Source organism: Fretibacterium sp. OH1220_COT-178 (genome assembly GCF_003860125.1).
Classification (GTDB): domain Bacteria; phylum Synergistota; class Synergistia; order Synergistales; family Aminobacteriaceae; genus CAJPSE01.
In genome coordinates, this window is the sequence record NZ_RQYL01000002.1 from 1 (window position 1) to 115,343 (window position 115,343).

At 60.1% G+C, this 115,343-nt stretch carries 102 protein-coding genes, 3 tRNA genes, 1 other RNA gene and 4 pseudogenes; 30 read left to right on the forward strand and 80 right to left on the reverse strand.

Annotation, left to right across the window (positions count from 1 at the left end; translation table 11 throughout):
- The first annotated feature begins 160 nt into the window (after window positions 1-160).
- Window positions 161-250 (forward strand) — tRNA-Ser (locus EII26_RS00880).
- Window positions 251-360: 110 nt separating this feature from the next.
- Here EII26_RS00880 and EII26_RS00885 read toward each other — a convergent pair.
- The 38 genes and pseudogenes from EII26_RS00885 to EII26_RS01070 all read right to left on the reverse strand — a co-directional run.
- Window positions 361-492, reverse strand: a pseudogene (locus EII26_RS00885) (molybdopterin cofactor-binding domain-containing protein); the annotation flags it as partial.
- A gap of 112 nt (window positions 493-604) precedes the next feature.
- Window positions 605-865 (reverse strand): annotated as a pseudogene (locus EII26_RS00890) (molybdopterin cofactor-binding domain-containing protein); the annotation flags it as partial.
- Window positions 866-1,141: 276 nt separating this feature from the next.
- Window positions 1,142-1,837 (reverse strand): cyclase family protein, encoded by a 696-nt coding sequence (locus EII26_RS00895; RefSeq protein WP_124887254.1) that lies wholly within the window; start codon window positions 1,835-1,837, stop codon window positions 1,142-1,144.
- 191 nt (window positions 1,838-2,028) lie between these two features.
- Window positions 2,029-2,619 (reverse strand): isochorismatase family protein, encoded by a 591-nt coding sequence (locus EII26_RS00900; protein WP_124887255.1) that lies wholly within the window; start codon window positions 2,617-2,619, stop codon window positions 2,029-2,031.
- A gap of 122 nt (window positions 2,620-2,741) precedes the next feature.
- Window positions 2,742-3,797, reverse strand: a complete 1,056-nt coding sequence (locus EII26_RS00905; protein WP_124887256.1) for an NCS2 family permease — start codon at window positions 3,795-3,797, stop codon at window positions 2,742-2,744.
- 256 nt (window positions 3,798-4,053) lie between these two features.
- Window positions 4,054-5,586: an AbgT family transporter gene (locus EII26_RS00910; protein WP_124887257.1), complete on the reverse strand. Its 1,533-nt coding sequence runs from the start codon at window positions 5,584-5,586 to the stop codon at window positions 4,054-4,056.
- A gap of 160 nt (window positions 5,587-5,746) precedes the next feature.
- Complete coding sequence (locus tag EII26_RS00915; RefSeq protein ID WP_158612073.1) at window positions 5,747-6,940, reverse strand: M20 family metallopeptidase; 1,194 nt, start codon at window positions 6,938-6,940, stop codon at window positions 5,747-5,749.
- A 364-nt stretch (window positions 6,941-7,304) separates the two neighbouring features.
- Window positions 7,305-9,116, reverse strand: coding sequence for an adenine deaminase (locus tag EII26_RS00920; RefSeq protein WP_124887259.1), 1,812 nt, complete (start codon window positions 9,114-9,116; stop codon window positions 7,305-7,307).
- 42 nt (window positions 9,117-9,158) lie between these two features.
- Window positions 9,159-9,431, reverse strand: a complete 273-nt coding sequence (locus EII26_RS00925; RefSeq protein ID WP_124887260.1) for a EutN/CcmL family microcompartment protein — start codon at window positions 9,429-9,431, stop codon at window positions 9,159-9,161.
- The gene (locus EII26_RS00930) at window positions 9,418-9,939 is read right to left on the reverse strand and encodes a hypothetical protein (protein WP_124887261.1); all 522 of its coding nucleotides are present in this window, start codon (window positions 9,937-9,939) and stop codon (window positions 9,418-9,420) included. The genes EII26_RS00925 and EII26_RS00930 overlap by 14 nt, the downstream gene beginning before the upstream one ends.
- 334 nt (window positions 9,940-10,273) lie before the next feature.
- Window positions 10,274-10,561, reverse strand: a complete 288-nt coding sequence (locus tag EII26_RS00935) for a BMC domain-containing protein (protein WP_124887262.1) — start codon at window positions 10,559-10,561, stop codon at window positions 10,274-10,276.
- A gap of 54 nt (window positions 10,562-10,615) precedes the next feature.
- Complete coding sequence (locus EII26_RS00940; protein ID WP_124887263.1) at window positions 10,616-10,906, reverse strand: BMC domain-containing protein; 291 nt, start codon at window positions 10,904-10,906, stop codon at window positions 10,616-10,618.
- Between the two features lie 399 nt (window positions 10,907-11,305).
- The gene (locus EII26_RS00945) at window positions 11,306-11,575 is read right to left on the reverse strand and encodes a BMC domain-containing protein (RefSeq protein WP_199735005.1); all 270 of its coding nucleotides are present in this window, start codon (window positions 11,573-11,575) and stop codon (window positions 11,306-11,308) included.
- Between the two features lie 12 nt (window positions 11,576-11,587).
- Window positions 11,588-12,994 (reverse strand): UbiD family decarboxylase, encoded by a 1,407-nt coding sequence (locus EII26_RS00950; RefSeq protein ID WP_342447292.1) that lies wholly within the window; start codon window positions 12,992-12,994, stop codon window positions 11,588-11,590.
- Window positions 12,991-13,569 (reverse strand): UbiX family flavin prenyltransferase, encoded by a 579-nt coding sequence (locus EII26_RS00955; protein WP_199735006.1) that lies wholly within the window; start codon window positions 13,567-13,569, stop codon window positions 12,991-12,993. Before EII26_RS00955 ends, EII26_RS00950 begins: the two co-directional genes overlap by 4 nt.
- Before the next feature lie 511 nt (window positions 13,570-14,080).
- Window positions 14,081-15,367, reverse strand: a complete 1,287-nt coding sequence (locus EII26_RS00960) for a TRAP transporter large permease (RefSeq protein ID WP_124887265.1) — start codon at window positions 15,365-15,367, stop codon at window positions 14,081-14,083.
- 15 nt (window positions 15,368-15,382) lie between these two features.
- Window positions 15,383-15,910, reverse strand: coding sequence for a TRAP transporter small permease (locus EII26_RS00965; RefSeq protein WP_124887266.1), 528 nt, complete (start codon window positions 15,908-15,910; stop codon window positions 15,383-15,385).
- A gap of 88 nt (window positions 15,911-15,998) precedes the next feature.
- Complete coding sequence (locus EII26_RS00970) at window positions 15,999-17,003, reverse strand: TRAP transporter substrate-binding protein (RefSeq protein WP_124887267.1); 1,005 nt, start codon at window positions 17,001-17,003, stop codon at window positions 15,999-16,001.
- Between the two features lie 130 nt (window positions 17,004-17,133).
- Window positions 17,134-18,078, reverse strand: a complete 945-nt coding sequence (gene ftcD / locus EII26_RS00975) for a glutamate formimidoyltransferase (RefSeq protein ID WP_124887268.1) — start codon at window positions 18,076-18,078, stop codon at window positions 17,134-17,136.
- Window positions 18,079-18,190: 112 nt separating this feature from the next.
- The gene (locus EII26_RS00980; RefSeq protein WP_158612074.1) at window positions 18,191-19,342 is read right to left on the reverse strand and encodes a M20 family metallopeptidase; all 1,152 of its coding nucleotides are present in this window, start codon (window positions 19,340-19,342) and stop codon (window positions 18,191-18,193) included.
- Window positions 19,343-19,576: 234 nt separating this feature from the next.
- Window positions 19,577-20,764 (reverse strand): PucR family transcriptional regulator, encoded by a 1,188-nt coding sequence (locus tag EII26_RS00985; RefSeq protein ID WP_124887270.1) that lies wholly within the window; start codon window positions 20,762-20,764, stop codon window positions 19,577-19,579.
- A 280-nt stretch (window positions 20,765-21,044) separates the two neighbouring features.
- Window positions 21,045-21,233, reverse strand: a complete 189-nt coding sequence (locus EII26_RS00990; RefSeq protein WP_124887271.1) for a hypothetical protein — start codon at window positions 21,231-21,233, stop codon at window positions 21,045-21,047.
- Window positions 21,234-21,838: 605 nt separating this feature from the next.
- Window positions 21,839-22,510: an AroM family protein gene (locus tag EII26_RS00995; protein WP_124887272.1), complete on the reverse strand. Its 672-nt coding sequence runs from the start codon at window positions 22,508-22,510 to the stop codon at window positions 21,839-21,841.
- Between the two features lie 76 nt (window positions 22,511-22,586).
- Complete coding sequence (locus EII26_RS01000) at window positions 22,587-23,528, reverse strand: DUF1177 domain-containing protein (protein WP_124887273.1); 942 nt, start codon at window positions 23,526-23,528, stop codon at window positions 22,587-22,589.
- Between the two features lie 15 nt (window positions 23,529-23,543).
- Complete coding sequence (locus EII26_RS01005) at window positions 23,544-24,608, reverse strand: DUF917 domain-containing protein (RefSeq protein WP_124887274.1); 1,065 nt, start codon at window positions 24,606-24,608, stop codon at window positions 23,544-23,546.
- Window positions 24,605-26,251 (reverse strand): OPT/YSL family transporter, encoded by a 1,647-nt coding sequence (locus EII26_RS01010; protein ID WP_124887275.1) that lies wholly within the window; start codon window positions 26,249-26,251, stop codon window positions 24,605-24,607. The genes EII26_RS01005 and EII26_RS01010 overlap by 4 nt, the downstream gene beginning before the upstream one ends.
- Window positions 26,252-26,300: 49 nt before the next feature.
- A complete protein-coding gene (locus EII26_RS01015; protein ID WP_124887276.1) occupies window positions 26,301-27,236 on the reverse strand; it encodes an ABC transporter ATP-binding protein in 936 nt (311 codons plus the stop codon).
- Complete coding sequence (locus tag EII26_RS01020) at window positions 27,233-28,219, reverse strand: ABC transporter ATP-binding protein (protein WP_199735008.1); 987 nt, start codon at window positions 28,217-28,219, stop codon at window positions 27,233-27,235. The genes EII26_RS01015 and EII26_RS01020 overlap by 4 nt, the downstream gene beginning before the upstream one ends.
- On the reverse strand, window positions 28,219-29,394 hold the full coding sequence (locus tag EII26_RS01025) for an amidohydrolase (protein ID WP_124887277.1): 1,176 nt from the start codon (window positions 29,392-29,394) through the stop codon (window positions 28,219-28,221). The genes EII26_RS01020 and EII26_RS01025 overlap by 1 nt, the downstream gene beginning before the upstream one ends.
- 45 nt (window positions 29,395-29,439) lie before the next feature.
- A complete protein-coding gene (locus EII26_RS01030) occupies window positions 29,440-30,285 on the reverse strand; it encodes an ABC transporter permease (protein ID WP_124887278.1) in 846 nt (281 codons plus the stop codon).
- 1 nt (window position 30,286) lies between these two features.
- Window positions 30,287-31,243 (reverse strand): ABC transporter permease, encoded by a 957-nt coding sequence (locus tag EII26_RS01035; protein WP_124887279.1) that lies wholly within the window; start codon window positions 31,241-31,243, stop codon window positions 30,287-30,289.
- Between the two features lie 167 nt (window positions 31,244-31,410).
- Window positions 31,411-32,979 carry an ABC transporter substrate-binding protein gene (locus EII26_RS01040; RefSeq protein ID WP_158612075.1) on the reverse strand — a complete coding sequence of 523 codons (1,569 nt, stop codon included), beginning with the start codon at window positions 32,977-32,979 and terminating at the stop codon, window positions 31,411-31,413.
- 285 nt (window positions 32,980-33,264) lie between these two features.
- Entirely contained in the window at window positions 33,265-34,272 is a 1,008-nt protein-coding gene (locus EII26_RS01045; RefSeq protein WP_124887281.1) for a tRNA dihydrouridine synthase, read from the reverse strand.
- The gene (locus EII26_RS01050; protein ID WP_124887282.1) at window positions 34,269-35,057 is read right to left on the reverse strand and encodes a type III pantothenate kinase; all 789 of its coding nucleotides are present in this window, start codon (window positions 35,055-35,057) and stop codon (window positions 34,269-34,271) included. The genes EII26_RS01045 and EII26_RS01050 overlap by 4 nt, the downstream gene beginning before the upstream one ends.
- A gap of 112 nt (window positions 35,058-35,169) precedes the next feature.
- The gene (locus tag EII26_RS01055; RefSeq protein ID WP_124887283.1) at window positions 35,170-36,588 is read right to left on the reverse strand and encodes a ComEC/Rec2 family competence protein; all 1,419 of its coding nucleotides are present in this window, start codon (window positions 36,586-36,588) and stop codon (window positions 35,170-35,172) included.
- A 12-nt stretch (window positions 36,589-36,600) separates the two neighbouring features.
- The gene (locus EII26_RS01060) at window positions 36,601-37,308 is read right to left on the reverse strand and encodes a ComEA family DNA-binding protein (RefSeq protein WP_158612076.1); all 708 of its coding nucleotides are present in this window, start codon (window positions 37,306-37,308) and stop codon (window positions 36,601-36,603) included.
- A gap of 194 nt (window positions 37,309-37,502) precedes the next feature.
- The gene (locus tag EII26_RS01065; RefSeq protein ID WP_124887285.1) at window positions 37,503-37,931 is read right to left on the reverse strand and encodes a flavodoxin; all 429 of its coding nucleotides are present in this window, start codon (window positions 37,929-37,931) and stop codon (window positions 37,503-37,505) included.
- Between the two features lie 46 nt (window positions 37,932-37,977).
- Window positions 37,978-38,577: a DUF3793 family protein gene (locus EII26_RS01070; protein ID WP_158612077.1), complete on the reverse strand. Its 600-nt coding sequence runs from the start codon at window positions 38,575-38,577 to the stop codon at window positions 37,978-37,980.
- A gap of 297 nt (window positions 38,578-38,874) precedes the next feature.
- Between EII26_RS01070 and EII26_RS01075 the strand changes: the two genes are divergently transcribed.
- Window positions 38,875-39,891 (forward strand): asparaginase, encoded by a 1,017-nt coding sequence (locus tag EII26_RS01075; RefSeq protein ID WP_124887287.1) that lies wholly within the window; start codon window positions 38,875-38,877, stop codon window positions 39,889-39,891.
- Entirely contained in the window at window positions 39,878-40,969 is a 1,092-nt protein-coding gene (selD, locus tag EII26_RS01080) for a selenide, water dikinase SelD (RefSeq protein WP_124887288.1), read from the forward strand. The genes EII26_RS01075 and selD overlap by 14 nt, the downstream gene beginning before the upstream one ends.
- Window positions 40,970-41,037: 68 nt before the next feature.
- On the opposite strand, the gene EII26_RS01085 is transcribed toward selD, so the two are convergent.
- From EII26_RS01085 to EII26_RS01100, 4 genes are all read right to left on the reverse strand, one after another.
- Window positions 41,038-42,189, reverse strand: a complete 1,152-nt coding sequence (locus tag EII26_RS01085) for a pyridoxal phosphate-dependent aminotransferase (protein ID WP_158612078.1) — start codon at window positions 42,187-42,189, stop codon at window positions 41,038-41,040.
- A gap of 139 nt (window positions 42,190-42,328) precedes the next feature.
- Entirely contained in the window at window positions 42,329-43,825 is a 1,497-nt protein-coding gene (gene gltA / locus EII26_RS01090) for an NADPH-dependent glutamate synthase (protein ID WP_124887290.1), read from the reverse strand.
- A 2-nt stretch (window positions 43,826-43,827) separates the two neighbouring features.
- Window positions 43,828-44,673, reverse strand: a complete 846-nt coding sequence (locus EII26_RS01095) for a sulfide/dihydroorotate dehydrogenase-like FAD/NAD-binding protein (protein ID WP_124887291.1) — start codon at window positions 44,671-44,673, stop codon at window positions 43,828-43,830.
- Between the two features lie 159 nt (window positions 44,674-44,832).
- The gene (locus EII26_RS01100; protein ID WP_124887292.1) at window positions 44,833-45,231 is read right to left on the reverse strand and encodes a hypothetical protein; all 399 of its coding nucleotides are present in this window, start codon (window positions 45,229-45,231) and stop codon (window positions 44,833-44,835) included.
- 18 nt (window positions 45,232-45,249) lie between these two features.
- Here EII26_RS01100 and EII26_RS01105 point away from each other — a divergent pair, with 18 nt between their 5' ends.
- Entirely contained in the window at window positions 45,250-46,635 is a 1,386-nt protein-coding gene (locus tag EII26_RS01105; protein WP_233572528.1) for a glucose-6-phosphate isomerase, read from the forward strand.
- Window positions 46,636-47,092: 457 nt separating this feature from the next.
- Here the strand turns inward: EII26_RS01105 and EII26_RS01115 are convergent, their stop codons facing one another.
- From EII26_RS01115 to EII26_RS01150, 8 genes are all read right to left on the reverse strand, one after another.
- A complete protein-coding gene (locus EII26_RS01115; protein WP_124887294.1) occupies window positions 47,093-47,737 on the reverse strand; it encodes a cytidylate kinase-like family protein in 645 nt (214 codons plus the stop codon).
- A 14-nt stretch (window positions 47,738-47,751) separates the two neighbouring features.
- A complete protein-coding gene (locus EII26_RS01120; RefSeq protein WP_124887295.1) occupies window positions 47,752-48,342 on the reverse strand; it encodes an epoxyqueuosine reductase QueH in 591 nt (196 codons plus the stop codon).
- A gap of 39 nt (window positions 48,343-48,381) precedes the next feature.
- Window positions 48,382-50,313: a transketolase gene (locus tag EII26_RS01125; protein WP_124887296.1), complete on the reverse strand. Its 1,932-nt coding sequence runs from the start codon at window positions 50,311-50,313 to the stop codon at window positions 48,382-48,384.
- A gap of 193 nt (window positions 50,314-50,506) precedes the next feature.
- Window positions 50,507-50,584 (reverse strand) — tRNA-Pro (locus EII26_RS01130).
- Window positions 50,585-50,963: 379 nt separating this feature from the next.
- Window positions 50,964-51,362: a bleomycin resistance protein gene (locus EII26_RS01135; RefSeq protein WP_124887297.1), complete on the reverse strand. Its 399-nt coding sequence runs from the start codon at window positions 51,360-51,362 to the stop codon at window positions 50,964-50,966.
- Entirely contained in the window at window positions 51,359-51,631 is a 273-nt protein-coding gene (locus EII26_RS01140) for a TfoX/Sxy family protein (protein ID WP_124887298.1), read from the reverse strand. The genes EII26_RS01135 and EII26_RS01140 overlap by 4 nt, the downstream gene beginning before the upstream one ends.
- Window positions 51,632-51,673: 42 nt before the next feature.
- Window positions 51,674-52,255, reverse strand: coding sequence for a glycerophosphodiester phosphodiesterase family protein (locus EII26_RS01145; protein ID WP_199735010.1), 582 nt, complete (start codon window positions 52,253-52,255; stop codon window positions 51,674-51,676).
- 120 nt (window positions 52,256-52,375) lie between these two features.
- Window positions 52,376-53,329, reverse strand: coding sequence for a radical SAM protein (locus EII26_RS01150; protein WP_124887300.1), 954 nt, complete (start codon window positions 53,327-53,329; stop codon window positions 52,376-52,378).
- A 210-nt stretch (window positions 53,330-53,539) separates the two neighbouring features.
- Here EII26_RS01150 and EII26_RS01155 point away from each other — a divergent pair, with 210 nt between their 5' ends.
- From EII26_RS01155 to EII26_RS01165, 3 genes are all read left to right on the forward strand, one after another.
- Window positions 53,540-54,748, forward strand: a complete 1,209-nt coding sequence (locus EII26_RS01155; RefSeq protein ID WP_124887301.1) for an FprA family A-type flavoprotein — start codon at window positions 53,540-53,542, stop codon at window positions 54,746-54,748.
- Window positions 54,749-54,872: 124 nt separating this feature from the next.
- Window positions 54,873-55,775 (forward strand): DMT family transporter, encoded by a 903-nt coding sequence (locus EII26_RS01160; protein ID WP_158612079.1) that lies wholly within the window; start codon window positions 54,873-54,875, stop codon window positions 55,773-55,775.
- Window positions 55,772-56,731: a lysylphosphatidylglycerol synthase transmembrane domain-containing protein gene (locus EII26_RS01165; protein ID WP_124887303.1), complete on the forward strand. Its 960-nt coding sequence runs from the start codon at window positions 55,772-55,774 to the stop codon at window positions 56,729-56,731. Before EII26_RS01160 ends, EII26_RS01165 begins: the two co-directional genes overlap by 4 nt.
- Window positions 56,732-56,799: 68 nt before the next feature.
- Here EII26_RS01165 and EII26_RS01170 read toward each other — a convergent pair whose 3' ends face one another.
- The 7 genes from EII26_RS01170 to EII26_RS01200 form a co-directional block, all read right to left on the reverse strand.
- On the reverse strand, window positions 56,800-57,363 hold the full coding sequence (locus EII26_RS01170; protein ID WP_124887304.1) for a hypothetical protein: 564 nt from the start codon (window positions 57,361-57,363) through the stop codon (window positions 56,800-56,802).
- 213 nt (window positions 57,364-57,576) lie between these two features.
- Entirely contained in the window at window positions 57,577-57,864 is a 288-nt protein-coding gene (locus tag EII26_RS01175) for a hypothetical protein (protein ID WP_124887305.1), read from the reverse strand.
- A gap of 233 nt (window positions 57,865-58,097) precedes the next feature.
- Entirely contained in the window at window positions 58,098-59,300 is a 1,203-nt protein-coding gene (locus EII26_RS01180; RefSeq protein WP_124887306.1) for an ankyrin repeat domain-containing protein, read from the reverse strand.
- 53 nt (window positions 59,301-59,353) lie between these two features.
- Window positions 59,354-60,013 (reverse strand): hypothetical protein, encoded by a 660-nt coding sequence (locus EII26_RS01185; RefSeq protein ID WP_124887307.1) that lies wholly within the window; start codon window positions 60,011-60,013, stop codon window positions 59,354-59,356.
- A 293-nt stretch (window positions 60,014-60,306) separates the two neighbouring features.
- The gene (locus EII26_RS01190; protein WP_158612080.1) at window positions 60,307-61,050 is read right to left on the reverse strand and encodes a LemA family protein; all 744 of its coding nucleotides are present in this window, start codon (window positions 61,048-61,050) and stop codon (window positions 60,307-60,309) included.
- Window positions 61,051-61,195: 145 nt separating this feature from the next.
- Entirely contained in the window at window positions 61,196-62,773 is a 1,578-nt protein-coding gene (locus EII26_RS01195; protein ID WP_158612081.1) for a S8 family peptidase, read from the reverse strand.
- Between the two features lie 112 nt (window positions 62,774-62,885).
- The gene (locus EII26_RS01200) at window positions 62,886-63,758 is read right to left on the reverse strand and encodes an ankyrin repeat domain-containing protein (RefSeq protein WP_124887310.1); all 873 of its coding nucleotides are present in this window, start codon (window positions 63,756-63,758) and stop codon (window positions 62,886-62,888) included.
- A gap of 222 nt (window positions 63,759-63,980) precedes the next feature.
- Between EII26_RS01200 and EII26_RS01205 the strand changes: the two genes are divergently transcribed.
- The 5 genes from EII26_RS01205 to EII26_RS01225 all read left to right on the forward strand — a co-directional run bounded on the left by EII26_RS01205 (window position 63,981) and on the right by EII26_RS01225 (window position 71,631).
- Complete coding sequence (locus EII26_RS01205) at window positions 63,981-66,536, forward strand: hypothetical protein (RefSeq protein ID WP_124887311.1); 2,556 nt, start codon at window positions 63,981-63,983, stop codon at window positions 66,534-66,536.
- 292 nt (window positions 66,537-66,828) lie between these two features.
- Window positions 66,829-67,701, forward strand: coding sequence for a methylenetetrahydrofolate reductase [NAD(P)H] (gene metF, locus EII26_RS01210; RefSeq protein WP_124887312.1), 873 nt, complete (start codon window positions 66,829-66,831; stop codon window positions 67,699-67,701).
- Between the two features lie 8 nt (window positions 67,702-67,709).
- Window positions 67,710-68,378, forward strand: coding sequence for a vitamin B12 dependent-methionine synthase activation domain-containing protein (locus tag EII26_RS01215; protein WP_124887313.1), 669 nt, complete (start codon window positions 67,710-67,712; stop codon window positions 68,376-68,378).
- Entirely contained in the window at window positions 68,368-70,797 is a 2,430-nt protein-coding gene (locus EII26_RS01220; protein WP_233572529.1) for a homocysteine S-methyltransferase family protein, read from the forward strand. The genes EII26_RS01215 and EII26_RS01220 overlap by 11 nt, the downstream gene beginning before the upstream one ends.
- 42 nt (window positions 70,798-70,839) lie before the next feature.
- Window positions 70,840-71,631 carry an HNH endonuclease gene (locus EII26_RS01225; RefSeq protein WP_158612082.1) on the forward strand — a complete coding sequence of 264 codons (792 nt, stop codon included), beginning with the start codon at window positions 70,840-70,842 and terminating at the stop codon, window positions 71,629-71,631.
- Window positions 71,632-71,792: 161 nt separating this feature from the next.
- On the opposite strand, the pseudogene EII26_RS01230 reads toward EII26_RS01225, so the two are convergent.
- Window positions 71,793-71,921: pseudogene (locus EII26_RS01230) on the reverse strand (transposase); the annotation flags it as partial.
- Window positions 71,922-72,508: 587 nt separating this feature from the next.
- On the opposite strand from EII26_RS01230, the gene EII26_RS01235 reads away from it, so the two are divergent.
- The 13 genes from EII26_RS01235 (at window position 72,509) to EII26_RS01295 (ending at window position 87,561) form a co-directional block, all read left to right on the forward strand.
- Window positions 72,509-73,141, forward strand: coding sequence for a cobalamin B12-binding domain-containing protein (locus EII26_RS01235; protein WP_124887315.1), 633 nt, complete (start codon window positions 72,509-72,511; stop codon window positions 73,139-73,141).
- 42 nt (window positions 73,142-73,183) lie between these two features.
- Complete coding sequence (locus EII26_RS01240; protein ID WP_124887316.1) at window positions 73,184-74,575, forward strand: monomethylamine:corrinoid methyltransferase; 1,392 nt, start codon at window positions 73,184-73,186, stop codon at window positions 74,573-74,575.
- 75 nt (window positions 74,576-74,650) lie between these two features.
- A complete protein-coding gene (locus EII26_RS01245) occupies window positions 74,651-76,021 on the forward strand; it encodes a uroporphyrinogen decarboxylase family protein (RefSeq protein ID WP_124887317.1) in 1,371 nt (456 codons plus the stop codon).
- A gap of 67 nt (window positions 76,022-76,088) precedes the next feature.
- Window positions 76,089-77,636, forward strand: a complete 1,548-nt coding sequence (gene nhaC / locus EII26_RS01250; protein WP_124887318.1) for a Na+/H+ antiporter NhaC — start codon at window positions 76,089-76,091, stop codon at window positions 77,634-77,636.
- A gap of 127 nt (window positions 77,637-77,763) precedes the next feature.
- Entirely contained in the window at window positions 77,764-79,116 is a 1,353-nt protein-coding gene (locus EII26_RS01255) for an aminotransferase class III-fold pyridoxal phosphate-dependent enzyme (RefSeq protein ID WP_124887319.1), read from the forward strand.
- Between the two features lies 1 nt (window position 79,117).
- On the forward strand, window positions 79,118-80,734 hold the full coding sequence (locus EII26_RS01260; protein WP_124887320.1) for an ASKHA domain-containing protein: 1,617 nt from the start codon (window positions 79,118-79,120) through the stop codon (window positions 80,732-80,734).
- Between the two features lie 33 nt (window positions 80,735-80,767).
- Complete coding sequence (locus EII26_RS01265) at window positions 80,768-81,532, forward strand: hypothetical protein (RefSeq protein WP_124887321.1); 765 nt, start codon at window positions 80,768-80,770, stop codon at window positions 81,530-81,532.
- A gap of 3 nt (window positions 81,533-81,535) precedes the next feature.
- The gene (locus EII26_RS01270) at window positions 81,536-82,525 is read left to right on the forward strand and encodes a CobW family GTP-binding protein (RefSeq protein ID WP_124887322.1); all 990 of its coding nucleotides are present in this window, start codon (window positions 81,536-81,538) and stop codon (window positions 82,523-82,525) included.
- A gap of 199 nt (window positions 82,526-82,724) precedes the next feature.
- Complete coding sequence (locus EII26_RS01275; RefSeq protein WP_124887323.1) at window positions 82,725-83,408, forward strand: GntR family transcriptional regulator; 684 nt, start codon at window positions 82,725-82,727, stop codon at window positions 83,406-83,408.
- A gap of 4 nt (window positions 83,409-83,412) precedes the next feature.
- Window positions 83,413-83,718 (forward strand): TIGR04076 family protein, encoded by a 306-nt coding sequence (locus EII26_RS01280; protein ID WP_124887324.1) that lies wholly within the window; start codon window positions 83,413-83,415, stop codon window positions 83,716-83,718.
- Between the two features lie 67 nt (window positions 83,719-83,785).
- Window positions 83,786-85,738, forward strand: a complete 1,953-nt coding sequence (locus tag EII26_RS01285) for a S9 family peptidase (protein WP_124887325.1) — start codon at window positions 83,786-83,788, stop codon at window positions 85,736-85,738.
- Between the two features lie 130 nt (window positions 85,739-85,868).
- Window positions 85,869-86,633, forward strand: a complete 765-nt coding sequence (locus EII26_RS01290) for a SagB/ThcOx family dehydrogenase (protein ID WP_199735011.1) — start codon at window positions 85,869-85,871, stop codon at window positions 86,631-86,633.
- 271 nt (window positions 86,634-86,904) lie between these two features.
- A complete protein-coding gene (locus EII26_RS01295; RefSeq protein WP_124887326.1) occupies window positions 86,905-87,561 on the forward strand; it encodes a metal-dependent transcriptional regulator in 657 nt (218 codons plus the stop codon).
- 266 nt (window positions 87,562-87,827) lie between these two features.
- On the opposite strand, the gene rlmN is transcribed toward EII26_RS01295, so the two are convergent.
- The gene (rlmN, locus tag EII26_RS01300; RefSeq protein WP_233572530.1) at window positions 87,828-88,910 is read right to left on the reverse strand and encodes a 23S rRNA (adenine(2503)-C(2))-methyltransferase RlmN; all 1,083 of its coding nucleotides are present in this window, start codon (window positions 88,908-88,910) and stop codon (window positions 87,828-87,830) included.
- Window positions 88,911-89,097: 187 nt separating this feature from the next.
- On the opposite strand from rlmN, the gene EII26_RS01305 reads away from it, so the two are divergent.
- Window positions 89,098-90,393 carry a sensor histidine kinase gene (locus EII26_RS01305; protein ID WP_158612083.1) on the forward strand — a complete coding sequence of 432 codons (1,296 nt, stop codon included), beginning with the start codon at window positions 89,098-89,100 and terminating at the stop codon, window positions 90,391-90,393.
- On the opposite strand, the gene EII26_RS01310 is transcribed toward EII26_RS01305, so the two are convergent.
- Window positions 90,341-90,937: a DedA family protein gene (locus EII26_RS01310; RefSeq protein ID WP_124887388.1), complete on the reverse strand. Its 597-nt coding sequence runs from the start codon at window positions 90,935-90,937 to the stop codon at window positions 90,341-90,343. The two genes, EII26_RS01305 and EII26_RS01310, sit on opposite strands and share 53 nt — an antisense overlap.
- 134 nt (window positions 90,938-91,071) lie before the next feature.
- Window positions 91,072-91,899 (reverse strand): diaminopimelate epimerase, encoded by an 828-nt coding sequence (gene dapF / locus EII26_RS01315; protein WP_233572531.1) that lies wholly within the window; start codon window positions 91,897-91,899, stop codon window positions 91,072-91,074.
- Between the two features lie 334 nt (window positions 91,900-92,233).
- Here dapF and EII26_RS13045 point away from each other — a divergent pair, with 334 nt between their 5' ends.
- Together EII26_RS13045 and typA are read left to right on the forward strand one after the other, a co-directional pair.
- The gene (locus EII26_RS13045; RefSeq protein ID WP_158612084.1) at window positions 92,234-92,401 is read left to right on the forward strand and encodes a hypothetical protein; all 168 of its coding nucleotides are present in this window, start codon (window positions 92,234-92,236) and stop codon (window positions 92,399-92,401) included.
- A gap of 189 nt (window positions 92,402-92,590) precedes the next feature.
- Window positions 92,591-94,447: a translational GTPase TypA gene (gene typA / locus EII26_RS01320; RefSeq protein ID WP_124887329.1), complete on the forward strand. Its 1,857-nt coding sequence runs from the start codon at window positions 92,591-92,593 to the stop codon at window positions 94,445-94,447.
- Window positions 94,448-94,520: 73 nt separating this feature from the next.
- On the opposite strand, the gene hflC is transcribed toward typA, so the two are convergent.
- The 16 genes from hflC to EII26_RS01400 form a co-directional block, all read right to left on the reverse strand.
- Window positions 94,521-95,405: a protease modulator HflC gene (hflC, locus tag EII26_RS01325; RefSeq protein ID WP_124887330.1), complete on the reverse strand. Its 885-nt coding sequence runs from the start codon at window positions 95,403-95,405 to the stop codon at window positions 94,521-94,523.
- Window positions 95,402-96,448 carry an FtsH protease activity modulator HflK gene (hflK, locus tag EII26_RS01330; protein ID WP_158612085.1) on the reverse strand — a complete coding sequence of 349 codons (1,047 nt, stop codon included), beginning with the start codon at window positions 96,446-96,448 and terminating at the stop codon, window positions 95,402-95,404. The genes hflC and hflK overlap by 4 nt, the downstream gene beginning before the upstream one ends.
- 61 nt (window positions 96,449-96,509) lie before the next feature.
- Window positions 96,510-97,631: an ATP-binding protein gene (locus tag EII26_RS01335; RefSeq protein WP_124887332.1), complete on the reverse strand. Its 1,122-nt coding sequence runs from the start codon at window positions 97,629-97,631 to the stop codon at window positions 96,510-96,512.
- Between the two features lie 146 nt (window positions 97,632-97,777).
- Window positions 97,778-98,602 (reverse strand): M55 family metallopeptidase, encoded by an 825-nt coding sequence (locus EII26_RS01340; protein WP_124887333.1) that lies wholly within the window; start codon window positions 98,600-98,602, stop codon window positions 97,778-97,780.
- A 483-nt stretch (window positions 98,603-99,085) separates the two neighbouring features.
- Window positions 99,086-99,440, reverse strand: a transfer-messenger RNA (tmRNA) gene (ssrA, locus tag EII26_RS01345).
- A gap of 157 nt (window positions 99,441-99,597) precedes the next feature.
- Window positions 99,598-100,065, reverse strand: a complete 468-nt coding sequence (smpB, locus tag EII26_RS01350) for an SsrA-binding protein SmpB (RefSeq protein WP_274703307.1) — start codon at window positions 100,063-100,065, stop codon at window positions 99,598-99,600.
- Between the two features lie 83 nt (window positions 100,066-100,148).
- A complete protein-coding gene (gene alr, locus EII26_RS01355) occupies window positions 100,149-101,267 on the reverse strand; it encodes an alanine racemase (RefSeq protein ID WP_233572532.1) in 1,119 nt (372 codons plus the stop codon).
- Between the two features lie 85 nt (window positions 101,268-101,352).
- Window positions 101,353-102,753 carry an alanine/glycine:cation symporter family protein gene (locus EII26_RS01360; protein WP_124887334.1) on the reverse strand — a complete coding sequence of 467 codons (1,401 nt, stop codon included), beginning with the start codon at window positions 102,751-102,753 and terminating at the stop codon, window positions 101,353-101,355.
- Window positions 102,754-103,113: 360 nt separating this feature from the next.
- Window positions 103,114-103,464: a cupin domain-containing protein gene (locus EII26_RS01365; RefSeq protein WP_124887335.1), complete on the reverse strand. Its 351-nt coding sequence runs from the start codon at window positions 103,462-103,464 to the stop codon at window positions 103,114-103,116.
- 5 nt (window positions 103,465-103,469) lie between these two features.
- Complete coding sequence (locus tag EII26_RS01370; RefSeq protein WP_124887336.1) at window positions 103,470-104,246, reverse strand: ATP-binding protein; 777 nt, start codon at window positions 104,244-104,246, stop codon at window positions 103,470-103,472.
- 223 nt (window positions 104,247-104,469) lie between these two features.
- Window positions 104,470-105,093 carry a 2-oxoacid:acceptor oxidoreductase family protein gene (locus EII26_RS01375; protein ID WP_124887337.1) on the reverse strand — a complete coding sequence of 208 codons (624 nt, stop codon included), beginning with the start codon at window positions 105,091-105,093 and terminating at the stop codon, window positions 104,470-104,472.
- Window positions 105,094-105,098: 5 nt separating this feature from the next.
- Window positions 105,099-105,917 carry a 2-oxoacid:ferredoxin oxidoreductase subunit beta gene (locus EII26_RS01380; RefSeq protein WP_124887338.1) on the reverse strand — a complete coding sequence of 273 codons (819 nt, stop codon included), beginning with the start codon at window positions 105,915-105,917 and terminating at the stop codon, window positions 105,099-105,101.
- Window position 105,918: 1 nt separating this feature from the next.
- Window positions 105,919-107,052 (reverse strand): 2-oxoacid:acceptor oxidoreductase subunit alpha, encoded by a 1,134-nt coding sequence (locus EII26_RS01385; RefSeq protein WP_124887339.1) that lies wholly within the window; start codon window positions 107,050-107,052, stop codon window positions 105,919-105,921.
- A complete protein-coding gene (locus EII26_RS01390; RefSeq protein WP_124887340.1) occupies window positions 107,045-107,275 on the reverse strand; it encodes a 4Fe-4S dicluster domain-containing protein in 231 nt (76 codons plus the stop codon). The genes EII26_RS01385 and EII26_RS01390 overlap by 8 nt, the downstream gene beginning before the upstream one ends.
- A gap of 119 nt (window positions 107,276-107,394) precedes the next feature.
- Window positions 107,395-108,582 (reverse strand): HD-GYP domain-containing protein, encoded by a 1,188-nt coding sequence (locus tag EII26_RS01395; protein ID WP_124887341.1) that lies wholly within the window; start codon window positions 108,580-108,582, stop codon window positions 107,395-107,397.
- 52 nt (window positions 108,583-108,634) lie between these two features.
- Window positions 108,635-109,555, reverse strand: coding sequence for a DUF4365 domain-containing protein (locus EII26_RS01400; protein WP_233572536.1), 921 nt, complete (start codon window positions 109,553-109,555; stop codon window positions 108,635-108,637).
- A gap of 378 nt (window positions 109,556-109,933) precedes the next feature.
- On the opposite strand from EII26_RS01400, the pseudogene EII26_RS01405 reads away from it, so the two are divergent.
- Window positions 109,934-110,698: pseudogene (locus tag EII26_RS01405) on the forward strand (DMT family transporter); the annotation flags it as partial.
- A gap of 4 nt (window positions 110,699-110,702) precedes the next feature.
- Here EII26_RS01405 and EII26_RS13340 read toward each other — a convergent pair.
- The 3 genes from EII26_RS13340 to EII26_RS01420 all read right to left on the reverse strand — a co-directional run bounded on the left by EII26_RS13340 (window position 110,703) and on the right by EII26_RS01420 (window position 113,986).
- A complete protein-coding gene (locus EII26_RS13340; RefSeq protein WP_233572533.1) occupies window positions 110,703-112,646 on the reverse strand; it encodes a YgiQ family radical SAM protein in 1,944 nt (647 codons plus the stop codon).
- A gap of 99 nt (window positions 112,647-112,745) precedes the next feature.
- Window positions 112,746-112,823 (reverse strand) — tRNA-Pro (locus EII26_RS01415).
- Window positions 112,824-112,876: 53 nt separating this feature from the next.
- Window positions 112,877-113,986, reverse strand: coding sequence for an A/G-specific adenine glycosylase (locus EII26_RS01420; protein ID WP_158612086.1), 1,110 nt, complete (start codon window positions 113,984-113,986; stop codon window positions 112,877-112,879).
- Window positions 113,987-114,383: 397 nt separating this feature from the next.
- Between EII26_RS01420 and EII26_RS01425 the strand changes: the two genes are divergently transcribed.
- Window positions 114,384-115,325: a sugar ABC transporter substrate-binding protein gene (locus EII26_RS01425; RefSeq protein WP_124887346.1), complete on the forward strand. Its 942-nt coding sequence runs from the start codon at window positions 114,384-114,386 to the stop codon at window positions 115,323-115,325.
- The last annotated feature ends 18 nt before the right edge of the window (window positions 115,326-115,343 follow it).

A 115,343-nucleotide genomic window follows, 5' to 3' on the forward strand; every position in this document is an offset into this window, starting at 1 on the left:
ATTCCTCATGCCTCCATTATCCAAGAGGCTCCTGTCCTGAGGGGGGGACATTCTCTCGGTCCCGCTAAGGGATGACATTATCACAGTCCGGCGACAGGAAAATTTCGTTTTGTTGACAGACCTCCAAATGCAGCTATAATAACGAGGTTCGAGCAAGCGCGGAGAAGTGGCCGAGTGGTCGAAGGCGGTTGACTCGAAATCAACTGAGCGGCTTGCCGCTCCGTGAGTTCGAATCTCACCTTCTCCGCCATTTTTATTTCCGCAGAAATCTGATCAAGCCAAAAACCCCGCTCACGAGCGGGGTTTTTGCTTTTCTTCTTGTCTGGTGATATCTACCGGAATATCCCTGAATCAAATCGACTACCGTATAACAAATTGTCCTTCCAGAAAGTGGGGGTTGATGGCTTTCCCCGCATCCTGAGCGAGGACGGCATCAAGAACCTTCACATGCCCCATCAGGGTGTCCACCTCAACCTCCACAGCACACGCATTGAAGGTGTAGGTCTAATACGGAGCCCCTGCTCCGTCTCCTCCTCCATTTGCGTCGTCTGACCGACATACTCGCCATGAACTCGGATGGCGTTCTCATCCGCGTACCTTGCGGTCAGCTTCTTGAGCCCGATGCATTTTTCGGGAAAAACTTGATAAAGACGGCGGCATCCGCAACCGTCAGCCCCGCCGTGGAATTGAGCCCCAGCTCAATTTTCGCCTTCTCGCACCCGATCCTCACGGCGTTACCTGTATTGTAGGTCTGGCGCGTGGCCACAGCCGTCCCGGAATCGGGCATGCGGGACGTGTCCTCGTTCACCAGGACAAAATGCCTGACATCCGCCTGGAGAACCTCCGCGCCGATTTGAGTAATGACTGTTCGGACTCCCCGCCACCTCCGTCACACCGGTGAAAATCACAATACGTCCGTCCGGAAGCAATTTGACCTTGGCCCGGAATATATCGCAGAACCCGTTGCCATACCTGGTCCCATGAAGCTTCATTCCCAGACCAACCTCATGTTTTTTCGTTTCCCTCCTCCCCTTGCACGGACATGTTTTCAGACGCCCCTAAAAATGGACATGGCCAACCCCTCCGTCAAGATCTCAACCTACCCATCCGTTTTTCCTCAGACACATTCTCGGAATAGAGCTTAATCCGCGTCCAACAGGGCAACGGCACGTACAGGTGATCCCGACCCTGCGCGGATTTTGAGGGGCAACCCAAAATAGAGAAAACGCCTGTTGAGAACTTTGTCCAGATTGCAGAGGTTCTCTGTGTTTGTCATGTTGTAGCGGCCGCAGACCAGATGTCCCGAGAAGTCCAGATCGTCGGGATGATCGATGGCCGGGGCATCTACGCCCACGTTGACAACACCTTTTTCGGCAAGCCATCGTGCTCCGTCGTAACTGAGCCCCGTATAGACGGTTTGCCATTTTTCGGTTCCGAAGTTCGCGTCGAAATGTCCCGTGTACAGAAGCACAATATCCCCCTTTCGCAGCTCTTGACCAGAATCTTTCACGGCTCTTTCCAGATCTGAGGCCTCAATGTAGCGACTGGGAGGGACGAAACTGACGTCGATGCAGATTGCACTGCCCCAGAAATAATTCAGCGACATCTCGTCTATCGTCTCTCCCTTAGGTTCGAATTCCCATATCGCATCTGTGTGTGTTCCGCAGTGCTCGCTGATTAACAAATTTCTGGCGGAAAATCCCAGAGTTTTGCTTCCCGTCTTCCGCATGTTCTCCTCGTGGGTCATGTTTGTCATGATGAAGGTGTTTTGATGCATCGGAAACACGGACATTCCCTGAAAAATCTCCTGAGAAAGATCGATCAAACGCAAAGCCATAGCGTCCCCCTTACGTCCTTGGACCCCAAATATATTGTGGTGATTATTGACTAGCCTCTTATTTTCTTGCAACGTCCTTATTGCCATGTATCAAAACGACGCGTGCCTCAGCCTCGGAGTCCGGAACATAGCTTCCTGACAAGACGACATGCATCCTTTGGGTTCGGACGGATATCTGCTGTCCTATACAGTCACTGGACTGTTGTGAGAAGCTCTTTCAAGGTAACAACATCTCCGATGACATAGTCAATGTTCTTCAAAAAAGCCTCATGCAGTTCAATGCTGGTGCCTGCAACACCATCCGAGATGACAACTGGCTGAATATCACGCTGAATGGCGTCGAGAGCGGTGGCGTATACACAGACATTGGTGGCGACCCCCGTGATGATTAAGACTTTTCTGTTGAACGAGCGCATCAAGAGCTCCAAATCTGTCAGATAATAGCCGCTGTAACGCCTTTTAAGGATGACAAATTCGTCCTCTGCGGGGGTGAGAGCTGAAATGATTTCTACCCCCTCGGTTCCCTCCAGGCAATGTTCCGGTTCGTTTCTGATCAACTCCAGTCCGAAATCAACTCGTTGTTTACGGTGCATCTCCTGAGTGAAGAAAACGGGGATGTCACAGTCTTTGGCCCACTTTCTCAATATTTCAATGTTGCCAACTATCTCAGCTCCACCCGGGCATTCTATTGGAGCACCCTTAGCAATAAAATCATTTTGCATATCTATGATGATCACTGCGCAATCTTCTCTGCGAATACCAACGAGATTGTTGATAGACATTGCCTGATGACTCCTTTCTGAGACCGATGGCGGCAGCCATCAAATGGAAGTCTGTCGCGCTTGTATTTCTCAGCTAAATTGCAAATCCAAGTGTTATAAAAAGTGAGGGCTGAAAACAAGTATTAAAAAATTATCGTGAGCGACCGAACTAAGACGCCTGCCACCATACCCAAAAATGGGTCTGTTGTCGCGGTTATTATCGCTGTAATACTGGATATGATGGGGGCAACGGCAAGGCCTTCTTTGATATTTGCAGGAAAAACTACGACGGCTCCGAGAACCAGCAGGAACCCCGCTATTGTTTCACTGGCGACAAAACCAGCTACTTTGGGCAGTAGTCTTGCAAACAAGATTACGGCCATGATCATCATCATGACGACTCCGGCGACTTGAGGGTCAGGCGCAACGGCAGTTCCTGATATGATCGCCTCTACCGGGCCTCCTCCCCAAAAAGCACTGATCGCGTCACCGACTCCAGAATACAGAGTAACGTAGTCCACGTTAGTGGCTTTATTGGCTAATTTACCGGTGATGCTGGCATATGCAATATTGCCGCCTATCTGCAGTGTGACGAGGGCCAAAACACTGCGGATGATATTGAAATTGCAGCTCGGCTTGAGGGGAATCAGCTTTTCATTTTCTAAATTGCTGGTATTTTTTATCGAAGCATTGCCCTTTTGCATCAGTAACGAGACAAGAGAGCTGACGAAGACGCTTGTGACTATGGTATAAACCAGGTTTTCGCTCATAAAATACACGACAAATGCCGTCAGTATGGAGACGCCTCCGACCCACACGTTCTGTCTTGTCATGTCTACCCCCACTTTTGCAAGGGTAATGCCGACGCCGGCCATCATTCCGTTTAAAATTGCTGGACCGATAAAGTCAATGGTGGGCTGAAGCAATCCTATTCCACCTATGAGAGCCATTGCGATTCCGGTATAAAAGACGATGTTCAGACGTTCTTCCCTGTTTTTTCCCATGCTTCCTGCCAAGACAATGGATTCGGCCTGAAAGGAGATCGGGGCGACTTGAGCGAAAAATAGCATCCCCACAATGCCCGCCAAAAAGGCCAAGGCTGTTGGAAAAGCGGCAAAACCAAATGAGAGCGCCAATAATCCCTGGGGTAGGCCGTTGACGACTACAGCAATGGCGGCCAAAAAATCCTCAAAACTCATCTTGCCTCCTCCTTACCTCTTGTTGTGTCGTTTGGGGATACCTAGAAACATCAAGGCATAGTGGAACGCTGTCACTAAAAAACAGCTTAAAGCTGGCTTTGGAAGTGAAATTTTTAAATTTGATAATTTTTCATTCGTTCTCTGCCGACACGAGAACTCAAGTTTGTGTCGGCGGAGAACGAATTTGCCACCAAAAGGTTTTCCTCAGTGGCAAAAAATGAAGCTGTTGCTCTCGAGAGTACGGGGTTGTAACCGATCACATGCCTACAGGGGCGCCAGGACCGAGAGGCAGATTAAGTACATAAAAACCTATCAAAAGGAGTATCCAGGAGATTAAAAAGACGATGGCGTAAGGGATCATTATCGAAATGACGGTTCCCAGTCCGGCCCTTTTATCGTAGCGCTGCGCGCATATGATGATAAAGGGCATGAATGGCTCCAAGGGAGAAATACAGTTCGTGACCGAGTCCGCAACCCGGAATGCCGCTTGAGTCAGGAAGGGAGAAAAGCCCAGCTTCATGAACATCGGCACGAAGATCGGAGCCAGTATCGCCCATTTTGCCGAAGCGCTGCCGATCAGGAAATTGATGAGGCTCACCAGGATGATGAAGGCTACGATGAGAGGAACACCGATGAAGCCGCTACTTTGCAGATAATCGGCCCCCTCGACGGCCAGGAACAGTCCCAAATTAGTGTATGCAAAGAACTCGACGAATTGGGCGGCGAAGAAGCACAAGACGATGAATCCGGCAAAACCCTTCATGGATTCGGACATGTGTTTTACGACATCGTCCGAGTTCCTGATCGTCTTCGCCGTAATGCCGTAGGCCAGAGCCACAAGAACAAACCAGAAGAACAGGATTGCGATCATTGACGAAAGAAGAGGAGAGGGTACGATTGTCCCAAGCTTCGGATCTCTCAGGATCCCCCCGGGAGGTACGACCAGGGAGGCTATGGCGATAAAGTAAAGCAGGGTTGCAATTCCTGCGTTCCTCAATCCCTTGCGCTCGAGATCCGTAACCTCCATAAGTGCAGAATCCTCCTCCGTCAAGGGATCCCCATCATTGCTTACATAGGTTCCCAGGCGAGGTTCCACGATTTTTTCGGTCACGAACACACCCAGGGTAGACAGGAGCAGCGTGGCCAGAAACATGAAGAACCAGTTGACGGCGGGATGCACTGTAAAGCTGGCGTTCAGAATCTGCGCCGCTTTTTCGGTGATGCCCGCGCAGAGGACATCGGTCGGAGTGATCAGCAGGTTTGCGCTCAATCCTGCCGCAACTCCGGCAAACCCCGCTGCGATTCCAGCCAGTGGATGTCGTTTTAAGGCTTTGAAGACCAGGCCTCCCAAGGGTGGGATGACGACAAAGGTGGCACTTCCCGCAATATTCCCCATAACTCCGGAGAAGATGACGATAAACGTAACCAAGGTCTTGGGCGCACCAACAATGGCTTTTCTCAAAAGGGCCCGAAGCAGCCCCGTCTCCTCGGCCAGTCCCAGGCCGATCATCATGACGAGAACCATGCCGAGAGGAGGGAACCGGGTGAAGTTGCTGACCAAGTTCTTCAGTATCCATCGGAAGCCGTCAGGGGTTGCCAGACTCTTCAACACCTCTTCCTTGCCGGTTCCAGGATGGAGAAACTTGATGCCGGCAGTAAAATTGGAAATGACCACCACCGTCAGAGCCAAGATCAGGAAGATATAGACGGGGTGAGGCAATTTGTTCCCCAGAACCTCGATTGCACCGAGAATGCCCTTTGGCTTGCGAGGAGACTTCAAATCTACCATTTAGCAGCCCTCCAGATAAAATCAGGTTTTATTCGTTCTTTGAATTTGCCCGTCCCGACCAAAATTCGATTCGGCTTCGAAGGATTGCCTGCCGCCTGTCCTGCTAATGGAACTCGCGGCATCCTTGCGTTAGAGACTTCCGTTAGAGACTTCAAAGACATCAGACACGCATTGCTTTGAACTCGTTTTGAACCTTTTCCCTCAGTGTAGCGTCGGTCAGGTAGTGTAATCCCGTCAACGCCATGGCTTTGGCCCCTACGATCATTCCCTCGTAGCCATCCGGCGAGTTGCTGGCCTCTCTGAACTCATTCGTATGCCCAACAAGACTCTCTGACCCTATCTTAATGTAGGGGGCCAGAGTTGGGCAGACGTGACTGACATTGCCCACATCCCAGCTATAGTTTGCCGCCTCCTTCTGGATGGAGGAGATCCCAAGGCAATTCAGTGCTTCCTTGAAGGCCAGGCCGAGATGATGATTGGGCAACAAGTCTTCATAAATTCTGTTTCTCAGGGATGTCTCAACGGTACAGCCCGTGGCGAGGGCCCCGGCCTGGATACAATCCCCGATCCTCTCCAAGACGGTGTGCAGCGTGTTTCTGTCCGAGGCCCTCACAGACATGCTCAAGACGCATCTCTCCGGAATCGTATTCTGCATCTTGCTGCTCTCCTGAATGACAGGGTTGACAATGGCTCGCGGAGGCATGTGCTGCCGATAGGCGTTAATGTTATTGATGGTCAGAACGCCTGCGCTCAGAGCGTTGATGCCCTCATGAGGAGAACCTCCGGCATGGGCGGCCTTTCCCGTGAACACGCACTCCAGAACGGTTGCGGCAGCCAGCTCTCGTTCGATAATCGTTCGGTTTTCGGCATGACACATCATCGCGATATCGGCGTTGTCGAAGGCACCCTGCTCCAACATCGTGATTTTGCCGCCGGCATTGGGAACCACTCCTTCTTCGGCCGGAGTCCCCAAAACCATCACCGCCCCTCCTGTCCTTTCCAGCACCTCTGCCAAAGCAAGTGCGCTGCCTACAGCAGCGACGGAAAAGAGATTGTGCCCACACGCATGCCCTTGGTCACCCAGAGAATCGTACTCCGCCAGCAAGGCGATGCAAGGACCTTGACGGGATGAGCGCAATTGCGCGACGAAAGCGGTATCCATCCCGCAGGCTTTACGTGTAACGTTGAATCCGTTCTCCTCCAAGGTGTCGACCAAAATTTCACACGCTTTGTATTCCTTGTATCCTATCTCCGGGTTCTCCCATATGAACTTTGATAGGCCTACAAGTTTTTCACGCCGTTTCTCCACCGAATCAACTACGATGCGACCAAGTTCACAGTCTTTCAAATCCACAATTTTTATCCTCCTCCACACAGGTTTATGCCGGACAGCAAATGCAGACTGCAATTTATAAATGTTTAATTCAAAATATTCCAACCTTAAATTTTCCTATATCTTACCTAAGCTGCCCAAATGGAGCAACTTCTTTTCGAATCGAGCCTGTACATCCTTAGTACAGGGGCATTCCCCGACGGTGGCAGTGAAGGCAAAAATTTTAAGAAATGTGCTGCAAGGGGGTTCAGAGCGAAATACGTGCTTCTTTACATCTCCTCGCAGAACCTAAAGGCCGCAAGTGGATTGAAGATTACATAGGCCATGCCTTGCAGAAAACGCAGTCCGATAAAAGAGCGGCCGCCATACCAAGCTTTGCTCCCCGTTAGTCGATGGGGGGCAGGATCCGAAAATTCTCGACGTCAACTAACCCCTTATCCGTTATTTTCCATTTCGGGCTGGTGGAAAGCGCCAAAAAGGACAGATGCATGAAGGGCTCATGAAGCGCGCAGTTAAGCTGTGTCCGAGCGGTCTCCGAAAGACGCCTGATGCTTTCGGCCATCTCGGCACCCGACTGCTCGTCCGAGATGAGCCCCCCGACGGGCAGACGCAAACTGTCGAGAATCCTCCCCCGGTTGGCCAAGGCGATGCCGCCCCCCATTTCAATCACCCGATTGACCGCTGTCACCATATCCTCAAGGGAGCCCCCCGCCACGATGATGTTGTGCGTGTCGTGCGCCACGCTCTCCGCTATGGCCCCCTGCTTCATCCCGAAGCCTCGGACAAAGGCCTTGCCGATGTTGCCGTTGCGCCCGTAACGCTCGATACAGGCGATATACAGCACGTCGTTCTTCGGATCGCAGGAGACGAGCCCGCCCGAGACGGGCAGGGAAACTTTCAGGGTATCCGTCAAATTCTGATCCGGAATGGCGACGATGCAGTTTCCCGTGGCCTGGGCGGCGTCGCTGCGGATCTCGAGGTCGGACCTCGAGAGAGGGGCCCTGCGGACGGAGTTCTTGACGTTATCGGGATAGACGTAGGGCGGAAGATCAACGAGCAGTTTTCCCTTGTGTGCGGTTAGTTTCCCCTCGATGAAGACGGCCTCGACCGTCATCTCGAAAAGATCGTCCAGGACGACGACATCGGCCAGCTTGCCGGGAGCCAGAGCACCGCGGTCCTCGAAGCGGAAGTAGGAGGCCGGATTGATCGTCACCATCTGTATAGCCTCAATCGGGTCCACACCCTGCCGGATGGTGCGCCTCACGATCTCATTCATATGCCCCAGATTACGGAGATCGTCGGCCACCATGTCGTCTGTCGCCAGGATACACCGGCGGGAGTCCAGGCCTTCCTCCGTCACTGCCCGGATGCACTCGGCCATATTCTTCTGCGTAGACCCCTCACGCATGAACACAAATACCCCCTGGCGCAATTTTTCCACACATTCCGCCTTGGTCGTCGTCTCGTGACAGGAGGTTCGGCCGCCGGTCACAAGGATGTGCGCGGCCAGCTCCGCCCCGAAGAGCTCCGGCGCGTTGCCGTCCACCGTTCCGTTCCGGTCCATGGCGTAGCTGCTGGATGCCATAAGATCGGTGATGATCTCCGGAGTATTGCGATAGACGTGCTTGGCGTTTGAAAATCCCTGCATCTCTCCAATGCCAATGATTTTGGGGTAATCCAGAAGAGCCTCGACGTCCTTCGAGGACACGTCGACCCCGGACGTCTCCAAGGCGGGACAGTCGGGGACAAGGCACGGGACCACCAAATAGACGTGGTTCGGCACTGTGCCCGCCTCGTCCGCCATGGCCTTCATCCCCGCAGGCCCCAGGGCGTTGCCGATCTCGTGTGGGTCTGCAACGAGAGTCGTCGTCCCAGAGGGGATCGAAAGCCGGGAGAACTCCGTGATTGTCAGCATACTGCTCTCAAAGTGCATATGGGAATCGATGAAGCCGGGGGACAGGTAGCGGCCTTCCACGTTGACGGAAACCGTCTCCGGACCGACCAATTGACTGCAATCTCCGACCATGAGGATGTAACGCCCCTTGACAGCTACATCTCCGACATAAGTCTCGCGGGTCAGTGTATTGACAATAGTTCCGCCTACCAGAACCAGATCGGCATACCGGTCCTCGGACATCAGGACATCGACCATGGCGCGGTACTCCATGGTTCTCTTCAGAGATTCGATCCTGCTCAAGAACATCTTCCTCCTCTAAAAATCACCGAAAAGCCGGGAGCGTCAGCTGCCGTTCATGTCGAGGCTGTCCACGATACCGACGATGGCTGCATCAATGGAAGCCGAAGTGTTGCACACCGCATTTCGTGAGGCCGCCCCCGAGACACAGAGGACGAGCTCACCCACTCCGGCCCCCACCGTATCGACAGCGATTCGGGTATCACCGTAGGATTTGAGGTTCTTCTCCAGAAAACGCACGATCAGCAGCTTATGTCCGACGAGCGTATCGTTTTTTTTCGTCGACACCACCGTGCCGACCACCTTAGCTATCTGCATGGCGAGGCACTCCCTCCCCGGAACAAACGATCAGCTCTATGCCCATCCTTTCAGCCGTTTCTCTTGCAACATCCGTCACGATTGTGCCGTAGGGCAGGCGCCATTCTCCTCCTGGTGCGTGTTCCCGGACGTCCTTTCCCGTAACGACAAACCGCCGTTCCGGGACGGGAACAACGTCTTCCGCCGCTACAGGGGCAGAAGCACGGCGGAGTTGCTTTCTGAATCGCTCCAAGAGTACGGTGACGTAATTCCCCTGCTCTATGCCGTAAACGCCAAGCCGGTCGATGCTTTCCGCATAGCCTTCATAAAGGGCCCTCAATGCCTCGTTTCCGGTCGGGGGGGCCGCCAGGCCCGAAAGATCGGCGTAGATGTCGATCCCCCGCCACAGTCCCTCCAGAAATACTTGAGACCCCATATCATCCTGGAGCCCCAGGCAAATTTTTGCGGCGCTCCCGCGGTTGAGGACAGCTACGATACAGTCCACTCCGTCAAGAAAGGAATCCGGCATATCCTCTGACGCACTGTAGAATCGGCATTTTGCCGCCAGACCTCGAGAAGCCCGTATTTCCGGGGACGCGACGACATCCAGGCAACAGCCGAAGCGATACAAAACTGAAAGCTCCGCGAGAACCTGCCGTCCTGTCCTTACGGAGGCGGCCAGTACGACCACAACCCGATACTTTTCCTGCCTTTCGCTGCGGAGGGGAGAGGAAGGCGACGTTGTACTGTCGTACCCGCTTATCAGATCGGGAATGCTCATCACTCCAGGAACCGACGGCACAGTCTCCGCCCTCCCTTCCCCCCATCAAAAAACCCTCTTGGCCGAAACATTCCCTCACACGTCAATTCTCCGCCTGACGACCAGCCAAGATAACGCGCTCCACCTCCGCGTGCGGGCGCGGGATGACGTGGACGGAGTGCAGCTCGCCCACGGCCTTCGCAGCGGCCGCGCCGGCGTCCACCGCCGCCTTGACCGCACCGACGTCGCCGCGCACCATCACCGTAACCAGCCCAAAGCCGATCTTCTCGTAACCGGCGATCGTCACGCTCGCCGCCTTCACCATCGCGTCCGCGGCCTCGATAGCCCCAACAAGTCCCTTCGTCTCAATCAATCCCAGAGCTTCCGCCATCTTGCGTTCCTCCTCAGAGAAATATAGGTGAACCTGTCTTGAAAAATCGCTTCCCTACCCCTGGAAACGAGCCCAAAGCCGCTTCAATTCCGCATCGGGCCTTGCGATCACCCGGGCGGAGAACACGGTTCCCACATCCTTTGCTGCGGCCGACGCGGCGTCGACGGCGGCCTGAACCGCTGCGACCTCCCCCTCGACACGGAGCGTCAGGCTGATCGCCTTGCCCACACCAATCACCTTCTCGCTGCCCAGGAAGGTCACATCCGCCGCCTTGAGCGCCGCGTCCAAGGCGGTCATGGCCGCCGTAAGTCCTAGCACCTCGATCAAGCCCAGAGCACCGTTCATTGCCGGCCCTGCCCTTCCAGGCGACTAGCCAGGTCATTCAGATCGATCAGATCGATCGTTTTTTCCCCGCCCAAAGGGATTTTGCGGTTCGGACACCGCAGATTTCGCTCCTCCGGTTTTTCGGAGGGGGCGGGAATCTTGATCTCCCGCGCACCGCCAAAGGGCGGAGTCAGGTTTCGGCCTTCCGGGGAGCGGCGCACCGCCGCTTTTTCTGGAGGCTCCCCGGTTCTCCCGCCCCTTGCCAGGCGTCGGAGACGCTCCTCCTCGCTCCTGTTGAGATTGCAGAACGAGACTTCTTCCTCCGTGGAGGACGCCGAAGCACCCCCTGCCCGACGGGCGAGCTCCTTCATGACCTGTATCACCAATTCATTAGCCATCAGCACTCACGCTCCTCCGCCGTCATAAAAGTTCCCGAACCTCGGCGGCCGGGCGCGGGATGACGTGGACGGCAACGACCTCGGCAATCTTGCCCGCTGCTGCTGCGCCGCTCTCCACCGCCGCCTTTACGGCGGCCACGTCCCCTTCAACGACCGCGGCGACGATCCCGGAGCCGACGTAGTTTAAGGAGGCGAGCACGACATCCGCCGTCTTCGCCATGACGTCCGCCGCCTCCAGCGCCCCCACGAGACTGCGGGTCTCAACGCTCCCCAAGGCTCGCTGCCCTCTCATCCGCAACACTCCCTATCGGCGGCGGTCCACGCCGTCGGAAAAGTATCGGTCTATCGAGGACTTGACCTTATCGAATCCCGGAATGACGGCCGCCTCGTAAAGGGCAGCCTTATCCCCCAGGGGTTTGGTCGCGTCCAGCCCCATCTTGTCCGAGACGCCCCGCTCCATGTGAGAGGCCTCCAGCGGCGAGCCGAGGGCCCCCGATACCACGACCAGGTCCCGCGAGGCCTGAAAACGGGACGCCACGGCCGCCTCCACCTCCGCCATATTGTAGATATTCACGTCGTCGTCGACCACAACGACGTGCTTGATATCCTTATACGCTCCAAGCGTGCCCAGGATGGTGCTCTTCCCGTCCCCCTCGGCACGTTTCCTGATGGAGATCACCGCATGCAGCCGACAGCCTCCCCCGAGAGTCAGGTTGACGTCTCGAACATCCACCGTATGAGCAAGTGCGGCGAAAATTTCTGCCTCCTTGATCATCCCATAGGCCAAATGCTCCTCCTTGCAGGGAAAGGCATGCTGAAAAATGGGGGCATTCCGGTGGGTCACCGCGGAGACCTCCATCACCGGGGCGGGAGCGACGGTGCTGTAATAGCCCATCAGCTCGGCGAAAGGCCCCTCGGGCTCCGCCCTCCCCGGCTCGATCTTGCCCTCAAGGACTATCTCCGCCCAAGCGGGCACCTCCAGATCGACCGTTCGGCACCGCACCAGTTCCAGGGGTTCGCCGCGCAGCGTGCTGTCTACCTCGTACTTGTCCAGCCCATATTTTCCGGACCCTATCTGGGAAGCCAGCAGAAAAGGTGCGTCGTATCCAAGGACGACGGCGCATTCAAGAGGTCTGCCCCTTTCGGCACAACGTCGGATCTCGCCCAACAGGTGAGGAGAGGCCCCCGACACCAGGATATAGAGCTTGTTCCCCCCCAGCACCTGAATGCGTCTTACCGCCATCTGAATCTTTCCGGTCTCGGTGTCCCGGACCACAAACGCACTGGCACAAAGGTAAGGGGCCGCGTCCCTCTCGTTGGAGGTGGGGACGGGCAACATCTTGAGAAGATCGATCCCGGTCGTGACGACGTTTTCCTGAACCGGCCCACGCTCCAGCAACCTGGGTTTTGAGGGCAATGATATAGCTTCCATCAGCTTGAACAGCCGTTTCTCCGTTGTTGTACCCAGCAAATCCAAAATGATCGAACGGTTCCCATAAACGGCCCCCACTACAGGTAGGTCCGATCCCTTGACGTTTCGAAACAAGATGGGTTGCTCGTTATTGAAGGCGCTGAGCACAGCGCCGAGCTCGAAGCGAGGATCGACCGGAACAGCACATTCCCGCAAGCGGTCCTGAGCCTTCAGGCGTTCCAACACGGCGCGCAACATCTGTCTCCCCATGAAAACCCTCCGGTTTTTCCGTTCGTTCATTGTCTCTGGACGCCATGCCAGCGCCGGATCAGGTTATGCTCGATGCCCAGTGCGTCCAGAATTCGACCGGAGAAGTCGGTGATCATCTCCGCGATGCTTCCAGGACCATGGTAGAAACCCGGAGACGCCGGCATCACCACGGCACCACTATGGGTAGCCCTGAGCATGTTCTCCAGGTGAACGGCACTCAGTGGAGACTCTCGGGTCACCAGCACCAGCGACCGACGCTCTTTCAGGGTCACGTCAGCCGCACGTGTGAGCAGCCCCTCCGAAAATCCCTGCGCGATCGAGGCGAGTGTCTTCATGGAACAGGGCACAACTACCATGCCGAAAGTCCTGAAAGAACCACCCGATATGGGAGCAGCAAGGTCGTCGTTCTCATAAAAACGGTCGGCATAATCCCTCAATTCCTCCAGAGAGACCCCGCACTCATGATCCATCACGTAAGCCCCCATCCTGGAGACCACGACATGGGATTCGCACCCCAGAATGCGGAGCTGACGCAGCAACGCGAGAGCATAAACCGCGCCACTCCCCCCGGATATTCCAACCACAACCCTCAGATGATCTTTCATGAGCCCCTAATTTCCCCTCGCATTGAAGCCCCCGTAGTTTCCGGCTATGAAGGTAGGATGACAAATAAGATGTAAGACGGTCAAGAGTTATTTACAAAATCCTGCACGAAAATACGCATTGCGCATTGTAACCACCAAGAACGGAAAGGCTCCGTTTCCGGTTACTGTCCAGAAAATCATAGCTCATCGAACAGGAGGCATTACGCTCTTCAACTTACAAGAAAATTCGAACATGCCGTAGCCATATGTGATGACTGCGATGAATCTCCTCCTGTCGCTAAGGAGTCAAATTCGCACGTTTGTGGGTGTTCGTTTTGCGATGTTATTTCACGGGCTTTTTTCTCCTCCCGGCTTACCTAGATTGCGAACAACCCTGTTATAAAAAACAACATAACATACACTTAATCATTCAAGACAATTTGATAGTCATATTGATTTAAATCAACACGCTCCTAAGTGTATCACCAACCTACTCTCTCGAAGATACCTTATGATAACACTGTCGATTTTCTTAGAGCCGTCTTCCATAGACCAATTGAGGAAGAAAGAGCGAAATAGACGGTACATAGGTGATGATGATAAGAGCAATAACGCTAATAATTACAAACGGCATAACCCCCTTAATGATAGTAACCATTGTATTGTTGGTAATAGGTTGAGCCACAAACAGGTTCATACCAAAAGGAGGAGTAAACATCCCTATGGCGGCATTGGCAACCATGATCACGCCATAGTGGATCGGGCTGATCCCCAAGCCAATAGCAAGCGGATATAAAAGCGGTGCCATGATAACAATGGCGGAGGAGCCATCGATAAACATGCCGGCAACCAATAAAATAACATTCGTGAGCAATAAAAACGTCACTTTTGTCACACTGGCGTGAATCAAACATTTGCTAAGGGCTTGAGGAACCTGCCCTACGGTCAGAATCCAGCCAAAGGCAGAAGCCGCGGCTAGGAGCATCATGACCTGTGCCGTGGTTTCGGCGGAATCAATACAGGTTTTGACGAGTTTTTTCAAGTCCATTTCTTTGTATACAAACATGGAAACAAGGATGGCATAGACAGCTGAAACACCGGAAGCTTCCGTGGGGGTAAAGATGCCTCCGTAGATACCTCCCATAATGATAATAGGAATGCCTAAAGCCCATGCAGCCTCTTTGGTAGCCTTGACACGCTCCTTCCATGACGTTTTCTGGTCTTGATAAATTCCTTTTTTATGAGCGTACCAAACAGAATATAACAGGTAGAGTAGGCCATAGAGGAGGCCTGCTCCGACCCCAGCCATAAATAGAGCTCCAACGGAGGCGCCGGTGACGGCGCCATAGATGATCGCACTGATGCTAGGAGGGATGAGCAAAGCTACCGAACCTGAAGAAGTGATAAGCCCCGTGGTAAAACCGTTATCATAACCGCTTTTCAGCAGAGCGGGATACATTAAACCACCAATGGCCACTACTGTGGCAGGGGAGGAACCGGATACAGCACCGAAGAACATACATGCAGCTTCGGTAGAGAGAGCTAGTCCCCCTTTCAAATGCCCTACCCAAACTTGGACCCAAATCAAAATACGATTGGCGATACCACCGTTTTTCATAACATTGGCGCCTAAGATAAAGAAAGGTACCGATATTAGAGAAAACTTGTCGATGCCGCCAAGCATGCGTTGGACGATAGCCATCAAATTCATATTAGAAAACAAACCAAAAGACGATAAAGACGAGAAACTGAGAGCGACAAAAACTGGTGCTGCAAAAAACAGCATTAAAAAAAGAAGAAGAAATAACGCGGCTATCAAGGTGACACCCCCTTCCTAATTGACCCGCGATAAATCTATTTCGTCCATAGCCTGGGGTTCTACCGGATCCGCAGTATTTGTAAGAGCTCGTATTCCAGCGATAACAAACTGAATGGCAGAAAGCGAAAAGCCAAGAGGCATGGCAAAATAAACGATAGACATTGGCATAAGCAAAGCGGGACTCTTTTGGCCAGTACTGCTGACAAGCATAAACATTTTCCAGCTATAAAAAACACAGAAAAACATGGAAATAGCTGAAATAAATTGTCCCGAGGCCAGAATGATTTTTTTGCCCCGCATGGGCATCATCTGTGCGAAAATATCAATCCCTACATGGGAACCTCTACGGGCGCAAATGCTACTACCGATAAAAGTCACCCAAATGAGAGCGTAACGTATAGCCTCCTCTGCCCATGTGGTAGAACTACGAAAAACATAGCGCAGGAACACGTTCACAAACAGCAACAACGTGGACCCCAGCAGAAGCAACCCTGTCAGGTACTCCTCAAAGTTGGACAAAAGCCTGTCTATTTTCTTCCACACTTTGACGGCCCCTCCTTAAGCTACGCATTTGGCAGATGAAAAGCGGCTGGCTATCTCTATGTCAGGGACTTGAAGAGCGACACTACGTTTAATGACGATATTTTGTTGCTGTTTCAAGAGCTAAATCTAACAACTCGTCACCAAACATACTTCGATATTTATCATACAAAGGTTGAACGGCATCAATCCAAGGCTTTTTTTCTTCTTCGTCCAAATAGATAACTTTGGTTCCAAAATCTATGATATTTTTTAAATATTTTTTATTTGCTTCTTCCATCTGCCCTTTATGGTATTGGGCACCATCCAGACCTGCTTGCCAAACAATCTTTTGCAGGTCCTCAGGCAAGCTGTCAAACCAGATCTTGCTGTAACTGAGGAAATACGAGAGATAAGCGTGTTGGAGCTGAATCATATATTTCTGTACTTCAAAAAATTTCATATCGTGAATGGAAATGATGGGATTTTCATGGCCATCCACAACCTTTTGTTGCAGGGAATTGTAAACTTCAGAAAAATCGATAGGGACAGGATTAGCTCCCCAGGCGGAAAACGTATCCATTACAATGGGAGCTTCCATAGAGCGCATTTTTAAGCCTTTCATGTCCTTTGGATGGCGCATTTCCTTATCTGCAGTGAGAAAATGCCAACCTTCAGCAAAATACTGCACTCCGTAGATCCCTATGCTTGGGAGCCCGGCTTTGGCCAATTCTCCTACCTTGCCTTCCAGCATAGCCCAAAGGGCTTCTTCGTTTGGAAAAAGGTAGGGCATGTCAAATATGTTCATTTTCGGATCAAATCCACTAAATTTTGTAGTGGGCACCAAAACAGCTTCGATAGCGCCCATTTGCATGGCTTCTATCATCTCGCGGTTGTTACCTAATTGCTGGGCCGGATAGATCTCGACTACAATACGACCATTGGATTTCGTTTCGATTTCTTTTTTGATCCACTCGGCTGATTTCTGGTAGGGGGAGCTTACCATGTGATCGTGGGCAAATTTCATCACATATTTTGCAGGAGAGGCATTGCTACAGCCGACAAAAAACAAACTTGCTACGAGCGCGAGAAGCAGACGCGATTTCGTACGGTTCATTTTCCTTCCTCCTTTTCGTTGTTGCTTCGGATTTTGTCTAACTTGAGCACACAAATTCCGTAAAAATTTTAATTTTATATATAATTTATTTCAATTAAATAATTTGCTTGGAATGGTAGATTTTTATTTGCTACATTTCCTCTTCCAGCATCAGCATGTTATGCTCCAACAGCTGATGCTCCTGAAAGTCCAGCAGATGCAGATAGTGATCGGCACACCGGAGCAGGACCTTGGTGGGGAAGACCCCGCTCATCTGGACACCCTTCACGGAGACACCAAAATAGGCTGCTTCGGAACGGATCAGCTCCACCACACGGTAGAGCGGCGTGCTGTCCGTGTCGAACATGTTCATGGAGACCGCCGCCTCCTCGTATCCATCCGGGGTGAAGGCCACCGCCCGGATGGTGCTGAACCCGCCCGAGGGGCCGCGGACCATCTTGGCAATCTTCTTGGCGATCTCCAAGTCGGTCGTGTTCAGAATCACGTTGACGGCCACCAGGTTCCGCTCCCCGGCGCTCACGATCGTGGCGCCGCTCTTCTCGGAGAGTAGCCCCTTGCCTAGGTCGGGCGCTCGTGCCTCGAGGAGCGCGGGGTTGTCCTGATTCTCCTCCAGGAGCTTTTTCAGCCCCTCGTACTGGCCCTGGCGGATGAAGGAGATCTCACGCCGCTCCTCGGACCGCGCGTTGACGCCGGCGAAGTAGATCGGTACGCCGTACTTTTCCCACAGCTCCTGCCCGATGCGGAAGGCCAGGTCCTTGACTTCGTCCAGGCCAATGTTGCGCAGTGGGAAAAGCGGGATGGTGTCCTGAGCGCCGATACGGGGGTGCTTGCCCTTCTGTTTTCGCATATCGATAAGCTCGTAGGCCCTGCCGGCCAGTGCCACCAAAGCCTTTGCCAACGGTTCGGGTTCGCCGATGAGCTCGACGGGAGTACGGTCGAAATCCGCGTCCGGGTAGCAGTCGATGAGACGGACACCGGGAATGCCCCGAACCGATTCGACGATGGCGTCCACGACCGCACGGTCGCGTCCGGCACTGACGTTGGGAGCGGAATGCACATATTGCTTGCTGGCCATCTTTTTCTCCTTCCGAATGACTTCAAGATTGGTTTTACGAAAATTCCCTCGCTCACCCCAACCCCTGCACCTGCGAGGAAAAACACGAACTACCTTTTACCGTCAAATGCGGTTACCCGGGAATCGTCTCGATGTACTTTCTGAGAATCCTCGCCGACTCGAGCACCGACCTGATGGAGACGTACTCATCGGCCTGATGGAAGAAACGTTCCTCTCCGGGCCCGATAACCACAAAGGGGACCCCTAATTTGGGGACAAACACGGAGGCATCCGTGAAGTAGGAAATTCCGGTCATTTCCCACGGGAGACCCAGATCCTTGAAAATGTGTGCAAAACGGCGCACCAGGGGTGCGTCCTCATCCATTCCCAAAGCCTGGCGATCCAAATAAGGAACGATCTCCAAAACAAGAGGTGGGTTCTTCTGCATCTGGACTCGGGCGAGCTCGTGAATTTGTTCCATGAGCCCCACGTGCGCGATTCCCGGAGAGGTTCTTATATCGAAGGTCGCCTCCGCCCTGTCGGGGACGACATTGGAACTGATGGAACCATGCAGCCCCGTTATGACGCAGGTAGACAACCCGAGAAGCGGGTATCGTCCTCTTTTGCGGAGCATGATGGATATGGAACGGGCCAAAGCCGATATCTGCTCTACAGCATTGACGCCCTGATCCGGCCGGGAGGCATGAGCGCTCAGTCCCCTGGCTTTCACCGAAAGGCCCAAGGCCCCCTTACCAGCCAACCCTATTCGACCGTTAGTGGGTTTGACGATGACCATCTCCATCACTCGGTCAAGCTTACCGCTGTTGCACAAGGCCTGAGCCCCCATCCCTCCATACTCCTCATCGGCGGTAAAACAAAAATGGACGTCCATCGACGGCTCAAACCCCTTTTGCAGGAGCTCAAGCGCCACCAGAACGATGCTGGTCACCCCACCCTTCATATCCGCAGCACCGCGCCCATAGAGGCAGTCTCCATCGCAAAAGGCGGAGAAGGGGGCATGGGTCCACGACTCCTCGGAGTCCACATTGACGGTATCCAGGTGCCCAGCCACGGCGACGGCCCGACTGCGGTCCCGCCCCGGCAAGGTGAGCATCATGGAGGCTCTGTTGGCCCCATGATCGATGATTGTGATATCGGAGGTGAGACCGCCCAACAGCTCTTTCAGAAAGAGGACGGCATCCTTCTCATCTCCTGCAGGCTGAGGGGTACGGATACGGATCAGCTGCCCCAGAATCTCTCTGGCGCATTGCTCGGGCTCAAACAATCTAGTCTCCTCCCTTAAGACTGACATCTAAGGTCTCGAAGAAAAGACTGACCGTGTTCCATATTAAGAGAGGTAAAGGATAAAAGCACTGACTCGATCCATAAAATAATCGAGATATTTTTGTTTTTTTTGACAAAAAGTCAAGAAAAATTAAAGTCCTTGGCGAGACAGTTTTTACGTTCCAATGAGCTCCAGAAAAGCACGGGATGAAACGGGATCAAGGGGAGCAAAAAATCACGTTTTCTGATTTTTGCTCAGGACCCTATGAATGCGCAACGCAAGGGAAAGGTTAAAGCGACGTTCTCCATCGTGCGCGGAGAGATCCAGAATTTCATGAATCCGCTTCAGACGATAACGCAGGGTATTGTAGTGCAAAGAAAGGATTTTTGCGGCCCGCCCCAGATCTCCACCGCACTCCTCTACACAGAGTAACGTGTGGATAAGTTCCTCTCCATCCCTGGATTCCCTCAGCAAAGGCCCAAGGGTCTCCCGGCAAAATTCCCGGGCCGGCTCCATGTCCGCCAATATGGCAATCATGCGAGATCCTCCAAGTTGTTCCCAAAAGACAAAGTCTTGCGGGGAAAGTCCACTTCGGAGAATCATCTGAGCCTGGTAGGCCTCCTGATAACTTTGATGGGCCTCAATGAGCTTTGCATGCCATCTCCCGGCCGAGGCAAAAAATTTTGTCCCGTAGCGGTCTCCGGCATCGTAGAGGGCGTCTTCCAGGACCTCCCTCAAAGCGTTTCTGAAGTCCCGGAGACATGCCTCCCGTCCCCGCACTTCCGGAAGGGGAAGGGACAGCAAAACGATGAGGGAATCCGGAAGACGAGCATAAATGGACTTGGGGAAGAAAGCCAGAACCCGGGACTGGATCAGATTAAAGCTGCCCAACAAGGCTTCATCCGACACTGATCCGCTAGCCTTGTCCACGTTGGACGAAACGATGAGGCATACGATGCCCCCGTCCAGTCTCCAATGGAAGGCCCGGGCACGGTTTCGAATTTCCTCCTCGTGGAAAATCCGACCATAGATGAGGTCCTGCACAAGCTCATTACGATAGCGGGTCTTCAAGCGACTCTCTGCCAGCCGCTGTCCGTAGAAAAGCCGCAGGACCGACAGGCAGTCCCCCAAACGGCCCTGAGGGGCTCCCGAAAGGCCATTCGGACAATCCAGTACCAGGCGACCGATGACATTTCCAGAGACATCGACTTCGTACGATGTGTAGATTCGAACGATCTCTCGGAGGGGAAAAGAGAGCATTCGTTCCTCGAAGGCAGGGTCCCCGCAGCAAATGACTTTTCCCGTATCCAACTCTCGCCAAGCGACACCGACGGAGAGTTCGTTTCGAATCTCCTCAAGGATTTCAGGAAGCCCTTCATCACCCAGCAGAAGTGGGACAAAGTCGGAAAGTGAGCGTCTCATAGGGCTTTAAGGGAACACAGCTCCGCACGGATCGGGACAGGCCACACACCGCCCGCCTCCGGCATCAGCAAAAAACCGAAGCCCCATACAGAGCAGGGCTCCAAGGACAAACGCACAACTCATGGTTCAGGACTCCTTTTTACTCAGGAGATCGAGAGAGAGAGAGAGGGGAGGACGGCAGTTTTCTACAAACTCAACATTTGCAATTCTCTCTCTGCGTTATCGTGGGCTCATACACCGAAAAGGGAGGGGGAAATCACTTTCAGATAGAATTGGTCCCTCAGGACCGCACCCAACAGAACTTCCGTCCTCCAAGACATCCGATCTCGACTTCGAGGCCGTAAATCGCAGACAGCAGCTCGCCGTCGATCACATCGGCCGACGGGCCCCATACGGCCAGCCACCCTTTTCGCAGAACCGCCATGGTTCGTCCCACACCAAGCGCATGGTCAGGAAAATGTGTCGTCATGATAGTCCCCGTCCCTTGATCTTTCAAGCTTACTACCAAGCAATCGTTACTCAGTGATAATTGTAGCTCAACTAAATCTTCGCCTCGCACAATGAAGCGTGATATTTTTTCAATTTACCTGCTTATTTATCTCAACAATCTGACTACTATTTGCAGAAATTTATCGTTCGGTACATCCCATAAGTCAAATTTCCTAGGCCAAAAACGCGCGTTCGTGTTCATAAAAACTAAGCAACCGACACAGTTGATAGCGAAACTCAGTGATCGACACAACTTGCTATACTCGTTGGTCGCCTGCTTATCACTCGGTTTGCTGGTTATCTGCTTATTATGTACGTTTTTATCTCATTCGAAACTTCCTGTTACGTTTAGGTTGTAAATGCGAGCACCTATTTGCCCTGCATTTTACGCTATTTTTATATTTATTATAAAATATTATTTTATACGCATTATTCTTTCGACAGCCAGAGCTGAAGTCCACCCAGGCTCCCGCTTTTTCGTGTGTTCTCAAGCCCGGCACGAGTCGCTCCGCTTCCGTTGGAACTCGCTTGGCCACTGGAGAACAACTCCTGCATGCGCTGAGGCTTCTTCCCCGAACCGTCGGATCAGCCGATCAGTTCCCGAACGGCATGAGCGGCGATCCCCCGCCCCGAAATGGCCGGAACCCCTGCTATTCTGCGCGCCAGCGCCTTCATGGACTCGGTGTACCCGATGCAGTCGAGGATCAGAAGCTCCGCGCCCCATCGTTTGAGCTCCATGGCGGCTCGCCCCACGGCCTCGTCGGCGCCGGCGTAGGGGGAGGCCGGTACGGCCCGGACCGCCCCCCCGAGCGCACTCCATCGCCGCTCGGCCTGAGGAACCTGCTCCGGGGATGGGATGAGGATCCCCAGCCGTCTTCCCTCCGCAACCGCGCTCACCGTGTGGAAGAGGAGCCTCTGCGGCCGAATCAGCAGTCCGCTCTCCTCGAGCTCCGCAAATTCGCCGGTGCAGAGCAGCAGCACCAGGGAGACCCCGGCGCCGAAGTGCTCCTTGATCCGCTCGACGACCCTAGGGGTGATATGGCGTTCGGCGACCTGTACGGACGCCCCATCCGCCAAACGGGTCACGAGGACATAGTCGTCCCCCTTTGGAGCCAAGTCCGCAATCTCCTCCCGAGAAAGCCCGTCCAGAGCCCCGGACTCCTTCAGGACGACATCGCCCAGGATGGCGGAGATCTCCGGGACCACGTCCGTTCGCGGGGACTGGCCGATCGTCACCGTGCCGACAATGCGTTCCATCAAAGGATCCCTCCTCGACCGGAGCGGCTCCGTCTTTTCCCGGCAGTTCCGGGAAAAGACGGACGACCGCACATCTTCAGTTCCTTCCCAGCGTCTGCAGGTGCTTCATCGGCCCGTACAGTTTGAGGAGCCGTTCAAATTCCAGGGGATCGTAAAAACGCAGTTTTCCCTCCCCGAAGGCCTTGCCCACCTCGATGGCAAACCGCACGACCGCCTCGATATCCGACACCTGGGAGGCCCCCGTCGCACACCCCGGTACGGCTGTCTCCGCGGTCAGAGCCACCCCCACGACCGGCGCTCCGGTCGCCGTACAGGGCTGCAGGATGCTGTTCAGATGATAGAGACCGTTTCCGTAGGGCGTGATGTCCTGGGTGGTGATCGGAAAGACCACCGGTGCCTTGCCCGTCACGTAGCTCATGACGTCGAGCAGATCCTCGGCGGTCCGCAGAATGTAGCCCTCCTTTACCGTAGGAGAGATGGCGAAACCCCGGTGGTTGATCACCCTGTTGCCGCGCGTCGTGTCGATCGAGAGCACCGCGTCGAGGTCCGGGTTCATCTCCTCCGCGTTCGCGATCTGCATGTTGATCGGAGAATCCATGAAGGGGACGGGGTCGTGCGGCCGCGTCGGGGCGTCGGGGCATATATGCGTGGAGACGAAGACGTCTCCCTCCAACAGATCCCCCAGTTTTGCCATCGCGCCAAGCTTCAGGGCGACCGCAACAGCGGCCACGGCTCCGTCCGCGTCAGAGACAAGCCCGATCCTTTCCGGACGTGCCCCTATGCCGCCCAGACGGCCGACAATCCCCAGAGTGGGAGCCGCACCGCCGCCGCGTTTTCCCTTTTTCCCCTCAAACCACACCTTGACAAAATCCGTGTGCCCATTGGGCCCCTCGACGGTCTTGACCTCGATCGCCTCGGCCCCAATCCCGACCTCCATCAACGCCCTTCGGACGTCCTTCCCGCACACCGAGGGGCTGTCCAGCAATTCATAGGACTCCATCACATATTTTATGGACATCGTTTGCCTCCCGAATCACACAATAGTCTTTCCCACAATGGGCTCGACGGCGCGCAGCAGCTCCTCGCAGCGCATCCCCTCCCCCAGGATCAGCCGGTCCGCGGGGACGTGGATCACGAACACGCGGTCCCCTTTCTGCAGCTCCGCAGTCGCGACGGGCAGACCATCATCCTCACGGAGCGTCGCGATGAGGTCCGGGAAGGTTCCGATCCGTCTCCCGCAGACTTCCAAGGTCATGTACTCGTTCCAAAACGTCGCTTCACAGGTCCCGAGAAGAACCCGACCGACATCGAAGCCTCCCCGGGTCTCCAGGGTCACCTCCGTAACCTCCGAACGCAATACCACCGAACCGTCCAGGAACCCCACGACCGAACGCGCCACAGCCTCTCCCCCATCCGCCCGAGCGTCCATCATGCGCCCCCCGAGCGCAATGGCCTGCCTCAGAGCACCGGGGGCACCGAACTGTCTTGCGTAGGAGGCCTTGACGGGATTCCGGGCGACGGCTACGAGCCCTCCGGCCTTCTCGGCCGCAATCCGCACCATGGAGGCCGCCGTCTCGAGTCTTCCCGCAACGAAGGTCTCAAGATACAGCCCCCGCTCCGGATTTCCTCCCACGGCGGCCTGGCGGGACAGGTAATCGGGGTCTCGGTGCAGCCCCATGGAGCCCATGATCCCCGTCGGATGAGCCCTGCCGTTGCACAGGGCGTCGACCACGGGCAGTCCCATCAGAGCGGCGGACAGCCAGCCGTTCGTGATGGAGCTTCCCCCGCACTCGTTCGGGATGAACCCTCCGGGACGCGGACAGCCGTTCTCCATAAGCAGCTCCACGGCCCGAACGTAGTCCTGTGGGAGGGCCTGCGCCTCCTTGGCCGCAGGGGCGCCGACCGCCGAGCCCGTCACAAGAATCGTATCGGGGTCTACTTCGTCCGCATCCAATAGCCGGACCTCCCCCAGAGACAGGGCACGTTCCGCGTTCAATCGTCCCTTCGACAGGCTCCCTCCTCCCCCGCCGCCCAAAACGGCGCCGCCGAGCAATGCGGCCTCGGCCACCTCCCTGGTGAGCGTCGTCACCGGCTTCATCCTCCGAAGCTCCTGAAGAGGGCGTTGACAAACCCGTAGATCCCGTCACCGGCGACGAAGCCGCCTCCATAGATCTCGAGTTCCGGCTTGAACTTCTTCTCCAGGGGCCAGCGAATCAGCAGGGCCACGAGCAGCCCCACGCCATATACCGGATTGTTGATCAGAAGCCCCGTAGCGAACAGGATCCCCAGGGCCTTTTTGGCCCCGCCCAGGAACTGGAGCAGTCCTCCAAAAACAGCGGCACAGAGCAGCTGCCTGAGAATATCCTCGTTGAGCCCCGCCTTGATGGTGGCGGCAAACACCTTGCTGACGGGGGGAATCATGTTGAGACGGAAATGCAGGTTCATCAGGAGCCCCGTAACCCCCAGAGCGACCACGCCGCCCAGGAGCTCCGCGATCATCTGCTGCCTCCGTCCGTCCCTCTCGTAGACCGGATCCGCCCCTTTGCCCCTGATGATCCAGCCCGTCTTGAGGTCGTAGCCCATATCGGCGAAACAGGGGCCCGTGCTGGCCACATAGCCCGTCAGGAGAACCAGGGCATGGGGCGGAAACCCCATGAAGATCCCGAGGCTCAGGAAGATGATGGAGACGGCGAAGCCCGGAAACCATCCCGAGTGCATGGCCGAGAGCCCCACGAGCACCGGAGCGACGGAGGCCGAGAAGGCGCACCACAGGACCCAGAGGACGAGCTTGTCCGCAGGCATCTCGCTCCAAAGCCCACCCAGAACCGACAGGCACACCGCCCCTGCGGCAAACAAGAAAACATGGAGCACGAGCGTCCGTTTGAGGGCCGGAGCGGACACCGAGGAGTCCGCTACATCCGCTCGGGCTTCGGGACGGGCAAAGATGATCCTCAGCGCCTGGACGAGGGATACGAGTCCGGCCCCGATCATGAAGCCATGGGGAATATAGGTCTTGCCCAGATCCGCAGGGAGGTTCTCCAGCCCGAAGAGCGGGGCGAGGGGCCCAAGGAAGGGCGCGAAATGAGCGAAGTAGCCGCGCACGATCAACCCCAGAGCCAGGGCGATCATCGCAAAGACGTTGGCGATGAAGGCAATGCCGATGCCCGCCATGGGCAATCCCTTGATGCCCAGGGACGGAAAGGCGAACAGCCGGCTGCTGCCGAGCGCTCCGATCAGGATTCCGAACAGCAGGTCGCGTCCCTTCTTTCCCCCTTCGTCGCCGGCGATCAGCGCCTGAGCCGTGGCAATCCCGGGAGGCCAGGAACCGGCCGCGGGAAAGAGTTCCGAATCGAAGGCCCGGTAGACGAAGTGCATTCCGATCAGGGTCGCGATGCCCGAGCCCAGCAACATGGGAAGCAGCAGAGCGAGGTCCCCATAGGCGTAAAAGATGGACACCGCGAGTAGCGTGCAGTTGGCCGCCGCAAACCCAGCCCCCGAGGTCATGGTCTGCACGAGGTTCTGGCGGTCCAAGGAACGGAATCGCCTCATCCCCTCCATGGGAAGCCGAGCCAACGACATCGCTATCAGGGCCCCGATAATCGAGGTGTTCGGCGTAAAGCCGATTCTGGAGATGATCTGCATGCAGATCACGGCCGATGCCGCGGATACGAGGACGCTCAACAGAAGCGTGCCTCCCTCCAGGGCCTTGACGTGTGGGGTCCCTTTGTTCCTGCTTTCCATACTAAAACTCCTCTCTGCGATTTGAATTTCCGAATCCATTGCAGCTCCATCAGAGCGAAAGGTGACAGAGCACGCGTTTTCGGGCCTCCGTTCGATATACGGGTTCGATAAGGCAGCGCTCCTCCGCATGGGGACAACGCGTGCGGAAGGCACAGCCCGAGGGCGGCGACAGGGGGCTCGGGATCTCCCCGCGGATGGGCTCGCGCAGGAGGGGCTTGTCGAGCTCCGGAACCGAGTTCAACAGTGCCCGCGTGTAGGGATGCGAGGGACGGTCGACGACGTCCGCCACCGGCCCCTCCTCCACAACGCGTCCCAGGTACAGGACCGCGATGTCGTCCGCAACGTGACTGACCATCTTGAGATCGTGCGTTATGAAAAGGTAGGTCAGCTCGAAATCGCGCTGCAGGTCCATGAAGAGGTTCAGGATCTGCGCCTGAACCGATACGTCGAGAGCGCTCGTGGGCTCGTCGAGAATCAGGAGCTCCGGACGGAGGATCAGGGCCCGCGCCACGGCGACGCGCTGTTTCTGCCCCCCGGAGAGCTCGTGGGGATATTTGGGCAGCACGTCCCGCCTCAGCCCCACGGCATCCAGCATGGCGCACACCTTTTTCTCCCTCTCGGGAGCCGTCGATCCGCCCTGAAGCATCAGTCCCTCGGCGATTTGAAAACGCACGGTCCTTCGTGGATCCAGGGAGGTCTCGGGATCCTGGAATACCATCTGGATCGATCGGGTCCCCCTCGAACCCCGCGGAATGGGGCTTCCCTTGAAGCGAATCTCCCCACCGCTGGGAGGATAGACCCCGGCGACGAGATTCGCGATCGTCGACTTGCCGCTTCCGCTCTCCCCCACAAACCCGAACACGCTGCCCGTCCGTACCGAGAAGTCCACTCCCCTGACCGCGTGCAGCCAGCGGGAGGGGGCGAAGAACAGGCGTTCCCCAACGGGAAATCGCTTAGACAGGTTCCGGACCTCAAGCAGCGTCACGACAATGCTCCCCCCTCCTCATAAAGCCAGCAGCAGACGATCCTATTCCCCACATGTAAGGCTTTGGGAGCCCTTAAGGCACATTTCTCTACGGCCCGAGGACAGCGCGGAAGAAAACGGCACCCCTCGGGAGGGTCGATCAGACTGGGGATCGCCCCGGGAATGGAGGCCAAGGGTTTCTTGCGCTCGGCCAGGAGAAGACGGGGCAGCGAGGCCACCAGCCCCCGGGTATAGGGATGCAGGGGGTCGCGGAACAGGCTTTCGGACGGCCCGACCTCCATCACGGAGCCGGCGTACATCACCATCACGCGGTGAGCGATCTGCGAGACGACGCTCAAATCGTGGGAGATAAAGATCAGGGAGGTCCCGAACCGCTCCTGAAGCTCCCGAAAAAGATGTAGGATCTGCGCCTGATTGGTCACGTCCAGAGCCGTGGTGGGCTCGTCGGCGATCAGAAGGGAGGGCTCGCACAACATGGCCATGGCAATCATGACCCTCTGCCTCATGCCGCCGCTGTACTCGAACGGATAGCGCCTCATCAGGCTCTCGGGCTCGGGGACGGCCAGGCGCTCCATGACGGAGAGGACACGCCGTTCGGCCTCCCGCTCCGTCAGGCCGAGATGCTCGGTCAGCACCTCCGTCAACTGTCTCCCGATCCTCATCGATGGGTTCAGGGAGTTCAGCGGGTTCTGAAAGACCATCGCGACGTCCCTCCCGCGCAACGAGGAAAGGTCCTCCATCGGATTTCCCTTGAAACGGAGGACTCCCTCCTTATGGCCTCGCATGAGCCCCATGATCGAGAGCATGGTCACGCTCTTACCGCTGCCGCTCTCCCCTACGACGCCCAACGCCTCCCCGGGCTCGACGGTAAAGGAGACGTCCTCGCAGGCCCGAAGCTCTCCATAGGGCAACCGGAGCCGGACGGAAAAGCCCTCGACGCTCAGCAACGATGCCGCACCGCCGGGGGGCATGCCGCCCTTCATCAGAAATCCCTTCTCCTCTCCCTGAAATACTGCCGGACCTCGTCGAGCAGGACGGGGTCCGCGAAAAGATCGAAGGCCGTTAGAGCCAGCGCCTTCGTGGCCCGGATCATCGCGTCGTACCCATAATCCGAGTTCGCAGCGGCGGCGAACTCCCTGGAATGCGTCGGAACCGGGGCCCCGTCGGTGATGTCAATGTATCCCTGAATACCGGGGACCTTCTGGGTCACGATGCCGACGTCCGTGGAGCCGACGCCCTGTCCGTAGGTCCTCATGGTGGTCCTTTCCCCGACCAACGCGTAATTCGCGTCCAGGGTGCGCGCAAGGGGGACATTGACGTAAACCTCGGGCTGAGGGGCCTCCGCCTGGGTGACCTTCGCCGTGCAGCCGGCCGCTCGGGCCGCTCCCTCCGCGACCGCGGCAAGCCTCTCCTCGAGTTCGAGGACCTCCTCCATGCGCAGGGCGCGAATGCCCATCTCGGCCTTCGTGTAGTCCGGGATCGTATTGAAGGACTGCCCTCCGTTCAGGATGATGCCGTGTATCCGCGTGCGCTCCGTCGTCTGCTGGCGCATCAGCGCAACGCCATTGAAGAACGCGATCATGGCATCCAGCGCGTTGATCCCCTTGTGCGGAGCCGCAGCGGCGTGGGCCGCCCTGCCGAAGAACTCGACGTAGAGGCGCTTGATCGCAAAAGATATGTCGTAGCCGGTGCTGATGCTCGTGGGGTGGACGATCATGGCCGCATCCAAACCGTCGAACACTCCGGCCTCGGCAAGCAAAACCTTGCCCCCTCCATGCTCCTCCGCGGGACAACCGAGGAAGAGGATCGTCCCCTCCCGCCCCTCCAGGCAGCCGCTCGCCTTTACGGCCGCAGCCGCTCCGGCCGATATCGTCCCGATCATGTTGTGCCCGCAGGCGTGTCCCACCTCGGGAAGGGCATCGTACTCCCCCATCAGGCCGATGTGGGGTCGTCCGCGGCCAAACTTCGCCACAAAGGCCGTCTCTAGGCCTGCCGGCCCCCATTCCACCTCGAAACCGGCCCGCCGAAGATAATCGGCCAGAGCCTTAGACGAGCGTTTTTCCTGAAAAGCGGTCTCCTCGTAAGAGAATATGGCTCTGGCCAGGTCCTTCAGATCATTGGCATGAGCGTCGATTGCAGCGACAATTTTGTCTTTCACGGCAGCGAACTCCTCTCTTTCGGGAAATGAATTTTTGCGGCCCCTCTATCGGATACGCAGACGCGGGTCCAGGACATCGCGCAGCCCATCGCCCAGCAGGTTGAACCCCAGACAGGTGACGAGGATGGCCAGTCCCGGGAAGACCGCAAGGGAAGGGGCTTGGTCCATATAGGGCATCGCCTCGCTGAGCATGCTTCCCCAGGAGGGCGTGGGGGGCTGGATTCCCAGCCCCAGGAAACTCAGCGTCGCCTCGCTGATGATGGCCCCGGCAAAGCTGAGGGAAGCGTAGACGATAATGGGCGGTAGAACGTTCACCAGGACGTGGCGGCCCAGTATCCAGAGGTGGGAGGCCCCCATGATGCGGACTCCGGTGATGAAATCCTCGTTTTTGACGTTGAGAACGGCGCTTCTGACGACCCTGGCAAAACTGGGAACCATGACGAGACCGATCGCGAGCATCGCGTTGAAAAGCCCCGCTCCCAGCGCCGCCATCATCGCTATGGCCAGCAGGATGTAGGGAAAGGAGAGCAGGGCATCCATCAGGCGCATCAGGAGCGCATCCATAAAGCCGCCGAAGTACCCGGAGACCAGGCCCAGAATCGTGCCGAGGCAGGCGCCGATCGAGACGGCGACGATCCCCACCATCAGAGAAACGCGCGAACCGTAGACCAGCCGCGTCAGTACATCCCTTCCCATGTCGTCCGTGCCGAAAGCATGCCCCTCAGCCCCCGGCTCCGCCAACATGGCGCCAAAATCCATCTCGTCGAAATCGTAGGGGGCGATCCGAGGCGCGAAGCAGGCCAATCCGATGTTCAGCAGAACGATCAGGAGACCGGCCATCCCCTGCTTGCTGCGCAAGAAGCGTCTCCAAAAAGGAAGCTGTTCCGACATCTCAGGCGCCTCCAAACGATTTGCGGATTTTGGGGTTCAAGAGGGCATAGAGCAGGTCGACAAGAAAATTGACAAGAAGATAAAGGAGCGCGATGACCAGCACTTCCCCCTGCACCAGCAGGAAGTCGCGCCGCATGATCGCGTCGACCATTAGCTTACCGAGCCCCGGAAGGGCGAAGATGGACTCGGTGAGGACCGCTCCGGCCAGAAGGTGCCCCAATTGCAGTCCCGCCACGGTGACCACGGGGATAAGGGCGTTGCGCAGGGCGTGGCGCTCCAGGATGAGCCGCGACCGCAGCCCCTTCGCGTGTGCCGTCCGTATGTAATCCTGTCTCAGGACCTCCAGCATGCTGGAACGCGTGAATCGGGCGATCGTCCCCACGGATTGGAAGGCCAGGGCACAGGAGGGCAGAATGAAGTGGCTGACGACGTTCCAGAGCCCCTTGTCCCAGCTCCCCAAGCCCACGGAGGGGAGCAGTCCCAGATTCAGAACGAAGACGACGATCAGCAGCATCCCCACCCAGAAGATCGGGACCGAGACCCCCAGAAGGGCCAGGACCGTGATAAGCATGTCCCAGAACCCGTTGTGATGGATCGAGGCGAAGATCCCCAGGGGAACGCCCAAAAGGATGGCGATGGAAAGGGCGCACAGGCTCAGGACGAGCGTCGTGGGCAGACGCTCCGCGATGAGGGTGAGGACGTCCGTCCGATAGATCAGCGAACGTCCCAGGTCTCCGCGGGCCACGTTGCGCAGGTAGGTCAGGAACTGGACCGGAAGCGGCTTGTTCAGCCCCAGTTCCTCCCTGAAGGCGGCGACATCCGAAGGACTGGCCTCCGGCCCCAGCAGGGTAAGGGCAGGATCCCCGGGAATCAGCTTCATCAGGGAGAAGATTACGAGCAGGACGAAGAAAAGCGTGGGGATCATCTGAAGAAAACGCTTGAGAGCGAACCGACCCAAGGGGCATGCCTCCTTTTCGGGGATTCTCCCCTCCGTTTCGAGACAGCTCAAAAACCGCTGCCAACACGCAATAACGAACGGCCCCGACCGACAGAGGGGGGTGAGGTCCTCCGTCCTCGGGGCCGCCCGATTCGCGAACTACGACTGCAGAATAGCCGAGGAGGGGATCAGGAATCGGGGTTGAGGTACGAGCTGAAGTCCGGGCCGAAAAGACGTACGCTCCCCTGGGGGGTCGGATGGAAATCGGCGATCCGGTTGTCCACCCCGTTCATCGCATACATGTGGTAAAGCGGGAAGTAGTACCGATCTCCCATGATCAGCTCCTCGGCCTTGCGATAGTGCCCGGTGCGTGCCTGCTGGTCGCCGACGCTTGCCCCCAGGTCGATAAGTTTGTCCACCTCGGGATTGTTGTAGGCGCCGCCGTTCCCGTAGCTGCCCTTTTTCTCGGAGTGGAACATGTAATAGACGTAGAAGAACGGGTCGGGATACCAGGTCCACCCGATGGCATAAATGTCCGCCTCGGCCTTGGAGGCCACCCCCATGAAGCTGCCCCATTCCAGGCTCTGGACCTCGACCTCCACCCCCACCTTCTTCAGCATGGCCTGGGCGATGATGGCGGCCTTTTTCCGGCGCTCGTCCTCGGACGTCGTGATCCGAAGTTTCAGCTCGCCGGGCTTCTTGCCCAATTCCGCGAGGAGCTCCTTGGCCCGAGCAGGATCGTAGGCCGTGTAGAACGACCGGACGTCCGGATTGTACCCCCAGCTCCCTGGAGGGATGGGACCGTACGCAGCCTCGCCCGATCCATTGGGGAACAGCGCCTTTGCGATCTGGGAGACGTCCACCGCACGGAAGAAGAGTTCTCTCACCTTCGGATCGGTGGTCGGCCCCCGGGTGGCGTTCATATAGAACGCGTACACGTTGCAGGGCGCCCCTTTGACCACACGGTGCCCCGCGTTGTCGGAGATCTTCTTGACATCCTGGTCCAGCACCTCCCGGGTGATGTGGACCTGGCCGCTGAGAAGCGCCGTGGTCATGGCCGTCTTGTTGACGATGTAGCGGTACGTGACCTTCAGGGGATGGGGCAGCCATTCCCTGTTCCAGTAATCGTTGTAGCGCTCGAAGGTCATGTGCGAGTCCTTCACCCACTCCGTCATCCTGTAGGGCCCCGTTCCTACGGGATGCTGACTGAAATCGCCCCCCCATTTCTCGGCGTCCTCCTTGGGGATGACGGCGCTGCCGACATCGGTCAGCACGGCCAAAAGCGCCGCAAAGGGCTGGTTCAGCACCAGCTTCGCCGTGTAAGGATCGACGACCTCCACGTGGTCCAGCATAAAGAGCCGCTTCATTGGAGAGATCTTCAAGGTCCTCTCGAAACTGTATTTGACGTCCTCGGCCGTCATCTCACGCCCCGGCTGATTCTCGGTTTTATGGAAACGGACGCCCTTCCGCAGGCGGAACGTCCACTCCCTGAGATCGTCGGTGTGGGACCAGGACTCCGCGAGGTAGGGAATGATATCCTTATACTCCGCGTCGTAGATGACCAGGGTTTCGTACACGTTGATCATGGTCTGCGAGGAGGCGGCATCCTGGTACATGGCAGGATCCATGGTCGTCGTGTTCTGGTCCGTCCCGACGACGATCTCCCCTCCCTTCGAAGGTTCGGCGGCAGCAAGGCCCGCAAAGGAAAAACCGAGCCAAAGCAAGCAGAACAGGAACACAAAGCGTCTCTTCTTCAAAGCCCTCACCGTCCAATCGTTGTTTTGCCCCGCCCATCCATTGCACATCGGCAAAGGAATGAAGCGCGCAACCTATTATACCGATATCGCGAATTTTGACGAGGAAGAAAGTCCCGAAAAAATAAAAACGTGCGCATCGGGAATTCTCCTCAATGCACACGTTTCAAATACGAGATTTTCAGGATTGCTTCGGAGAGCGAAGAAGATCGTGACCATAAGCAAGCCCCTTCTTACGTCGAAAACTGCATCCGCCAATTTTCCCGTAGCCCCGGCCGGCCAGCTGCGTCAGGATTCCGAGGCCATCCCCAGACGGAAAACCTCCAGCAGCTCCTCCAAATCGGTGGCACAGCCCGCACGGCGACGCAGCTCCGCCGCTCCGTTCATCCCCTTGAGTATTCCCCCCATCAGCCGCTTGAGTAACACCACGGCCTGGCGAGCTCCGCACAGCTCCCGAGCCCGTTCTCCCAGCCGGCACAACTCCGCCCCTCTGAGTTCCGGCGAGGGGTCGAGAAGTTCCTCGGAGACGGCAAACCCCAAAGCCCGAAGCGACTCGGGAAACAGCCACGGATTCGCCAGGGCTCCGCGCGCCAGCATCACGACGACACACCCTGCATCGAGGTATTCCCGGACGTCCTCTGGAGTACGGACATCCCCGCTCGCCGCAATTTTGCCGGGAAAACACCGCGCGGCCTTCGCCACGATCTCCCGGTCGGCACGTCCTTCGTAGCGCTGCGCAGCCGTACGGCCGTGTATACAGACGTTGTCGGCCCCCGCCTCGATCAGGCCCTCGACAAAGAGAATCGTGTCCTCCTCCCCTCCCTCGGAGGCCCTGCGGATCTTCACCCAGACCGGAAGGCCAAGACGCTTCAGCCGCCGCGTCATCTCGAAGGCCTCGGACGCGTTTTGCATCAGTGCCGCACCGGCCCCCCGACGCGTCACCTTGGGCATGGGACAGGCCATGTTGATCCCCAGCCCTGCAAAGGCCGGATCCCCCCGTCTGCGGTTGTGTTCCAGGGCCACCTCGGCTCCCCTCGCCATCGCATCGGCATCCCCTCCGAAAAGCTGAAGGACCACGGGCCCCTCTCCGGCCAAAACTTCAAGCATATTGGAGGTCTTGCGGTTTGCCCGCACCAGCCCCGCACAACTCACCATTTCCGTGTGGGTCAGGGCGGCCCCCAGCCTCGAGAAGAACTCCCGCATCGGGGCACTCGTAACTCCGGCCAGAGGGGCCAGACAAAGCGGATTGGACAGCGTCAGGCCTCCGACAAGCGAGGCGTCGGCGATCGAACTCATCTCTTGCTCACGGTACCCCGTGCGTCCCGGTTGCGTTCGTGAATCAGGCGCAGGCCATCCAGCGTAAGCCAGGGGTCCACATGGTCTATGGTCCGAGACAGCTCGGCCATGAGCTCCGCATGCCCGCCGGTGGCCACCACACTGGCCCGGACGTCCAACTCGGAGCGAATCATCTCCACGAGCCGGTCGGTGAGTCCCGCATTGCCGAAAAGGATGCCGGACTGGATGGACTCGTTGGTGTTGCGGCCAATCACCGACGGGGGGAGCTCCACTCCGACCTGAGGCAGTTTGGCGGTACGACCGAAGAGCGCCGAAATACCGGACACCAGACCCGGCGCAATCACTCCGCCCAGGTAGGCGCCATCCTTGGAAACGACGTCCAGAGTGATGGCCGTCCCGTAGTCGACGACAATGAGCGGCGCACCGTACTTCATCATCCCGCCCAGGGCATTGACGATCCGGTCCGCCCCCACCTCCCGCGGCGACGCGTAGCGGATCTCCATTCCGACGTCCGTGAACGCGTCCACCCTTAAGGCTTCGACGCCCAGGAAATTCCGTATCGCCTCGCTCACCGGCAGGTCCAACGAGGGAACGACGCTCGCGAACACGGCACCGTCAATCCGATCCACCGTCACGCCCTTGGTCCCCAGGAGCGTGAGCAGGTAAACGCCAAGCTCGTCGGACGTATGCAGGATGGAGGAAAGCCGCCAGTGCGCCGCCAGTTTCTCTCCATCGAAAATTCCCACGACCGTCGTGGTGTTGCCCACATCCATCACAAGGAGCATCACGACAACCTCCCGACAAAAAATAGAGGCATCCTCAAGGACAGAATCCCTATCCCGGCGGGAGCCCTCAAGCCCAGTATAACAGCAGCCCTCATGCTCTTGGGTGAAATTTCTACAAAAAGATCAGAAATGCCGTAAGCGACCCCAAAAGCATGAGCCAGAGGGTCCGCAACCAAGGCAGACGCATCGCCCGGCAGAGGCACAGGAACACGAAACCTGTACCGCACCAGGATAGGAAAGGCCCCCAGGCGACCGACCAGGGAATGATCCCCAGCAAGAGGTCCGCCAGCTTTTCCCAGAGAATGAAGGCTCCCTCCACGGCTTCCAACAGCCAAGGGGCCCAAGGAAGTCCCATCAGGTACAAAACGACGACGAGGGATGCCAGAGGCAGCGCAAAGGCAAAAAATCCGGGCGCGAAGAGATTCAGCAGCAAACCCGCCAGAGGCACGCCCTCAAAAACATAGGCCGCCTGGGGAAAGGTGGCGAGCCAGACCGCAGGACTGAGCCCCAGCCAGAACCACGTCCTCTTCAGGCTTCCTTCCTCATGCATCGCGGCGATGACGAGGGCCGCCAGGACCGACAGACGCCAACCCACGTTCCAGAAGAGGCGAGGGGAAAAACACAGCAGACATACGGCGGCGAGAGCGACGGAGTTTACGGAGCTCGAAGGCCTTCCGAGAAGCTCCCCCAACAAGGCCGCCTGAATCATCAAACCGGCTCTAAGCGCGCTCGGAGCGCCCCCCGTCAGCAACACGTAGCCCCATAGGAGCAGAGAGATCCATAGGGGCCGAAGGCGGGCACGCCTTAAAAGAGACGAGGCGCAGAGCACGACGATCCCGACATGGAATCCCGAGACTGCAAGGAGATGAGCCGTGCCCCAGGCACGGTGCGCCTCGTTAAGGGCCTCGTCGCGCTGGCCCGTCCAGGCCGCCCGAAGATAGGCCCCGGTCCGGTCGGGCAAATGTATGACCAGGAAGCGGGAGACCTCGAAGCGAAGGCGGTGGATGTTCCAGGGCTGCTCCAACGTGGGCTCGAGCCTCGACGGAGACAGCCACGCAACAACCCCGTAGGCCCCCCAGAACCGTTCCTCGTCGAACCCCTCGCCGCGCGCCGACCGGCGCAACGGACGTGAAACCCCTTCGGCCGCGAGACGGGTTCCCTCGGTCAAGGAGGCAAACGGCAGGCGCAGAAGCAATCCGCCGTGGGGCGTGTCGAGGACCGCCACATGGGCCCGACCCCAGGGGCGGACCTCCGTGACCGTGCCCTCTGCCCGGACATGCAACGGGCAGGAAAGGGGGCGTTTCAAAACAAAGGTTATTCTGGCCGATGCCGACAGGACAAGGCAGAGCACCAGGATAAAAAGGGGCCATTGTCCTCCTCGCTCCCGAATAAAGGAACAGAGCAGGATCCCTGCGGTCACGAAAAGGGCAAGGAGCGTCATGCCAAAGGCTCCAGCCCGTTCCTCCACCCCCATCGCCACGACGAGGCCGGCCAGGACGGCCAAAAAAGGGGCACGGGCCAGAACCGTCATGCCCTCAAGAACTCAGGGACCAACGGTCGCCTGACCACGAAACCCTTCGAGCTTGGCGGCACCGACCCCCTTGACCCGAACGAGATCCTCCAGCGTTTGAAAGGGGCCGTTCGCCTCGCGGTACTCCACGATCCGCCTGGCCAGGGTGGGGCCGATCCCGCGCAACGCCGTCAGCTCCGCCTCCGAAGCACGATTGACGTCGATCAGCCGTCCCTCCCCGTGCCCCGGTATACGGGCCCGAACCGTCGGGGCCACGGCGACAAGGGGCGCTTGGGGCGAACGCTCCCCCTTGCGCGGAACATGGACGTGCATCCCGTCGGCCAGGGGCTCCGCCAGATTGACGGCTATCGGATCCGCAAAGCCATCGAGCCCTCCCGCCGCTTCGACGAGATGGACCGTTCGTGCGCCTGGAGGCAGGCGATAGACTCCCGGACGGCGGACGCTGCCCGTCACATAGAGAAACCACTCGGACTCCAGATCCGAAGCGGCGGGCGATACGCCCTTTCGCTCCGCTGCCTTGGAGAGCCTCTTGGTCATCTCCTCCGACGCCGATTCCGAGCTTCGCGGAGCGGGGGCGGACATTCCGAGATTCTCCCGTACCGAGGGCAGAGCACGCACCAGAAGCCCCGCGAGGAGAAAACAGGCCATGCCCACCGCAACGCAGAACGCCCCTCTGTGCCTCTCCCACAGGTCCTGCCACACAACGATCCCCTCCCCCATCTGACGACACGATGTTTTCTTTATTATTGTACAGCCTGAACCCCCTGCCCTCATCAAGCGGGATGCAGGAGGGCAAGGCCGTCGGAGGCGCGCCCCCCTCAACGGGATGAACGCCTAGCCTTGGAACTCCCGACAAGAACACAGGGCGTGGAGATCCCCCCACGCCCTGTGTTCTTGTCGCAGCCTCGAGAAAATCAGAACGACGCCAGCTTGCCTCCCCAAGCGGTGCACTCCGCGACTGCGGCATTGTCCGGTGCCTCGTGAACCGCCAGGCCATCGTCGAAAAGCGTGGCGCCCCCGCCTCGGACCCGATCGGCCCAGGTCCTCAGCCATTCCCCATCGCCCCATCCGTAGGACCCGAAGATCGCGACCTTCTTTCCCTTCAGCCCCGGAAGCGCCTCGGCGAAGAACGGCTCCATCTCCCCTTCCTCGATGACCTCGACGCCCATCGACGGAGATCCGAACGCCACGACGTCGTACCCCGCAAGATCGGCAACGGAGACACTGGCGACATTCTTGCACTCCACCGAGGCTCCGGCGCCCTCGGCTCCCTTGGCGATAGACTCCGCCATCTTCTCGGTATTCCCCGTCCCCGACCAATAGACCACCAAAATCTTGGACATCAACATACGCCTCCTTCTATTCTCCTGCCACGGGATAATTCCTCAATCAGGACGCAAAGGTCCTCGCAGGAAATTTGAACCCGCTCAGCAGCGATCTTGCCGCCTCGTTCTCCGCACGACGAAAACGTCTGAAGGCCCTGCGGGCCCTGCCGACGTCCCCGTAAACCTTCCAATACCCCACGGCCAGGCTCCCGGCCCCCTTGTTCCGTATGAACCCGCGGACATCCTCCGGGGGATAATCCAAAAACAGGCCGATCTCGTGAGGGAAGCCGTCGATAAAACGCTCCCGAAGACGCTCCAGGCAGGCTTCTACATCCCATGAAGCGGAATAGCCCAGGGGGGAGAGAATCTCCCTCGCTCCATCCGAGTTCAGAATACGGGACAGCAATTCCCTGCGATAAAGCAATACGAGCAGACCACCGCGCGCTCCCCTCCCCAACTCGGCATCGGAGAAGGAGAACGTCTCGACCCCCCTGGAGCGGAGCCACGCTTTCCCACGCTCCTCCCACAGGGCACACAAGTCCGTCCCCTCGCGCCTGAGGTTGAGCAGGGACCCCGCCTTGAGCCCCATTATTGTTGGCGCCCCAAAACAAAACAATATTGCCCTGAGGTATTCCTCGTCCCCGGACTCTCTTATCGAGAGCATGAGATCTCGTATGACCGTTCTCTTCATAATCACACATCCGTCGTTATCGTTTTCGTTGAGCGACAGCGTTCGACCTCTGGATCGGAGCACCATAAAGCAAGAAGCAAGGAAGTCTTTTGTTTGCTACACAAAACTATATCGAGATGGCTTTTTTGTCAAGCAGAAAGGACGACATCGAAACGACGGAGCGCCTTTCGGAGGGACATCGGCGATTTTCCGCTGGTGCGGCGTCCGAAATTCCGCTACTCTATCCCTGCACGTTTTCTGCACTCACCTCACAGCAGGAGGGCTTTATCGATGAAAATTTCGCTTCTGACCACCGGGGGGACCATCGCATCCGTCGCCTCGGAAAAGGGCCTTCAGCCCGGCCTGGCCGGAGAGCAGCTGCTTCAGGCTTGCCCCGAACTGATGGGATTCGAGCACGAGGTCTCCATCGTCGATCTGATGTCGAAGGACAGCTCCAACATGCACCCTTCCGACTGGATCGCCATGGCCGAATGCATCCGCCAAAACGCTCCGCTCTCGGATGCGCTCGTGATGCTCCACGGCACGGACACCATGGCCTGGACCGCCTCCGCACTCTCCTACCTACTGAACGATCTTCCCGTCCCCATTGTTCTCACCGGCTCCATGCTCTCCGCCGACGCGCCCGGCAGCGACGTCTCGGAGAACATCTACTCGGCCTTCCAGTTCGCCCTTCAACTCGCGATGTACAAGCGCCGGGGGGTGTCCGTCGCCTTCGCCGGATCGCTCATCCACGGCCCCAAGGTCACCAAAATCGACAGCCACAGGAAGAGGGCCTTCGTCAGCGTTGACTACCCGCTCCTCGGCGAGATGAAGGATCGAGGAACCCACAAGGTCGCCTGGCTGACGCCCCAGACCCCCAAGCTCTCCGGAGAGCGTCCCTGGGGCACCTCCCCCGAGTTCGAGTCCAAGATCGCTCTTGTGCCGATCTTTCCGGGGATCGAAACCCGCTTCCTCGACTCGGTGGCGGACATGGGCCCCAGAGCCGTCGTCCTCGAGGGATACGGCCTGGGCGGAGTTCCCTTCATGGGCGAGGATCTCCTGCCCGCCATCGGGAGGGGCATCTCCAGGGGAATTCCCTTCGTGCTCCGCGGACAGGCCGCCTTCGGCGGAACCGATCCTGCGGTATACGAGGTCGGCCAGCGGGCTCTGGACCTGGGGGTCCTGTCGGCCCGGGACATGACACGAGAGGCCTTGATGACCAAGCTCATGCTGCTTCTTCCCGTCTGTGCCCCATCGGATCTCGAACGCCATCTGAGCGTCAACCTGTGCGACGATGTCCTGCAATGACCGCTCCCCCGCCTGTGGAGAGAAACAGGCCGCCCTGCGGCGTCTGACGGAGATGTCTCGAACCAGCGGGTGAGCCGCCAAAATAGGTCCGGCGGACCTGGCTCAAGTTTTGGCGGGGATCCCGCAGGTCGAAAGCGACCGCGTCCTCGCAACCTGGAGCGGCGGGGAGGACGCGGCCCTGTGGACGCTCGACGAGCGTCGGCTGGGGATCCTCACCGTCGATTTCATCACCCCGGTCGCCGACGATCCTTACGTCTGGGGACAGGTGGCCGCGGCCAACTCCATCAGCGACGTCTTCGCCATGGGGGGGCGGCCGATCGTGGCCCTGAATATCGTGGGGTTCCCCTCGAAGGAACTGGGGCTCGACGTCCTGAAGCGGATTCTCGAAGGAGGCTTCGAACGAACCCGAGCCTCGGGGGCCTTTCTCGTCGGCGGACACAGCGTTCAGGACGAGGAGCCCAAATACGGGCTGGTCGTCTACGGAGAAGTGGAACGGGACAGGATATGGCGTACCGTTGGCGGTCGGCCCGGAGATCGGTTGCTCCTCACCAAACCCATCGGCACGGGGATTGCGGTCACAGCCATAAAGGCCGGTATGGTCGAGGACCCGCGGACGGCCGAGGAGGCCGTCCGGTGGATGACCACTCTGAACGACCTCCCCCTCAGACTTCCGGAGGCTCTGCACCGGAGCATCCATGCGGGAACCGACATCACGGGTTTTGGACTCGCAGGACACATTCTGGACATGCTCAGCGAGGGGAGCGTGGACTGTGAACTCGTTCTCCCTCGAATTCCCGTCATCTCCGGCGTCAAGGAGCTCGCAGACATGGGGCTGGTCCCGGAGGGAGCCTACAGGAACCGGGAGGCCTACGAGGAACGCGTGGACGCCATGGGGGACTTTTCTCTTTCCGCACTGGACATGCTCTATGATGCACAGACCTCCGGCGGCCTTCTGCTGGCCGTAGCTCCAAGCCAGGCGGAAGATCTGTTGCAGTTTTGCCGCGAGAACGGTTTCGAGCGTTCCGCCATCATTGGAACCCTGACCGAGGGAGAGGGACGGATCCGGGCCGTGCCCTGACAAACCCAGTTCTGCGTTTTTAAATGGCCGGCGAAGAATTCCGCCGGCCATTCCTTGTCCTTACGAAGCTACAGAGTGTCGATAAACTTTTCTATCGCGTCCATCGCCCTCATCAGCGTATCCTGCGACTGCGTGCAGGCAATACGGATATAGCCCTTCCCACTCCTCCCGAAGGGGCTTCCGGGGACCGTCGCAACCTTGGCCTCCTCAAGCAGCCTCCAGGAGAAATCCTCGCTGGAAAGCCCCGAGCCCGAGATATTGGGAAACAGGTAGAAGGCCCCATCCGCAGGGGGACAGCGAACCCCCTTCATCGCGTTGAGCCGTTCGGCCACGCTCGCCACCCGCTCCGCGAAGATGGCGCGCCGCTCCAGGACCTTGGCGTCCTGAGTGTCCAAGGCGTAAAGAGCGGCCTTCTGAGCAAGCGAGTTCAGCCCGTAGGTCTGGCTGGACGCGATGACGGTCATGGTGCGGGCGAGAGCTTCCGGGGCGATGCCATATCCCAGCCTCCAGCCCGTCATGCAGTGGCTCTTCGACAGGCCTGCCATGGTGACGGTCCGCTCGCGCATCCCGGGAAAGGTCGCCAGGCAGACGTGCTCCCCATGGAAAACCAGAGATTCGTAAATCTCGTCGCTGAGGACGAACAGGTCATGTTCCCCTACGAACTCGGCGATCTCCTCGAGCTGTCGGCGCGGTACCACACGCCCCGAGGGGTTGCAGGGGGAGTTCAGCAGCAATCCCCGAGTCCTGGACGTGACGGCGCGTTTCAGGTCCTCCACCGTAGGGGCAAAGCCGTTCTCCTCTCGGGTGGGAACCGCGACGGGCACGCCGCCGTTGGCCTCCACCTGGCTGACGTAGGGCGGGAAATAGGGCTCCACGAGCAATACCTCGTCGCCGGGATCGAGCAGTGCCGCAAAGGCCAGGTGCGCAACCTGGATACCCCCGACGGCCATATAGACCTCCCCGGGGTCGGCTCTCAACCCATGATGGCGCTCCCAATAGCGGCACACGGCCTCCCGGACATCCAGAAACCCCTGCAGGGGCGGATAGTGGGTAAACCCGTCATAGCCGGCCTTCGCCGCAGCCTCGACGATATCCGGCTCGGTATCGAAGTCCGGCTCCCCGATGCTGAGATTCAGCACCCCCTCCATCCTCTCGATCGTCTGAAACATGCGGACCATCTCCGGGGGGCGCATCTCCCGATAACGCTTCGCCAACCTCATTCCTTCCACTTCCCTTCCCTGCAAGCCTGTGGCGGCCCCAGATTTCCCCGTATTGTACCGCATGAAACGCGGGAGGCCGAGGAAAACCCCGGCCTCCCGCGAACATTCCTTCCTCAAAAGGACGGAACAACGGGCTGCTCTACTTGTTTCCGAGACCTGCCAGGTACTCGTTGATGCTCGCGGCGGCCTTACGCCCCTCGCCCATGGCCAGGATGACGGTGGCGGCACCGAGGACGATATCGCCTCCAGCCCAGACCCGGGCCAGGCTCGTCCTCTGTTTTTCGTCGACGATGATGTTGCCCTTTTTCGTGACGTCCAGCCCCTGGGTCGTCTTCGCCATCAGAGGGTTGGAATCGTTCCCCAGGGCGACGACCACGGCATCAACCTCGATCTGATGCTCCGTGCCCGGTTTGGCGACGGGGCTGCGGCGCCCGGAGGCATCCGGCTCACCCAGCTCGTAGTCCAGGACCTCGACCGCGCAGACCTTGCCGTCCTTGTCGCCGATGAAACGCGTGGGGTTCTGCAGGAAGCAGAACTCGACGCCTTCCTCGAAGGCGTGCTCGACCTCCTCGGCACGGGCGGGCATCTCCGACCGGGTGCGGCGGTAGATGCAATAGACCTTCTCCGCCCCCAGACGGTAGCCCATGCGCGCGGAGTCCATCGCGACGTTGCCTCCGCCCAGAACGGCAACGCGCTTGGCCTTGAACAGAGGGGTGTCCGCATGCTCGAAGTCGTAGGCCTTCATCATGTTCGCGCGGGTCAGGTACTCGTTGGCGCTGAAAACGCCAATGAGGTTCTCCCCCTCGATGCCCATGAACTTGGGCAACCCGGCTCCGGTCCCGATGAAGGCGGCGTCGAAGCCCTCCCGATCCAGCAGGCCGGTCAGGGTCTCCGTGCGTCCGACCAGGAAATTGGTGTGGAAGGTGACCCCCATCTTTTTGAGGTTCTCCACTTCTTTGGCGACAATTTCCTTGGGAAGACGGAACTCGGGAATCCCGTAGACCATGACGCCGCCCGTCTTCTGGAAGGCCTCGAACACCACGACCTCGTGCCCCGCCCTGCGGACGTCGGCCGCAACGGTAAGGCCCGCAGGCCCCGATCCGATGATCGCGACCTTCCGGCCCGTGTCCGGCGCAGGGGTCGGGACGCTGATCTTGTTGTTGGCCCGCTCCCAGTCCGCGACGAAGCGCTCCAGGCGTCCGATGGCCACGGCCTTTTCGACGGACTTCAGCATCTTGCCCACGGTGCAGTAGCTCTGGCACTGCTTCTCCTGAGGGCAGACCCTGCCGCAGATGGCGGGCAGAAGGTTCGTCCGCTTTATGGTGTCGACGGCCTCCTTGAAGTCGCCCTTCTGGATGCAGGAGATGAACTCCGGAATGGGGACCGCCACCGGGCATCCCTTGACGCAGGGTGCACCTTTGCAGTTCAGGCAACGCTCCGCCTCCACCCGCGCCTGGGTCTCCGTGTACCCCAGGGCCACCTCTCCCATCTCCCGCGCCCTCTGATGCGGGTCCCGGGACGGCATCTCCTGAGGCGGTATCGCTGCACGGTCCTTCGGGGTGAGTTCCTTGCCATGAATGTCGTTCCAGATCGCCTCGGCCTCCTTGGCCAACATCTCGGTCGTCTTGTGCTCCATGGCTACGCTCCTGTCTTGTCAAGTCCCATGCGGCACTTGTGATTGGCTTCCTGCTCCGGCTCCTTGAAGGCCTTCATGCGCATCATCATGTTGTCGAAGTCCACCTTGTGCCCGTCGAACTCCGGTCCGTCGACACAGACGAACTTGGTCTCGCCGCCCACGGTGACGCGGCACCCGCCGCACATTCCGGTGCCGTCGATCATGATGGTGTTGAGGGACACCATGGTGTGAATCCCGAAAGGACGGGTCGTCTCCGCGCAGAACTTCATCATGATGGGGGGCCCGATGGCGATGACCTCGTTGGGCGGCTCGGGGCTCTCGCAGAGCTCCTTCAGCGGAACGGTGACGAGGGCCTTGCGCCCGTAGGATCCGTCGTCCGTGACGACGATGAGCTCGTCGGCGATGGCGCGCATCTCGTCCTCGAAGATGACCAGGTCCTTGGTGCGTGCTCCGATGATGACGATGACCTTGTTGCCCGCCTTTTTATAGGCCTGGGCGATGGGGTGCATGGGCGCGACCCCGATGCCGCCGCCCACGCAGACGACGGTGCCGACCTTCTCGATGTGGGTGGGGCTGCCCAAGGGCCCCAGAATGGCGGCGATCTCGTCCCCGACGTTCAGCTTGGAGAGCTTGTAGGTCGTCGCCCCCACCGCCTGGGCGACCAGGGCGATCCAGCCCTCCTCCGCGTTGGCGTCCGCTATGGTCAGCGGAACCCTCTCCCCGAAATTTTCGTCCAGCTGGAAGATGATGAACTGCCCTGCCTTCCGATTCCGCGCAATCTCGGGAGCCTTCACCCTGAAATAGAACACGTCCTGTGAGAGCTGCCTCTTCTCCAAAATCGTATGCAAATAACCTTCCCCCTCGCAAAATTAAAGTAAAGGAATCCGAACGGCAATCAAAAAATGACGGTGACATCCAAGCCTCAAAAGCCGGGGAAAAAACCAATTTTATAGACATAAAATCATTTTTCAACAAAAAAGCCATCAAAACCCACAAAAACCGTCAATTTAGGACCCCAACCCCGAATTTATGCGATGCCCCTCCAAGCCGTTACTGTAATGATAAGCCTTTTTCCCGAATAAGACAAGGACGGCCCATGCCCCCAGTCCTCCTCCGGCGACCCGACAATCGATTATGGAGACGAATCGGTACTGCGGCGGAATGCCGTTTGCCTCTTTCATTTTCGATCGGACTTGGAGCGAAATCAATTTGTGCGCGCTTCGATCAAAGCCGTGTTTTTTCAGCGCGCCATAAAAAAAGCCAATGCGATAAAATACAATCTCTTCGAAGCTCTCCCATTCTCCCGGAAAAAACTCGTTGCGGCTGCTTTTCAACCCCGCCTGTGCTAAGATACGGACAACGAAGAGGCATCCCGGCACGTTCAGGGGAAATTCGAAATTCGACACCGTCAGGAGGGGGTCCAAGTGCAGGAAAAATCCTTGTTGTCGCTTGCTTACGGCGCGGCCTTCACGGGAGGGAACAGCAACGTGGCATTCACGGAGCTCGACGCTCTGACGCCCAGGCTGCAGGCTGCAGACGCCTGGCTGCGCTCGAACGCAGCCCAGGGCAAAGAGGGATTCGGCTGGATGGACCTCCCCCGGCGAAACGTCGACAACGTACAGGCGATGGCCCGATGGCTGGCCACTCGCGAGTCCATCGTCCAAGTGGGCATAGGCGGGTCCGCCCTGGGAAATCTGATGCTCCACAGTGCCCTTCTTCCCCCCTGCTGGAACGAGCTGCCCTCTTCGAAGCGCAACGCGCCGCGATTCTTCATGGCCGACAACGTCGATTCCGCGGAAAACCGCGCGATCTGGAGCCTCATCAACCCGGAGAGCACCGCCATCGTGGTCGTCAGCAAGTCCGGGAGTACGGCGGAGACGGCTGCAAACTTCCTTTTCTTCTGGGAAAAGCTGCGGGACACCTTGGGCGAGGCACCGGCCCGAGAGCGGGTCGTCGTCGTCACGGACAAGGAAAAGGGGATTCTGCGTCCATTCGTCGAGGAGATCGGTTGCAAGAGCCTGATCCTGCCCGAGGACGTCGGAGGCCGTTTCTCGGTCCTCTCCTGTGTGGGGCTCCTCTCCGCCTGGGCCCTGGGCATCGACTGCAAGGAGCTGCTGCAGGGCGCCAACGAACTGGACGTTCTTCTCGGCCGGACCCCATCCATCCTGGAGAACCCTGCATGGATCCTGGCCGGGCTCAATTTCCTGCATATGAACAAGGGGCGCAACATAAACGTTCTGATGCCCTATGCCGATCCCCTGGAACGGTTCGGCGAGTGGTTTGCCCAGCTCTGGGGGGAATCTCTGGGCAAGGGGGGCAAGGGCTCCACGCCCGTGCGCGCCCTGGGAGCCGTCGACCAGCATTCCCAGATCCAGCTCTACACCTCGGGCCCGGACGACAAATTCTACACCATCCTGACCGTAGAGCAGGGCAAGGGGGACATCGCCATGCCGGCGGCGCCCGAGAGGGCCTTCGAGAAGCTCTCCTACCTGTACGGCAAGTCGATGGACGCTCTGAGAAACTTCGAGGCCGAGGCCACCGCTGCGGCCCTGCACAAGGTCGGCCGCCCCGTCGTCTCGCTCTCCATCCCTACCCTGGACCCGCACCGCTTGGGAGCGCTCATTCAGTTCTACGAATACGTCACAGCCGTGACGGGCTACCTGATGAACATCAATCCGTTCGATCAGCCGGGGGTAGAGCAGGGCAAAAACTACACGTACGGGCTTATGGGGCGTTCCGGCTTCGAGTCGGATGCCCAGGAGGTGCGTGCGTTGTCCGCCAAGATAGGCGAACGCATCGCCTCCTTCTGAGCCTTGTCCATACCCATAAAGGAGGGAGGACGTAGGAGTCGTCCCCCCTCTTTTGTGAGCCGACGTACGGAGCCCAGCCATTCAGAATGATTCCCGGAGCTGGAGAGCAAAAGAATGGAGGACCATGGAATATGGAAGAAAACAGGGACCGAGATCTCGATACCATGAGACGTGAGGATCTTGTTCTTGAGGTGCGAAAGCTCAGAGACGGCATTCGAAAGCACCGGGATTGCAGTGGTCATGATCTTTGCTGGTATCACCCGGAACTTTGGGGGCTCCTGCCGGAAAAGACCGATCCTCTTCCCGAGGTCCCGGAATGGCCTAAGTTTATGGAAGGGTGCATTTGTTACCGAAAGTCGTTGGACGATCAAGCTGCTTCCGCCAAGCGGACAAAGGAATCCTACAGTCCTTCATGAACGACAAATTGGGAGCGGTCCAAAGGCTCGCTCCCATTGCATCAGAAATGGTCTCCCTCCAATCGCTCCGCTCCCTGCTTTTTCTCCGCCGCCAGACGGATGAGCCGTACCGCCAAATCCACCCCCAGGGCCGTCGTATTCACGACAAGGTCGAAGTCGTGAACCGCCCCCCATTTCGAGGTCGTGTAGTGCTCGTAATAGTTGGCACGTCCGCGGTCCATCCGGCTCAGCAGTTCCTCGGCCTCCTCCTCCGGGACCCCGTACTGCCCAACGATTCGGCGCAGTCGATCCTCCCTTTCTCCATGGACAAAGACCTTCAGGCAATCGGGGTTGCGGCGCAGCAAATAAGCTGCGCACCGGCCGACGATAACGCAGCCGCCTCGTTCGGCCAGACGCTCTATCGCTTTGGACTGTGCAATGAAGACACGGTCGCCGACTGGCGGTTCCACCCAGAACAGGCCGTCCCGAACGACGCTACTCCCCATGGACAGGTTGAAGAGCAGCTTGTTCGCGGCATCGCACTCGGCCTCCTCGAAGGCCTCGGGGGCCAAACCGCTCTCCCGCGCGGCAAGGGCGATCAGAGCCTTGTCGTAGAATCGAAGGTCCAGCTCCCGTGCAAGCCGTTCGCCGATCAAACGCCCGCCGCTTCCGAACTCCCGACTGATGGCAACTATGAGACGCCCCATCGCTCCGCCTCCTCTCAAGCCCCTTTCATGAGAGGGGCCGCCTCGACTTCTCCGGAGAGCTCACGTCCCGACAGGCTCGGAAGACAACCGCAGTAATTTTGCCGGTACAACCCCAGCTCTCCGGACAGCTTCAACGAGCGCAAAAAGCCGTCCCGTTTCCGCCAGACGCGCGGGTCCCAGCGCAGTCCATGACGGGTACAGACCTCATCTCCCAGACGGAGGATCCTTGGGACATCCTTGTGCGGACTGATCGTCAGGCTGGAACACAGATGCCCGCACCCCGCCATCCGGGCGGCGACGGCTGCCGCCTCCAACTGAAGGAGAAAGCAGGCCGTGCAACGTGCCCCGCCCTCCGGCTCCTCCAAGAGCCCCCGCATCCGGCCAAACCAATCCTGAGGACGATAGGGGGCTGCAATGAGGGGAAAGGACGCGTGGTCCCGCAGGACGTGCAACGCGTCGAGGCGCCGCCGGTACTCCTCGCCCGGATGGATATTGGAGCCATAGAAGAAACCCGTGACCTCCCATCCCTCCGCCCCAAGCTCACGCACCGGTACGGTGGCGTCAGGCGCGCAGCAGATGTGGAGCATCATGCGCCCTCGCGTCATGCCGGTTTCGCCCCCTCGCAGCATCACGATCGCGTTGCCTCAGCTCCTCAGGCGGCCGAAGGCCTGGGCAATTCCCTCGGCATTCAGGCCCATTGCGGCATAGACGTCCGCAGCCGTCCCCGAATCCCCGTAGCGGGTCACCCCCAAAGCCTCAAAGCGCGCCGAAAGCCCCAGGCGCATCATCTCCAGGGCCATCAGAGACCCCATGCCGCTCCCCGCGTGATGATCCTCGACGGTGAGGATGTGTCCTGTGGCACAGCCCTCCTCCAGAGCGGCCCGATCCACCTCCAGAGGACAGGAGACGCTCCAGACCGAGACCTCAAGGCCCCGTTCGGCCAGCAAACGAGCAGCCGCAAGGGTGGGCTGAGTCATCGCCCCCAGGGCGAAGATCGCCCCATCCGCACCCTTCCGCACCCGAATTGCCCGACCGTACTCGAAACGATAGCTCCCTGCAAAAACCGGAGCTCCACTCTCATCGGCCACGATATCGATCTTGCTGCGTCCCATCGCCAGGCAGATGGACCCCGGCGTACCCAGCATCCAACGCGTCGCACGATCCGTCTGGTTGGGATCGGCCGGGACCACAAGCTTCCAGCCGAAGGTGTTGCGCAACAGGCCCACATAATCGATGCACTGGTGCGTCTTGCCGTCCTCGCCGACGTCCAGGCCCACGTGGGTCAGCACGGTCTTTCCTCCCGCGTGGTTGATATCGTTCAGACGCTGCTGGTTGTAGACCTCGTCGATTCCGAAAACCCCGAAATCCGCCCAGACGGCTACGACCCCGGCGGCGGCGGCGGCCCCGGAGGCCGTGGCCGTGGAGTGCTCCTGGATGCCGCACTGCACAAAATACGATGGGCATTCCTTCCTGAACCCATTTGTCATGACGGAGGGAGCAAGATCGCAGTCGAACACCAGAAGGGGCGTCCTCCCCTCCCGGCCGCAGTTCAGGCGCCCCACATCGACCAAAGCCCTGCTGAATGCCCCGCGGTTGTCCGCCTTCGTCTCACCGTACGTCTGGGGCTCCCCCAAATCCAGGACGGGAACGGGCAATGCGACTTTTCTGCCTGTAAAGGAGGCGGGAGTTTTTCGTCGCGCAAGCGCCATCTCCAGGAGCCTGGGATCCCCCTCCAAACCTTTGACGACGGCCTCGTACACCTCGCCCTGAGGAGCCTTCCCGTGGTAGTCGTGAGTGCCCTCCATGATCCCCCCCTGCCAGCCCATCACGGTCCGGCAAAGCAGCACCGTGGGACGCCCTCGGGACCCGGCGCCGCGCAGCGCCTCGTAGAGCGCGGGGAAGGAGTGTCCGTCGCACTCCACGACCTCCCAGCCATCCGCCTCCCAGAGAGCCCTCAGGTCAAAGGGCATGACCTCGTCGAGCTGCCCCGATATCTGAATCCCATTCCAGTCCACCAGGGCCACGAGGTTCCTGAGCCCTTCTTTGGCCGCCGTACGCCTCGCCTCGGCAAGCTGTCCCTTCGTCTGGCCACCGTCCCCCATCAGGACGTAGACCCGCCCGTCATGCCCGCGCGCCCTCTGGGCCAGGGCAAAGCCCACTCCCGCGGAGAGCCCCTGCCCAAGATTCCCCGTTCCCCAGTCGACGCCCGGGACGTCGCGTTCCACATGTCCCTGAAAGACGCTTCCGCAACGCCGAAAGTGGGCGACCGCCTCCTCCGCGTCGAAAAAACCCCATGCGGCAAGGGCGGCATAAACGCCGGCCGACGTGTGTCCATGCGAGACGACGACATAGTCTCTGTCCAGTCCGCTGCAGTTCTCCGGAGTGAGGTCGGCGACGCCGTAGACGGTCAGGAACATCTCCATGCTGGAAAAGGCTCCCCCAGGATGCCCGCTGTTGGCGGCCGCCACCATGGTCACGGCGTTGATCCGCGCCAAGCGCGCCGCCGTCTCCAGGGAAGCAGTTTGCTCTGCGGACAGCGAGGGGACCGAAAAACGATGCAGGTGGGGCAGGGACATTGCACTTCACTCCTTTTCATGTCGCTCGGGAGGAGGGTTCGTGCAGCTCCAATTCCGGGAAGGAATCAGGAGAAAACGAGCTCCCGAAGAAAGCGGCTCCCGACAAAAACACGGGCCGTTGAACGAATTCAATTATAACAAAGAAAAAAAGGGCCCTCCGAAAACCCGGAAAAGGCCCCAATTTCCTTAAATATGGTCGGGACGAGAGGATTCGAACCTCCGACCCCCTGCACCCCATGCAGATGCGCTAGCCAGGCTGCGCTACGTCCCGAACACGGAAACATATTCTAGCGTATTTTTGAAAAAGATCAAGGTGTTTTTTTACCGGTGTGTGATTTTACGATGAAATCTCCATCCGGAAGTCCCCCGGACGCGGACAGGAACGGCACCTCCCCGCCCCCTGAATACGGTCAAACCGAACCCTTTCATGCATTATGCAGGCGATAAACAACAAAGCAAGCTGTGCGAATCCGTTTCCAGCTACATCAGCATGCTTCTCGGCCAGCCACAGCTGCGCAGAGCGTTACACCATTAAGTATAGGGAATGGACAGAACGCGCTTCGTCGTTGGTCGCCTGCTTATCTCCATGATTGCCGCCCGTCTGCTTGCGGCTGTCGCTCATCGCCCGCAAAATATTTAGAAGGAATCACCTACGGCATCTCCTGAGAAAAATGGAGAAGGTAGCCGTCCGGATCCTGGACGAGGAACTCCCTCTCACGGACGAATTCGTCGCCGACCCTGTATGAACTCACCCTGGGCTCTCGAAACAGGGGAACGCATGCTTGATTCAGCCGGCACAGAATCGGCTCGAGATCATCCACGCTGATCTGAAAGTTCACGCCCCTCCCGAGAGGATAGTCGAGAACCCCCGTATCCCAGTGGCCGTTGACCTCCTCCAGCATGATCTGGGCCTCGCCCAGAGACAGAAATAAAAATTTATCCTCCGCGCGCCCGTACTCCACCCGAAACCCAAGAAGGCCGACGTAAAAGCCCTTGGAACGGTCAAGGTCCCGTACGGACAGCTCCGGAATCAGGGCACAGAATCTCATTTCGCCCCGCTTATCCGATACGCCTCGAAAAAAGTCCGCAGCTCGTTCTTGGCCGACTCGGGAAGTTCATTTTTCCGGACGCCGCGGACCGCTCCCTCCAAGGCCTGAAGCTTGTGCAGGCAGGCCGTGGGGTCGATGTCCCGGATCCTCAGCCAGGCCTCGCGGCTCCCGAGGCGTCTCAGCGTCTCCGGCGTCCGCACTCCCACACGATTCAGCTGTTCCTCCAGCACCGCTCCGATATTGGGCAGAGCGGAAAGTGATTCGCTCATCTCCATTCCTCCCGTTCTCTCTCGGCGTACATGTTTCTTGTTTCAACCGCCTGCCCGGAGATCCGAACGCGAGCCTAGAGCTGCTCCGAGCTCTCGGATGGAATCGAAGACGTAGTCGGCCGGGTTCAAGAGCCAGCAATCGACCAGCAGGCCGCATACGACCGCCGGATCCAGAGCCTTCATCCTCATAATGCTTCTGTGATTGAAGGAGGAGACGATGATGCGGTCCCTCAGGCCGAACTCCCGAATCAGCCCATACACCCGATCCTCGATTCCCTCGTACCAGTACACGCCCGTCTTGAGCTCCACATTGGTTACGACGTCCCGGTCGCGGACGAACCCGAAATAATCCCTCAAGGTGGGAACCCTCTGGGGCGACAGCTCGGGGTACAGTGCCGCGGCGTTCAGAGCGGCCAATTCGCGGGAGGTATGGTCCTGGACGCGTCCCGTACCGTTCGTAGTCCGGTCCACCCGCTCGTCGTGGATGATGACGACCTCGCCATCCCTCGCGAGGTGGACGTCAAACTCGATGCCGTCCGCTCCTGCCTCGAGGGCCTTCTCGAAGGCGAGCATCGTATTCTCGGGGAAGCTCCCCTTGAAGCCACGATGCGCGATGTTCAGCAAACGCTCCCCTCCTCCCGACGGGCGGAGGACCGCCATTTACGGTCCCCTTCCTCAAGTCCCTTATCGACCCTCAGCAGTATAGCATGGGGAGGGGCCGAAAAAGGCGAACGGTTTTGTCGTTCACTCCGTAAACCAGTTGCGCCACCGCCGGATCTCGCCGTCCTGCACGTCCTCCCGCCCCAGGAGCTCGATGGCACGGTCCATCCGCCGCAGCAGGCGGTCCCTGTGCTCCGGCAGCCTCCCCTTGATCGGGAAGGCGTTGGTCTTGTGAGTGCCGTCGTATACGGTCGGAATCTCCAGCAGGGAGAGAAGGCGCCGCCCCTCCATCAGCGACTCGAGAGGCCGCAGGCGCTTGAACTCCCCCGCCCGCACACGGCTCGCCAGTCCCGCTCCCTTGAACAGCACCAAGGTCACCACTGTGAGCTCGAAGGGGCGGGCGGCGTTCAACAGCCTCGCCGTCTCCTCGATATGCTCCTCCGAAAGCGCGCGCCCTCCCAGCCCCAGCATGACGTAGACGGAATAGCGCATACCGGCGCAGTCGAGGGCCCTCATGGCCGAAGCGTTCTCCAAACGTCCCACGCCCTTCTCCTGGTAGCGAAGCACCCGATCCGAGCCGGACTCGATTCCGAGGCAAAGGCGGTCGTATCCAGCCGCGGAGAGCGACCGGAGCTCCGCCTCCGTCTTCGCCAGGACGTCATCCGCTCGGGCAAAGCCGGAGATGTATCCGACCTCGGGAAACGCGGAACGGATTTTCTCGGCAATCCGCAGCAGCTTTTCCGTCGTCAGGGACAGGGGATTTCCTCCGGCCAGGAGGCAGCGCCGCACGGGCCTGCGGTCGCGTCCGTGGATGAAGCGCAGCTTTTCCACGTTGTCGAAGACCTCCGCCAGGGGGATCTCCCGATACCTCATGCCCTGGTTGAGGTCGCAGAAGAGGCAGCGTCCGTAACTGCATCCCACGGTCACGGGAACCTGTACGGCGCGAGACTCGGCCATGGGAACGTAGTAAAAGGGGCCGTACTCCCCGTAAAGCTCTTGCCTGAGCTGTGCCGCCCTCTCGGCGAACCCGCGGTCCACAATGATCCCTCCCCCGTTCCCTCATGATCCTGCTCCCGGTATTTTAACGTTTTTAACCGCCAAAACGAAGAACGTCGACCAACTTGGGTCAACTTGGAGTAAAATAGGCGGAGACATCAGGAACGCCTCTCCCCGGTCGGGCCCCTTCGGCAAGAACGCCGGTTTGCGAGGGTCGTTTTTGTGCTTTTTATTTTCGAAAGGAGACCGACCATGCATAAAGCCGTACCGGTCAACAGGGATACCTGGTGGGTGGGCGTCAACGACTATGAAACGGACCTCTTCGAGTCCCTGTGGGACCTGCCCCAGGGCGTCGCCTACAACGCATACGTCGTGATGGGGGAGAAGACCGCCGCTATCGACACGGTCAAGGGCCCGTGGGTCGACGAGTACATCCAAAAGTTGGAGGAGGTTCTGAACGGACGTCCTCTCGACTATCTGATCATCAACCACATGGAACCCGACCACGCGGGGCTGATCTCCCAGCTGCGGGCGCGCCACCCCGACCTGAAGTTCGTCGGCAACGTCAAGACCATGCCCCTCCTGAAGGGCTATCACGGCATCGACTCCAACACCGTACAGGTGAAGGACGGGGACACTCTCGACCTCGGGGGACACGTGCTGCGGTTTGCGACCGTTCCCATGGTGCACTGGCCGGAGAGCATGGTGACCTTCGACACGACGACGGGCGTCCTGTTCTCCAACGACTCATTCGGCGGCTACGGCGCCCACGAGGGGGGCCTCTTCGACGACGCCAAGACGCGGGAGCGGTGGGAGGACGAGATGCTGCGCTACTACGCGACCATCGTCGGCCGCTACTCCAACGTCGTCCAGGTCGCCCTCAAGAAACTCGCCCCCCTGCCCGTCAAGTTCATCTTCCCCGCCCACGGAACCCTGTTCCGCGACGACGTCGAGCAGGTCATCGAGCTGTACGACCGCTGGAGCCGCTATGAGGCCGAATGCGGCGCCGTCGTCGTCTACGGCTCCATGTACGGCAACACCAGGAGAATGGCCGAGGCCGTCTGTAGCGGACTTTCCGAGAGCGGGGTCAAGAACGTCCGCCTCTACGACGCCGCAAGGAACGGACACTCGTACATCCTGCGCGACATCTGGCGCTACAAGGGATTTGCCCTGCTGGGCTGCACCTACAACACCCTGCTCTTCCCGCCGATGGAGGCCCTCTGCTCGAAACTGCTCAACCGCATGCCCAAGAACCGCCTTTTGGGCATCGCGGGCAGCTACAGCTGGAGCCGCGGTGCGCTGGACGCGCTTCGGGAGTTTGCCGAGAAGATCAAGCTGGAGAAGATCGGCCCCGAAATCGAGGTGTTCACCTCCCCCACCCCCGAGGACCTGGAGCAGTGCGTGGAACTGGGGAAAAACCTGGGACAGCAGGTGGGGGGACCCTGCGGGCTTCGAGGATAACCTAGGTTCTCGCTAAAACGCCGGAGGCATCGATCGTTGGACGCTCCGTCGACGGCGGAGCGTTTTTTCTGAGTTTTGCTATCCATTGAAGGGGTTTTCCTCTTCAACCAGGGAGGGAAAGATTTTGCCCAATTGGCTGAAGGGCTCCGCACTCGTTCTGTTCGGCGCGTTTCTCTGGGGAACGCTCGCCGCGTTCTCCAAGGAGGCGTCGTCCCTGCACCCCGTGACGGGAGCCGTCGTCAGGGCGGCATTGGCGGCCCTGGGCTGTTTCGTCTGGTTCGGGGTGAGAAGTCCGGACGTCCTCAAGGTGGGGCTCAGGGATCTGGTGCTCCTTTGCATTTACGGAGGGGTTTCGGCAGGCTTCATTTATGGAGGATTCATGACCGCCTTGACCTACCTTTCCGTGGCCGCAACCGAAGTGATCTATTACACGTTCCCGCTCTTCACCACCTTCTTCGGCGCGCTGCTCCTGAGGGAACGCCCGACCGCCATGCAAATCCTCTCCGGAATCCTGATCCTGGCCGGCGTGCTCTGCATGGCACTCCTGACGGACTCCGGGGCCGAGACCTCCTTTCCCCTGCCCGGGCTGATCGCCGCCATGCTCTCCGTCCTGGGCATGACGGTCCAGTCCCTGACCATGCGCTGGAACGGGAGGTCCGGTTGGCTGCGCCCCTGGACTCTTTTCAGCTGGGCACAGTTCTTTGCCTTCGTCTGGCTGGCCCTGTACAAAACCCTGACGCTCGGCTGGGCGGACCTCCCCTCGCTCTCCGGCGCCTCCTGGGGATTGCTGCTCTACCTGGGATTCGTCGTCACCCTGCTGGGCTACGGAGCCTACAACCTGGGGCTCCGCCACGTCCGGGCCTCTACGGGCAGCATGCTGGCCTCCTTCGAGCTGGTCACCGCGGTCGTCCTGTCGGCGCTTCTGTTCCATGCGATCCCCTCGACGGGCGAGATCTTGGGGTGCATCATCATCCTGATCGCCCTAGTGATGAGCGCTCGGGGCGCCCAATCCAACGCATCCGCATGAAGCGCGCTCTCCCCGTCCTGCTCAAATACGGGATATCTCTTTTGTGCCTGATCTACGCCTTCCGGGGCGTCCCGCTGAGGGACCTTTGGGGCGCTTTGCGTCGCTTTCCCGTCCCCCCCATGTTCACCGCGGTCGCGGTGTCCTTCGTGGCCTACGCCGTCATGGGGGGGCGGCTCACTCGCATGAACGTTCCCACGCTTTCGTTCCGCTCCTGCTTTTGTGCCGTCCTGGCAGGACTGGCCTTGAACAACGTGCTGCCCGCCAAGGCCGGGGAGGTGGCCAAGGCCGTCTGGATCGGGCGCAGCAACCGCCTGCCCCTGGACACCGCTCTCGGGATCGTCTTCATGGAGCGCTTCTTCGACGTCAACGTCCTGGCGCTGCTGAGCCTGTGGTTCGTCTGGCACATGGGACAGCGCAACGCCGGCCTCCTCCTTCTGCTCTGCCTGGCCGTGGGCTGGTTCGTCCTTTTTCTTCTGCGCCGCAGGCCGGAGCGAGCCGCCTTTTTGGCGCGCCTGCCTCTGCCCCCCAAAATTTCGGAATTTCTCCAGCATTTTCTGTCCGCTCTCGCAAGACACATGTCCGCAGGACGGCTCGCATGGATGACCGCCACCTCCCTGCTGGTGTGGGTCCTCTATTCCCTGGAGATGTACGTCGTGCTCAACGGCGTCGCCGGGCTGGACCTGAACCGGAAGGCCGCCCTGAGCGTCTTTGCCGTCAGCAGCCTGGGGATGCTCCTGCCCTCCTCCCCCGGGGCGATCGGCGTCTACGAGGCCGTCGCCGTCGCGGCCCTGCGGGCCCACGACGTTCCGCACGACCAGGCCCTGGCCGCGGCGCTCTTCGCCCACATGACGCAGTTCGTCCCCGTCACCCTGGCGGGCGGCCTCGCAATGTTGTGTTTTCCCTCGGGGAGGGCGGAGGAGGGAGAGGAGCACGAATCGCCTCTCTCCAAGGAGTGAGGCGGCCCTTACGGGCGAGGGCCGGACCTTCGCAACTGCCGTTGCGAGAGCCCGGCCCAGGAAACGGACTACTGCCTCGTGATGGAGAAGACGACGTCGAATTCGTAAAGTCGGCTGCCGTCCCGGCGCTGTCCCTTGACCGTGACCTCGCCCTCATTGGCGCTCGTCAGATGCACGGAAAGCGTCTGCGTTCCTCCGGGCAGAGCGAACTCGTAACGGTCGCCGCCGACCGACACCGGGGCGAACATCCTGCCGTTGAACTCGTCCCCGACATCGTAGCTCTTGCCCGGAGCCCTGAACTTGCTCCAGAAGCCGAAGATCACCTCTCCGGCATGTTCGAGCCCCGCTTCGACGACGCCCATCCTGAGATAGCCGGCCTCCATAACGGCCTCCGTCTCTCGTCCTCCCTCGATGAAACTGCCGCTCCCGTCGTGGACGTCCCAGGCTCCGTCGAGGGCCGCCGTCGCACCGGGCGCCGGATTCGGCTTGGGAGAGACCCCAGGTCCGGGCTCCGGATTGGGCGCGGGCCTCGCGCCGCTTCCGCCTCCGCCTCCACCGCAGCCGCCCAGGGACAGCAGCGCCACGCACAGCAGTACGATCAGGACACGAGACCAATTGAAACGACGCATCATACATCTCCTCCTTTGAGATCGGACCTTACGTTTTTATGCCTTTTACGTCGTCGATGGATCGGGCTCCGCGGCGCCTCGACAGGAACGGAAACGCCAGAACTCCGGACAAGGAACCGGAAAGGGAGAAGGCCCAAAATATCCCTTGCCCGAACCGGGCGCCCCGTCGGCCGCAAGGACGGCTTTCGCCCAAACGCCCTTGCCGAGTTCTCCCCCTCAGCGCAGCCCCATTCCCAGGAGGAGCAGCTGGAACGACGGCGACATCAACAGGGACACGACGGCGATCAGAATCCCGACGATGCCCAGCGCCGTCTGTTTTTTGGCGACCGCGATCCCCCCGAGCAGAAGGCCCAGGGGCGCGAAGAGGAGCGCCAGAAAAAAGATGCTGACGATGCTGCAGATGACGCTGGATATCCCCAGGGTATTGCTCTGGCCCTGCACCACGACCACGTTCTTCCCCTTCTCCTCGCTGCCTGCGCCCTGACGAACTTCCTTCTCCGACATGAAAAACTCTCCTTTCGTTTTTGCGGGATCCGGCCGGCTCCTCGCTCTTGGAATACGCTTAATTTACTGTTGCAGTTCCCAAAATTCAAATGCGTTTGATCGAAGGCGGGAGCGTTGTGTCTCAATCCGAATCTTCGGGGCCGTCTTTACGAGGCTACTTTACCCAGCCGATTCCCCACACTGAGCCTTCGCTGAAAAACATGAGGCACGAACGGGCCTGCAGAAAAATGCCTCTAGCTTCTGGCCCCGGCCTTCAGCAAGAGTTTTTCGACCCTTTGGCTGTCCTCCAAACGACGCTTCGTCTCCCTCTGCCACTCGCGGTCATTCTCCTTGCCTTCACGGAGGGCGGCCTGCAAATACCGTTGACGGGCGCGGATCAGGGAAAGCGGGGTATCGCCAACCGCGTTTTTGGCGTTGGGGTCGGCACCGACCTGCAGCAAAGCTTGGATGCCCTCGTAAGGCATGTACCCCTCCCTCAGCGCCATGAGGAGAGGCGTGAATCCGCTCCTGCCTCCTCTATTGGGGTCGGCCCCCGCAGCCACAAGTTCCCTGACGAGGCCGATGTCTCTCCGGACCGTCTCCTTCGTCGGCTCGTTGCTGTCGTCATCGTCCCCGGCAGACCGTCCGAGAACGGCCAGAATCGGGGTCGTCCTCCGGATGGGATCCCTGGCGTTCGGGTCGACCCCGGCACGGAGCAGGCGCCGAACCTTGCCGAGATCACCGGCATAACAGGCTCTGATCAATGCCTGCTCCTGCTTGGAAAGAGGTTTTCCCTGCATCTCCTCGAGGCCCTTAGCCCCAGCCTTCAGCAGCAGTTCCTTGACCTCGGCACTTGCGCGGGAGACCTCCATCATGCCAAATTCTTTATAGGCACTCTCGCCGATGACGGCATAGTACAGCGGCGTATCGCCCAGGGGATCGAAAACGTTGACGTCGGCCCCCGCCTCGATGAGCAGACGGACGACCTCCGGATCGACCGCCTTTCCGGCACCATCCCGGACGTAGAAGAGCGCCGCTATCAGGGGCGTGTGCCCTTCCTTATCCCTGAAATTAGCATCGGCCCCCGCCTCGATGAGCGCTCGGACCTTGGCGGCGGAGGGGACGGAGAAGCTATGCCGCGAGGTACTGCACGCGAGGAACAGAGCCGAATGCCCGGACGAACCCAACCCGTCCACCCTGGCGCCGGACTCGAGAAGAAACGCCACAACCCGATCATCCGGGTTCTCCAGGGAGCGTATCAGCGCAGTATCCCCGTTCGGCTGCTTCCCATTGGGGTTCGCGCCCGAACGAACCGCAGCCTGGACCTTCGCCAGATCTCCCTGAGCGCAAAGCTCAAAAAAATCCCCCTGCGCCGCCTGGGACATTCTGACCGCACACGCCGCCATCAGAAAAGAAAACGCGGCAAAACCGATCAAACGACGAGAAAACTCTCCCATGAACGATCCTCCTCTCCGAACGTCAGCCAACTTTCGGCATGAACACGAAAACCCTAATCCTCCCCGGAAGACTCCTCCCAAGTCCCCTCCAGAGCTCGCCGCATCTGCCCCCAGGAGGTTCGAAGCGCTTGCGCCTTCTCATCGGAAAGCCCCTTACCCCGTCTTGGACGAATCAGGCGCTCCAAATACTCCTCTTCGCAAAAATCCAAAATCAGCGCAAAAATCCCATCGTCATAGCTCTCCCTTCTACCACTCCTCCGGTAAAGGGGGTCCAGCCTGGCAGCCCAAGTCTCATTCTGCTTCATGCGACGAAACAGGCGGCTGACGTTCGACTGATCCCTTCCCATGACAATCGCAATTTCATTCTGCCCCCAGTAGAATTTATTGGCCAACCTCCTCCTCTCCATTTTTAAACGGGCAAAGTGTGGAATGGGGATCCGCTCGTCCAGAAAAGCTTCGATCCTTTCCAGGACACTTGCCTCCGTATCCTTCAAGCCCAATTCCATCTGAACGCAATACTGATGCGCAAAAAGCCTCATCCTCTTCTGTACGGCCCTACGCTGTAGAACAAAATTGCGGCACGCCAGGAAAAGCCGCCGACGGCGCTCCCCGTTCAGCCAGTGAGGGACCTCGATCCTCTCGCATACTTCCGGCGAGGTGCTTGAATACGAGTTGGCCTTCGGCATCGATGGTCTTCTCTCCTCTTCGCTCATTCCCCGACCTCCTCAATCAAACGCACGCCTCAGACTCACTACATTGATAATTTATACTGAAACGATGTGTAACTCAAATGCGTTTGATCGCTTTTCTACATTATTCACATTGGACCAAAGGCGAAATATATCAGCGCCCCTCCCACAAATTCGGAGGGGCGCTGATACGTTCTTGTACAGCATCTTTCGAAATCTTGAGTGTGCACTTCGATTCTTAAGGAATCCGTTTACATATAAAATCAGGGCAAGGCATTGAGGCTCTGTCATGAGCCGTCACTTACGTTGCTAAAAACTCAGTCCCCCTCATCTTCCATCGGGGGATGGGTCATTCCGGTTTCCTCATCCTTTTGCGTCGAAAAGCCCTTCGCATAGCGTTCCTTCAGGTCACCGACGGCATCCAATCCCCTGCGAACGGTTGAGGCCGTTGCCGACGCGGCTTGGGAAAAGGCGTTTTTCAACGGCTCCTTGTGCTGAGCTGCAAATTCTCCGACGCTTGTCATTCCCTTTTTAAACATGGACTTCAACAGTTCACCGTCGGCGGTCTGAAAATCGTGGATGACGCCAAGATTCTCGGCACTGAAATAAGGGGCCTCCCTGAAGCCGAGGTTGGAGGCATATAGGACGTGCGGAATCTGTGAGCGGAGTGCATTGTAGTTTTTGCAGGCTGCGTTGTACCGCTCGCGTCTCGTCTGGATATCGCCCTCGAGGTCGCGCAGTTCGTTCATCAGCTGCCGGTAAGTGGTGTTCGCTTTCAGATCAGGAAAGCGTTCTGCACAGGCATTGATGGAGATAAGAGCTTCATTGGTTGCCGCAACGTTCTCGTTCAAACTTCCTGAGACGGTGATGTGCGTAAGCTTCTCGTGCTCTCCATAGGATCGGGCGATATCCATCAGACGGTTCGCCAGATCCGCCCGTTTCTGTACGGACGCCATAATGTTGGCGTTGCACTGTTTGACCTCCTGTGCCATACGGGACAACGAATTGTACCCCAAGACAAAGAATATGATCACTCCAACAACAATCACCAGCAACAGCATTCCGAACATACGGATCACCCTCTTCAAAAATCTGACCATACAAATATTCAACGCAAACAAGAAGGCCCCTCTACGCCAAGAATTCTTGAACCAGCAACTGTCGGCTCCTCCAATATCGGATCTTGTCCACTCAAGAGAAATCAGTCTAAAACTTACCCCACCTCCGCCTCATCGTCAAGGCCGCCCCCAGGGCCGCGCAACCCCACCCCAGCCCCGCATCGCATCCGCTGCCGCCCTCCCCTTCGATCGGGACGGAGGGAGGCGTCGGCTCCGGATTCCATGGGAGATTGGGGTTCGGGCCCGGAAGGGGGAAGGGATCGGCCGGAGGTTCGACGTCGGGCGTACCCGGAACGCCGGGATCCGGAGTATCCGGAGCATCGGGGTTCCCGGGCCCCGCGGGATCGATGCCCGCAGCTTTCGCCAAAGAGGGAGTGCCGTACTTGGACAGAGGCTCTCCGTTGCTCTTCATGGCTGGAGCGGCCTTGGTGGAACGAGTCATCTTTTCGATGATCGCCGCGGCTCCGAGCCCGGGATCCTTTGCGGACAAAGCCGCGACCATTCCGGCGATGTGAGGAGAGGACATGGACGTTCCTTTGCCGAAAAGAACCAGCTCATCGAAACCGCCGCGGGACGTACCGGAGCCGTACCCGACAATCCCCTTCCCCGGCGCCTGGAAATGGACGAACTCTCCGCTGTAGTTCGAGAAATCGGAGGCGGAGCCGTCCTTATTGACGCTCCCTACGGTAATGAGCCCCTTCAAGCCGATGTAGCTTCCGGGGTAGACGTACTCGCCCGCATCCCAACCGTCGCCACCCCTCTCGACCGGTTTGCCGACGGGCAAATTCTCGTTCCCAGCCGACGTGACGAAGACGAACCTGTCCTGCTTATCCATGGCCTCAAGGGCAAAATATACGGGATCGTAGCCTCCGCCCGCCATTCGCCCCGCAGCGATCTCCTCGGGCGTGTTGGGGAAAAAATATCCCAAGGACATATTGATGGCACGAACGCCCTCGAACTGGTGTCCCGCGATGTCGTTCAGAGCATCCACAATAAAATTGGTACTTCCCTTCTTGTTGACGCCCATAACCTTCATGGCCGCTACCCTCGCCCCCGGCGTCACTCCGGTGACATCCAATTTTCCGTCGGCGACGGCCACACTGGAAACGAACGTTCCGTGTCCGTTGTAGTCCTGCCACTCGGGCATTCCAGCATCCCCGGGCTCATCGAGATAAGCGCGGCTGAGGGAGTAGTCGATCAGATGCCCGAGAGGCCCCTGGGAATCGATCCCCGTGTCGAGCACGTAAACGACCTGTCCGCTCACGTCGACATCGGCAAGAGGAGCATCGATCATTTCCGTATTGAAGTTGTTGGCCCTCTTGGCGGCAATCTCCGCCCCCGTCCCGTAGATGGGCCGGTCGAAGGCCACGCCGCCGACATTCGCGTCCTTGGCCAACGCCTCGGCAAACGCCTTCTCGTCGCCCACGGGCCGCATCAGGGCGAGGACCTCGCCGTCCAGAACCAAATTCTCGTACACCTTGACGACCATGCCCCCGGCGCCCGCCGCCGTCATGGTCGCGGCCATCGTGCGGGCCGACTCCGCGCCGGCCGTGCTCACCGTTCCGGGCACGACCTTCGGAGCCTTCATACGGACGATGACGTCCCCGAACGCCGCGGATACGAACAGCACCGACAAGAGGAAACCCAAGCCCAACAAACGTTTCATGAAAAATCCTCCTCCTCGCACCAGCAGAATAAAATGTGCCGCCATGGAAGCAAAACCCATCAACAGCCCTCGACGCGAACCGCTCCGTGTCTCCCCCGGCGGCCCCCCACCCTCAGCGGGAGCTCAACCGTTTCAGCACCCTTTTCAGCGCCGGGACGTCCTTGGCGTAGTCCAGCGGCGTCTGGCCGAACTGGTCCTTGATCCGTGGGTCGGCCCCCGCGTCCAGCAGGACCTCGACCATCGCGGGGGACTGCGACCGAAGCGCCGCGCAGCTCAGGGCCGTCATGCCCATGTCGTTCTGGGCGTCCACCCTGGCCCCGGCCCGGATCAGCTCCGTCACGATCTCCAGATTGGAGGACGCGGAGGCGGCCAGCATCAAAGCCGTCATCGACATCGCAAAATCGCCCTTCAGCTTCAGCGCCTTCAGCGACTCGACCTTGGAGAGGTCTATCGGCATGCGCACGGCGGCATTGGGGTTGGCGCCGGCCTTCAGCAGGGCACGGACAACCGAGGGCTCGCCGTTCTTGATGATCGCCCCGATGAGGATGGAGACGGGAGATATCTCCTCCGTTATGCCGACGCTGGCGTTGGGGTCGGCTCCCGCCTCCAGCAAGAGCGTCACATGGCGGGGGTCCCGCTGCATCACAGCCGCGAGAAACAGCGCCGTAATTCCCTTGTTCGCCACGGCATTGACGTCCGCACCGCGCTTCAGCAGCAGGGAGAGGACCTGGGGGGACGAGTTCCTGCCGGCGGCCACCATCAGCGCGGTCATCCCGTTGGACGCCCTCGAGTTGGGGTCCGCGCCGCCATCCAGAGCCCGCTCCACGTCCGCCGCGGAGCCCCTCTGGCAGACGTTCAGAAACGTCGTGTCCGCCCGCGCAGGCCCGACGCAGGACAGAAGCAACAGCGCCAGAACCCACAGGCCATTCCTCAATCCCGTCCGCATGAAACCTTGCCGCCGCTTCGCCGCTCCCAACGACCTCATTTCCGCATCCCTCCCGACAGATTTGTACTCCAAAAGGGGCGTCGCATCCCCCTCTTATCGCCTGCTATTTTAGGAGCGGCATAAAATTTTTCAAATGCGTCTGATCGGATTCTTTCGCCGGCTCCCCCCGCATGCGCCCGCCCGCTTGTAAAAATGCGCGGCCCGGTATATTCTGAATTGCACGCGGGAAACACGCCAACCCCGAATCGAGGAGGCCTGGAGATGTCGGACATTCACCCCTTCCCCACACCGGAACAGAGACGGGCGATGGAGAAACGGTGCCGCTGGCTGCAGAAGTCCCGAAAAATTCTGGAGCGCCGCCTGGCGTTTTACGTCCGCACCTACAACCAGGTGGAGTTCGACGACCCCTTGGGACGCCGCGAGGCGATGGGCGAGCTGCTGAACGACGATCCCAGCCTCCGCATCCCCGCCCTCTCCGGGCTCGTCTTTCATGGAACGACCCCCCTGTGGAACCAGTTCGACATCGCCGTCGTCATGGACCGCAACCAGTCGAACATCTCGCGGACCCTGAAGGAGATCAAGGACGGGGACAAGTATCCGGAGGACTGGAAGCGGCGCCTGGCGGAATGCACCCACGAGGCGGACGGCAAGACGGCCGGCTACGACGAGCGCGTCTTTGCCCTGCTCCTGGACTGCCAGGAGGAGGACTACCTCCAGCGCCTCCTCTCGCCCCGCCGGGGCTCCGGCCCCCGCACGCCCGAGGAGGCGGCGCGGATCCGCCGTTACTGGGAGGAGGAGAAGAGGAGGGCCGAAGCGGATATCGACCTCTTGGGCCTTACGGATCGGGATGTCTGGGAGCTGCATCCGAACACCGAGGACCGGACCGATACGGAGCTCCCCAGCCTGAAGGACGCCTTCATGGAACTGCTGCGCGGAATGGCGCGCTGGAAGGGCGCCTGGGCCATCGCCACGCTCTTCTCGATATACACGGAGCTGTCCACCTTCTTTCACAACCTCTACGCCTGGTTTCCCCTGATCTCCCTGGCCGTCGTCGTCCTTTGCATCCTGTTGCTGCGGCGCCGGGCCTCGGGCACGTCCCTCTGGCGCTCCGTCGGCTCCACCGCGCTCCTGATCCTGAGCATATGGACCGTCTGTTTCGTCGGGCGCGGATTCTCCGTGGAGAACCCCAGCCTCCTGACCCGGCTCCCCCTGATGGAAAAACTTCAGGAGGGGATCGCCAAACTGGAGGGCATCGAGGCACGGCGCAGCGCTCAGACCAAGGCTCTGCTGGAGGAAGCCCTGAACGTGACCGACGCCTTTTTGCTGGAGCGGCGCGGGAACGACACGCCCGTATCGGACACGGAATACCAGCAGATGCTCCGGCGCACCGAGGTCCGGGAGGTCCCCGAGCCCCTTTGGTCCCTCCGCTGCGCGCTGCGCGTCAACGAGGCCCGAATCTATCTCGATTGGGCGGTCGACGATTATCGGTCGGGCCTGACGAAGCTCCGGACGGCGGAGCGGCTGCTGCTGCAAAGCCGGGCCGAACTGGAGGCGCCCGACCGGCGGAGCCCCGAAGGAGACGAGCTCAGAGGCCGGATCGCCTCCGTATTCGCAAGCGTTCTCTTTGCCGGCCTGGAACGCGGCCTGTGGGAGGGGCGCGCGGACGAGGCCATCCGTGCCGCCGAGGAAGCGGCTGCGCTTTTTAGGGACCGGAGGCCGTTGGAGGCGATAGCGGCGCTGGAGACGCGTTCGCACCTTTACTGTTTCCGCGCGGGACTGGCCATCGACCCGGACTCCGGGGACCTGAGGCGCGCCGAGGCCGCAGCTGAAGAGGGGCTCGTCCTTTCCTCCCGGAACGAAAACTTTCTGCATCCCGCGCTCTCCCTGGCGCTGGGGCTCGCCATGGCCGCCGGAGACCGGAACGAGGAGGCCGTCCGAGCCTTCCGGGACGGCATACGGCACACGGACATGCAGTTTCAACCCAACCTGTACGTCGCGCTCTCCGCGGCGCTGGCGGAATCCTGCGCCGCGATGCACCTGGAGAGGGAGGACCCCGACTCGCGCATGGAGGCCGAGGAGGCCCTGTCGGCAGCGATCGGCGTCCTCAATCGCCACGCCCACATGACCTCCGACGCCTTCCTTCAGTTCGCCCTGGCACGGGCATCGACGGCCGTGGGGCTGGCGACGGGCTCCCGACAGGAGCTCGACAGGGCACTGGACGCCGTAGACCGGGTCCTGGAGATCTGGACGTTCACCCCCTACACCTCCAACCACATACAGGCGACCTACACCAAAGCCCTGATCCTGACGAGCTCCGCACTCATTCCTCAAAAGCACGAGGATTTCGGCAAGCTGGAGAAGGAGGGAAGCGAAATGGATTCTCCGCTTGGAGACCTCGTCCGCAATGCGGCGCGCGAGGCACGCCGGCGGCGTACACTCATGGATCGTGCAACCGGCATGAAAGCCCTGCAGAAGGCCGTGGAAATCCTGGAGAAGATAGCCTATTACGACCGCACCAATCCGACCCTGTCGCAGAAGTGCGCCGCGGATCTGTTCAACGCGTACATGGTCCTGGCGGAATCTCACGCCATCGCGGGCGCCATGAGGACGCTGCACGGCGAGCCGGGGGGCGGGGACCATTACGCCGCCTCCGCAAAGGCCATCGGACGCGCTCGAGAAGTGGCCGGGGGACAAGGTGCGGATAGGATATTGCGCGCGGAGAAATTCCTTAGAGAGTCCCGGCTGAAGGCCGGAGTGGCGGAAATGCTGATGTCCCTGACGGGAAAAAGTTCGGAGGACCTCATCGGGGACCGGTAGGTCTGCTCGTCCCCGCGTCCGGCGGAATTTCCCGCCGAATTGCCGCTTTCTGCCCCGGGATGTGCCGTCGTACTTGTCAAACTCTTTTTTGCATGGTAGAATTTCTGCCACAATCGAATACCGTTTATCAAGAGCATGGGGAGAGAGTCAGCTCGATGATCCTGCGCCAACCTGTCCGATATCGGTCAAGGTGGTCCCGCTGACAGCGATAAGTGGAGAGTCGCCGCTTTATGCGATATGCCGCCTTGTTCGCAGGGCGGCTTTTTTATTTTCAGTAGGACGGAGGAACGTCATGAAGGATTTTTTCAATCTGCCGACGCCCAGCTATACGTTCGAGATCTTTCCCCCCAAGGGGTCGGACAATCTTGCGGGCACTTACGCCACGGTGGACGCCCTGGCCAGCCTCAGCCCGGACCTGATCAGCGTCACCTACGGCGCGGGCGGGACCAGCCGAGACAACACGCTCTGCATCGCATCCGGCATCCAGAACCGGTACGACATCTGGGGCCTGGCTCATCTGACCTGCGTCGGCAGTACGAAGGAGAACATCGGCCAGATCCTCGACGAGCTTCGGGACAACGGCGTCCGCAACGTCCTGGCCCTGAGGGGCGACCTGAAGGAGCCCTCCGACCTCGGAGAGTTCCGCCACGCCTCCGACCTGATCACCTTCATAAAGGAGCGCGAGGGATTCCATGTATTCGCCGCCTGCTACCCCGAAAAGCACCTCGAGGCCCCCAGCCCCGAGGAGGACCTGTTCCGTCTCAAGGAAAAATCGGACCTCGGCGTGGACGCCCTGATATCCCAGCTGTTCTTCGACAACGACGTCTTCTGCCGCTTCCGGGACAGGGCCCGCGCCGCCGGCGTGACGGCTCCCATGATCGCGGGCATCATGCCGATCACATCCGCCACGCAGATCGACAAGATGATCACGATGTGCGGCGCCACGGTGCCCGAGCGCGTCCGCCGCTTCGTCGGGGCCTACGGGCACAACAGCCGCGCCCTCAAGGAGGCGGGCATCGCCTACGCGACCGAGCAGATCATCGACCTCCTGGCCCGCGGCGTCGACGGAATCCACCTCTACACCATGAACCAGGCGGACGTCGTCCGCCATATCGACGAGAACATCAGGGGCATCCTCTACTCCACTCGGGTGAAAAGGAACTGACCTCGGCGATGCAGGCTGGCGCATCCATGGTCAACGACGCCCTGCGGTTCATGGGCGTCCCCCCGGAGGGCCGAGGCGGGGAACTGGCCGAAAAGGTCCTGCAGGCCTTCGAGGCACTGGAACGCTTCATTACGCCGCGTACCGTCTGGGGCCGTTTTTCGGTCAGCACGGAGGAGCGGGAAATCCTGCTGGCCGGCGACATCCGCATCGGGAGCGCCGATCTCGCCCGGCTCATGGCGCATTCCCGCGAGTGCTGGGCCGTGGCCGTGACTCTGGGGCCCGAGACGGACCGACGGATCCTCCTGGCCCAAAAGAGGGACATGCTGGAGGGCATGGCGTTGGACGCCTGCGCCTCGGTTCGTGCCGACGCCCTTTGCGACGAGACCGAGAGGAAAATCCTCCAGGAGCTCCGGGAGGGGGAGTTCCCGACGATGCGCTTCAGCCCCGGCTACGGCGACGCGCCCCTGTCCGCATCGAAGGAGATCATCAATCTCCTGGACGCGACGCGGCGCATCGGCCTGGCCATGACGCGCTCGTACATGATGACACCGGTGAAGTCCATCACCGCGCTGATCGGAATTTCGGATCGGAGGGAGGACCGCGGCCGCAGCTGCGACCAATGCACGCTCGGCGCGGCCTGCCCCTATCGAAAAAGGGGAGAACGCTGTGGGACATAAAAAAGACCGAAAGACGCTCGGACAGGACATCCTGTTCTTCGACGGGGGAATGGGGACGATGCTTCAGGCTCGCGGCCTCCGGCTCCGCGAGCTGCCCGAGACCCTGAACATCACCCATCCGGACCTGATCGGGGCCATCCACAGGGAATACCTGGCGGCCGGGGCCGACTTCGTCACGACCAACACGTTCGGAGCCAACCGCTACAAGCTGGAGCGGTCCGGAAATTCGGTCGCGGAGGTGGTATCCGCGGCCGTGGGCATCGCCCGCTCCGCGGCGGACGAGTTCGGCGCCCGCGTGGCCCTGGACATCGGGCCTTCCGGCAAGGTTCTGGCTCCCCTGGGGGACGCCGCGTTCGAGGACGTCTACGAAACCGTGGCCGAACAGGTCCGGGCCGGCGCCTCGGGATGCGACGTCGTTCTGTTGGAGACCTTCACCGATCTCTACGAGCTCAAGGCATCGCTTCTGGCGGTGAAGGAGAACTGTTCCCTCCCCGTGTTCGCGACCATGAGCTTCGAGGAGGGGGGGCGCACCTTCTTCGGGACGGGCATCGACTCCATGGTGCTTACGCTCGAGGGGCTGGGCGTCTCGGCCCTGGGGGTCAACTGCTCGCTTGGGCCCGTTCAGCTGGAGCCCATCGTTCGGGCGATCTGCGCACGCGCGCACATCCCCGTGATGGTTCAGCCCAACGCGGGCCTGCCGGTGATGCGGGACGGAGTCTCCTCCTACGACGTGACGCCCGCCCAGTTCGCGGACGTGATGGCCCGCTTCGCCGATCTGGGCGTCGCCATCCTGGGCGGCTGCTGTGGCACAAATCCGGATTACATCGCCCGGACGGTACAGGCCGTGAAACGGAGAACCTCCTTTGTGGTTCCCCGCACGGTCGCCAACGTGACAGCCATCTGCACACCGGCGAAGGCCGTGGTCTTCGATGACGACTTCACGATCATCGGAGAACGGCTGAATCCCACGGGGAAAAAGTCTCTCCAGGCCGCTCTGCGCGCCGGGGACATGGACTATGTCCTGAAGGAGGCGCTGAAGCAGTACGACCAGGGAGCCCACGTCCTGGACGTCAACGTGGGGCTGCCGGACGTCGACGAACCCGCCCTGCTGACTCGGGCCGTCACGGAGATACAGGGCATCATCGACCTTCCCCTGCAGCTCGACTCCGCCAGTGCCGGGGCTCTGGAGGCCGCGGCGCGCGTCTACAACGGCAAGCCTTTGATCAACTCGGTAAACGGCAAGGAGTCCAGCCTCCGAACCGTTCTGCCGGTCGTCAAAAAATACGGGGCCTGCGTCCTCGGGCTGACGCTCGACGACTCCGGCATTCCGGAGTCCGCCGAGGCGCGTCTTGCCGTGGCGCGCCGCATCGTAGACGAGGCGGAACGGCTGGGCATTCCCCGACACGACATCCTGATCGACTGCCTGACCCTGACGGCCTCGGCGCAACAGGATCTGGTCCGGGAGACCCTGAAGGCCGTGCGGATGGTCAAGGAGGAGCTGGGCGTACGGACCGTTCTGGGGCTCAGCAACGTGTCGTTCGGCCTACCCAGGCGCCCCCTGGTGAACCGAACCATGTTCGCGGCCGCCTTGATGCAGGGGCTGGACGCGGCCATCATCAACCCCGGCGATGCCGGCATGCGGGAAACGCTGGCCGCGTGGCGGCTTCTCATCGGGACGGACCGGAACGCGCAGGACTATATCGCCTACTGCGAGGAACATCCGGAGTCCGAGTCCATCTCCTCGGCGCAAAGCACCGCGCCCAAGGGTCCGGACTCGGTGGACAAGGGCGATCTTGCCTCCGCCATAGCCCGGGGACTGAAGGACGAGGCGGCGGAACGAACGCGGGAGCTCCTGGGAACCATCCCTCCCCTCGAGGTCATCGAGCGGCACATCGTCCCCGCCCTCGACGCCGTGGGACGGGACTACGAGGCCAAGCGCCTCTTCCTCCCGCAGCTGATCAAGTCCGCCGAGGCGGCGAAGGCAGCCTTCGAGCGTCTGCGGGAAAGGCTGGCCGCAGGATCCAGCGATGGGGCGGCACCCGGGGAACCGATTGCCCTGGCCACGGTCTATGGCGACGTCCACGACATCGGCAAGAACATCGTCAAGGTCATCCTGGAGAACTACAACTTCCGGGTCTTCGACCTCGGCAAGGACGTCCCTCCGGAGCGGGTCGTCGCCGAGGTGAAGCGGAACGGCATCCGGATCGTCGGCCTGAGCGCCCTGATGACGACTACCGTTGCCAGCATGAAGGACACCATAGAAAAACTGCGCCGGGAGTGTCCTGAGGTGAAGGTGATCGTGGGCGGCGCCGTCCTGACCCCCGATTTGGCCAAGTACGTGGATGCGGACCACTACGCCCGCGATGCCATGGAGGCCGTGCGGATCGCCACGCAGATCTCCGCCACAACCACAGCTTGACAAGCCGAGTGTTCAAAAATGACAGATCGGAACAAAATGCCTTTGCGCCAAGTTTACCTCCAAAGAAAAAATGGGGTGTATTTTGCGGATACCGGAATCACGAAAGATCTCTGGAAAATGTTGTTGAAAGATCCGGCCATTTTTACCCCCAGGTCCCTGGACATGATCGAAAAATGGTACGGCTCACCCAATTGCGAGGCAACGTTCCAGGACGTTCAGGAACGCTATCCCGAGCAGTACGGCAACAAAAGACGATCCTGCTTTAACGGGATTATCGTAGGCCTGGGCAAACGCATAGGCAAAAGACTAAAAATAGAGGTCGTCAACAACATCTACTTGAACGGCAAAAACGCTTATTTCGTCATCATCGTTGATGGATGGTACGAGAAGGCAAAGGGCGGAGCGTTCGTCTGGAAGCTGAAGGACGAACTGGTCGAGGCACTCGACGAACTGAACTGTTTTCAGGATAGTCCTATCGGCGAGCCGCTGGAAACCATAGTGCCAACATCCGGTATAGAGGGTGCAAAAAAGCAGTATTACGTGACTCGTTACGAACGGAGCTCCAAGAACAGAAGAGCTGCGATTAGGCTTCATGGTACGACCTGCCAGATATGTGGATTCAATTTTGAAAACGCCTACGGGGTTTTGGGAAAGGATTTTATAGAGGTGCATCACGTCCATCCGCTGTCTTCACGAGATGAGGTCATTGAAATCGATCCCGGAAAAGACTTGATTTGCCTTTGCTCCAATTGTCACTCCATGATCCATCGCAATCCTTCTACAGTGCTTTCCCCTCAGGAACTTAAAGGAATCTTAGAGCAGTCGCAAGGCTAAAGCCGAAGAAAATAATCAGAACCACCGGCCCTGTAAGGGCCCCATACCGGCAGCCCTGACGGACCCTGAAGCCGCGCCGCCCGCAACTCCGTCTCCGGCTGCCCCTGAAGGGGCCCCTTATTTGTCTTTTCTTACCCTGTCCTTTTTCTTGACCCTGGTCCACCCTTGCGCTCACACAAGGTCCGGGTTATCTTGCCGATCTCCATTTTGTGTCGACCGTAGACTATCTGGCGGCGATACTTCCGCGCAAACACTATGTGATATTTACAACTCCAGCTCGTGTGTGCCAAGGTTCCCTTGTCCGGCTTTTCCCTCCTGTATCGTGATGCGGATCGGCGTCCTCTCTCTTTACTCGAGGGAAAATAATTCTCATAGCTGGAAGATTTCTTATCCCCCGGCGGAGCCGGTGGGTCTCGAAAACACCAACCTGGAGCGTCCTTTCCGCAGGCCGCACAAGACGGGAATTTGGACGTTTTTTCTCTGGCCTCCCGATTTTGCATCGACCTCTCTTACCGGCGCTTCTCCACGGAACTTGGGCAGAGAGAAGTTTTTCCGTCTTCTCCCTGTCGTGTCGCGACCATTTTATTTTCAGCTGCAAAAAAACTGCAAATAAATTTTGCCGTATCTCGCCGAGCACTCGACGCAATCCTCCTTCTTTTTGCATTTTTTTTGCACCCGTGTGTTAGCCTTCTTCTCGGTTCCGCAGCAACCGCCGTTTCCGGCCGCAAGCTTTGGCCTTCAGGAGCGATGCAAGCGTCAGCCGAGTCCGGAAAGCCGGATTTTCCGGGTCCGCGCCGAGAAACGACCTGATGCGGGGCGCGGAAAATCCCGCAGCAAAAGCACGAACACCGCTGAAAACATAAGGGGGTCATCGGGAATGTCTGTCGAAAAAGTGCGCGAACTGATGGTCGCAGGGGACGGCGACGAGGCCGTCGCGAAGGTCAAGGAGCTGTTGGAGAAGGGGGTCGACGCCAAGGAGATCATGGCGGGCCTGACGGAGGAGATGGGAGTTCTGGGCCAGAAGTTCGAGAACTTCGAGGTCTTCCTTCCGGACCTCATGGTCGCTGGAGACGCCTTCATGCAGATCATGAACGACGTCCTCAAGGAGCGCCTGGTCGGAGACGGCACGGACAAAAAGCCCACCACCGTGATCATCGGCACCGTCAAGGGCGATTACCACGATATTGGAAAGAACATTGTGGGCATCGTTCTGCAGGCGAACGGTTTCAACGTCGTCGACCTGGGAGCGGATGTCGACCCCGTCGCATACATGGAGGCGGCCCGTAAGGAGAAGGCCGCTGTCGTGGGGCTTTCCGCCCTGATGACCACGACGATGCCCGGCCAGGAGGAGTTCATCAAGCTGGTGAAGGACGCCGGGGACCAGGGGAAATATCTGGTCTGCGTCGGCGGAGCTCCCACCTCCGTCGAATGGGCGGAGCGCATCGGAGCCGACGTCTGGTCCTTCGACGCCTTCGAGTGCGCGGCGAAAATCAAGGACCTTCTGAAATAGCCGGATCGGTCATCGACGTAAAGACGGGGAGGAATCGATATCATGTCGACGTTCAGAATGTGGGAAGTTTTTGCCAAGGCGGACGAGGGCCCCTTCTACAAGGACCAGGGGGAGTGGATGCTCAAGAGCTTCATCCCCGAGATGAGGCGGGTCATCAAGGAATATGACATCAAATACGACGGGAAGACCATCGTCAACTGCGACGATGCCCTGGCCGACCGCGTGTGGGCGGCGGCAAAGGACTTTTTCGTCTCCGTCGGAGTCTACCATCAGGACACGCACCGCGTCATGAAGTTCTCCGAGCGGGAGGTCAACGAGGTCCTCTACACCAAGCGGCCCAAGTATCTCATCGGAGCGGGACACGATCAGCGCTGGCTGCAGGTCCGGTCCATCGAGGACAAGGAGCGTCGCCCCTTCCACCTCTTCAGCCCCGACGCGAATTTCAGCACGGACATCCACAAGAAGGCCTGCATGGCCTACCTCAAGGAACCCCTGCTCGACGGGCTTTGTGCTCCTCTGATCGAGGATTTCATGGGCCGCAAGGCGACGTCCCAGACCCCCACGGAGGTGGCGGCCGCCATGGAGCACGCCATGAACCTTCGGGACGCCCAACGCCTGGTCGGCAAGCCGGACGTCTGGACCGTCTCGGTGGGCACCGCCGAGACCGATCAGGCCCAGATCGCCGCGGCGAACGCCGAATGGGGCGTTCGTCCCTCGCACCGGGACGGGCGCATGGTCTCCATCCTCACCGAGATGACCACCAACGACGCCATGCTCAACAAGTCCATGCACTACCGCTCCTACGGCAACGTCTTCGGCAACCTTTGCGGGGCCATCTTCGGCGGGCACGCGGGAGGCGCCGAGGGAACGCTCGTCCTGCAGACGGCCTACAACATCGAGGGAGCGTGTCTGTACGGGTCCTGCTGGGCCTTGAATTTCCCCTTCCACCTGAAGTGGCAGTCCACCACGACCCGGGAGCTGCTGTGGCTCCAGAGCGTCCTCACCCAGGCGCTGTCCCGCAATTCCAACCTCATTCTCCTGAACAACCTTTTCGCCAACGCCGGCCCCGGAACGGAGCAGCTGTACTGGGAGTGCGCGAACCACGCCCTGGCCACCGAGTCCTCGGGCGGCAATCCCTGGGGCGCCGCGACCTGCCGCAACAAATTCACCGATCACGCCACGCCGCTGGAGTCCCGCTTCTACCACGAGGTCTCGGAGGCCTCCTTCAAGATGCGCTTGCCCCGGGCGAAGGCCGAGGAGCTCTGCCAGAAGATCATGGCGAAGTACGAGAAGCTCATCCCGACGGACAACTACGGAAAGACCATCCAGGAGGTCTACGACATGGATCGGCTGACTCCGAGGCAGGAGTACCTGGATCAGTACGAGCGTATGAGAGACGAGCTCTGTGCGATGGGACTCGAGTTCCCCTATTAAAGTAAGGAAGGTGGGGTCGGGGTGCGGCGTGCGTCCCGACCCCACCCTATCCGACAAGGACGACGAGGTGAGGAGATGAACGGAAAGGAAAGGGTTTTAAAGGCCTTGCGTTTCGAGGAAGTGGACCGGGTCCCGTGGGTCCCCTTCACGGGGGTCCACGTGGCGAAACTGGTGAACAGCGACGCCCCCAGCTTGCTGACCCGGGCGGACGTCCTGGTCGAGGCCGTGGCGGCTGCGGCGGAACGCTATCACGCGGACGGGGTCTGCTCCGCCTTCGACCTTCAGGCGGAGGCCGAAGCGCTGGGCTGCACGCTCCATTGGCCGAAGAACAATCCCCCCGCCGTCACGGGGCACATCCTGGCGGAGGGCAAGGCGTTGGCGGACCTTCCGGAGTTCACGCGCGAGAGCGGCCGTCTTCCCATCTTCTTCGAGGCCACCCGCAAATTGGTCGAGCGTCTGGGAGACCGTGTGGCCGTCTTCGCGCTCTGCTGCGGTCCCTTCACCCTGGCTCTCCACCTCCGGGGCTCGACGTTCATCATGGATATGATCAAAAAGCCCGACGAGGCTCATGCGGTGCTCAAATACTGCGCGGAGATCTCCCGCAGGATGGGAGAGTGGTACATGGAGACGGGAGCCCACATCATCGCCGTCGTCGATCCCATGACCAGCCAGATCTCGCCCAAGCACTTCGAGACCTTCGTCACCCCCTACGTCAAGCCGGTCATCGACGAGGTGCGCGGACGCAACGGCATCGTGACGCTCTTCTGCTGCGGCAACGCGACAAAGAACATCGAGCTGATGATGAAATGTTCGCCTAATGCGATCGCTTTTGACGAACAGGTCGATCTGGCCTTCGTCCGGGACCTCGCCCATCAGTACAAGGTGTGCTTCGAGGGCAACATCCCGCTGACGACGACCCTGCTCTTCGGCTCGCCCAAGGAGTGCGTCGAGGATGTGAAAAAACGCATCGCCATCGGCGGCAAGCAAGGCTATATCCTGTCGCCCGGCTGCGATCTGCCCTACGACACGCCCTTCTACAACCTCGAGGCCGTCGGGCTTTACGCCGCGACGGGCGAGGAGCCGTCCGACACGGCGGGCTTCCTCTCCCTGGAGGACGCGCTCAGCCAGGCCGAGGAATCCGGCGAGGTGTTCGAGGACGTCGTCGTGGAGCCGGGCCGAGTGTTCATCGAGATCGTAACTCTGGACTCCGAGGGCTGCGCGCCGTGCCAGTACATGTGCGAGGCCGTCAGGTCCGTGGAGGAACGCTACGGGGACAAGCTGCGTTGGAGGGAGTCGCTCATCAAGAGCGTCGCGGGAATAAAGAGAACCCAGGCCCTGGGGGTCTCGACCCTTCCCACCCTGCTCATCAACAACGAGGTCGTCTTCGACAACATCACCCCCACCTCGGAGGAGCTCATCAAGGAGATCGACAAACGCCTGGGGTGATCGGGCCCCATCCTGAGTCACGAAGGCCGAAATTCAACGACAACGAAAGAAGCGAGGGGAGAAAAACATGGAGAGAGAAAGAAAACCGAGTTTCCCACTGGCGCTCGTCACCTTTATCGGCGTCGCGGCGATCATCAGCTACGGGCTTTTGGGCCTGGGGTTGGACGCGCACATCCCCATCGCCATCGCCGCGGGCTTCGCCGCCATCATCGGAAAGTGCTTCGTCGGCATCGAATGGTCGGAGATGGAGAACTCCGTATTCGCCGCCATAACCTCCTCACTGAGTGCGTTGCTGATCCTCATCGCCATAGGGATGCTCGTGGGCTCCTGGGTCCTTTCCGGCGTGGTGCCGGGGATGATCTACTACGGCCTCAACCTCCTTTCTCCGGGGATCTTCCTGCTGGCCACCCTGTTGCTTTGTTCCGTGACCTCCCTGGCCACGGGTTCCTCCTGGGGGGTCGGCGGGACCGTCGGCGTGGCCCTCATCGGAATCGCCGCCGGACTTGGAATCCCCGCGCCCCTCACGGCAGGCGTCGTCATCTCGGGCGCCTACTTCGGGGACAAGATGTCCCCCCTGTCCGACACCACCAACCTGGCTCCGGCCGTGTCGGGTTCCAATCTCTTCGATCACATCCGGGCAATGATCTGGACCACCGTGCCCTCCTATCTCATTGTGATGGCGATAACCCTCTACCTGGGCACCCACTACGCCGGAGCATCCGCAAATTTCGACGCCAGCCGAATTCAGGCGCTGCAGACCCTCATGGCCAAAGAGTTCCCGATCAGCCCCGTCTACACGGCCGTCCCCGCCCTGCTCGTTCTGGTTCTGGCCATCCTGAGATTTCCGGCCATTCCCAGCATGATGGCCGGCGTCGCGGCCGCCTCGGTGTTTTCCCTGATCCAGGGACACAGCCTTCACGACGTTCTGAACGTCCTGCACTACGGATACGAATCCACGATCGCCTCCCAGTTCTCCAGCCTTTCGATCGACAAAGTGCCGGAGCTGCTGGCCCAGCTGAACCTCACGGGTCTTTCGCCCGAGATGGCCCACGACGCGGGGAACCTCCTCACCGAGCTCCTGAAGAAGGGGGGCGTGGACAGCATGATGTGGTCCCTGTCCCTCATCATCATCGCGTTGATCCTGGGGGGAATCATGGAGAGCTGCCGCTATCTCGACGTCCTGCTCACCCCCCTGCTCAATCGCGTCCGGTCCGTGGGCGGTCTGGTCTCGCTCGTCGCGGCCTCCTGTGTCGCCGGCAACTTCTTCCTGGGCGACCAATACCTGGGAATCGTCGTCCCCGGGCGCATGTTCAAGAACGCCGTCGCCCGCTCCGGGCTCTCGCCCAGAATGCTCTCCCGTTCCCTCGAGGACACCGCCACCATGACGGCCGTGCTGATTCCCTGGACGGGCTGCGGCGCATTTCAGGCCAAGGCGATGGGCGTCCCCACCCTCACCTACCTGCCCTATTGTTTCCTGAACTACATCAACCCGATCGTGGCGATCGTGATGAGCTACCTCGGCATCGGAATCTACTGGGGACCGAACGGAGCCGACAAGGTGGAAAAAAGGACGGCTCTTTCCTTCGACTTCACGAAGGAGGCTGTCGAGGGATAGGGGAAAGGTACTCGATTCGGCCGTTTTTGTCCGATTCGCAGACATTGGTTGCTCAGGCCGTACGGCCTGAGCAACCAATGTGCGCATTGATTTCGCCTCTCATGGCCTGAATGGAGGTGGACGCAAAATGGCAAAGGAAATCTCGAAGAGCCTCGATATCGTGCGGCGTGACGGAGAGGTTCTGTCCCCCTGCTTTCGGTCCCCCTACTACCCCTTCGCAGTGCATTCCGGAAGCGGAGCTCTTCTGTTCGACGCCGACGGAAACACCTATATCGATTTCTCCGCCTCTGCCGGGGTTCTGAATACCGGCATGTGCCACCCTGCAGTCGTCGAGGCCGTATGTGCCCAAACCCGTGAGATGATCGGCTACACTATAGGCTATATGTATGAGGAGTCCGCCGTCGAGCTGGCGGAGATGCTGTGCCGTATCGTTCCCGGCGACTTTACCAAGAGCGTGGCCTACGGGCTCTCGGGATCGGACGCGATGGACGGGGCCATCAAGTTCGCCCGAAAATATACCGGACGCAGCCACGTCCTCTCGTTTCTGACGGCCTACCATGGAACGACCTACGGAGCCATCTCCGCCTCCGCCATCTCCCTGAACATGCACAGGGGCATAGGGCCGCTGCTCCCCGACCTGCACTACTTCCCCTACCCGGAGTGTCCGCGCTGTCCCTGGGAGCAAAGTCCGGAGCTGTGCGCCCTGGAATGTCTCGAAGAGCTGCAAAGAGCCCTTCGTCTCCATCTGCCCCCCGAGGAGGTCGCCGCCGTGCTCTTCGAGCCCATCGCAGGGGATGCGGGGCTCGTCGTCCCCCCGATACGCTACGTTCAAGCCCTGAAGGAACTCTGCCAGACCCACGGCATACTTTTTGTCTCGGACGAGGTTCAGCAGGGCATGGGGAGGACCGGGACCTGGACGGCACTGGAGCATTTCGGCGTCCAGGCCGACATCGTCGCCCTGGGCAAGGCCCTGGCATCGGGCCTGCCTCTGAGCGCGCTGGTGATGCGCAAGGAGATCGGAGACAGTCTGGAACATCCGGGGCACTGCTTCACCCTGGCCGGAAACTCCGTCTGCTGCCGGGCGGCCCTGGCCACAATTCGGATCATCGAGGAGGAGAGGTTGCTCGAACGAAGCCGCCAGACGGGCCTCTGGATCCAGAACCGACTCGGTGAGATGAAACGGGATTTTCCCGAACTCGGCGAGACGAGAGGGCTCGGGCTCTCCATAGGCCAGGATTTTCTGCATCCGGGAACGGACATCCCCGACCGAAACGGCTGCGCGAAGATCTGCTACCGGTGCTGGGAGCGAGGGCTCATCCTGACCTTCCTGGGAGAGAATACCCTCCGAATCCAGCCCCCTCTGGTGCTCTCCGAGGAGCAAGCCCAATCGGGACTGGACATCCTGGCCGACTCCATCCGGGACTACCGAGCGGGGCGGATCGGGGACGAGGTTCTTGAATTTGCGAAAGGGTGGTCATGAGATGTCACAGGGACGCTGCAGCATCCTTTTTTTACCCTTCAACATAGCGGTGGAGGGCGATTCCGGCGAGACGCTGGACGCCCTCGCCCTCCGCGGAGGAGTGCCTCTCGAGCGTCCCTGTACCGGGGCGGGAATCTGCGGAAAATGCCGCGTCCGGACCGCTCCTCCCGCCGAATTTCTGACCCCTCCGACCTTCACCGAAAGACGGCTGCTCAAGAAGGCCGAGCTCGATGCGGGGCTGCGCCTGGCCTGTTGCGCGACAATTCTGGGGAGCGGCACGGTATCCGTGGTCAATCCGGTTGGGCAGCGCTCCCACCGGATCCTGGAGGATTTGGGGCCGGACGCGATGTTCGTCTGGGATGGGGCGCGTCCCGGCTACGGCATCTCCGTGGACATCGGGACCACAACCGTGGCCTGCTGCCTTTTGGACCTGCAGGGGCAGAAGATTCTGGGAGTCCACTCCTTCCTGAACCCACAGATCCCCTTCGGGGACGACGTCATCTCCCGCATCTCCCACTCCACCTCCTCCCCCGAGGCTCTCGGCCAGCTCCAGCGGGCGATCCTCGGCGGACTCTCCTCCGCCTTTCTGGAGCTGACCCAGCGTCACGGAATCCGCTCCGAAGAGATCCGCGAGGTCGTCGTAGCCGCGAACACCGTCATGGAACACCTCCTCATGGGCGTCTCCCCGGAGACGATCGGCAAAAGCCCTTATACGCCGGCATTTCTCAGTCACGAACCCGTGCCTGCGGCATCCCTGGGACTTCCCGTCCACCCCGAAGGGCTCCTGAAGCTCATCCCCAACGTCGCGGGCTACGTTGGCGGAGACATCGTTTCCGGGGCAACGGCCTTCGGCCTGGACTCCGGGGCGCCCCTGAAGCTTCTGGTCGACATCGGGACCAACAACGAGATCGTTCTGGGCAATCGTGACGGGCTTTATTGCTGCGCTGCAGCCGCGGGACCGGCACTCGAAGGGGCCAGAATCCAATGCGGCATGAGGGCCCAGGCCGGGGCCATCGAACGAGTCCGACTGGCCGGGGGAGAGCTCGAAATCGAGGTGATCGGCGGAGGGCACCCGGTCGGATTGTGCGGATCCGGACTGGTGGACCTTCTTGCCCTTCTGCTGCGAGAGGGCATCGTGGAGCGGAGCGGTCGGTTTGTACCCCCCGAGGAGTGCCGCAACGAACCGTTGCGCAGTCGCCTGGGCCGGGACGGAAACGGCATGGTACACTTCCTGTTGGGCGAGGCAGCCGACGCCGTCCGCCTGACGCAGAAGGACGTACGGGAGGTGCAGCTGGCCCTGGGCGCCATCCGAGCCGGCATGGGGGTCCTGTTGGAGCGGCGGGACGTCTCCCTGGAGGATATCGACGAGCTGCTTTTGGCGGGGGCCTTCGGGAACTACATCGACGTCGACAGCGCCATGGCGGTCGGCCTCGTCCCCAAGCTGCCTCGGGAGAGGATCCGAAGCGTGAAAAACGCGTCCGGCCTTGGCGCCTGCCTGGCGCTCGCCTCTCCTCGCTTTTACGAAAAAACCGGGGAGGCCGCCCAAAAAATGCAGTACATCGAGCTCTCCACGCTCCCCGACTTTCAGCGGCGCTTCGTCAAGGCCATGATCTTTTGAACGGCCGATTTTTTCCCCCGAGGAGGCAAGGTCATGCAGACCGTCAGGATCTTTTTCTCCGCCTCAAACCAAGTTCCCGCAACGATCGTCGAAAAGGACGGCCCCGTCCTGGACGTCGATCTGACCCCCATGCGCCGCCACTACCACAGGCTGGGGGGCCCTCACGTCAAAAAGCTGGAGGAGTTCATGCTCTACTGGGAGGAGGAAGGATACTCCCTCCTTGCGCCCAGAGCGAGGATCGCCTCGATCGACGCGGACGCCGTAAAGGAGGTACTGCCCCCCATGGCCCTGGAGGATCTGGGAGAGTTCGACGCTCTGATCCTGTCCGTCTGGACCCTGGGAGATGCCCTGGAGCGCGAGAGCTCCCGAATCATGGCCCGAAAGGGCAGCATGATGAAGGGAATCTTTCTTGACGTCGCAGGCTCTATCGCCCTTTACGACATCCACAACCTCCTTCTGGACTGGCTCGCAAAAGAACCCGCATACGGGAGTAAGCATGTCGTGGGGGAATTCTATCCGGGCTTCGAAGGAGACCCCCACCCCCTGATGCAGAGGATCGAAGAGCTGGCTGAAACTCCAAGATGGCTGAATGTCGAGACTCACGCTTCTCCCATGTTCCATCCACGCAAAACGCAGTGTGCGTTTGTCCTCCTGCACGAGGAGAAAAGGGCCTTCCGCAGGAGGCTCCTTCCCTGCCATCCCTGCGAGGGCAGGCGGTGCCTTTACTATCAGTTGGGGGGCTGCCATCTGGGCATCATCAAAGGCTCGGGCGATGCCTTCCCCTTCGAGGAGGAATAGAACTTGAACGACAAAAAGTGCAAGGTCCTTCTTCTCTCCGGATTCCTCGGAAGCGGAAAGACCACTCTGCTGAGGGAGCTTCTGGAGAATCCCCCCGACGGGGAAACCCTGGTCGTCCTGATGAACGAATTCGGCCGGATCGGGGTGGATGGAGATGTCGTCCGCAGGGAGGGTCTCGAGGTGATGGAGATCAACCGAGGCTCCATCTTCTGCGCCTGCGCCAAGGGGGACTTTCTCCGCGCCCTCCATACGATCCTGAGGGACTACCGTCCCGGTATCCTGTTGATCGAGGCCAGCGGCGTCGCCGACACCCGGGACATGAAACGCGACCTCGGCCTGGGCCGTTTGGGGGACTTCTTCGAGCTCCGGGGCAACCTCTGCGTGGTGGATGCCGAGCATTTCGCGGACTGGGCGGATCTCTTCAACGCGGTGCCCCGCCAGGTCGAGGCCGCCACCCTGATCGTCCTCAACAAAATCGATCTCGCGGCCCCCGAGTCGCTGCCCGAGCTGCGCCGGAAGATCCGAGAGCTCAACGCGGAGGCTCCACTGTACGAGACCTCCTTCGGCAGAATCCCCTGGGAGCGGATCCTGCCGAAGGAGGAACCCGCTCAGGCCGTCGGCGCCCTTCCCTCGGGCGAGGATTGGGACGCCTTCATCGAGGAGCGCCTGAAGGATGCCTCCGCCCACCTGACGCCGCCGGACGCCTTTTACCCGCAGAGCATTCTCTGGGAGGGGGACCCCCAGGCCTTCCGAAGGGCTCTGTCGGACCTGCCCGACGATCTGGTCCGAGCGAAAGGTTTTTTCCGCGAGGGGGAAGGCTGGATGCTCTTCGACATCGTCCGGGGCAGGGCCCCGACTTACGCCTCCCTGGTCCGGGATTCGGACGGGGCCGAGCCCAACCTTGCGGTCTTCATCCGCAGGGAGGACCGTCCCCAGGAAATTCCCAAACGCCTCGTGAACGCCGGGCTCAAACTCAAGGGAATCCGAAACTGAGCCGGTCGTCCGCCGCGGGCCCGCGTCCCTTCGGGGATGCGGGCCCGCGCGCTCATCCAGCCCGATCCCTCGGCTGTCCTCGAGCCGACGCCCGAACGAAGGACGGGCAGCCTTCGAGGGAATGCACTATAATCATGATGCGCAGCCGAGTCCTGCGCACAATCCTCGGGAAAGGATTTTGGAGGCCATAGACACAGAGATGAACATTCCCTATCATTCCCTTGAACAGCTCATCCCCATTCACCTCAAGGACAACCCGGCCCCCTACTACATCGCCAACATCCTGAGGGAGGCCATCTACCGCGGACTTCTGCCGGAGGGCGAGCCCCTGCACCAGAGCCAGTTGGCGGAACGCCTGAAGGTCAGCCCGATACCGTTGCGTGAGGCGCTCCGTCTGCTCGAGACGGAGGGGCTGGTCGACTTTCGCGGCAGGCGCGGGGCCATGGTCACGGGGCTGAGCGCCGAGGAGACCCGCGAGGTCTACGAAATGCTCGCCGCTTTGGAGACGAACGTCCTGCACATCGCCTTCCCCTCCATCACCAAGGAGACCATTGCCGCAGCGGAGGAGGTGCTGGACAGGATGGAGGCCGAACCGGACTGCATCGTATGGAGACAGGAGAACATCCTGTTTCACACGCTGCTTTACGAGTCCGCCGACCGGCCTATGACGCTCGATCAGATCGCCCGCCTGCGCCAGCAAGTGGATCGTTACATCCGTCTGCACCTAGCTTCCATGCGCGAGGAATCCGAAGCCCAGCACCGGCTCATCCTCGAGGCCATCAAAACCAGGGATCTGGACGCCGCTCTGGAGGCTTTGTCCCGGCATCTGGAGAACACTTCGCGGGATCTTCAGGGATATATGGGTAAGGAGGAGGACGACTGAAACTATGCACAAGCCTAAAAACACCACCTCGCGAGGACGGCCCCGGATCGTCCTCACCCTCATCGAACGCAGGGGCCCCCACGGTTGCCACCGGGGACACAAGGTCGGCGATACCTTCGACTTCGACACGGAACGGGGTGCGCTCTGTCCCATGGCCCTGCACTCGGGTTTTCCTCACATCGACATTCTGCGCTACGGCGGCACAATCCCTCCTTGCACCAGCACGGGCTGCGTCGCCTTTTGCTGTCCCGACCCGGACGTGGTCAATGTCTTTCGCATCGACGTGGTCCCGTCGGACGGATCTGCATAGCACTGTGCCGTTTCTCACCGCAGAACGGCCGGACATCTTCCCCAAGAAACAGGAGGTACTCACGTTCATGAAGCGCCCCGTGGAACACAAGGATCTTCTCGGATTCCGTTTTCTGGCCAATCCGGCCTTCTCCCCCGACGGGGAGAGTATTGTCTACCGCGTCAGCCGACCCGACCTGGAGAAGAACGGCTATGAATCGGACCTCTGGCTCACCGATCTCCGCACGGGGACCAGCAGGCGGCTGACGTCGTCCGGCTCCGAGCAATTCTTTTGCTGGAGCCGCGACGGAGCTCGGATTGTCTTCGCCTCGAAGCGCGACGCCCCCAAGTGCTCGCACGCCCAAAAGAGCAAGGCAACCCGTTTTTATGTCCTCCCCGTCGACGGCGGCGAAGCCGAGTTCCTCTTCGAAATCCCGAATGCCGCAAGCGCCATACAGGCGCTGGACGAGAACCGCTACCTGATCACGGCGATCTTCGAGCCCGAGTACGACAACCCCGAGGGCGCGGATGTCATGATTTTCGAGCAGCTCCCCTTCATGGCCAACGGCAAGGGCTACATCGGACAGCGACGCACGGGACTGGGCATCTACGACCGGACGACGGGCGAGTTCAAACGCCTGACTTCCCCCACCATGGACGTCGTGCGCACGACCCTGAACTCCGACCGCACCGCCGTGCTGGTCGTCGCGGCGGACTATAAAGATGTCAAACCGCTCGACAACGGAGTTTACGAATTGAATCTCGATTCAGGAACCTGCAAGAACCTCGCCGAAGGCCTGGCCTGCACATTCAAGCACGCCGCATGGAGCGACGGTGAGGTCGTCGTCACGGCCACGGATCGAAAGAGGACGGGCGTCAACCAGAACGTGCAGATCCATCGCCTGGGGGACGGCGAACTCGTCTGTCTGACCCCCGAGCTGGACTCCAGCCTGGGTCACGCTGTCGTCGCGGACTGCAGCTACGGCTGTACCGAGCTGTCCGGAGCCCTTTTCCCGAGCGCCATGGGCCTGATCTGCTGCGCCACCGACGTCATGAAAAGCCGCATTTGCTCGGTGGCCCCCGACGGCCGCTTGAAGGTCCTGACTGCGGCGACCTCCGCCGTGATCGACTACGCCGTCTCGGACCGCCGTATCGCCTACATCGCCTACGAGGGTTTGAATCTTCCGGAGCTCTATGTTTTGGAGGGAGGGACCGAGAGGCGCCTGACCTCGTTCAACCGGCCGCTCTTCGAGGAATTGAGCCTGTCGCAGCCCATCCACGTCACCGTTCCCAGCGGAGACGGCTGGACTCTGGACGGCTGGTACATGCGCCCCGTCAACTTCGAGGAGGGCAGGCGGTATCCCACGATCCTCCACATCCATGGCGGGCCCAAGGCCGCCTTCGGCGACGTGTATCACCATGAGATGCAGTGCTGGGCCGCGCGGGGCTACGCCGTCATCTACTGCAATCCCCGCGGCGGCGATGGGCGAGGCAGTGCGTTCGAGGACATCCGAGGCCGCTACGGGGATGTGGATTACCGCGATCTGATGGCCTTCACGGACTGGTGCATCGAAAACCTGAAGTTCGTCGATCCCGAACGTCTCGGCGTCACCGGCGGCTCCTACGGCGGCTACATGACCAACTGGATCATCACACAAACGGACCGTTTCAAGGCTGCCGTCTCCCAGCGGAGCATCGCCAACTGGGTCTCCAAGTTCGGGGGCTGCGACATCGGCTTTTACTACGTGGAGGACCAGCACCTGGGTACCCCTTGGAAAAACTCGGAGGCCGCCTGGGCGGAATCTCCCGTGCGATATGCCGATCGGGCTCGGACCCCCACTCTCTTCATCCACTCGACCGAGGATTTCCGCTGCGAACTGAACCAGGGTTTTCAGATGTTCACGGCACTGAAGGCCCTGGGGGTCGAGTCCAGGATGTGCGTGTTCAAGGGCGAGAACCACGAGCTCAGCCGTTCCGGAAAGCCCAGGAATCGGCTGGCCCGCCTGCGGGAGATCTGCGGCTGGTTCGACGCCCATCTCTAGGAATCCGCGGATTCATCCCCCGGCCACGCCGGGGGATTTCAAAAAACATCGACAAGGAAAACTTCAAAAATTGCCTGGGGGACCTCAGGGATACGCCCCCTCGCGGAGTTCGTCAGGGGAGGTCTTGAAGGTGAACAACAAGAGTGACGCAGGATGCAATTTCGTGCGTGCCACGTACTACCGTAACATGCCGGAGCCCTCGGACCAGGAGAAGGGACTGCCCCAGCCGCCGGTGGAGCGCCCCGCGGCTCAGGAGGGAAGGATCGCCGAGCTGCCCGGCCCGGAGGCGCTGGACGTTCCGCCGATGGATCTGCGCACCGCCATCGAGTCCCGGCGCTCGCTGCGTGGCTACTCCGGGGCCTCCCTCTCCCTCAACGAGCTTTCCTGGCTGCTCTGGGCCTCCCAGGGCATACGGAAAATCACCCGATCGGAGGGCTCGACGAGAACCTGGCGCAACGTCCCGTCGGCCGGCGGACGCCATCCGTTCGAAACCTACCTGGTTCTCCGAGCCGTCTCGGGCCTGACTCCCGGACTCTACCGCTACCTGGCCGTCGGGCACCGCATCCAGGAGGTGGACGTCTCCCGCGACTACGCGCAAAAGGTCTCCGACATCTGCTACCGTCAGCCCTTCATCGCTCAGGCCGCCGCAACGTTCGTCTGGGCCGCAAACGCCTATCGCAGCGTCTGGCGCTACAAAGCACGGGCCTACCGCTACTTTTACAAGGATTCCGGACACGTCTGCCAGAACCTTTCCCTGGCCGCCCTGCCCATCGGCTGCGGAGTCTGTGCCATTGGGGCTTTTGACGACGAGGAACTGGCCCGCATGATCGGTGCGGACGGAGACACCCTCTTCCCCGTCTACGCGGCGGCCGTTGGAAAACGCGCCCACCCCTGACCGTCTCGAAAACCGAACGATAGGAGGACGGGTGCCCATTACCCCCCTCCCTCCCCTATGCGCAAATTTCGGAGCGGCGGGTAAAGACGAAAAGGGAATGGTGGATTTTTCCGTGCTTTTCTTGACAAACGTCAGGGGCGGACCTAGGATATTGTGGTGTCGTTTCAACAATCTGCACTGCAGCTCCGGATCGTCCACAAGCTTCTGGCCCTCAAAAGAACCGAATTTGGGATGACGTCTTGAAAATATCCGAAACACCAAGGGGGACGCCATGATTACAGCTCGCATAGAGGACTACCTGGAAGAGCTCTTTCTTCTGGAGAGTACGGGGCGCACCGTCACCGTCACGGACTTGGCGGAGCGCCTGAAGATCACGAAGGGAACGGTGACGGCCACAGTCCAGAAACTCGTCGATCAAGGCTTTCTCAACCACGAACGATACGGCGCGCTGCACCTGACGGACAGCGGCCGGCGCAAGGGCTTGGTCGTATTTCGCCGGCACGAGGGGCTGCGGGCCTTCTTCCACGAGCTTCTGGGCCTGGACCGGGAGCAGTCCTCCGAGATGGCATGCTGCATGGAGCACTACATCGACACCATCACCGAGGAGCGCCTCTACGCTCTGCTGGAGTACTTCCGCCGCGCCCGCGCAGAGCGGGAACCCTGGGTGGACGAAGCCTTTGTCGCCCTGGAAAAACCGATCCTGCTGCCCCTGCCTCTCACCCTCTCTCAGGAGGGGGCCAAGGGCCAGCTCATACGCCTCACCGCCGACGAGCCCCTGCGCAAGAGGCTCATGGACTCCGGCTTCACCTCCGGCACCTCCGTTACCCTGCTGCAGGTCAAGGACGGCAACTACACCGTCCAGGTAAAGAGACGCTCCCTGGACCTCCCGCTCAACGAGGCCGCGACCGTCTGGATATTGGCGAGCTGAACCGTTTTTCTAAAAAACATCCTCGGGCAATAAACGGCAAACAGAGCTGCCAGACGTATGTGAGACACGTCAGATCCTGTCGGCAATGGATGTGGCATCCTACGGCTTTAAGCTGTAGGATGCCGGTCTTTGCAAAGCAACAAGACATAAGAATACAGGAGACTTAGGATGGGCATTACCCCGCCCCGACGAGCTCGCATGGATCGTTATCCGTGGTTTTATTCCAATTCCCTATCAATCGCACAACTCGTTTAAACAGACGACCATCAAGTGCAGCGCAACGTGCCGGCCAGCTGACCGCAGGCCGCCATGATGTCCGCCCCCCGTTCGCGGCGCACCTCGAACTCGATCCGCAACTCGGCGAGAGCGGCGCAGAACGCTTTGACCTTCGCCTCGGGGGAGCGGCGAAGCTCCGGTTTCATCGGGATGGGATTGAACGGGATCAGATTGATGTAAGGCTCCAGTCCATCGAGCAACGCCGCCATCTCATAGGCAAGCTGCGGATCGTCGTTCAGGCCGTCGATCAGGGCATACTCTATCGTGATACGCTCGCCCGTACGATTTCTGTAGACGCGAAGCGCCTCGACCAGCCTTGACAGGGAGTACTGCCGGTTGATGGGCATCAGCTTCGTACGCAGGCCGTCGTTCGGGGCATGGAGGGATACGGAGAGGCGCAGAGGGACCTCGAAGTCCGCCAGGTCGAGGATCCCGGGCACGACGCCTGCGGTCGAGATCGTGATGTGGCGGGCACCGAGATTGCGCATCTTGGGATGGTTCAGCATACGAATGCCCTTGAACACGTTGCCGGCGTTCAACAGCGGTTCGCCCATCCCCATGAACACGATGTTGTTGATCCCCTGCTCCGCCCCGCCATCCAGCCGACGGCGCTCCATCATCAGGAACTGCCCCAGGATCTCACCGGGGGTCAGGTTGCGGCCGAATCCCAGGGTCCCCGTGGCGCAGAAGACGCAGGAGAGCGGACAGCCCACCTGGCTCGAAACGCAGGCCGTCGTATGCCCCCCATGGTTCAGCAGGACGGACTCCACCCGGGCACCGTCCGCCATCTGCCACAGGTACTTGCGGGTGCCGTCTTTGGACTTCTGCTCCCGAATCAGCACCGGCAGAGGCATCAGCATCGATCCGCTCAGACGCTCCCGCAGGGACTTCGAGAGGTTGCTCATCTCATGGTAGTCGAAAACCTTTCGAACGTGCATCCAGTTGCAGATCTGATCGGCACGGAAACGGGGCTCCCCCCACGCCTCCATCCGTTCCCTCCATTCCTCGTAGGAAAGGGAGAGGGCATCCTCCCCTCCGCGTTTTCTTTCAAGTTCCATCCCATGATCCCTCATCGTTCGTCATCCTCTCGATTCCGCCGTTACGTCCCGCTCCACTATAATGGGGACTATAATGAACATGTGCGCAACGTCCCTGCGGATTCCACATTCAATGAAAATTCTGGCTGCTGCCAGGAGGTCGCTCATGTCTCCCTTACCGATAGAAAAGCTTTTCCGATCCTCTCGGAGCGAACCCAGTCATTTGTTCTCGGGCTTTTGGGTCCTGGCGGCAGCGTTGGGCTCCCTTTACTACGGCAACGCCTTCATCGCCCATATCCTCGGCTCCCAGGAGCAGGGAATCGGATCGGCCGTCTTCCTGCTTTCCATAACGAGGATGCTGGTCCACGGGACTCAGAACCTGCTCCTTCTCTCCGGCTGGCATATGATCGCCCGGGGTGTGGCGCAGCGATTTCCGAGAGTCGAGGACTCGGTGACGATCCTGCTTCCCCCTTCCGGGCTGGTGGTCAGTTTCTATCTGCTGTTCTTTGTGGCGCCCAAACTCCGCCTGATGTTCCCGGTACACGTCGCCATCCTGTTCCTTCTGATGGTGCTGTTCCAACTCCTCATGCTCCGGGTCGAGGATGGACTGGACCGGTATGCGGCCCTTCTGCTCTGGATTTTTTCCTTTCAGAGTCTGGAACTGTTCTCCAGCTTCTCCGAGGCATCCGGAAACATCCCGGCACAGGACACGACGGCCCTCGGCATGGCGGGAACCGCGCTTTTCTTCAGTTTTCTCACCGGAGCCGTCTCCTCCACCTGGCTCATATCCCGCTATTCCACCCGGGTCAGTCTGCTGCGTCAGACCTGGACCAAATCGGAGCTCAGAAGCGCGCCTGAGGACACGGGACTCAAGGCGGTGACTATGGTCGACGTCAACAACCTGGCCCATGACCTCAAAAACCCGATCGCAGCGATCAAGGGAACCGCGGCGATGCTCCACAAAAGCACGCCCTCGGAGAAGAGCGCCCTCATCCTCAAGGCGGCGGAGTATATGGATAACATGGTCCGGGAACTCCTGATGGAGGACGAGAGAAATGCGGTGAAGGTCCTCGATCTCTGCGCGACGATAGACCGTCACATCCGCCCCTTCCCCTGGGGAAAGGACGTGACGATAACGATTCATCCTGCAGCCGAGGCGCTCTCGATCTCGGCCAACAAGATACGCCTCCTTCGCGCGGTGTTCAACGTTCTGGACAACGCATGGAGGGCCAACGAGACGACGGGGGGCCGTGGCATCGAACTTCAGGTGCGCCGCAACGCCGATTACCTGGAGCTCGATATCCTCGACAACGGTCCCGGCTACAGGGCGGAACGCGCGCAATCCGCCAAATCCGGCTGGGGCTCGACGGGACTGGGGCTGGCCTTCACGCGCCGCGTGATCTCCCTGCACGGCGGCTCGCTTCTGATCGCCGACAGGGTCGACCGGAAGCGGGGAACGCGGGTCCTCATCTCTCTTCCGATCCTGTCAAAGCCGTCGGACACCTTCGGCGCCGTCTGAATCGCAGACAAAGGACGTATGCGAGGACGAGGAGGAAGGCCCCTCCCACGCAGACGAGGGGCAGGATGTGCAGATAATGGGAAAGCCGCTCCTGATGCTCGCCCAGAAGATACCCCACGAGCGTCAGGACCACCACCCAGATCCCGGCCCCGAGGGACGTGAAGGCGGTGAACAACCCCAGGTTCATTCGCGCCACCCCGGCAGGGAGCGAGATGTACTGGCGAATGACCGGAAGGAGGCGCCCTACGAAGGTGCTGACATGTCCGTGTCGGGCAAAGAATTTCTCCGCCTTTTCCACGGATTCCGCGGATACGAAGAAATATTTCCCGTATCTCAGCAAAAAGGGCCGTCCGAACCTCACCGCAACCCAGTAATTGAAAAGCGCCCCCAAAAGGCTCCCCAGAAGCCCCGAGGCGATCGCCGCCAGGAGCGACATCTCCCCCCTCCACGCCAGGTAGCCGGCAGGCGGCAGGACCACCTCGCTGGGGAAAGGAAAGAAGGACGACTCCAAAAACATCAGAGCTACGATCCCGGGGTAGCCCATGCGCCCGATCGTCGCCACGAGCCACTCCGTGGAATCCTTCAGAAGCCCGATCAGGGGCTCGGAGAAGTACAGGACGAGTCCCCCTCCAAGCAGGAGGGCAAGGACCAATGCCCAGCCCGCGACCCCTCGGCGGATCAAGACCAAGCCTCCTCGAACAGCGTTCCGGAGGCCACCAGAGCCGTGCGCCCTCTGAGCCAAGCCCGAGCAGAGGCGTTGTCCGAGGCGAACTCCAGCCGCACCGTATTGGTACCTCCCGGGTTGACCACCCGGATTGGCGCGCAGAGGCTCCAGACCAGGACGCCGGCGACCGCAACGGCCACGCACCCCGTCCCGCAGGAGTCCGTCAGATCCTCGACGCCCCGTTCATAGGTGACGGCCGCGACATCCCCGGAGGGCAGCCGGCGGGCAAAGGTGACGTTGGCGCCCTCCGGAAAGAGCTCCGCGTCGTACCGTACCGTCCGCCCGATCTCCCGCATCGCGTTCTCCGAATACTCCTCATCCGAAAGCAGAACGCAGTGCGGCACCCCCACGGTGAGGAAGACGAAGGGAAACTCGACGCCCCCCGCACGCAGGCTTCGGCCGAAGATGCCCCCGGCGAGATCGACGCGTCCCATGTCCAGTTCGACAAAAGGCGGCTCGACCGTGGCCTCGATCAGCCCCGATTCGGTGATGAAGCGCATCGGCGAGGAGGCGATGCCCCTTTCGTAGGCGTAGCGCGCGAGGGCCCGGGCCCCGTTGCCGCACATCTCCGCCTCGCTGCCGTCGGCATTGAAGATGCGCATCCTGAAATCGGCTCCCTCGGTCCGCTCCACGGCCATCAGGCCATCCGCCCCTATCGAAGCGCGCCTGCGGCACAGAGCGACGGCCGCAGACCGCAGGTCCGCCCCCGAAAGCCGCCCCTCCCGGTTGTCCAGGACGACGAAGTCGTTCCCGTTTCCGTGAACCTTGAAAAAATCGACCAAAACCCATACCTCCAGACAAAGCCGGCGATCTTTCCTGCATTGCCTTATATTATAATGACGATGCTCCGGCAGCACCCGAAATCCTCCGCCGGACACAAAATCCACATCATGAACCGTTATTTTAACCGACCCTCGTACGGAGGGCCAGAGGGGGAAGACGGAGATGGCACCAAGATTGAAGGTCATCATGGAACACGGCGGCTACCGCTGCGGCTGAGGAGGCGGGAGGGGCACCTACACCCCGGAAGAGAAGGCTTCTTTTCCTCAACAGCAGAAGAACCATCAGGCCGTAGGAGAGCTGCTGCGCGCCCTGCGGGACCATTATGGGGACCGTTTGGACGTCTGCCTCATCGACCCGCGAAATATCCTGGCTTTTTTCGACAACATCCGCTACCGCGTCCGGCCGTCGCGTCCCACCTGGATCCTGGACCGGGACAAGATCTGCGACGGCATTCCCCGACTCGAGACCTTGATGGAGGCCATCGATCGCCGCCTGTCCTGATCTTCCTCCGAAAACGTGGCGCAAGCCGGCACTTTGCGGTACAATGCCAGGCGCTCAATCCATTAAGGGGATACGCAACGGCAAGGGAGCACGCGCATTCGAGACGATCTTGTCCCTTGTTGAAATTACGGAACGAACCGCAGACACGGTTTATCCTCGAACACGCAACAAGGAGGCAAGGGAAACACCATGCAGGCCGAAAAAATACGCAACCTCGCCATCGTGGCGCACATCGACCACGGCAAGACGACCCTCATCGACTCCATCTTCAGGGCGGCCCAGACATTCAGCGAACGCACCCAGCTTGCGGAACGGGTGATGGATTCCGGCGCGCTCGAGCGCGAACGCGGAATCACGATCCGCTCCAAGCCCTGCACCGTGGAGTGGAAGGGCTATCTCATCAACATCATCGACACCCCCGGCCACGCCGACTTCTCCGGCGAGGTGGAGCGCATCCTCTCCACGGTGGACTCGGTCATCCTGATCGTCGATGCCAACGAGGGCCCCATGCCCCAGACCCGCTACGTGCTGAAACACGCGCTGTCCATCGGAATGCGCCCCCTGGTGTTCATCAACAAGGTCGATCGGGAGGGAGCCGACCCCGACGGAGCCCTGAACCAGACCTTCGACCTCTTCTTCGAGCTCGGAGCGACGGACGAACAGGCGGACTTTCCCGTGCTCTACGGCTCCGGCCTCAGCGGCTGGGCCGTCAAGGACCTGAAGGGGACGAAGCGAGAGGGCATGGACGACCTCTTTCAGGCGATCATCGACCACGTCCCGGCCCCCAAAGTCGACCCGGACGAGCCCTTCCTGATGCAGGTCAGCACGCTGGCCTGGAACGAATATGTGGGGCGCATCGGCTGCGGCAAGATCCTGCAGGGACGCATCCGTAAAGGCGATCCGTTTGTCCGCGTCTCCACGAAATGGCGGTCCGCGCGGCACGAGGAGGGCAATTGGGACATCACCGGAACGGAGAGCGCCCGGGTCGCCCAGCTCTGGGTCACCCGCGGCCTGGAGCGGACCGAGGTGGACGAGGTCGGGGCGGGGGACATCGTCTGGCTGACCGGCCCCACGGAGATCGGGATCGGCGATACCTTCGCGGCGGCGGAGCTGGCGGAGACGCCTTTGAAGCCCCTCGCGATCGAGGAACCGACGGTCTCGATGTTCTTCCTCGTCAACTCGGGCCCCTTCGCGGGGCGCGAGGGGCAGGCCGTGACGTTGCGCCAGCTCAAGGCCCGGTTGGAACGGGAGATGCACGTCAACGTCTCGCTGCGCATGGAGGACCTGGGACGCCCCGACGGGGTCAAGGTCTCGGGCCGGGGCGAGCTTCAGTTGGGCATCCTCATCGAGGAGATGCGACGCGAGGGCATGGAGTTCTGCATATCCAAGCCCGAGGTCATCACGAAGACGGAGGACGGAGTCCTGATGGAGCCCTACGAGCTTCTGACCATCGACGTCCCCGAGGAACATCAGGGCATCGTCTTCGAAAAACTGGCCAAGCGCAAGGGCAAGGTGAAGAACATCGAGAACCAGTCCCGGGGCCTGCTGCGGATCGAGTTCGAGATCCCCACGCGCGGCCTGATCGGCTATCGGGGCGAATTTCTGACGGACACGCGGGGGTTGGGCATCATGTCCAACTGCACCATGGGCTACGGGCCCTGGGCCGGCGACCTGACCTCCCGCAGCCGGGGCTCGCTCGTCAGCCTGGACACCGGCGAGGCGACGGCCTACCAGCTCGAGAACCTCCAGGAGCGCGGGACGCTCTTCATCTCCCCTCTCGATCCCGTGTACGCGGGGATGATCGTCGGCGAGAACAGCCGTCCCGGGGACATGCCCTGCAACCCCACCAAGAAGAAACAGCAGACCAACCACCGTTCCGCCACCAAGGAGGCGACGACCAAGCTGGACGTGCCGCGGCGCATGCCCCTGGAGAAGGCAATGGAGTGGATCGAGAACGACGAGCTGGTGGAGGTGACTCCGCAGTCCATACGCCTGCGCAAGGCCATTCTCGACGAGCTGGAGCGGCGCAAGGCCGGACGGAAATAAGGCCAGACGATGAGGCCGGCCCTTGAAGGCCGGCCTCACTCCTTCCTCCTCCTTGGGAGGCCCGCGACACGCCTCAGTTCTGCGGTGCGGACTCCGAGGCCGGGGCGTTGTCCTTCAGGTACCGGAACAATCCCTTGCCGGGGTCGACGACCAGGACCGTCTCCTTCCTCAGCCCCTTCTGGAAGAATTCGATCGCCTTCATCTGCTCGTAGAGGCTGAAGGCCCGGCCCATGGCCTGGGAGATGATGACCTGCGCCTCCTTGTCCCCCTCCCCGCGGAGCGTCTGGCCCTGCTTGAAGGCCGAGGCGATGATCTCCTGCGCTTTTCGGTTCGCCTCCGCGGTGATGCGGTTGGCCTGGGCGCGCCCCGCGGCCAGGATGCCCTGGGCGATCCTCACGCGCTCGGACTTCATGTTCGAGTAGATGGCCTGGAGGTTCTGCTCCGGCAGGGTGAAGTTCCGTATCGCGGTGCGAACCACGGTGATGCCCATATTCTTGGTCTGGGCACGCACCCGCTCCGTCGTCGCGTCGATAATCTCGTCCCTCTTGTCGTTGAGGATATCTTCGTAGGTATAGAGCCCTGCGACGACGCGAATGGAGCCGAAGATCACGTCGTCGATACGGCGCGCCAGGGTCTCCGCACTGCGTATCCGCGTGTGGAACGCCTGGGGATCGTCGATCCGGTAGAGGAGGAACGTGTCGAAGATCACGTTGCGCTTGTCGCCCAGAACGGTCTCCACCGGTGCGGAATCATGCTCCTGAAGCCACTTGGGGTAGGCATAGACCACGTCTAGGAACGGAACCTTGACGTGCACCCCCGGCGTCGAGTGGACGCGAACGATCTTTCCGAAACGCGTGACCACCGCGTGCTGGTTCACCGGGACGATATAGAAGGTCCCGCTGGTCAGCAGAAAGCCCAGCAGCAAAAGGCCGCCGAAAAACGTCAGCCACTTCTTCATCGCTTCTCACCTCCGGCCTCGACGGCGGACTGACCGAAAAGGGAGCCCCACGGCAGCGGAAGGAGCTTGATCGTCCCCGCGGCCCCGCTCCCTTCCAGGCCATCGACGAAGACCACCTTCAGGTTTTTCCAGACCTCCGTCATGCCCTCGGCCCACATGTTGAGCCGGGTCAGTTCGGGGTTCAAGGCGTAGGCCTCCTGCAGGAGGTTCAGGCGTGCAGCCTCCCCCTCGGCTTCGGAGATGCGTTTGAACTTGTAGGCCTCCCCCTCGTTGATGAGGATGGAAGCTTGCCCCTCCGCCTCCGGGACGACCTTGTTCGCATGCGCCTCCGCCTGATAGAGCATGTTCTTCACCTGCTCCTCGGCGGAGGTGACGCTGTTGTACTCCTCCTTGATGGCCTCACTGACATTGGTCTCCTGCAGCAGCACCTCGTCGATGCGGATCCCCGCCTGCAGGGAGTCGAAGATCGCCTGCAGCGTCTCGAAGGCCGTTTCCTGTATCCTCTGCTTTCCACTAGTCAGCCCCTCGTCGAACATCATGCCCGCAAAGATCCTCCGCATCGTTGCCATGCAGAGGTCCCGAAGCATCCGCTCCTTGTCCGCCTCCCTGAGCGGCAGGTTGAAAAGATACCGTTCCGGGGCCCCGATGTGGTAGTGCAGAACCCACTCGACCTCAATCAGTTTGTTGTCCTTCGTCAGCATCAACCGCTCGTTCGCGACCGGCATCTCGGGAACCCCGTGCCCGCCGCCGTCCCGAAGCCGAAAGCCGAATTCAAGGCTCCTCTTGCGATCCGATGCGATCATGTGGACCTCGTCGACGAAGGGCAGCTTGAAGTGCAGCCCCGGGACCTCGACCGACGCGACGCGCCCGAAGCGCAAGACGATCCCCCTCGAATCCGAGGGAACGGTGTACATATTTGTCAGGAGGAGCAGCCCCACAAGCAGAAGCAGAGCAGCCCACAGGACGTTTTTCATGAAAAAGCGAAGCACCCGCCCCTTGAAGCCCGGATCGTTGGGATCCGGCATTACGATCACCCGCGCCATGGACATTCCTCCCCAATCGGGCTCCACGCCCTAAACCGCTGTACCCCTTCCATTTTTGACATCACTCCGCATCCCGCAGGGGAATGGCAAAGGACACCGTGGTCCCCTTGCCGGGGGTGCTGGAGATGGAGAAGTTTCCGCCCTGTATCGTCACGCGCTCCTCCATGTTCTGGAGTCCGTAGGAGCCCCGTTCGCGTGCCGCCTGTCTCTCGCGCTCCACGTCGAACCCCCTCCCGTCGTCCATCACCAACACTTTTAGAGTCCGCTTGGAACTGCCTATGGAGACCCGAATGTTCGCGGCCCCATTCCTCGCAGCGTTGATGACGGCCTGGTGCAGGGTCTTGAAGACGTTGCTTCGCTGACTGACGGGCACTTCGTCAAGCTTGCCGGTCAGCTTGCAGCTCACTTCGACCCCCCACATCTGACGGACCTGCTCGGCCAGACGCCGAAGCGGCAGTTCAAAACCACTTTCGATCCCCGTGGGACTCAATCCGAACAACAAAGAACGAACCTCGCTGAGACCGGTCCTCAGCTGCCCCACAGCCAAATTCAGCTCCCCGGAGGCCGCGGCGCCGTCCCCCCGCGCCAGGAGTTCCTGGGCCATCTCCAGGCTCAGTCCTGCAGCCGAGAAGGACTGGGTAGGCCCATCGTGGAGCTCTCGCGCAAAGGAGCGCGCCTCGCGCTCCGCGATCTGGAACGCCATGGCGAGGGCCTTCTCGTTCCTTATAGCCCCCTGTTCCGGGGAGAACTCCTCGGGCAGGCTGACCAGGTTCATCACCATACGAAGGCGCGTTCCCATACTCTCGCTCCGGGAGACGAGCCGCTCCAGGGTGCGTTCCTCCCTCTGGAGCTCCTCCTTGTGCGCGGAGAGGATACGATAGCGTTCCTCCAGGGATGCGTGCACCTTCATGGATTGAGACGCTCGCTCGTAGGCGGCCTTCTCCTGTTCCAGCGCCCCCTGCTGCGAGTGGCGCATCAGCTCCTCCCGAAGCAGCTCATACTCCTTAAAGGCGCGATCGATTTCAGCCGCCAAATCCCGCAGCTCCCGGGTCAGCGTTCGAAAACGATTTCTGGTCTTCTCGAGGCGATCGGACTCCTCCCGACGAATCGTGTCAAGTTCATGGAGACTCTCCTGAATGAAATGGAGGATACGATCCTCGAGTTCCCCTACCTTGTTTGCCATACAACACGCCCCCCGCGCAAAACGCCCCGAGCCCTTCTTCTCGTTCCGGGTTCTTCCGGCCTCCTCGACCTCGGAATCCAAAGGGGCTCATGCCATCCAATGATGTGTGTCGAAAGACAGAAAGTCAGGTCGACGACAAAGCCAGTTCAAGCACCTCCAAGGCCGATCATGACGTTCGCCCAGCGGCGCATCTCCGCCATTCCCGAGCCGCAGACGCGCAACGTCCGTCCTCCCAGGCGATCCGAACAGGGCAGTACGGCGGCCTGGTCACATTGGGCGGTGGTGTGGAAGGTAATCCGTAAGTCGAAGGCGCCGTCCCCAATGTCCATTCGAGGAGCCTCGTTTTTTCGTATGCGCTCGACGGCGGATGCAGCCGCCTCGCGAAGGACGACGGAACTGACCTCCGGGGCGAGGCAATCCGCCGAAGAGCGTCCATGGGCCGTCTTGACGCAGGCGGTCGTCACGCCGGGGCCCAGCAGCTTCTCAGCCTCGTCGCAGGCAGCCCGATCCCCGGTCACGAGGGCCACCGGAAGCCCCCGAGCGGCACAGGCCGCCGCATTCAAGCCGATCTCCCCCACCTCGACCCCATTGAGTTCGACGGAGTAGACCCTTCCGCCGCTCACGGTATGGTCCAGAACGGCACGTCGCGTCCCAGCCATGGCGTGATAGCCAACGAAAAAGACCGCGTCGGCACCCTCGTAGCCCTCCAACATCCCCATCGTCTTGGGCCATCCGCTCAATAGGCGGGCTTCAGGGTTCAGACCTCCGATATCCAGGTTTATCATGCGGTCATGGGAGTCGTTGACTAAGATATCCTCGACCCCCATATCCAGCAATCCTTCGATGACGGCGTTGACGTCGTGGAGCTGCATGCGGCACCCAAAGGCATACTCCGGCTTACCGCGGTCCGTCTGGTCGACGTTCACGACCCCTGTCGCACCCTCCATATCCGCGCTGATATAGACCCTCATCCTTCCATCCCCCGCTTCCCAACGATTCCCCTTATTCTACACGAGAGGGCCCAAAATTCACGCAGAAAATGGCGCAAGAGAGAGCTTTGTCATGGTTGCAAAACCGGCGAAGCAAAAAGAAAGCCCTCAAAGGAACGCCGTATCCAGTTCAACCTTCGCATCCGACAAGCTGAGCTCTAAATCCAAGTCCCTATCCCGCGAAGCTCGAATTGGGGCATCACAAATTTTTGACGACTGCTCCGGTGCTGGAGCAACTACGATTCTCAATCAATCGCGTACTTCGTTTTGTCGCTGCGCTCCGCTGGCTCACTGTCGACCGCCTGCAAATCATTCAGAGGGATAGCCTCCATATAATCTTAGTCACAACAAATCGATCTTCCCTGCCGTCTTTTGCCGCATAGGAGAAGGGCCTTTCCCCAAGCGGGAAAGGCCCTTCCTTAAAATTAACCCCGACAAGTCAACGGTTGCGTCGAGGATTTTCGTTGGTGGAGGCGGGGGGAATCGAACCCCCGTCCGACATGGGCCGACCGTGGCGGCACTACAGGCTTAGTTCTCTTTTAATTGTCGTCCAAGGTTAGGCAGAGAACGGCCTTCCTCTTTCCAAGACCTCTGATCTTTTCCACCCCGGCGAGATCCGACGCGAAGCGGAGCATCCACCTGAAATGACGTCTCCGGCGGGCCGGCGGAGGAGCCCATCCTTCAACGTGGCAGGCTTAAGCCGCCAGTGCGTAGTTATTGTCGACGTTTATCGTCTTGCCCGAATGTTTAACGAGGATTACGGACGTAACTCGGCCTGCTCCTCCAGATCCTCCACACGCCGTCGAAACCTGTCGCCCCCTAAACAGACAGCCAGCTCTCTGTGGTTGTAAACCGCAGAGGCTGTGTCGGTCGCTTGCGTCGCAACGAAGCCTCATGGCTTCCTCCTCGACGCAAAACAATCGCACGCCAATAGATTCAATCCCCTCTTTTCCGAGGGGCATGGCCCCCTTGGCGATTCAGTCCTCATAGCGTCCTCTATGCCTCACGGCACGAGCGATATCCCGCTTGGCGTCCCGATCCGCAAGGGCATCGCGCTTGTCATAAGAGGTCTTCCCCTTTGCCAAGGCAAGCTCCACCTTGGCCCTGCGTCCATCCTTGATGTAGACTGAAAGGGGAATAAGGGTCAACCCCTTTTCCCGAACCTTGCCCCCCAGACGGACCAGTTCCTGACGATGGACCAGCAGTTTCCTGTTCCGCTCCGGCTCATGATTGTAATAGCTCCCCTTTTCGTAGGGAGAGACATGCATTCCCATCAGCCAAAGCTCGCCTTTCTCGATCGAGGCATAGGAATCCTTTAAATTCAGGTTGCCTGACCGGACGCTCTTGATCTCCGTTCCCGTCAGGACAAGGCCACATTCAAGAGAATCGAGGATGAAGTAGTCGTGCCTTGCCTTGCGGTTTTGAGCCACAATCTTGTTCGCCAACCTCATCCCCTCCTTTCTCTTCAATAGCATTTTATTATATCAATTTTCCTTTTTTTGTAAAGGATCAAATCCTCCATACGAACTCAAAGATAAACTCGGGAAACCCGTCGCGAAAAAGAGGTCATCACCTCATAGGGAATCGTACCTCGCAGCTCGGCGATCTCCTGCACGGTGATCTCCGCCTCCCCCTGACGTCCGATCAGAACGACCTCATCCCCCAGAGCGACGTCATCCAAGTCCGTGACGTCCACCATCATCTGGTCCATGCAAATCGTCCCCAGAACGGGGCATCTTCGCCCCCGGATCAAGACGGATGTCCTCCCGGACAGACTCCGGCTCCATCCGTCGGCATACCCAACCGGGACGACGGCGATGCGCTCCCGCCCCCTGGTGATGTAGCGCAGCCCGTAACCGATGCCGCTACAGGGCGCCGTGTCGTGAAGGGACACTACGGCGCTCTTGAAGGAAAATCCGGGGCGAAGAGTCACCCCATCCGACAGTCCGGGCCCGGGAGATATGCCGTAGAGCATGATCCCCGGGCGTACCGCATCCAGGTATTTGTCCGGGTGTCCCAAAATGCCCGCACTGTTGCAGAGGTGCCGCGTTCGCACGTCGAGCCCCTTCCGTTTCAGACAAGCAAGGGCCTTTTCAAACCGTGCGAATTGCATGTTCGTATAGTCGGGCCTTGCTTCATCGGCGACGGCAAAATGGGTAAAAATTCCGTCGATCTCCAACCCGGGAAGAGAGAAGAGCTCGTCGGCGACGCCCTCCAACGTCTCAGGGAGAAAGCCGAGCCGCCCCATGCCGCTGTCGATCTTCAAATGCACCCTTGCTCGCTTCTTTCTCAGAAGCGCCTCCCCGTTCAATTTCCGGGCAAAGGCCACCTCCGCACAGGCACAGATCAGATCATATTCCACTACGGCACCAACGGATTCCTCAGGCTCCTGTCCCAGAATCAGGATATCCTCGGACAATCCCGCACGACGGAGCTCGAGGGCCTCCCCCAGCCGGGCCACGGCAAAGCTTCCACACCCCGCCTCACGATAGAGCTGAGCCACCCTGACCGCCCCATGGCCGTAGGCATCGGCCTTGATCACCGCAAATACGCCACGCCACGTCCCAACGAGGGAGCGAACGGTCTCGAAATTGTGAAGAAGGGCGCTCAGGGAGATCTCCATGCGGGTCGGAGATACGACAGACACCTCGATCACCTCCGGAAGATTCACAGAAAGGGGAGCGCTTTCGCTCCCCCTCGCCTACACGTCAGAAATCATGCCAAGTCCCTTTTTACCGAAGTTCCCCGTTTCGTCTTTTGTTGTCGAAATCCTTCACGACCCTGCGCAGCACCCCCGAGAGGAGCAGGAGACCGATCAGGTTGGGGATGGCCATAAGCCCATTCAACGTATCCGCCATATCCCATAAGGACGTCAAGAAGGCCTTGGCCCCCGTGCCCAGAATCTGACCTCCGGCGGCCCCGAGCAGGATGAGGGCGATCCATAAAATCTTCATGACGGGCTTGAAGCCCACGCCGAAAAGATAGGTCGCAGCGGTCTCGGCATACCAGTACCAACCCAGAATCGTCGTGAAGGCAAACAGGGCCAGCCCGACGGAAAGCACATATTTGCCCACTACGGTCCCCAGGCCCGCCTCAAAAGCGTAGAGCGTGAGCTGGGATCCGGTCAGCTCGGCCTGTCCCGTGAGGGTTCCCGTCGTCATGATGACCAGCGCCGTCATGGAGCAGATCACGATCGTGTCCATGAAGACCTCGAAAATTCCGTAGAGCCCCTGACGGACGGGATGATCGACATAGGCCGTCGCATGGACCATGGGAGCGGAACCCAAACCGGCCTCGTTTGAAAACACTCCCCTGGCGATCCCCTTGCTCACCGCAAGCTTCACGGACCAGCCCGCAATAGCGCCGGGCATGGCCATGGGGTCGCTGAAGGCGTATCTTACGGCCGAGGCGATCGCCTCGGGGATGTGCTGGGCGTTTGTCGCCAGGATGACGATGGATCCGATGATGTAGAACACGGCCATGAGGGGCACCAGGTAGGTGGTGACCGTCGAAAGGCTCTTTAGCCCGCCGATGATGACCAGGGCGACAAGAATGGCCAGGACGATGCCGCTGTGAAGCGGATCGACGCCGAATCCCAGGGAAAGCCCCTCCGCAGTGGAATTGGCCTGAACCGCCGCGCCGATGCCGAAGGAGGCCAGGAAGGCGAAGAGGGCAAAGAGGATCGCCAACCACTTCTGTCCGGCCCCATGCTCCAGGATGTACATCGTCCCCCCGCGCCAGTCGCCGTGCTCGTCCTTCTTGCGGAAGTGCACTGCCAAAGCCACCTCGCTGAATTTCGTGCACATGCCGAAGAGGGCCGACACCAGCATCCAGAAAAGCGCTCCGGGCCCTCCCAGGTGAAGTGCCGTCGCCACGCCGGCGACGTTGCCCGTTCCAACGGTTGCGGCCATCGCAGTCGCCAAGGCGGCAAAAGAGGAGATGGACTTATCCTCCGTCGTCCGCCCGGCCTTCCTCGATCCGAAAACCTCCTTCAGGGACAAGAGGAAGTAACGCAGCTGCGGAACGCCCAGCAATACGGTGAGGTATACGCCCGTCCCGACCAAGAGGCACAACATGGGGGTCCCCCAGACAAATCCGTTGATTATGTTGTTGTAATGCACAATCTTTTCCATCAAGGAGATCGGCTCCGTCATAGCGACTATCCCTCTCTTTCTTCACCTGCCGTTTCGCAATCGGCTCGAAAAACGCGAAATCTGCGGCGTCATCCAACGCAGTGGCTCCCTCGCTTTCCCCTCCTCCCAACGACTTCGGTAATTTTTCCATAATAGGAAAGAAAAAGACTCCTATAAGGTTAAGGTCATTATAGCATCGAGCCCTTCCCAAACTCGAGCCTCATTCAAGCGAAAGCAAGCCGCAGAGGGGGAGAAAAAGCACCCGATCTGCGGCCTTTTTGATCCCGGAGACCAGGCAAGGCTCCGGCTTTTATATCGAAAAACGACGCCCTTTTCAAACGGGCTCGAATCTCCCCAATCCTAACCTCGAGCCTTTTCGGGGAACACCACCACCAGAAGCATCTTGAAGGCCTCCTCGGCAAATACCGCGTGCGGCTTGCGCGAGGGCATGACCAGGCTCTGTCCGGCCTCCAAAAGGTAATCCCGGCCGGCCACCGTAAGCCTGCCCTTCCCCTCCAGCACCGTGACCATGGCGTCACCATCGGATTCGTGCGTGCTGATCTCCTCATTTTTGTCGAAGGCAAAAAGGGTGATGCTCACCGCGTCGTTCTGTGCCAGCGTTCTGCTGACGACCTCGCCCTTGCGCACATCGACCTGTGCTGCCAGAGAAAAAACGGCCTCGTGTTCCACATTTTTAATCATCGCGTTCATATCCCCTAAACCTCCTGTTCCTCAAGAGCACGTCCATCGACGGTCACCACGACCACTCGCCAGGGAATCATCTTTCCGCTCGCGGCCAACGCCCGCTTCACGGCATTCTCCATCCCTCCGCAACAGGGCACCTCCATACGCACCACCATGACGCTTTTGATGTCGTTGCGCCTCAAAATCTCCGTAAGCTTTTCGGCATAATCCCCCTCATCCAGCTTCGGGCAACCGATGAGCGTCACGCGATTTTTCATGAACCGCCGATGAAAATCGCCGCACGCAAAGGCCGTACAATCCGCCGCGATCAAAAGATGAGCCTGGTCGAAACAAGCGGCATCGACTGGTATGAGCTTGATCTGAACCGGCCATTGAGCCAATTCGCTGCCTGCCGATGCAGCCGGCGCAGTTCCTCCCGCCGGGGCACTCTCCCCCCTGTCCCGCAGGATGTCCCTCATCCGGCTGCCGGGGCAGCCCCCGATCGGCATACGACGAGGAGCAGCCGTATCCGCCCTTCTCTCCGTATCGCCCCGTTCCGCTTGGCGGCGGAGCTCCTCCTGGCGAGCCCTCACCGCAGCATCGTCGTAAGGCGCCGCCTCCCGCTCCTCAAAGGCGATGGCCTCTCTCGGGCAGGCCGGCAGGCAGTCGCCCAAACCGTCGCAATAATCATCCTTGATCAATGTCGCCTTGCCGTCCACAATGGCGATGGCGTTCTCATGGCAGGCCTCGGCACAGAGTCCGCAGCCGTCGCACTTGTCCTCGTCAATCTTGATAATTCTGCGTATCACTTTTGTTTTCCCCCTCGTCTTCCGCTCTCATCGCCTTATTCCCCCGCGTCGGACAGAGGATACGGCAAAAACGCGGAACAATCCATTGCTTTTGCAACAAAATGCAATTCAAGCGAGGATCATCCGGCAAAGGTCGGCGGACCTCGGGGATACAATAAAAAGCCGGGACCGCCCAAAGCTCCGGCGATCCCGACCCCACGTCATTTTCCCCGCCTTCAGAGCCTCAATCGGGCAAAGGGGTTTGCTTCAACAGCCCGTAGCCCGCATCGAAGGCCTGAAGGTTGAGGTCGGCGATCTTCTGAACGGGGAAATGAGCCGCAATGACCTTGCGCAGGGACTCGGGGGACGCGATCTTCTCGAGTTCCAGAACCCGTCCCACGCAGCCCAGGGCAACCATGTTCGTGACGATCTCGCGCCCCAGCTTCTCACGCGCCGTCCGCACGATAGGGAGCGCGTAGACGCGGGCGTCGATCCGCCCATGGGTGCTCTCGACGCTTCCTCCGCCATATTCGCCCGTAGGGGCCCCCGGCAGCTCCGTAACGAAGAAATCGTCGTAGACGATCCGTCCCCCAGGCTTGGTGTCGACGGCGAATTCGTCCGCAGCGGCCTGAGTCAGGATGACCTGCAGGCAGGGGGCGATCACCTTGGGGTAATCGATCGGTTCGGAGGATATGACGACCTCCGCCTTCGACTTTCCGCCTCGGGCCTCCGGACCATAGGCCTGGGACTGGACGACGTACAAATCCGACTCGTAATGGGTGATCGCCTGACCGATCAGTTCCGTGGCCAGAATGACCCCCTGTCCGCCGGAACCGGCGATGCGAATCTCGAACCTCTCCGCCGCCATCTTCTCTACCCCCTCACCTTGTCGATGACATGCTTCTGGTACTGTTCCGTGTACTCCGGAACGTCCTTGTTCACGAACTCGCCGCAGACGATCCTGCCGGACAGCTCTTCGGGACTCATCGTCTGCGCCTTGGCCAGGGGCACCGAGGCCTCCTTGAAGAAGTTGTAGTTCTCGATGGGAAGCCTGCGGTTGTTCTTTCGGCCGAACTGCGTATGACAGTGCGTCACCACCTCGATGACCGAAAACCCCTTCTTTTTGATCCCGTTCGTGATGTACATTTCGGCCTGACGGGGATTTGCAATGGTCGTTCGGGCTACGTAGGAGGCACCGGCCCCCTCGGCCAGCTTGCAGATGTCGAAGGCGGGATCGATGGCTCCATAGGGGGTCGTGGAGGCCCAAGAGCCGATGGGCGTCGTCGGGCTGGCCTGGCCCCCCGTCATTCCATAGATGTTGTTGTTCATGACGATCGCCGTGATGTCGATGTTACGGCGACAGGCGTGGATAAAGTGGTTGCCGCCGATGGCCGTACAGTCGCCGTCCCCCATCACGTCCACCACGGTCAGCTCCGGGCGGTGCAGTTTGATCCCCGTCGCAAAAGCCAGGGAGCGGCCGTGGGTGGAGTGAAGCGTGCAGGCGTTGATGTACCCCGCCATGCGGCTGGAGCACCCGATCCCCGAGGCCACTACGGTATTGGCCCTTTCCTTTTTGAGGGAGATGAGAGCACGGATGAGCGAATGCATGATGATGCCGTGTCCGCACCCCGGACACCAGATATGGGGCATGAAACGCGTTCGGACCCAGCTGAGAACCTCTGCGCTCGGCATGTTACGCCACCTCCTCGATCTTGCGTCCAATCTCGGAAGGCTTGAAAAGCTCGCCATTCACGAGGTTCAAAGGCTGGACGTCGCTCCGCCCGCGGAACAGCCGCTCCACCTCCAGGACCATCTGCCCGCAGTTCAGCTCGGGAACGATGATCGTCTTCGCCCCCAACGCCATCCGGGCCAGCTCCTGATCGGGGAAGGGCCACAGGGTGATGGGACGGAAGAACCCCGCGGGAATCCCTTTTTTGCGCGCATCACGAACGGCACGCAGGGCGGACCGGCCGACGCTGCCATAGGCCACGACCACAATGCTCGCCCCGTCCATGAACTCCGATTCGTACTCGACGATCTCGTTCCTGGCCCGCTCGACCTTGCTCATCAGGCGCAGCATCTTTTTCTCGATCTCGGGCGGATTGTTCGTCGGAAAGCCCCAGTCGTTGGTGGTGAGGCCGGTGACGTGCCAGGTGTACCCGTCCCCAAAGGATGCCATGGCGGGCACCCCCGTTACGGGATTGGGCTCGTAGGGCGTGAATTTTTCGGGTGCGACCGAAGGACGCGGCCGGTTCTCCAGCTTGACGGCCGAGGCATCCTTCTTGACGATCTTCTCCCGCATGTGTCCCACGACCTCGTCGCTGAGGATCAGTACGGGCTGACGGAAACGCTCCGCCATGTTGAAGGCCTTGATCGCGAGATCGTAGCACTCCTGCACCGAGGAGGGCGAATAGCAGATCGTCGCGTGGTCGCCGTGGGTACCCCACCGCGCCTGCATGACGTCCTGCTGGGCCGTCTTCGTCGGCGTTCCGGTCGAAGGTCCTCCGCGCATGACGTCCACGACCACGATGGGAACCTCCGCGATGTAGGCAAGCCCCAAATTCTCCTGCTTCAGAGAAAATCCGGGCCCGGAGGTCGCCGTCAAAGCCTTGGCCCCGGCGATGGATGCCCCGATGATCGAGGCGATCCCGGCAATCTCGTCCTCCATCTGGATGAAATGCCCGCCCCGTTTGGGAAGCTCCTCCGCCATCACCTCGGCGATCTCCGTGGAAGGAGTGATGGGATAGCCCCCGAAGAAGTTGCACCCTGCCATGAGGGCGCCGTGCGCCAAAGCGGTGTTGCCCTGCCAGAAATCGACCTCAGGCATCTGCCTCTCCCCCCTTCTCCGTGATCGTTATCGCAAGATCCGGACAGATGTTCTCACACTGACGACAACCGATACAGTCGCTCTCCCGCGCTGGGGTCGATTTCAGACGATCGCTCAACTCCAGAACGGATTTGGGACAAACACCGATACACAGGGAGCACCCCTTGCACCACGCGTTGTTCACCCCCACCTTGAACTGCTTCTTTTCAGCCAACGGCAACACACCCCCTTGAGATTTGCAAAAGACGAGACAAGAAATTCCGAGGACCGCCAGACGATCGGCACGATCCTCGGAAGGTACTGCACTCGAGCGAAAAGTCTGCGGGTTCGGCTTCCATCCCCTCAAAACGCCCGCTTGTCATCGGACTGAAGCGAACGTTTGACGAACAAATCCCTCTCCTCGCACAGGTCCACAAGTTGTTTTTCCAGCAGCCTTTTTCCGAACCGGTCGAGGTGAAGGGCAACCTTGGGGCGCACGAGATCCTTGCTGTAGGCCCCCACCACCGTCCCAACGCTCCCGTCCGAGAGCTCCACCAGGGAGCCCGCAGGATAGATCCCCACGGACATAAGCAACACCCTCATGACGTCGGGATCAAAATGTGCGGACATCGCTCCGGTCATCACGGACAGGGCCTCTCGGCTCGGCATGGGGTCCTTGTAGACCCTCTTGGCGGTCAGGGCATCGAACACATCCGCGACCGCGGCGATCCTCGCCTCGATCGAAATCGTGTTCTTGTCCTGGTTGTCCGGGTAACCCCCGCCGTTGAAACGCTCGTGATGTCCCCGAATCACCTCGAGGGCACGACGGTCCGAAATGCCGTTCCTCACCGCCAGCTCGACGCCGAGCTCCGGATGCCTCTTCATGATGGCGAACTCCCCGTCCGTCAGCCTGCCCGGTTTGTTCAGGATGTCCAGAGGAACCCGGGCCTTTCCCAGGTCGTGCAGGATGCCTCCGATGGCCATGAACTCGGCCAGTTCGGTGCGTCCCGGGAACATCCGCTCCGCCAGGAAGCTGGACAGCAGCGCGACATTGAGGGAGTGAACGCTCGTATATTCATCCCAACTCCGCACCTGCCCCAGGCAGAACATCAACTGAGGCGCTCCCGATATCCTTCGTGCGAGAGTCCGCCCCTGCTCCGCCAGGCTGTGAATATCCTCGGTGCTGCAGTCGCCCTCCTTGATTCGCCCGAAGACGTCCTCCACCTGGGAGACCGTTTGGCGCGCCAGCTCGGGATCGAGCGGCAGAATTGCGGGGTCGGTCTCCCTCAAAAAGGCCTCCAGCTGCTCCATGCCGGGCTCTCCGGGCAACACGACGGGAACCGCAACGATATTCGCTCGCTGCAGCTTCGCCTGGACCTTGTCGATGGAGGCCTCGAGGGAGGACAGGCGAGTGCCTCGCGGAATGAGAATTCCCCCGGACTCGCCTATGATGTCGTCGGCCACCTCCCCCACGCCGGAACAAAAATTTGGCAGCTCCTCCAGAGGGACCTCCCGCCGGATCTTCGTCTCGGCGTTATGGGTTCCGTCCATCTTCTAGACCTCCGCCGAGCGGCGAAAGAGGATGCTCTCTCCGAGCATTGAACTAATTGCGTCCCCTATCGTAGATCTGGAACTTGATCCCTCTTCTGTAATCCTCTCCAAGGTCTCCTCCCGTCTCCACTTCGGGGAATTCTCCGCGCCTCAGGAAGCGCTGCGTCATCAGGAAGGAACGCCCAAGGTCGTTCAAGGACAGCCTCAGCTGGAAACGGGCGATCTCCCCCGCCTCGACGGTCCAGGGAAACAACGATCCGCCCCGGTCGTCCGACGCCGCCCCCCTTTCACGATAAAAGGCCCGATCGACCTCGATGTGCGCCCAGGGGAAAAGGGAGGGAAGCCGAAAGACGTGAGGCATGTCGGCATGGGTCTGGAACGGCCACTCGAAAACGGCGTCCCGCTCTCCCCCCTCCTTTAAGACGCAAACCCGAAGGCTTCCCTGTGCCGAGGGCCGATTGATCCACTCGTCCATCTCCAAAAGGACACCGCACCCTCCCTCGATCAGCTCCATCCAAGGCCTGTCCAGTGCGAGCCGTGCCAGGTAGGGGCTGTAGCAGGGAAGCTCGGCAATCGCACCGACGGCATCCGGACCGTAGACCTGATCGTGAGGGACAAGAAGCTCCCAGCTCTCCGCCGACACCTCGATCGTCTCCGGGGAGACGACCTCCCACAGGATGCGGTCGTTCCGGCGCTCGTGGACCATCACGAGCACCGGAAGGGAATGCTGAAGCCAATAGGCGACATGGGCCATCTCACCGCGGCATACGTACCCCCGGGCCGTGCGTTCGAGCTCGCCCTCCTCGTCGGAGCGAATCTGAAGGCCAACGACCTTGCCCATTTTGGGGTAGGCTTCGACAACCTCCAAATGGGCGTTCAGGCCCGTATCCCCACCGCGCTGCCCCCGGAAGATCAGTCCCGGAAGCCGTGCGGAGATCCGGCTTGCCGCATAGACGCCGATGCGCTCGGCCATATCGTTCAAGAGTCTCCACCTCACCTGATAAGGACTCGTTCCTACAATCTTAAGTATTTTACCTCATTCCCCGGAGAAAAACGGCCCCGCTCGAATAAAAAAATGCCCTTTCCCCCAATCGCGCCGCGCGCCAAGCGTCCGGCCGTGGTAGACTTGAAAAATGGAAAACAGCGCTTTCCCGCGGGGTTCGGAGGCAAGACGATCCCGTACGAGTTCGCCGACGCCCGGACCGTTCCGCACTCGTTCGCCCGGGGTCGAGCAAAATTCGGATGAAAGACGAGGGACTCGGCCGTGAACGGTGAATTTCGCTCGACGTCAAACAGGGACCAGGGAGGCCTTCCCTTAAGCCAAGCGCTCCGACTGACGCCCCGGGCTCGGATGTGGTTTGCCGACGCGGCCCTGCTGGTGTGTGCCTTCTTGTGGGGACTGGGCTTTGTCGCCATGAAATCGGGGCTCTCCGCCTACTCCACCTGGTGGCTGCTTCTCCTGCGTTTCGGCGGCGGAACGCTCCTGATGCTGATCTTTTTCGCACGGCGCATCAAGAGAGCCTGCGGCAAAGATTTGTGCGGCGGGGCCGTCATCGGCCTGCTTCTGTTCATGGGCATGGGGCTCCAAACCCTGGGGCTGAATTACACCACCGCAGGCAAACAGGCCTTTTTGACCGCGGGTTACGTGGTCCTCGTTCCCCTGCTCCTGTGGGCGATACGTCGGGTCTTCCCCGGAATCATCACCCTGGCGTGTTCCCTCGTATGCTTTGCGGGAATGGCGCTGCTGACATCGGATCTCGCCGGGCCGATAAACATCGGAGACATCCTGACCGTCATCTCGACCTTCTTCTTCGCGGGACAGATCATCGCCATAGGATACTACGCGGCCGGAGGGGACCCCATCGTACTGACCTTCGTCCAATTTCTGGTCACGGCAACGCTCTCCGGATCGATGGGACTCGTCTCCGGGGACCCCTTCGTGTGGCAGGGCACCAGGGGGCTTCTCTCGGTCGTGTTCGCGACCTTCTTTGGAACCTTCGCCTGCTTCCTCATCCAGAACTGCGCCCAAAAATTCACCCTGCCGAGCCATGCCGCCCTTCTGCTGGGACTCGAATCCGTGTTCGGCCTTCTCGGCGGCATCCTTCTGCTCGGCGAGGTTTTTACATTCCGGATGGCGGTCGGCTGTGCGCTGATCTTCTCCTCCGTCCTTCTCGTCGAGCTGGCTCCCCTCCTCCGCGCGCCCCATGGAGGTTCCTCGATCCCTGCCTCTCCGCCCCGGGAAGAAGATTTTTGACGCAGTCCATCCTGCCGGCCCTTTTCAAGGCCTCCAGAACCCGCTCGCGGTGCCGGGGCATTCGATGCTGGAGCAGGGCGCGCTGATCGCGCCGCTCCCCCTCGGTCCTGGGGACGAAGATTTTCTCCCGAGTAAAGGGATCGATCCCGGTATAGTACATGCAGGTCGCCAGGCTCCCCGGCGTGGGGATGAAGTCCTGGACCTGCTCGGGACAAAAATCCAGCTCCGCGGCGAACTCCGCAAGCTCCACGGACTCCTTCAAGCCGGAGCCGGGATGCGACGTCATAAAGTACGGCACGAGGTACTGCCGCTTGCCCAGGCGCTCGTTGACGGCCGCGTAGAGGGCCATGAACTTTCGGTACTGTCCGATGTCCCCCTTCCTCATGCGCTTCAGCACCGCAGGGGAAGCGTGTTCGGGCGCCACCTTGAGCTGTCCGCTGACGTGGTGCGCGCACAGTTCCTCCAGGAACGCGCGCCCCCCCTGAACGTCCAGCAGAAGGTAGTCGTAGCGCAGGCCCGAACGAACGAACACCTTTTTCACCCCGGGAACCGCCCTGCACTTTCTCAAGAGCTCGAGGTAATCCGCATGGCTGGTGTCCAGGTTCCTGCAGGGCGTCGGGAACAGACATTCCCTCCCCTTGCAGGCCCCTCGATCGACCTGGCAGGAGCAGGAGGGATGCCGGAAATTCGCCGTCGGGCCCCCCACGTCGTGAATATACCCCTTGAACCCCGGCAGGGTTGTCAGGATTCGAACCTCCCGAAGAATCGACTCGTGGCTGCGGGCTTGAATGATCCGTCCCTGATGGGCATGGATGGCGCAGAAGGCGCAGCTTCCGAAACAGCCCCGATGGCTGGTTACGCTGAACTTGACCTCGGAGAGGGCGGGGACGCCGCCCGCGGCATCGTACATCGGGTGCCAGGCTCTGGCATAGGGAAGGTCGTAGACGCGGTCCATCTCCCCTTCCGAGAGGGGGGAGGCGGGGGGAAGCTGGACCACGGCCTTTTTTTCATGGCGCTGTACGAGGGCCTTGCCCCAGATCGGGTCCTGTTCCAGAGAGGCAAGCCGGTAGGCCTCGGCAAAGCGGCGCTTGTCCTCCGCAACCTCCATCCAGGACGGCAACTCGAGAAACGTCTCCGGCAGTTCGTCCGCCCCCGCGGCATAACAAGTGCCCCTCACGCTGCGGACCGCGCCGATCGGAACCCCCGCGGCCAAAGCGCCGGCAATCTCCAGAATCGGCCGCTCCCCCATTCCATAGACCAGAAGGTCGGCCTGACTGTCGACCAGGATGGAGCGCCTCAGGGCATCCGACCAGTAGTCGTAGTGAGCGAAGCGTCGCAAACTGGCCTCGATCCCGCCGATAATCAAAGGAATATCCCCCCAAAGGCGGCGCACACATTGACAGTAGACCAGGGTCGCACGGTCGGGGCGCAACCCCCTGCGCCCTCCGGGAGAATAGGCGTCCGTGCCGCGCACCTTCTTCGCTGCGGTCAGCTTGCCGAGCATGGAATCCAGATTTCCGGCTCCCACGAGGACTCCGAGGCGGGGACGTCCCATGACGAGAAAATCGTCGTCCCGGCGCCAGTCCGGCTGTGCAGCGATGCCGACCCTGTAGCCCTCGCGTTCGAGAAGACGACAGATCAGTGCGGCCGCAAAAGAAGGATGGTCGACGTAGGCATCGCCGCTGACGAACAGAAAGTCCAGGGCATCCCATCCACGGGCATCCATATCCCCGCGGGTCACGGGCAAAAAAGCCGTGCGTCCCGTAAGGGACGGCCTCCCGCCCCGTCCTCCCCAGCTCGACCGAGACACGCTCCCTCCTCCTCTCGAATCCATGAAAGTCCTCCCGCAGATTATGCACAGACAAAAGAAGGCTCGGGCGTTTGACCCCAAGCCTTCTTTTACAGTCCATGGTCGGGGCGAGAGGATTTGAACCTCCGACCTCTTGGTCCCGAACCAAGCGCGCTAACCAGGCTGCGCTACGCCCCGAAAAAATCTTCGCTTCCAGCGGCCGGCACCGCCTCGCAAAGACGAAGGGAATTCTAACACTTTCCCATTATCTCGTCAAACAGAATCTCGTTTTCCTCAAACGCCCTCAGGAACTTGCGACTCGGGGCCGGAAGGGTGAGGCCGGACAAATTTTGAAAGGGAACGAGCCTCCAGGTCTCCGGATCCGCGATATGGGGCGCCGACCCCATGCGACAGACCACAACCCAGGCCCTCACTCGATGCGTCGTGAAGGAAAAATCCACCCGCCCCGCCTCCCGACAGGAGTCGGGGAAGAGGCCCCATGGGCGTCCCCAATCCCGGCAGTCGGCCTCGAAGTCCTCGGACTCGCGCTCGAACCACGGCAGTTCCCACATCGATGCCCAAAGCCCCCGGTCCGGACGCCGACGCAGCAGACACCCTCTATCCGCAAGGCATACGACCCCCCATGCCTCGATTCGACGCACGTCGGAACGAAGCCGGGGCAAAGGACGGCTGAGGGGATCGGAACGCTCTGCGGCCCTGCAATACGGACGCCAGGGGCATTTTGGACACTCCGCACTTCGGGGCAGACAGACCGTCGCCCCCAGGTCCATCAACCCCTGGTTCAGCTCCCTGGCACGACCTTCCGGAAGCATGCGCCCAACGACCTGAGTCACCCGCCGTCTGAGCGCAGCGCTCCCCGCGGGAAGCGCGATGTCCTCGAAGCGCGCGATCACCCGTTCGGCATTGCCGTCCACCGCAGGAACGGAGAGGTTGTAGGCCACGCTAGCCACGGCCCCGGCGGTGTACTCCCCTATCCCCGGATAGGAACGAAGCCTCTCCGCGGACGGGGGCGGCAGGGTAAGTCCCTCCGCCGCCATCGCTCTGGCGGACCTCAGCAGATTGCGGCAACGGGAATAATACCCAAGCCCCTCCCAGAGCTTCAGGACATCCGACTCGTCGGCGCGAGCCAGGGAGACGAGGTCCGGATAGGCCGCCATCCACCGCTCGAAGTATGGCAGCACCGTCCCCACCTGCGTCTGTTGCAACATGAATTCCGACACCAGCACCTTATAGGGATCGTAGCCCTCACGCCAGGGCAAGGCCCGCGCGTTGCGGGCGAACCAGTCCGCCAGGAGACGGCCGCAGAGCGCCTCCCGCTCCGTCGGTGAAAAACGGTTCATGCTCACCTTCTCGGCGCTCTCAGGCGCCCCCACAGGCAGGTTCCGGGTTCGGCCCCCGCACCGAACGACCCTCCCGCCGCCCCCATCCAGTGCAAGGGGCGGTCTTCCGATCGCGATGCGAACCTCCCGATCCGCCGTCGACGCCGCGCACAGGGGCCGCCCAAGCCCCCTCGAGCGGACAGGGCGCAATCGGCAATGCGGACCTATGCGGCCTTCGCAACATGGGACACCCTCTCCTTTCCGATACAAAATGGGACGGAAGCCGGCAACCATCCGGGCATCACGATGGCAATACGACCGGGCTCCACCGCCGGCGCACCGTGTATTATAATAAAAGAAGCTGGCGGAAGAGCGTAACGCGTCCAGACTCTGAGATAAAAAATGGGAGGACTGTTCAATGAAGCGCATTCTTTTGTTCGCTCTGGTTATGAGCCTGTTCTGTGCTCCGGCGTCGCTTGCGGCCGAGACGAAACCCGTCGTCGGACTCGTCATGAAGTCGCTGGCCAACGAGTTTTTCAAAACCATGGAGGAGGGAGCGGTCAAATATGCTCAGGAGGACGGCTCCTTTACGCTCATTCCTGTGGGAATGAACTCCGAGACGGATATCGACACCCAGATCAGCGCCATGGAGAACTTCATCACCCAGAAGGTCGACTTCATCGTTCTGGCGCCCGCGGATTCCGTCGGCCTGGTCCCCTCGGTCAAGAAGGCCGTCGACGCGGGAATTCCCGTGGTCAACTTCGACGTCACCCTCGACAAGAAGGCCCTCGTGGATAACGGACTTCCCGAGAACTTCCTGTTCGTCGGCCCGGACAATACCCTGGGCTCCGAGCTTGTGGGCAAGTACATGGCCGAGAAGCTGGGCAAGGGCGCGAAGGTGATCATCATCGAGGGGAACCCCGGTGCGGATAATGCAAAACAGCGCAAAGCCGGTTTCATGAAGGTCGTGGACGAGTATCAGCTCGATCTGCTGGCGTCGACGACGGCCCACTGGGAGACCGAGGAGGCCAACACCGTCATGACCAATCTGTTGACCAAACACCCCGACGTGCAGGGCGTGATGTGCGCCAACGATTCCATGGCCCTGGGCGTCGTCAAGGCCATCGAGGCGGCGGGCAAGCTCGACAAGATCGCCGTCGTCGGGTTCGACAACATCGAGGCCTGTCAGAACCTGATTCTGGAGGGCAAGATGCTGGCAACGGTCGACCAGTTCGGCCCCGACATGGCCGCCAATGCAATCAAGGTCGGATTCCGCATCAAGAAAGGCGAGAAACTCGAGGGATGGGAGAAGACTCCGGTGGAGGTCGTCTCCAAGGAGACGCTTGAGGCCAAGAAATAGCTCGACTCCATAAGAGGG

Bases quoted from the DNA above. Each gene is read 5' to 3' on its own strand.
- EII26_RS00895 (WP_124887254.1), bottom strand. From the start codon at position 1,837: ATGGCTTTGCGTTTGATCGATCTTTCTCAGGAGATTTTTCAGGGAATG.
- EII26_RS00900 (WP_124887255.1), bottom strand. From the start codon at position 2,619: ATGTCTATCAACAATCTCGTTGGTATTCGCAGAGAAGATTGCGCAGTG.
- EII26_RS00905 (WP_124887256.1), bottom strand. From the start codon at position 3,797: ATGAGTTTTGAGGATTTTTTGGCCGCCATTGCTGTAGTCGTCAACGGC.
- EII26_RS00910 (WP_124887257.1), bottom strand. From the start codon at position 5,586: ATGGTAGATTTGAAGTCTCCTCGCAAGCCAAAGGGCATTCTCGGTGCA.
- EII26_RS00925 (WP_124887260.1), bottom strand. From the start codon at position 9,431: ATGCAGATAGCTAAGGTGGTCGGCACGGTGGTGTCGACGAAAAAAAAC.
- EII26_RS00930 (WP_124887261.1), bottom strand. From the start codon at position 9,939: ATGCCGGATTCCTTTCTTGACGGAGTGGACTGTATCGTAGCTGTCCTC.
- EII26_RS00935 (WP_124887262.1), bottom strand. From the start codon at position 10,561: ATGGCGGAAGCTCTGGGATTGATTGAGACGAAGGGACTTGTTGGGGCT.
- EII26_RS00940 (WP_124887263.1), bottom strand. From the start codon at position 10,906: ATGAACGGTGCTCTGGGCTTGATCGAGGTGCTAGGACTTACGGCGGCC.
- EII26_RS00945 (WP_199735005.1), bottom strand. From the start codon at position 11,575: ATGAGAGGGCAGCGAGCCTTGGGGAGCGTTGAGACCCGCAGTCTCGTG.
- EII26_RS00950 (WP_342447292.1), bottom strand. From the start codon at position 12,994: ATGAACGAACGGAAAAACCGGAGGGTTTTCATGGGGAGACAGATGTTG.
- EII26_RS00955 (WP_199735006.1), bottom strand. From the start codon at position 13,569: ATGAAAGATCATCTGAGGGTTGTGGTTGGAATATCCGGGGGGAGTGGC.
- EII26_RS00970 (WP_124887267.1), bottom strand. From the start codon at position 17,003: ATGAACCGTACGAAATCGCGTCTGCTTCTCGCGCTCGTAGCAAGTTTG.
- ftcD (WP_124887268.1), bottom strand. From the start codon at position 18,078: ATGGCCAGCAAGCAATATGTGCATTCCGCTCCCAACGTCAGTGCCGGA.
- EII26_RS00985 (WP_124887270.1), bottom strand. From the start codon at position 20,764: ATGAGACGCTCACTTTCCGACTTTGTCCCACTTCTGCTGGGTGATGAA.
- EII26_RS00990 (WP_124887271.1), bottom strand. From the start codon at position 21,233: ATGACGACACATTTTCCTGACCATGCGCTTGGTGTGGGACGAACCATG.
- EII26_RS00995 (WP_124887272.1), bottom strand. From the start codon at position 22,510: ATGGAACGCATTGTCGGCACGGTGACGATCGGCCAGTCCCCGCGAACG.
- EII26_RS01000 (WP_124887273.1), bottom strand. From the start codon at position 23,528: ATGTCCATAAAATATGTGATGGAGTCCTATGAATTGCTGGACAGCCCC.
- EII26_RS01005 (WP_124887274.1), bottom strand. From the start codon at position 24,608: ATGAAGCCGGTGACGACGCTCACCAGGGAGGTGGCCGAGGCCGCATTG.
- EII26_RS01010 (WP_124887275.1), bottom strand. From the start codon at position 26,251: ATGGAAAGCAGGAACAAAGGGACCCCACACGTCAAGGCCCTGGAGGGA.
- EII26_RS01020 (WP_199735008.1), bottom strand. From the start codon at position 28,219: ATGAAGGGCGGCATGCCCCCCGGCGGTGCGGCATCGTTGCTGAGCGTC.
- EII26_RS01030 (WP_124887278.1), bottom strand. From the start codon at position 30,285: ATGTCGGAACAGCTTCCTTTTTGGAGACGCTTCTTGCGCAGCAAGCAG.
- EII26_RS01045 (WP_124887281.1), bottom strand. From the start codon at position 34,272: ATGAGTTCGATCGCCGACGCCTCGCTTGTCGGAGGCCTGACGCTGTCC.
- EII26_RS01050 (WP_124887282.1), bottom strand. From the start codon at position 35,057: ATGCTCCTTGTGATGGATGTGGGCAACACCACGACGGTCGTGGGAATT.
- EII26_RS01055 (WP_124887283.1), bottom strand. From the start codon at position 36,588: ATGACGGTTCTGGCCCGTGCCCCTTTTTTGGCCGTCCTGGCCGGCCTC.
- EII26_RS01060 (WP_158612076.1), bottom strand. From the start codon at position 37,308: ATGGGGGAGGGGATCGTTGTGTGGCAGGACCTGTGGGAGAGGCACAGA.
- EII26_RS01065 (WP_124887285.1), bottom strand. From the start codon at position 37,931: ATGTCCAAGATTTTGGTGGTCTATTGGTCGGGGACGGGGAATACCGAG.
- EII26_RS01070 (WP_158612077.1), bottom strand. From the start codon at position 38,577: ATGCTCTCGATAAGAGAGTCCGGGGACGAGGAATACCTCAGGGCAATA.
- EII26_RS01075 (WP_124887287.1), top strand. From the start codon at position 38,875: ATGAAAATTTCGCTTCTGACCACCGGGGGGACCATCGCATCCGTCGCC.
- EII26_RS01085 (WP_158612078.1), bottom strand. From the start codon at position 42,189: ATGAGGTTGGCGAAGCGTTATCGGGAGATGCGCCCCCCGGAGATGGTC.
- gltA (WP_124887290.1), bottom strand. From the start codon at position 43,825: ATGGAGCACAAGACGACCGAGATGTTGGCCAAGGAGGCCGAGGCGATC.
- EII26_RS01115 (WP_124887294.1), bottom strand. From the start codon at position 47,737: ATGGGGCGTCTCATAGTTGCCATCAGTCGGGAGTTCGGAAGCGGCGGG.
- EII26_RS01120 (WP_124887295.1), bottom strand. From the start codon at position 48,342: ATGACGCGAGGGCGCATGATGCTCCACATCTGCTGCGCGCCTGACGCC.
- EII26_RS01125 (WP_124887296.1), bottom strand. From the start codon at position 50,313: ATGTCCCTGCCCCACCTGCATCGTTTTTCGGTCCCCTCGCTGTCCGCA.
- EII26_RS01135 (WP_124887297.1), bottom strand. From the start codon at position 51,362: ATGAGATTCTGTGCCCTGATTCCGGAGCTGTCCGTACGGGACCTTGAC.
- EII26_RS01140 (WP_124887298.1), bottom strand. From the start codon at position 51,631: ATGAGCGAATCACTTTCCGCTCTGCCCAATATCGGAGCGGTGCTGGAG.
- EII26_RS01155 (WP_124887301.1), top strand. From the start codon at position 53,540: ATGCATAAAGCCGTACCGGTCAACAGGGATACCTGGTGGGTGGGCGTC.
- EII26_RS01165 (WP_124887303.1), top strand. From the start codon at position 55,772: ATGAAGCGCGCTCTCCCCGTCCTGCTCAAATACGGGATATCTCTTTTG.
- EII26_RS01170 (WP_124887304.1), bottom strand. From the start codon at position 57,363: ATGATGCGTCGTTTCAATTGGTCTCGTGTCCTGATCGTACTGCTGTGC.
- EII26_RS01175 (WP_124887305.1), bottom strand. From the start codon at position 57,864: ATGTCGGAGAAGGAAGTTCGTCAGGGCGCAGGCAGCGAGGAGAAGGGG.
- EII26_RS01180 (WP_124887306.1), bottom strand. From the start codon at position 59,300: ATGGGAGAGTTTTCTCGTCGTTTGATCGGTTTTGCCGCGTTTTCTTTT.
- EII26_RS01185 (WP_124887307.1), bottom strand. From the start codon at position 60,013: ATGAGCGAAGAGGAGAGAAGACCATCGATGCCGAAGGCCAACTCGTAT.
- EII26_RS01190 (WP_158612080.1), bottom strand. From the start codon at position 61,050: ATGCTGTTGCTGGTGATTGTTGTTGGAGTGATCATATTCTTTGTCTTG.
- EII26_RS01195 (WP_158612081.1), bottom strand. From the start codon at position 62,773: ATGAAACGTTTGTTGGGCTTGGGTTTCCTCTTGTCGGTGCTGTTCGTA.
- EII26_RS01200 (WP_124887310.1), bottom strand. From the start codon at position 63,758: ATGAGGTCGTTGGGAGCGGCGAAGCGGCGGCAAGGTTTCATGCGGACG.
- EII26_RS01205 (WP_124887311.1), top strand. From the start codon at position 63,981: ATGTCGGACATTCACCCCTTCCCCACACCGGAACAGAGACGGGCGATG.
- metF (WP_124887312.1), top strand. From the start codon at position 66,829: ATGAAGGATTTTTTCAATCTGCCGACGCCCAGCTATACGTTCGAGATC.
- EII26_RS01215 (WP_124887313.1), top strand. From the start codon at position 67,710: ATGCAGGCTGGCGCATCCATGGTCAACGACGCCCTGCGGTTCATGGGC.
- EII26_RS01235 (WP_124887315.1), top strand. From the start codon at position 72,509: ATGTCTGTCGAAAAAGTGCGCGAACTGATGGTCGCAGGGGACGGCGAC.
- EII26_RS01240 (WP_124887316.1), top strand. From the start codon at position 73,184: ATGTCGACGTTCAGAATGTGGGAAGTTTTTGCCAAGGCGGACGAGGGC.
- EII26_RS01245 (WP_124887317.1), top strand. From the start codon at position 74,651: ATGAACGGAAAGGAAAGGGTTTTAAAGGCCTTGCGTTTCGAGGAAGTG.
- nhaC (WP_124887318.1), top strand. From the start codon at position 76,089: ATGGAGAGAGAAAGAAAACCGAGTTTCCCACTGGCGCTCGTCACCTTT.
- EII26_RS01255 (WP_124887319.1), top strand. From the start codon at position 77,764: ATGGCAAAGGAAATCTCGAAGAGCCTCGATATCGTGCGGCGTGACGGA.
- EII26_RS01260 (WP_124887320.1), top strand. From the start codon at position 79,118: ATGTCACAGGGACGCTGCAGCATCCTTTTTTTACCCTTCAACATAGCG.
- EII26_RS01265 (WP_124887321.1), top strand. From the start codon at position 80,768: ATGCAGACCGTCAGGATCTTTTTCTCCGCCTCAAACCAAGTTCCCGCA.
- EII26_RS01275 (WP_124887323.1), top strand. From the start codon at position 82,725: ATGAACATTCCCTATCATTCCCTTGAACAGCTCATCCCCATTCACCTC.
- EII26_RS01280 (WP_124887324.1), top strand. From the start codon at position 83,413: ATGCACAAGCCTAAAAACACCACCTCGCGAGGACGGCCCCGGATCGTC.
- EII26_RS01285 (WP_124887325.1), top strand. From the start codon at position 83,786: ATGAAGCGCCCCGTGGAACACAAGGATCTTCTCGGATTCCGTTTTCTG.
- EII26_RS01295 (WP_124887326.1), top strand. From the start codon at position 86,905: ATGATTACAGCTCGCATAGAGGACTACCTGGAAGAGCTCTTTCTTCTG.
- rlmN (WP_233572530.1), bottom strand. From the start codon at position 88,910: ATGAGGGATCATGGGATGGAACTTGAAAGAAAACGCGGAGGGGAGGAT.
- EII26_RS01310 (WP_124887388.1), bottom strand. From the start codon at position 90,937: ATGGGCTACCCCGGGATCGTAGCTCTGATGTTTTTGGAGTCGTCCTTC.
- typA (WP_124887329.1), top strand. From the start codon at position 92,591: ATGCAGGCCGAAAAAATACGCAACCTCGCCATCGTGGCGCACATCGAC.
- hflC (WP_124887330.1), bottom strand. From the start codon at position 95,405: ATGAAGAAGTGGCTGACGTTTTTCGGCGGCCTTTTGCTGCTGGGCTTT.
- hflK (WP_158612085.1), bottom strand. From the start codon at position 96,448: ATGGCGCGGGTGATCGTAATGCCGGATCCCAACGATCCGGGCTTCAAG.
- EII26_RS01335 (WP_124887332.1), bottom strand. From the start codon at position 97,631: ATGGCAAACAAGGTAGGGGAACTCGAGGATCGTATCCTCCATTTCATT.
- EII26_RS01340 (WP_124887333.1), bottom strand. From the start codon at position 98,602: ATGAGGGTCTATATCAGCGCGGATATGGAGGGTGCGACAGGGGTCGTG.
- EII26_RS01360 (WP_124887334.1), bottom strand. From the start codon at position 102,753: ATGGAAAAGATTGTGCATTACAACAACATAATCAACGGATTTGTCTGG.
- EII26_RS01365 (WP_124887335.1), bottom strand. From the start codon at position 103,464: ATGAACGCGATGATTAAAAATGTGGAACACGAGGCCGTTTTTTCTCTG.
- EII26_RS01375 (WP_124887337.1), bottom strand. From the start codon at position 105,093: ATGGCGGCGGAGAGGTTCGAGATTCGCATCGCCGGTTCCGGCGGACAG.
- EII26_RS01380 (WP_124887338.1), bottom strand. From the start codon at position 105,917: ATGCCGAGCGCAGAGGTTCTCAGCTGGGTCCGAACGCGTTTCATGCCC.
- EII26_RS01385 (WP_124887339.1), bottom strand. From the start codon at position 107,052: ATGCCTGAGGTCGATTTCTGGCAGGGCAACACCGCTTTGGCGCACGGC.
- EII26_RS01395 (WP_124887341.1), bottom strand. From the start codon at position 108,582: ATGGACGGAACCCATAACGCCGAGACGAAGATCCGGCGGGAGGTCCCT.
- EII26_RS01400 (WP_233572536.1), bottom strand. From the start codon at position 109,555: ATGGCCGAGCGCATCGGCGTCTATGCGGCAAGCCGGATCTCCGCACGG.
- EII26_RS01420 (WP_158612086.1), bottom strand. From the start codon at position 113,986: ATGAACCGTTTTTCACCGACGGAGCGGGAGGCGCTCTGCGGCCGTCTC.
- EII26_RS01425 (WP_124887346.1), top strand. From the start codon at position 114,384: ATGAAGCGCATTCTTTTGTTCGCTCTGGTTATGAGCCTGTTCTGTGCT.